This is a genomic window from Rhizobium sp. SG741, assembly GCF_012275435.1.
Taxonomy (GTDB): domain Bacteria; phylum Pseudomonadota; class Alphaproteobacteria; order Rhizobiales; family Rhizobiaceae; genus Rhizobium; species Rhizobium lusitanum.
The window spans coordinates 167943-283285 of record NZ_JAAZQP010000008.1; the positions used below are offsets into that span (position 1 = coordinate 167943).

The window sequence follows — 115343 nt, forward strand, 5'->3', positions numbered from 1 at the left end:
CGCCGCCATGCCGGCCGGTGCCATCACCATGCCGGCACTGTCGGTGCCTGAAAAGTCCGACGTCATTCAGGTTCATGGCCATTGGCACAATCATAATCACTGGAGCGGTGGCCATCGGCGTCATGGTTCCGATAGCTATTATGATGACAATTCGGACAGCGGCGTGCTCTTCAAATCCTTCGTGACAGGCACGCTGTTCAGCGGGCAACGCGCCCGAGGCTATTACGACGGCCATGCCCGCGCCTGCGCAAGCCGCTACAGCTCCTACCGCGCCTCGGACAATAGCTATCAACCGAGCCGGGGGCCGAGACGCGAGTGCCGTTGAGCCGGAACTTTTTCTGAGCGGCCCGCCACTTTTCGCTTGCGTCGCGAAACTCTAAACTCTAAACGAAACAAGCCGTTTCGGCAGGTCGGGGCGTAGCGCAGCCCGGTAGCGCACTTGACTGGGGGTCAAGGGGTCGCAGGTTCAAATCCTGTCGCCCCGACCATTTTCTCCTTGAGCTCCCAATCGAATTTCCAGTGATTTAGCTGCACCACGAGGATGGCTGGCCCGTCCAGCGCCGCGCGAGTCCTTCTGAGACGAGTTGATCGCCGATCGAGCGGCCCGCGCGCATGGCGATGCGCAGTTTGCCGCCATTCTGGTCATCGCTGCGATTGCTGCCGGAAAGTACGAAGGTTCCGTCATTGAGGAGGGTCTGCAGCCGCAGTTTCGCGGCCGCGGCCTTCTGCCTCTCGCTCGGGCAGCGCGCGGCATCGGTGTATGGCACGTCAATGTCGGCCAGCTGGATCCTGACGCCATCCTGCCAGAACGTATTGCCATCAACCACGCAGTTCGTGCCCGAGCCGGCGCCACAAAGCACAAACCGGCCGCCGGTCTGGGCCCGTAAGCCGGGCACTGGCCGTTCGATCGACATCCTGCTGATCGGCATCGCGACGGGAATGGCGGCTGGCGGCACGGGCAGGGCGGATGTCGCACGCGGTTCCGGAGCGACCGCGACGGTCTTGACCTTCGGCCTGGTTGCCGGCACCGGCGCTTCCTGTGCCACATGCGGCATGGCAGCGACCGCGCCTGCATGGGCGAGCATCGACGGCATTTCCTTGCGATGCTGGTAGGCGTAGATGCCGGCCACGGCCGCCAGGCCGACGACACCCCACAGCCACATCGAATTGCCCGCCTTGGATTGCGGCTTGCGCCGTGCGCGTCGTTTCGCTTTCGCCATGGTACCATCCCTCAATTGCGAGGGGATTATCGCCGCGATTTCTTACCGATCCGTTGGCTTTCGCATCATTGACTATCGGGAGCAGGGATTCCTATTTCGTTGGTGCGGTGGCCGGCTTCAGTTTGACCGACATCGTCACCTGTCCGTTTACCGAGAGCCTCGGCCCGCGGCCGTCGAGACTGTTGACCGCGGTATTGCTCGACATCGCGCTGATCTCGCAGGCGTCGGCAATGGTATCGAGCAAGGTCGCGCAGCTGCTCGCGGCGATCTTGTAGAAGGATTTCAAAGCCTTCTCCTGCTGCTCTTCGTTGTCGCCGTCCGGTACCGAATAGGAAAGCGATATTCCCGACTGCACGGAAATATATCCTTCCGGCGGCTGACGAGGATTGCGTAAGGGAAGGTTCTGAAAGTTCTGTGCAAGGGCCGGCAGGGCCGTGCTGGCGAGTAACAGGCCGACAATGGCCGGGATAAAAAATCTGGTCATATCATCTCTCCGTTTGCGCCGTTGTCGCAAATGCGGATGAAGGCTTGGTGATGGCGTAACTTAAAATTGTAGCGTTGGCGGGATTGCCGCCCGGTTTGCGAATCAGAAATGCATTAGTGGCGGCGATCGCGCAAAAGCTTCCTTGCCAAGCCCGCGGCCAAGGAGCATAGTCTAGTGGTATCGTCGGGTATTAGCGGGCACCGGCGAAGTTGTTGCGTGCTTCTGCCCGAAGGACGAGGCAGCGCAAATGTTGGAAACCCCCATACATCCACGGGATTTACCTTTGTTTTCGGACGATCTCGACCGTCTGGAGAAGGTGCTTGACGCTGTCTGTCAGGATCGCGGCATGAACCCGCGCAGTCCGGAAGCCGAGCGCTTGGGTGCATTGATCATCCAGCTTTACCGTCAGGGCGTGAAGGACGACGCCAAGCTTCTTGCGCTTGCAAGGGCTTATTTCTGACACAACCGCGTTTTTTTATGGCCCTGAATCTAATCGATTTAAGCTGATTTCACATAGCAGCAATGATGCTTTGTGCCTGTTCGAAGCTGCACCGCCATCCTATATTTGCTGCATTGCACAAAGAGAGTCTGTCTCTCGATGTCACTGAGCCCCCTGGGGGACAGTGCGCGGCTGCCGCGACGGAGGAAAACCACTAGCGGCGGGCGCGGAGAATCTGAAAGGTCCATGATGAATTTCAAAGTTCCGAGCCGGCTTCGCCGCCTGCTTGTCGATTCCGTCGAGCTGCCGCAGCTCATGTTTCCGGCGACACGGCCGCAATCTCCGCCACCGCGTCGTCGCGTCCCCACGCGCCCGGTGCCGCAGCAACTGACGGAAGTTTTGTGGTTCGGTCGCAATCCAGGCGATCTTCGCATGCTCGAATATGTGCCGCCGGGCATCAAAGGGCCGATGCCGCTCGTCGTCGTCCTGCACGGGTGTCATCAGAATGCCGAGGATTTCGATCGCGCCAGCGGCTGGTCGGCTCTGGCTCGTCAGCACGGGTTTGCCGTGCTTTACGCCGAGCAGAAGACATCGAACAATCCCAATCTGTGTTTCAACTGGTTTCGCCCGAGCATGGTGACGCGCGACCGTGGCGAGCTCGGTTCCATCCGCGAGATGATCGATTCCAGCCGACGGCTGCACGAGATTGACGATAACAGGATTTTCGTCATGGGTCTGTCTGCCGGCGGCGCCATGGCCGCGGCGCTGCTTGTGACCTATCCGGAGCTGTTTGCCGCGGGTGCCGTCATCGGCGGCTTGCCTTTTGGAGCCGCTCGCGATGCCATGTCGGCTATGGATGTCATGAATCGCGGCTCCACGCGTACGGCCGAAAAATGGGCCGATCTCGTTCGCGAGGTCTCTCCGAATGCCCGCAGCTATCCCGTTGTTTCCATCTGGCATGGCGATGCCGACGATGTCGTGTCCTTTGCCAACGCGGAAGCGTCGGTCGCTCAGTGGCTTGCCGTGCGCGATCGTCCGCAGACCAAGGGCCGCCTGCGCCTTTTCGAAGGCGGCGAGCGGCGCGAATGGCGCGACGATTATGGCAACATGATCCTGGAACTCGTCACGCTGAACGATTTCGGCCATGGCTTGCCGGTCGGTTCGGTCATCGAGGGCCGGGAACCGGCAAACGATACCGAGCGCTTCATCCTGGCCGCGGCCGTTTCCGCGCCGGAGCAACTGGTCAAGAGCTGGGGGCTAGCGGCCTAGAGCCACAGCAAGAAAACTGCGGCAGTTTGCCGTCTGGAATGGCGGAAAAACAATGCCGTAGAGCGGTTCGGCGAAACGCATAACCGCTCCGGCCGTCAATCATCATTGGTGGCGTTCAGGTTTTCCGGCCGGATGCTGCCATCCTCGGCCCAATGCTTGAAGCGGACGCCGGCGCCGCCGGCGTCATCGCCGCCGCTGGCAAGGAACAGAACGCCGCGGGTTTCAAGGACGGAGCGAACCGTGGCAAGCGCCTTGGCATCTGCGGAATTGGCATCCGTTTCCAGGGCTTCGATCGTCGACACTGGAAGCTTGCTCTCGCTGGCGAGCGTCTCCGCCGTCAGTCCGAGCATGGCGCGCGCGCCGCGTAATTGTGCTGATGTAATCATGGTTTAACTGTATCGCATAAGCCGGAAAATCGGAACTCATTTCGGATGGAAACCGCGTTCGAGTTTAGAATGCGGCAGCGCTCTTCGTCCGCTCTTTGGCGATCTCAGGCAACGGGACTTTTTCCTGCCGTTCCAGGCGAACGGGGGCAGGATAGCCGAGCAGGTCGTAATAGATCTCCTCGGTCGCATCGGCCATACCGTCGAGCGTATAGCCGTCCTTGCGGCGGCGTGCTTCGGCGGCAATGCGTGCCAGCAGATTGGGGTCGGCAAAGTGCGACATCGCGGCGGCAAGTTCCGCGGGATCGTCGCTGTTCGGTACGATGTAACCGTTCCTATCGGGCTCCAGCACCGTGCGCGCGCCGCCGACATCGGCCAGTACCAGCGGCTTTCCTGCCGACGCCGCTTCCAGCATTACATAGGACATTGCTTCATATCGGCTCGGCATAACAACGACATCGAACGCATCGATGGCGGTAACGCCCGGTATGCTGCCGTCAAGGCGGGCGCGGTGCGCCAGCCCGGCGGCCCTGATCATGTCGTTGACGGCTTCCGCAAGTTCCCCGATCCCGATCATCAACAAATGCGCCTGCGGCAAGCCATGGGCGATGCGGGAAAAAGCTTTGACAAGCCGCTCCGGCGCTTTTTGCGGGGTCAGTCGGCCGACGAAACCGAAGAGGAGGGCGTCCTGAGGGATGCCGTAGCGGGTGCGGATGGCAGCGCGTTGGCTGGTTGGCGGTGCACTGACGCCATTGACGACGATGCGCAGACGCGCTTCGGGAATGCCCAACGACAGCGCGTGGTTATATTCGTCGCGGGAGACGCAGATCAGGCGGTCGGTCAGCCGGCTGCCGAGAAAGCGCTCGATGCCGCCATAGATCAATCGGCCCCTCGAGCCGAGCGTCGGGTCCATGGTGCGAAAGGCGTGCGGCGTGTAAAGGACCGGCACATGTCGTCCCGGCAGCCGCAATCGTGTCAGTGCCCCGGCCTTCGAGCTATGGCCGTGGATCAGATCGAACGGTCCATTAAGGGCTGCGATCTTGCGCAGATGCCACCATGCGGTGACATCCCAGGGACCCGGAGCGCGGCGCATGGCAAGCGGAATGACGTTGTCGAGGCCCATGCCTTCGAGCTCCGCGACGAAGGCGGCCTCGGCGCGCAGCGGCGAATAGACGGCGGTCACCGAATGACCGCGCCGCTGCATCGCCCGGCACAGATCGAGGAAATGCCGTCCGGAGCCGCCGCCGCTCGGCTCGAGAACCTGCAGCAGCGACAGACGCTTGGTGCTACTATGAATGTTCACGGTGCTGCTTCCCTTCGGCTCGAGCTACGCTGATATTTCCGCTCGAGGGCGCCGCAGCCCCAGACGATGCCGATCAACATGTAGAGATGGCGCCAGTGGTCGGTATCGATGACATTGCCGATGCCGACATGGCCGAGAATGACGATCCAGGCGATCATCACGTAGGGCTGCCAGGGCCGTTCCTTCAGGAGATTGCGAAAGCCGATATAGATGGTCCAGCAGATCATGCTGACCCAGCAGAAGAAGCCGAGCCAGCCGTAGGTGGTCAGCGTCTTCAGCCAGGTATTGTGCTCGTCCTCGCGAAAGAGTTTGCCGAAGACCAGTGGCCCTATGCCGAGCGGCCGCTCCATGGACATCATGAAGCCGATGCGATGACGTTCGAAACGGCCGAGGTGGCCGCCGTCATAGTCCTGCACGAGTTGGGTACGCGTGGAGAACAGGTCGCTGACCTGATGGAATTGCAGCGCGACGACGAGCAGGACGACCATGAGAATGATCGCGGTCAGCGACATGACAAGGATGCGCAGCCGGAATGCGTTGCTGCGGTGCTTCAGCAGCATGCAGAAGATCAGCATAGCCGAGGCGAAGGCAAACAGGGCCCAGGCGGCGCGGGAGAAGGAGAGGAAGATGCCGAAGGCCAGAATGAACAGGCAGATGCCCTTGATCGGCGCCTTCTTCAGATCGCCGATCAAGATACCGTGCATGAGGTATATGCTCGGTGTCACCAGATAGGGACCGAAGACGTTCGGATCCTGGAACGCACCCATCGCGCGGTCGTAGCGGGTGAAGATATCGAAGCCGGGAACGGCATGGAAATAGCCGAGAATACCGAGGCTCGCCGTGATCAGCGCTGCTACGACCCAGGTATTGAAGATCAGCTTCAGCCTCTTTTCACCGTCTTCGATGATGGCAGCATAGAAGACGGAGCTGAGTGCCAGGAAGGTGGAGACGGCGATATAGACAGGACCGTCGAGATGGTCGCTGGCGTCGAGATTGCGCATCTGCGTGATCGACAGCATGCCGCCGACATTGAAGGCCAGAAACAGGGCCAGAAGCGGCGCGACGCTGCGGGATATCTTCAGCCCGAGAATGAACCAGGTGCCGATGAGAAAGGCGAGCCACAGTTCATAGGGGGCGGGTTCCGCGATCACGAAGCCCGACAGGAACACTCCGAAGGCGACGCCAGCCGTTCCGATCAGCCGCATTGTGGCGAGCTGCGGCTGCGCGACGCGAGACGATGGGAGGTCGATCGCGGTCAATAGGCGTTTTCCGTATTGAGCAGACGGAACGGCGTCAGGAAGAGGATCTTCAGATCGAACGCCAGCGACCAGTTCTCGATGTAATAGAGGTCGTATGCGGTACGGAACTTGATCTTGTCGTCGCTGTCGATTTCGCCCCGCCAACCGTTGATCTGTGCCCAGCCGGTCACGCCGGGCTTGACGCGATGGCGAGCGAAATAACCTTCGACGACATCGGAATAGGTGCGATTGTGGCTGGCGGCGAGCACGGCATGCGGTCGCGGACCGACGAGCGAGAGATTGCCAAGCAGCACGTTGAAGAGCTGCGGCAGCTCATCGATCGAGGTCTTGCGGATGAAGCGTCCGACAGGCGTGACGCGAGGGTCGTTCTTGGTGACGGCGTTGCGGGCGGTCGGGTCGCTCATGTGCGTATACATGGAGCGGAACTTCAAGACCTTGATGATCTCGTTGTTGAAGCCGTGGCGCTTCTGCATGAAGAATACGGGCCCTTTCGACGTCGTCTTCACGGCAATCGCCGCGCCGAGCATGATCGGCCAAAGAAGCGTAAGCGCCAGCACGCTGAAGAGGACATCGAAGATGCGCTTGGCGACGCCATCCCAATCGCGGATCGGCTTGTTGAAGATATCGAGCATCGGCACGGCGCCCACATGCGAATAGGCGCGCGGGCGGAAGCGCAGCTTGTTGGCATGCGCAGCAAGCCGAATGTCGACGGGCAGCACCCAGAGCATCTTGAGCAATTGCAGAATGCGTTCTTCGGCGCTGATCGGCAGCGCGATGATCAGCATGTCTATGCGCGTGAGCCGAGCGAACTCGACCAACTCGGAAACCGTGCCCAGCTTCGGATAACCGGCGACCATGACGGGCGAGCGCTTTTCGCCGCGATCATCGAAGATGCCGCAGATGCGTATATCATTGTCAATCTGATGCTCGAGCGCGCGGATCAGCTCCTTGGCCGGCTCGCCGCCGCCGACGATGACGGCGCGTCTTTCCATGACGCCGTTGCGGGCCCAATGACGGATGCCGTATGCGAAGACCAGGCGGGCAACCAAAAGAAACACCGCGCCTGTCGCGAACCAGATGCCGAGAAGGCGGAACGAATAGATATTGTTGACGTCGAACGGGAGGAGGGCAAGGGTCATGACGATGAAGGCCGCTGCCCATGGCCCGAGAATTCGTTGCAGGAAACGCTGCGGCGCACGCAAAATCGGGATCTGGTATGCGTCGGCGACCTGCAGAAAGACGATCGCGAGGCCACTGAGCGCGACGGTCACCACGGCTTTCGAGAGGAAGGGATGACCATCCGTCGTCATTCCAAAGAAGAGGATCGCCAGGCCGACGGCAAGCAGCGACAGGAATTCGAAGAGCCGATATTGCCCTATGATGATGGCCGGCGTCTGATTGCCTTCGCGAAATTGTTCGGCGATCTGCAGCGCATAGGCATTGATTTCGCCGGCCGGACGCTCGCTGCGGGCTTCTTCGGCGCCACGTGTGCGGATTTCGGAAACCTGCTTGCGAATATTGTCCAAGTTAAACTGCTCGGACTTGTCGATGTTGTTCATGGCAATTCATCCGGTCGTTACCGGAATTGGCCTAGCAGATATCAGCTAAAAAACGCTTACACCACTTGCTTGTATTCTAATGTTCTCCGTCTAATCCAAGTATATTATGATACAGGTGCAAAGTATCTCTTGCCATGACGGAGGCTGAAAAGGCCGAGCGGATCGCCTGGATATTCGGCATGTTGCGGCTGCCCCAGCCCGGTTCCGTGATCGCTTCGGCCATGACGCGCGCCAGATCGTCGGCGTCGTCGGGTTCGGCGAGCGCCGCGCTATTTTCTCCGAGCGCCTCGGGAATGCCGCCGACGCGCGAAGCGATCACCGTCTTTCCTGCCGCAAGCGCTTCCAGAACGATGTAAGGCATGGCCTCGGCGCGCGAGGGAACGACGACGTTTTGAGACATCGAAAAGGCTTCGTGTACACGCATGGCCGGCAGCATGCCGATACGGTGACCGAGACCCTGCTCGATCATCATGGCGCGGTATCTGTCCCTGTCCGGACCATCGCCGATCATCAGCGCGGATAGTGGCCGGCCGATCCGCCGCTCTGTCTTTGCGAAAGCGTCCATAAACAGATCGGGACCCTTCAGGTCCCGCATCATGCCGATATAGACGAAATGCACGGAGTCCGATCGTGTGGGTATATTGCGAAAATCCCTCTCGCTGATGCCGTTGTAGATCATGACCGAGCGCGTGCGCGGCTTGCCGACTTTCCTTTCGTAGGTGCGGCGCTCGAAATCGCAGATGAAGATCAGACCGTCGGTCAGAAATTCCAGTATCCGCTCCAGGCTGTGCACCAGCATTCCCTGTGGCGAGCTGCGCGAAAAATGCAGGCTGCCGCCATGCGCAGTATAAAGGCGGGCTACGCGATACCTGTTCACCCGCAGGATCGAGCCGAGAACGCGCGCAAGCAGGCCGCCCTTGGCGCCATGCCCGTGCAGCACATCCGGCCGCAAACTCTTGATTTTCTTGTAACCGCGCCAAAGCGTCGTCGCGTCGGAGAGGCTGATTTGACGCCGGATAGGCAGACGGGTCACGCCGAGTGCCAGAAAGGGGGCGATGTCGTCGAACAGCCGGTCCTCATGCTCCCCGCCGGTGAGGCTGTCGCAAAGGATGCCGACTTCATGTCCCGCTTTGCTCTGTTCCTCCGCCAGATCGCGGACGTGGCGGAAGATCCCGCCAACCGGAGACCTGAAGCAATGGAGGATACGGAGCGGTTTTGCCATGATCGGGCGCTGTCAGAACAATCGTTCTCTGACATAGATCGTATCGCCCGCCAGCACCGGATCGGAGATGCCGACGCGCCCGGTCATCACGTGGCCGTTGATCTTGCGCGTGACGTCCGCATTGGCCTGGTTGGCGCGGCTGGAGAAGCCGCCGGCGACTGCTATGGCGTTCTGCACGGTCATACCAGGCACATAGGAATATTGGCCCGGCTGGCCGACCTCGCCCATGATATAGACAGAGCGGTAGCGATCGACATCGATTGTCACGTCGGGATCGCGGATATATCCTTGGCGAAGCTTCTGCGCGATCTGGCCGGAGAGCTGCTGCAACGTCCGGCCGCGGGCAGGGACCTGGCCGATGAGCGGGAAGGCGATATAGCCGGCCTGGTCGACCGTAAAGGTGTTCGTCAGGCCTGGCTGATCGAAGACGGTCACACGCAGGCGGTCGCCGCTATCCAGCGTATATGGCTGAATCGTGGCTTCGCTGAAGGCCTTCGGCGCAGGCTGATAGGTGTTGCAGCCGGTGAGCGCGGCGCTCACGGCAGCCATGCCGAGTGCCAGAACAATCTTTGGCTTTGCGAAGGGCATTTCGCGCTCACAGGAGAGGAAAATCACTGTCGTCGTTATCGATCCGTTAGGGTTAACGGTCGGTAAATAGCCAAGAAAATTCTCTCGCAAATATTAGGCATATCGAAAGCGATGCATGCGAAATACTATTAACGCTTGGGTTACCATAGTCGTTTACGATTAATTTCGGCTTTATATTATGGAGTTCTTGTATATGTCCGGTGTCAACAACACCCAGCAGGATGTGGACATCGATCTCGCGCAGCTCTTTCGCGCCGTATGGCGGCGGCGATTGCGGGTCATTGTCATTACGCTGGCAGGCGCCTGTCTGGCATTTGTCCTCGCCAAGGTGGTTTCGCCGGAATATCGCAGCGAGACCCGTATTCTGATCGAGCAGCGTGCACCGGCCTTTGCAACGACGACGACCGGCAACGACGCTGGTTCGGCGCCTCTGCTCGACGAGCTTAACATCGCCAGCCAGGTCCAGATCCTGCAGTCGGCGGATCTGATCAAGCAGGTCATTACCAATCTCAAGCTCCCCGAGCACCCGGAATTCGCCGCAGCCAACAAGAGCTCCGCACTTTCCGATATTTTCGTCATGCTGCATCTGAAGCGCGGTGCCCTCGACAAGGCGCCGGAAGAGCGGATGCTGGATGCCTTCACCAGCCGGCTGCAGGTCTACCAGATCAACAGTTCGCGCGTGATCGGCATAAGCTTCACCTCCCGCGATCCGGATCTTGCCGCCAGCGTGCCGAACGCGATGGCGCAGGTCTATCTCTCGATGCAGAGCGGCGCCAAGCTCGATTCCAATAGCGAGGCGACGCGCTGGCTGGAACCGGAGATCAACAGTCTGCGCGAGAAGGTCAGCGAGGCCGAAAAGAAGGTCGCCGACTACCGCTCGGCCAACGGGCTTCTTCAAACGAGCCAGAACGGCAATTTCGCAACGCAGCAGCTTGGCGATATCTCAGGCCAGCTGGCGCAGGTGCGCGGCGATAAGGCCAATGCCGAAGCGCGGGCCCAGGCGGTGCGCAACGCGCTCGCCAGCGGCCGCTCCACCGACACGCTTGCCGATGTCGCCGGTTCGCAGGCAATCCAGCGGCTGAAAGCGACGGAGTCCAACCTGGAATCGCAGATCTCGGATCTGTCCACGACGCTGATGGATGGCCATCCCAGGCTGAGGAGCCTGCGGGCGCAGCTCGTCGACATCCGCCAGCAGATCAATCGCGAGACCCAGAGGATTCTGGCCAGCATCGAAAACGAAGCCAAGGTGGCGCAGCTGCGCGAGCAGCAACTGCTGGCGCAATCGAACACGCTGAAGGCCGATAGCGCCAGGGCAGGGGAAGACGAGGTCGGCCTCAATGCACTGGAGCGCGAGGCCGCGGCGGAGCGGCAATTGCTGGAAACCTATCTCGCCCGCTATCGCGAGGCTGCTTCCCGCGTGGACAAGAATTCGAGCCCGGCCGATGCCCGCGTGGTTTCGAAGGCGGTCGAGCCGGTCGATCCATATTTCCCGAAGGTCGGCCCGATCGTCGTGGTATCAGCATTGGCGACCTTCATCCTGACCGCCATCGTCATCATGCTGGCGGAACTGTTCAGCGGTCGCGCATTGCGGCCCGTCGGTCGCGACGAGAAGGCTTCGCCGGAAATGCCCGCTCGTCCTCAGCCTGATATCCAGACGGCGCCGGCGCTGGCCATGGTGAAGCGCGCCGATGTGCCGGCAAGCATGCTTTCGGTCCCGGCAGACGAAACCCTGGCGCAGGAGATGGCGGCGGCAGTCGATCCGGAGCTCAAGCCGAAGCCGGCGGTTCAGGAAGTGGAAGACGAGGAGGATTTCTCCATCCAGTCCGTCGCCGACTATCTGATCGCCAACGGCTCCAGGCTGGCGATTGCCATATCCCCGAACGGTGACAGCGGATCCACAGCGACGGTGATGCTGGCACGGACGATTGCGGATGCCGGAAGCCGTATCGTGCTGGTCGACATGACAGGAACGGGTTGCCCCTCCCGGCTCATGGCCGAGCACGACGAACTTTCAGGCGTGACCGACCTGCTGTGCGGCGAGGCCGCCTTTGCGGATACGATCCACCCTGATCGGCTCTCCGACGCCCATCTCGTGCCGCAGGGCATGAGCGATCTCGGTCGTGCGATGCGCGGCGCCGACCGGCTGTCGCTGATCCTTGATGCGCTCGGTTCGGCCTATGACATCGTTCTTGTCGAATGCGGCGCAGCCGATGTTTCCGGCGTCGCGCGACTGACGCGCAGCAAGGATACGGAGATCATTCTCTCCATGCCGGTGCCCGACGAAGGCCAATTCATTGCAGCGATGGCGGAATTCCAGAAGGCTGGCTATGAGCACATCATCCTGATGTCCGGATGGCGCGAGGAGCTCGATCCGGATACACGGCGCGACGCGGCGTGATCAATCCCTGTCGTTCTCGTCGGCCACAGCCGGACCCGCGCCCCGCCGGGCCCGCAGCCGCTGGATGAAGCCATAGAGCTGCCGGTTGGACTTGATGGCGGCCTTGGCGCGCGTGATGCTTCGTTCTGCCAGAGCCGCTACATGGCCGATGCCGGATATCGGCAGGAACAGATCATGCTGCGTGGTCTCCATCGGACACCAGGAGCGCTTGTAGTTCTGGTCGCCGATGCCGAAATCGAAGAGGGCGACGCCCTCGCGATGCAGACGCTCGATCATCAACCAGAACAGCAACTCGCCGGGGCTCGCCTCGGCAACCAGCGCCTCGTCGATCGAGGCAAACTGGCAGATGACGTGATCGCCCTTGCGAGACAGGGCCGCGACCGCCGCAATGTGCCCCTCATGTTCGCCCTTGAGCCGGAGGGCATGCATCTGCAGCGTGGCATCGACGCCATCATTCCCATGACGCAGCAGCCGGCGCAGAGCGGCTTGCGTCGGCGCATGGGCAAAGACGTCGGGCAAGCCGGCTTCCCGGAAGCGGGTCGCCTTCTGCTCGAAGAACAGGTCGAGCAGCGCATCCTGCTGATCGGGCGCGGCGTTCACATAGTCATAGCCGCCCTTGGCATCGAGGAGACGGCTCTGGTGCTTGAACTTCTTGCGGCGGCGCTTGGCGTTCACCTGTTTCAGGCTCGCCTCGAAACTGCCGAGGAAAGGCAGTTGGAAGGCGTGGTTCTGGTTTTCCACGGCGGGTAGCGAGGCAAGCGGGCTTCTGCGGCCGCGCCAGTCGAGCGGCACGTTGCGCAGGATGACGATATCCGCCTTGCCGCGCAGGGCTTCTGCGACTGCCGTCGCCTGCGCGGACGTCAGGCCCTCGGCGGCGCCCTGCAGAAATTCGGCGGAGAACAGGCCGGTGTTGATGTTGCTATGGCGCGTGCCGATGAATTCGGCTCGGCGCACGCCGCGTTCGCGGATGATCTCCAGCGGCAGGATGAAGGCGGTATGATCTCCAAGCGAGCCGCGAACGATAGCCAGCGGATGCCGAAAGGTCTCCACCCAGGCCGAGCACCAATCATAGCTCTGGTGCAGCGAAGCCAGGTCGTCTCGTTCCAGCGCGCGCCATTCGGCCTCAAGCGCGGCCATGCTGTCGAAGACGTCGATGCGGAAGCCGCCGCCCATAGCCGGCTGCGCTGTAACGGGCATGCTCCGCTCGCCCGTTGCCAAGGCAACGGCCGTGACGGCGATATCCCGTTCTTGCGTCTGCATCCGATCCTCTCCGCTCTGGCGGCGTTCGAACGCAGTCTTGCGGGTCGCGGCTTATTTTTGGCTTAAGATGGGACGATCCGCGCGCATATCCCGTGGATCAGGGTTAGCCTTGCGTAAATTGCCCAGCGCAGCGGCTATTGCGGACGCGGCCCGGCCATCCATTTGATGATCCCCATGGCCGGCAGCACCCAGATGATGCCGCTGAACAGGAAGTAGAGGAAATGGACCCAGCCGGGTTGATCTCCGAGCGTGCGCACTGCAACGATCATGGCAACGATCGCATAGATTGCAACCAACAGCACAAGCAGGATCATGCCTATGAATTTGCGCAGGCGAAGGGGCACGGGGTGGTCTCTCCTCTTACGACGACATGCCGCGACGGCATGCCGCAAACTCCCGGGACTTGTTTTGCACGCCCCTATCGGGCAAATCAACAGCCTGATCGAAGGGAGACGTCATGGCTGCCACTAATTTCACGTCGGAACAGGCTATACTGAAGGAAGTGGTCCGCCAGGACCGCAATCGCCGCGCCATCCGCCTCTGGCTTGCTTGTGTGCTGCTGGTTCTCTTCGGCCTGGTGCTGGTGGGCGGTGCGACGCGCCTGACCAATTCCGGCCTGTCGATCACCCAGTGGCAGCCGATCCACGGCGTCATCCCGCCTCTCAATGCCCAGGAATGGCAGGAGGAATTCGACCTCTACAAGCGCATTCCGCAATTCCAGCTCCTGAACAAGGACATGACGGTCGGCGAGTTCAAGGGCATTTTCTGGTGGGAATGGGCACACCGCCTGCTCGCGCGCGCCATCGGCATCATCTTCGGCCTACCCCTGCTGTTCTTCGTCCTGACCGGCCGTGTCGAACGCAAGCTTTGGCTGCCGCTTGCCGGTATCTTTCTGCTCGGAGGCCTGCAGGGCGCGATCGGCTGGTGGATGGTGTCATCGGGCCTGGAGGCGCGCACGGACGTCAGCCAGTATCGCCTCGCCATCCATCTCGTCACCGCCTGTCTGATCTTTGCCGCCTGCATGTGGTTCATGCGCGCGCTGTCGCCGCATTCGAACGAACCGGCGCCGACCCGCTATTCGGCGAAGCTGGCGGGCCTCATTGCCATTATGGCGCTATTTCAGATCTATCTCGGCGCTCTCGTCGCCGGGTTGGATGCCGGCCTGAGTTACAACACCTGGCCGCTCATGGATGGCGCCATAGTCCCGGATGGATTGCTCGTACAGTCGCCGGGCTGGATCAATTTCTTCGAAAATCCGAAGACGGTGCAGTTCGTCCATCGCCTCGGCGCCTATGCGCTGTTCATCGTCGTCGCCATCAACATGATCATTTCGCTGGGCGCAGCGCCGCAGACGACACATGCACGCCGCTCGGTCGTCCTGTTCCTGCTTGTGCTGATTCAGGCGATACTCGGCATCACCACGCTGCTGCTGCAGGTGCCGCTACACCTGGCATTGGCGCATCAGGCGGGTGCTTTGATCGTCTTTGGTTTCGCGATCGCCAATTGGCGGGGCTTTTATGGCGAATTGCCGCGCCAGACGTCGATCGTCGTGGGAGATTGAGGCGCATCGCGCCTCAATTCAATCCTTCTTAGCGTGCTGAGGCGACGCTTGCCGCCGACGACATCCGCGACACGACTTTCAAGTGCTTGATTTCACCGCGCTTGAAGGCGGCGAGGAAGCGATTGTAATCCTTAAAGACCACGCAGCCATTCGATTCTGCTCGGCCTCCTCTGAGCATGTACGTATGAGCCAGCAAGCCGTCGCGGCCATAGACGCGGGAGCCGCCTGTGGGTGTTAGGCGCAGCGCCTGTACGCCATGGAACGGGCTTTCCCTGTACGTCAGCTTATAAGTCTCAGGCGGCGTCGGGCCGGTATTTTTGCGGTCGACATAACGCGGATTGTCACGCATGTAGCCGAGGCCGGAATGGGCTTCCAGACGCTCGCCGCTCGGCAGATAGACGGTCTTCGCCTCGATGTCGTAGATGGCCGTACCTTCGCCCGGGCTGATGGCGGCAAAGGGATTGAGGAATGGCTTCGTCTTGCGCACGGAGCTGTCGTCCGGATTCGCATAGGCCAAGAGACGCGCCGGTGGCTGCGCGGGGGCATCCTTGATCGTTGCCCTGGCGATGGCGGCTGACGCTGGGATATTGGTGCGCTGTACTTCCGGCTCGCGGTCGGGGCGGGCCATCGGCACCACGCTCAGCACAGCTTCCGCCATTGCGATATCGGCATCCTTGGCCGGCAGCGGTGTCGCTTCGGCAATTGCAGGCAGGTTTGCAACGGGGGCTGCCGACGCAACGGCGACCGGCTCCGGAACGGAGTTTGCCGGACCCACCGCCGGTATGGAGGCGGCGGCGTATTTTACTTGGGCCAGTGATTGGACCGCGGCGGCAAAGTTGACCGCGATCACCTTGCGCAGATGGTCGATTGCCTCCGGCGAGGCTGCCACTTCGACACGGCCGCTCTTAATGCTCGCTGCCTCGCTTCGAGCCAGCTTGATCTCGGATGTCTGTTGCGCCAGAGCGTTCGCCAGCTGCAAGCGCACGGCGTCCCGATTGGCGGTCTTCGCCTGAACTGCGTCATCCTTCGTCAGCTCATGGGTTGCCTCGCCCACCGGTGCGTTCGCCGGCGCGCTGCCGAAGCGGCTCCGCTCGTTCAGCGATGCGACCTGGCTGGAGAGCCGGGCAGGATGCGCCATGTGGCCTTGCGGCACGATGAAGGCGGATGCCCGCGGCGTCAGAAAATCATTGGCTGTGCTGGTCGCGCCGGGGAGGGACAGCACCATCGATTGCGTGGTGATCAGCGTGGCGGCGACCCAGGCGAAGGCCACCACGGCGACGCCGGTGGCCAATGTGCCGGGGCGGATGCTGAAGGATTTTTTCCGTCGCGAGGCGTAGCCGAAACGCGAATTGAAGCTACCGAAGCCATCGGTCACAAACGCCATGATACTCGTTATCCAAACTACACAGACACCATGCCGGCTCACAGATGCACACGCGTCTCGACGCGGAACCCGCATCACGACCACCACACTGCCGACTGTCTGGAAGCATGCCGAATTATGGTAACCAATTCCTTTACGCTGGTTCATTCTTGAATATTGATTGAAAATAGCGGTGTCTTCGACGGCCCAGTCATCCGGGCCAGCGAAGCGGTTAAGGAATAAATCCGGCCGACAATTGGTCGCGCCGCATCACAGCCGATCACTTTTTTGTGTAGAGGCTGCTAATTTAGCGACAAGGCGGAATTGTGGCCGCAGGCGCTTGGAGACTGTCGAATTGACGGGGGATCTCTGCGTGACACGAAGGAGCCCGGCCTGATCTATCCTCGACGGGATGATCGGGCCGGGTGCATGGAGTGTCCGCTTGTAGGCCGGCGTTTGGCGCCTCAGGCGCTCAGCATCAGATCCATATTCTGTACCGCAGCACCCGACGCACCCTTGCCGAGATTGTCGAGCAGCGCCACCAGATTGACTTGGCCGGCGCCCGGCGTACCGAACACGAAGAGCTTCATTGTGTCCTTGCCCGCCAGTTCAACAGCGTTGACGCGCGGCAGGGCACGGCTCTCGTCGAGCGGGACGACCTGAACGATATCCTGGCCGGCATAATGGGCTGAGAGTGCGGCGTGAATGCTTTCCAGTGTAGCACCTTCAGCCAGATCGCCGAGATACAGCGGCACCTGCACGATCATACCCTGCGGGAAGCGGCCGACGGATGGCGAGAAGATCGGTGCACGGTCGAGCAGGCCATGCGTCGTCATCTCAGGCACGTGCTTGTGGGTCAGCGACAGGCCGTAAAGGAAGTGCGGAGCGCTGATCGCATCCGGATGATCGGGGTTTTCCATCTGGGCGATCATCTGCTTGCCGCCACCGGTATAGCCGGAAACGGCATTGACCGTCACAGGATAGCCCGCCGGAATGATGCCGGCGGCGCGCAGCGGACGGATGAGACCGATCGCGCCTGTGGGATAGCAGCCCGGATTGGCGACGAAACGCGCAGCCCTGATCTTGTTGCCCTGATTGCTGTCCATCTCGGCAAAGCCATAGGCCCAATCCGGATGGATACGGAAGGCGGTAGACGTGTCGATGACGCGGACATTGTTGTTGGCCGCGACCATTTTCACCGCTTCCTTCGACGCATCGTCGGGCAGGCAGAGAATGGCGATATCGGCGCTGTTCAGCATGTCCTCGCGCATGGGGGGATTGCGCCGTTCGGCTTCAGGAATGGACAGGAGTTCGACATCACGGCGGTCGGCCATGCGCGTGCGGATCTGCAAGCCCGTGGTTCCGTGTTCGCCATCGATGAAGATCTTCGGTGCCATCTTATTCCTGCTCTTTCAATAGGTTCAGAGTATTTCCGGACTCAGTTTGCCATGGAGTTGATTCAAAATGATAACGGCTGCAATTTTCTGGTCATGATCTTATCCGAAAACCGTTTCACACTTTTCGGGATCATGCCCTAACGTCCAGCCGCACGCCTTTCAGCGTGGAGACCGAGCATATACATCGCTACTGTTGCCCCTGCAATGGCGGTGATATCGGCATGGTCGTAGGCAGGTGACACCTCGACGACATCCGCGCCTCTGATGTCGAGCTGATCCAGGCGTTGAAGCGTCGAGAGGATCTTCGCGCTGGAGGGGCCACCGGCTACCGGCGTTCCAGTACCCGGCGCATAGGCGGGGTCGAGGCAATCGATATCGAAGGTCAGATAGGCGGGTGCGCCCTTGGTGTGGGAGATGATCGTCGAGGCGATATCGGCGGCGCTCATGTCTTCCACCTGATGGCCGTGGAGAATCTGGATGCCGAAATCATCAGGCGCATGCGTGCGTATGCCGATCTGGATGGAGCGATCAGGATCGATCAGGCCATCGCGGACAGCGCGGGCGACAAAGGAACCATGGTCGAGCCGTCGGCCGTCATCGAACCATGTGTCCTGATGCGCATCGAACTGCACAAGGGCTAGGGGACCATGCTTGGCCGCATGCGCTTTCAGCAGTGGCCACGTGATGAAATGGTCGCCGCCCAGCGTCAGCATGAAAGCGCCGCTGTCGAGGATCGCCGTGGTCTGCCGCTCGATTGCGGCGGGTGTTTCCTGATGATTGCCGTAATCGAGCAGGCAGTCGCCGTAGTCGATGACGGACATCTCGGCAAAGAGATCGCGATTGAAGGGATATTGCGGGTCATTGTCGAAGATGGCCGAGGCGCGGCGGATCGCCTGCGGCCCGAAGCGCGTTCCCGGCCGGTTGGAGGTCGCGGCATCGAAGGGTATGCCCCAGACCACGGCATCGACCTCTTCGAGCGATTTTGTAAAGCGGCGGCGCATGAAGGATAGCGCGCCGGCAAAGGTCGGGTCGCTGGCGGCCGAGGTCAGGTTTGTCGCGGTAAAGGCATGGTCAATCGACGTGCTCGGCAAGGGCGTCTCCTTTGCTCGCATGGAAATCATAGGCCCGTTCTACCCGCGCTATGCGAACCTTATATTGCTCGTACCAGCGCTCGCGCCCGAGCTTCTGCGCTGCCAGATGCGACACGACATTCTTCCAGGCAAGAATGCTTTTCTCGTCCCGCCAGAAGGAGATGGTGATGCCGAAGCCGTCGGCGCCCCGCGCGCTCTCGAGCCCGAGACAGCCGTCCTGCGCCAGTGCGAGCGTCTCCATGCGTTCGCCCATGGCTCCATAGCCGTTGTCTCCCGGCGTGCGGATGGAGGAAAAGGAAACGATGTAATAGGGCGGCTGCGGCGTATCCGCGAAATGCGATGGTCTGTCTGTGCTCATGGCGTGCCTCTTGGGGCGAACGGGATTCGCGAGCTTCGATGTGAATCGCGAGGGAGCGGGCCTCGAACGCCTATTTGCCCGATCTGGCCGTGCATTGATATTCCTTTTTCACGCAGGCGATTTGCGGCGTGGAGCAATCGGCGCGACCATCGGTCACAACGCAGTAGGAACAGCTATCGGTGAACTCGCGGCAATCGGAGTTTGCCTGAAGAAAGTCCTTCATGCTCTGCATCTCCGCCGCCTTGTCTGGCGGCGGTGCCTGTCCGGCATCGTCGCAAAGGGCTGGCGATATGCCGGCAAACGCGAACAAGATGGGCAAAGCGAATCTGAGCATGTGTGCACTCCTCATGAAGAAGGCCCGTGTCTGCCATCGGAGGCATGACTTGCCTCGACAGATATGCACTTTTGCCGTGCACGTGTAAAAACAAAAAGGCCGGGTTCGCACCCAGCCTTTCCAAATTCCGATCTCGGCCCCAGGGTTGAGGCGCCTTTGGCGGAGCTTCAGCTTCTTCTCTGCAGACGCCGCAGGGCGAACAGCGTGATAAGAGCCATGACGATGCAATAGCCTGCGAGTGGGTATGCGGTGTCTCCGTGAAGGAAGACGACGAACAAGGTGCCGATAAGGCCGACGATCAGGCTTTCGACGCAGAAATAGAGCGCGACCGCCGTTCCTGCCGTATCGTCGAAGGCTCGAAGCGCGCCATTCGCCGTAACTGCCGTCGCAAAGACGATGCCGATCGCAATGACCCACATCGGCAGAACGAAGCTGACAAAGGATGGAATGAGAAGCAGCTCTCCGGCGGCAAGCAACACCGCGCCGACGAGCAGCATCATCATACCCCGCGCAAGGCTGCCGGCTGAGCCCCATCGCTTGACGAAGCTCCCGGCGAAACGTGCCGTTAGGATCATCACCAAGGCCGCCGTCGCGAAGGCTAGGCTGAAGGCGATGCCGGAGAAACCGGCCCGATCGATCAGCACGCGTGGAGCGGTCGAGAAGAATATGAAGAAGGCACCCATGGCTGCGCTGAAGCCGGTCGTATAGGTCCAGAAGGAAAAGTCCTTCAGGATCGGACGGAAAGCCGTCTTCGGTATCGAAACTGTTGTTGGGCGGGTTTCGTGCCAGCGCGCAACTGCATTGAGGATTGCCACGAGCGTTAGGATACCGAGAGCCAGGAATATGGCGCGCCAGCCGAAGTGGCCCGCAATCAAGGCACCGGCGATCGGACCGAGCGTCGGTACGAAGGAGAGCATCGATCCCAGCAGGCTGTAGATCTGGGCGCCTTCCGGGCGGTCGGCATAGACATCGCGGACCGTTGCAAAGGTCGCAACGAGAGCCGCCGAGGCACCGACCGCCTGCAGCAGGCGCAGTGCGACGAACAGGCCGGCGGAGGAGGTGCCGGCGAGCAGGAAGGATGCGGCCGCAAACAGCGCCGCACCGCCGACAAGCACCGGGCGACGTCCAACGATATCGGAAAGCGGACCGAAGACGATCTGGCCAGCGCCGAGCATGAACATGTAGAGGCTGAGGGTCAGCTGGACGGTGGCTGGCGACGTATCGAGTGCACGAGGCATGATAATAGGGACGACCGGAAGATAGATATCCATCGCAAGGGAGGCGAGAATATCGAAAGGCGCCATCAGCAGCAGCGCTGCCGATAGGCGATAGTTCCACGTTGAGATTTTTGAAGTCATGGGTAGACATCCGCTCAAATGACTGGATTTGGCGGCAGCCTGTCTTTTCGTCACGATCGGATTGGCTGGGACAGACGCCGCAACAACATAAAAAAGCTGCTGCGGCCTATCTGTCTGCTGACGGAGTGCTTCCCATCATAAGGTCCTGTCTGCGGCCTCGATATTCTGGAGGCATTGCCATTGTCTACCAGCATCGCCCGGATGCGACAACGCGCAAAACAAAAAGGCCGGGTTCGCACCCAGCCTTTCCAAATTCCGATCTCAGGTAAGCGATTAACGCTTGGAGAACTGGAACGAACGACGTGCCTTCGCACGGCCGTACTTCTTGCGTTCGACGACGCGGCTGTCGCGGGTCAGGAAGCCGCCCTTCTTCAGGACCGGGCGCAGGCCGGGTTCGAAGTAGGTGAGCGCCTTGGACAGGCCGTGACGAACGGCGCCGGCCTGGCCGGAGAGACCACCGCCGGCAACGGTTGCGATGATGTCGAACTGGCCGTCACGAGCAGCGGCGAAGATCGGCTGGCGCAGGATCATCTGCAGAACCGGACGGGCGAAATAGGCCGTGTAGTCCTTGCCGTTGACGATGATCTTGCCCGAGCCGGCCTTGAGCCATACACGAGCGACAGCGTCCTTGCGCTTGCCGGTCGCGTAGGAGCGACCGAGCGAGTCAACCTTGCGGACGTGAACGGGAGCAGCTGCTTCCGATACCGTGCCGAGATCCTTCAGGGAAGAGAGATCAGCCATTATCAGGCGCTCCTTACGTTCTTCTTGTTGAGCTTGGCCACGTCGAGAACGACTGGCTGCTGGGCTTCATGGGGATGGTTCGAGCCGGCGTAGACGCGCAGGTTCTTCATCTGGCGACGGCCGAGCGGGCCGCGGGGAACCATGCGCTCGACAGCCTTTTCGACGACGCGCTCCGGGAAGCGGCCTTCGATGATCTGACGAGCCGTACGCTCCTTGATGCCGCCGGCATAACCGGTGTGCCAGTAGTAAACCTTGTCTTCGTACTTCTTGCCGGTGAAAACGATCTTGTCGGCATTGATGACGATGACGTTGTCGCCGTCGTCGACGTGCGGCGTGAAGGTAGCCTTATGCTTGCCACGCAGACGCATTGCGATGATAGAAGCGAGACGACCAACGACGAGCCCTTCGGCGTCGATGAGAATCCACTTCTTCTCCACCTCTGCAGGCTTCTGGGAGAAGGTTGCCATGTCGAATACTCTCTTTTAGGACCCCGGACCCGAAGGCATCAGGGCGTTTCTTGTTGCTTGATTTGGCGTGTAAACGCACGCCAAAAAGAAAGCAGCCCGGAAAGGCTGCGATCTGTGGCGGCTTATAAAGCGAACTGATGCCAACGTCAACATATCGAAATTTGGCGACTGCAAAAATAAGTAAGTGAAATCAATTAGTTACATATACGGTATAATTATACCACACATAGAGAGCGTCAACCCAGCCGTAAAACCAGGACGCCGGCGGCGATAATCGCGCCAGCGACGTAACGCCAGATGCTCGAGCGCTCCTTCAAAACGACGACTGAGATGACCAGCGCGAAGAGGATCGACGTCTCGCGCAGGGCGGCAACCATGGCGACCGGAGCCTTGGTCATCGCCCATAAGGCAAGCCCGTACGAGATGATCGAACCGCCGCCGCCGATAAGCCCGCGCCACCAATTGTAGCGGATGTGGGCGGCGACGGCATTGACGCCGCGCTGCGAGATTGCCCATGCAAACAGAAGGACCGGCGGCAGGAGCGACATCCACAGCGTATAGGATATGGAATTGCCGGATATCCGCGCGCCGATGCCGTCGACATAGGTATAGGTCGCGATGACAGCGGCGTTGGCAAGCGCCAGCACGATCGCGCGGCGGCTGCCTTTTCGTGCCTCGAAGGCAAGCGTCAATATCCCGGCGCAGATGGTCATCGTGCCGATCAGGGCGCCACCCGAAAGCGTCTCCTTGAGAATGAAACTGCTTGTGGAAACGATGATCAACGGCGCGACACCTCGCATCAGCGGATAGACGAGGCCGATGTCGCCGGCGCGGTAGGCCGCCGCGACAAGCTGGAAATAAGCGAACTGGAGGATCGCCGAAGCGCCGATGAACGGCCAGGCCGCGGAGGCCGGTAGCGGCAGGAACGGCAGCAAGGGCAGGGCTGCAGCCGCGCCACCAGCCGAAACCAGTGCGGCATCCAGCGACTTATCGGTTCCCGCCTTGATAATCGCATTCCATGTCGCGTGCAGTAAGGCACCGAAAAGGACAAGAGCGATGACGTCGAAAGACACAGGAACCTCTGAAATGAACGCTAGCCAACAAAAGCTTGATGTTTTGTGGGAAAGTGACTGCCATTTGACCCGTAATACGACAAAAAGCAACAGGATGTTCTAGCCGCAAACATGCCGCCGCCCGTTTAGATGCAGGGTTGTCGAGGTCAGTAAATGGGTTCGCCGTATGTTCCGACGCATGCCTATAAAATTATATATTAATAATTTATTGGAGTATGAAGCGCGAACAAGTATCGCATGTCATATGAACGCAAGGGTAGAATTAGGCCAGCCTTACTCGAAGAGACATCACATTGCATCGTTGAAAAAAATGACTACACAATCTGTTGGTGCGGCCATGACCCGATGGAGCGGCTGTTAACGCTGACCGATCCTGCTGCAACGCAAAATATTGTGGATAAAATTGCAGATATCGAAGAATATTACAGAGATTGGCGTTGGCAACGGTATAAATCTTTGAAAAAGCGGGTTATGGTTTCAGGTATAAAACTCCTGATGCAATGTTTCCTGCGGTATAGGTCGGCGAAGAACCAAAAAATATTCTGTGGAAAATTAATGAATTTGCATATATTGCGTGTTCGCAATCGGTTCTCATTTTCGGTCTTCTTTTATAAGACTTTACTAATTGAATATGAATGAATAGTGAACAGAAGTTGTATTTCATGAGAACGTGCTGGAGTTGACCGGGGTAAAGCGGGTGAAAGCGCTTTGGAACGCACTCCCAATTGAGGCGCATCAATGCGCTATCGCAGACTGCCATGGCGGCAGCGCGCTATACTTAAGACAATCAAGGGTCGTGCCCGTCTGTGTGATCGAAAACGGTTGTATTCAATCACCAGCCCTGGCTGATTATGATCAGCGCCGGAAAATCAATTCATCGTCATCGAGATCAGTGGTCGGCCGACACGTATAGACAGGGCAGGAGGCGCGATCCTTCGTCGGCAGATAATCCTGATAGGCATAGTAGCCGAGGTCGCACGCATCGCTGTTGACGACGTAGCGATCGTAAAGCGTCATGTTGGGTGTTCTTTTGGCCGGATAGCGCATGATCACCGCGCGCTCGCGACTGATGGTCGCCCTGGCTTCGGCGCAGGTCATGGACATGGAGTTATATCGCGAAATCGCCATCGCCGGCGAGGCTGCCGATGTGATCAGCAGGCCCAGGAGTACGATCTTTTTCATCGGGTTAATCCTCCCTGAAGTTGTTATAATGTAATATATACGTGGAAACTGCCGCCGCGGTTTCTATATCTGTGGCGAAAACGCAAGTGTGATCGAGTTGGGAGGCTTGGTGATGAACCACAATAATTATGATGATTCCTATATTGCTGACATCCTTCTATCCGTAAGGACCATCGCGCTCGTCGGCGCTTCGCCCAATCCGGCGCGGCCGAGCAATGGCGTCATGGCCTATCTGCTGAACAGGGGGTATCGTGTCATTCCGGTCAACCCCGGGCAAGCCGGCAAGGAAATCCTCGGGCAGTGGGTCTATGCGCATCTGTCCGATATTCCCGAGCCGGTGGACATGGTCGATGTTTTCCGGGCGCCCGAATATCTGCGCGCGGTGGTCGAGGAGACCATCATGATTGAGCCAAGGCCGCCTGTCATCTGGGGCCAGCTCGGCGTGCGCGATGACGCGGCGGCGGCTAGAGCCGAGGCCGCGGGCGTCAGGGTCGTCATGGACCGCTGCCCGGCCATCGAATATCCGCGTCTGGTTGCCTGACCGGACGGGAAGCGCAGTTGCGGGCATGTGGCCGTTTATCGCGCGATCCGGCTGAAAGCGGGCACGTTTTTCCCGCGGGCCGGAAAGTGCAGCAAAGTTCGCGGTTAACTTTCATACACCAGACGCTATGATTTCCCCGTCACAGATAAAACTGGCGGGAGGAAAAATCATGCCGACGAACAATCCGGGTTTCGACACGCTGGCCGTCCACGCAGGCGCGCAGCCGGATCCGACGACGGGCGCTCGCGCCACGCCGATCTATCAGACGACATCTTTCGTCTTCCAGGATGCCGATCATGCCGCGGCACTCTTCGGGCTGCAGCAGTTCGGCAATATCTATACGCGCATCATGAACCCGACACAGGCCGTGCTCGAGGAGCGGGTGGCCGCTCTGGAAGGCGGAACGGCGGGACTTGCGGTCGCTTCGGGTCATGCCGCCCAGATGCTCGTCTTCCACACCATCATGCGGCCGGGCGACAATTTCGTCGCCGCCAAGAGGCTTTACGGCGGCTCCATCAATCAGTTCGGCAATTCCTTCAAGAATTTCGATTGGCGGGTGCGTTGGGCCGATTCAGCCGATCCCTCCACCTTCGAAGCCCAGATCGATGACCACACGCGCGCCATCTTCATCGAGAGCCTCGCCAATCCCGGCGGCACCTTCGTCGATATCGACGCGATCGCCGCCGTTGCCCACAGGCATGGTCTGCCGCTGATCGTCGACAACACCATGGCAAGTCCCTATCTCATCCGGCCATTGGAACATGGCGCCGACATCGTCGTGCACTCGCTGACGAAATTCCTCGGCGGACACGGCAATTCCATGGGTGGTGTCATCATCGATGGCGGCACCTTCGATTGGTCGGCTTCCGGCAACTATCCGATGCTGTCGGCGCCGAGGCCGGAATATAATGGTGTCGTGCTGCACGCGACGTTCGGCAATTTTGCCTTCGCCATTGCGTGCCGCGTCCTCGGCCTGCGCGATCTCGGCCCGGCAATCTCGCCGTTCAACGCCTTCCTTATTCTGACTGGCATCGAGACGCTGCCGCTGCGCATGCAGCGCCATTCCGACAATGCGCTTGCCGTCGCGCGGTGGCTGAAGGAGCAGGAGAAGGTGGCCTGGGTGAACTATGCCGGGCTCGAGGATGACCCGAACCATGCTCTGCAGCAGCGCTACTCGCCGAAGGGGGCGGGATCGGTCTTCACCTTCGGACTGAAAGGCGGCTATGAAGCGGGCAAGGGACTGGTGGAGGGACTGGAACTCTTCTCGCATCTCGCCAACATCGGCGACACCCGCTCTCTGGTCATCCATCCCGCCTCGACGACGCACAAGCAGTTGACCGACGAACAGAAGGTCGCCGCCGGCGCCGGCCCCGATGTGGTGCGTCTGTCGGTCGGCATCGAAGACGTCAAGGACATCATCGCCGACCTGGAGCAGGCACTGGCGAAAGTCTGAGGGCCGCGTCGATAAAGGGCTGAAAAAGCCTGCCGGCTATCTTTGATGGGTCGTCGTTTCGTGCTTGTCTCGGTCCCGCGATCGCAAGGAAGCGACCGCGGACTGCTGAGGCTTTGCCGCCGAAGCGCATCGACAGGAGGCATTTGTGACGACATATCTGCGATTGAATATCGATGGCGTCGAGCCGGAGACCGGCGCGCCCGCTGCAGATCGGCTCGTCTCGGGAGCTCCGAGCTTTCGCACCTGGAACCTCGACGAGGCCGATGGCGGCCTTTACGCGGGTATCTGGGAGGCGTCGCCGGGCAAATGGAAAATCGTCTATGACGAGTGGGAGTACTTTAATATCCTCTCCGGCTATTCGGTGGTAACTGCAGAGAACGGCGAGGCTTTTCATTTGCGCGCCGGCGACCGCATGATCTTGAAGCCCGGCTTCAAGGGGACGTGGGAAGTCATTGAAACGACTCGCAAGGACTATGTGATCCGTCTCTGAAAGCCCCCTGAATCAAAATAAGGAGGCCGATGTTTTCCGCCGAACGGCAAGCTTTTCCATGTGCTTTCGGGATAGCCATTATCATTGCTGCAGGTTGTGTCACCGGCGCTTCATTAAACTGTCATCAAACTGAAACAATGCGTCTTTAGAGCCATCCTTGTCGCCAGGAGATTGAGGTGGGGAGGTCATCTATAATGAGTACCCCGTGCCGGTCTTCTGCTCGCCATCCTTTTGTTCACTTGAGGAAGTGAGTCTACTATGCTTAATCTGAAACTCCGTTCCCTTTGCCTGACCGCTGGCCTGGTTGTCACCATGGCAGCTTCGGCTATGGCTGCCGACATCACGGGCGCCGGCTCGAGCTTCATCGCGCCGGTTCTGTCCAAGTGGGCCGAGGGCTATAAGGCTGCGACGAACAATGTCGTCAACTACCAGTCCGTCGGTTCGGGCGCCGGCATCAAGCAGCTCCTCGACAAGACCATTGTATTCGGCGCTTCGGACAAGCCGATGAGCGACGCTGATCTCGAGAAGAACGGCATTGCCCAGTTCCCGATGATCTCCGGCGGCATCGTCGTTTCCTATAACGTTGCTGGCGTAAAGCCGGGCGAACTCGTTCTCGACGGCAAGACGCTGGCCGATATCTTCCTCGGCAAGATCGCCAAGTGGGACGATGCGGCCATCAAGGCCCTCAACCCCGACATTAAGCTGCCTTCCGGGCCGATCTCCGTTGTTTATCGCGCCGACAGCTCGGGCACGACCTTCAACTTCACCGACTACCTGTCGAAGGTTTCGCCGGAGTGGAAGGAAAAGGTTGGTTCGAACACGGCGGTTGAATGGCCGGTCGGCTTCGGCGCCAAGGGTTCCGAAGGCGTTTCCACCACTGTCAACCAGACGGCTGGCTCGATCTCTTACGTTGAATATTCCTATGTCGTCGCCAACCACATCGGTTTCGCGAAGATGAAGAATGCGGCCGGCAAGGTTATCGAGCCGAGCCTCGACACATTCAAGGCTGCCGCTTCCAACGCCGATTGGGCCCATGCCAAGAACTTCAACCTGATCATCACCAATCAGCCGGGCGACAAGAGCTGGCCGATTGCAGCTTCGACCTGGGTTCTGCTCTACAAGAAGCCGGCCGATCCTGCTCAGAACGAAGCAGCGCTGAAGTTCTTCAAGTGGTCCTATGAAAAGGGCCAGAAGGACGCGACCGACCTGTCCTATCTTCCGGTTCCGGAAACTGTTGCCAAGGTTGTCGAAGAGTCCTGGAAGAAGGACTTTGGCACGAAGTAATTTGTGCTGGATGAGAGTGCGGCGGACAGGGTTTGGCCCTGTCCGCCTTTCGTGACAGGACAAGGGGAAATCGATGGCTGACGCGACTCAGACGGCTGGCTTCCAGGCATTGGATACCACCGCCATCACGAGAAAATTCCGGAGACAGGACCGGATTTTCTATTTTATGACGCTTTGCTCGGCTGCTCTTGTCGTGCTTCTGCTGCTGGCAATTATTGTGGTTCTTGTCATCGATGCCTTGCCAACCTTCCAGGCCTTCGGGTTTTCGTTCCTCTGGGGCACGAAGTGGAGCGCTCCCGCCGATATCTATGGTGCTGTGCCTGCGGTGGTCGGTACGCTGGTGAGTTCGTTCATCGCCATGCTGATTGCCATTCCCCTGGGCATCGGCATCGCCATCTTCCTCACGGAACTTTGCCCCGGCAGCCTGCGGCGTCCGATCAGTACGGCCATCGAGCTTCTGGCCGGTGTTCCATCCATTATCTACGGCATCGTCGGTCTGTTCATTCTCGTGCCGCTGATGCAGACCTATATCCTGCCCTTCCTTATGATGACGGTCGGCCAGGTGCCGTTGATCGGCCTGCTGTTCCAGCCGCCGGCGCCGGGCGTCGGCCTGTTGACGGCAAGCCTCGTGCTGGCCGTCATGATCCTGCCGTTCATCACCGCGATCTCCCGCGATGTGTTCACCACCGTGCCGCCGATGCTGCGTGAATCCGCTTACGGCATGGGCATGACTACATGGGAAGTGGCTCGCCACATCCTGATCCCCTATACACGTCGCGGCCTCGTCGGCGGCATCATGCTCGGCCTCGGTCGTGCGCTTGGCGAAACCATGGCCGTCACTTTCGTGATAGGCTCGGTGAGCCGTCTGCAATCGTCGATCATTTCGCCGTCCACCACCATTTCCGCCCAGATCGCGAACAACTTCGGCGATGCCGACGGTCTGCAATTGTCGAGCCTGATTGCGCTCGGCCTGCTCCTGTTCGTCCTTTCCTTCTGCGTGCTTGCGGCGGCGCGGTGGATGATCGGCCGCGGCGACTCGCTCTGAGGAAAAAACCCATGGACAATGCAATTCGTCAGAACCTCGTGTCGAGGCGTTATGGGAAGAACCGGGTGATGATGGTCTTGTGCTTCATCGCGGCCGTCCTCGGCATATTCTTTCTGAGCGTAATCCTTGCGACCCTCCTTTATCGCGGTGTATCGGCGCTCAGCCTCGACGTGTTCACCATGTCGATCCCGGCCCAGGGCTCGCGTGGTGGTCTGATCAACGCAATCTACGGCACCGTGCTGGTCACGGGCCTCGCCATCGTGATTGCTGCGCCGATCGGCATTCTCGCCGCCACCTATCTGGTGGAATATGCCAATGGCAGCAAACTTGCCGAGGCTGCCAAGTTCCTCAACGACATTTTGCTGTCAGCACCCTCGATCATCATCGGCGTGTTCGTCTACGGCGCGGTGGTCGTGCCCATGCACGGCAACTCTGCCATCGCCGGCATCCTTGCGCTGGCGCTGATCGCCCTTCCGGTCGTCAACCGCACGACACAGGACATGCTGTTGCTGGTGCCAAACGCGCTTCGCGAGGCGACCGCCGCGCTCGGCGCGCCGCGCTGGAAGTCCATGATGATGGTGGTCTATCGTTCCGCCTGGACGGGCATCCTCACCGGCATCCTGCTGGCCGTCGCCCGCATCAGCGGCGAAACCGCACCGCTTCTCTTTACGGCCGGTTACAGCAAATTCATGAATGCAGACCTGACCGGTCCAATCGCCACGCTGCCGGTTGCCATCAACACGCTCGCCGCCGATGCAGGCGAGGATCTCAAACAACTGGCCTGGGCCGGCGCATTGATCATCACCGTTGCCATCCTTGCCCTCAACATCCTTGCCCGTGTCTTGAGTGGTCGTCGCCAATGACGCAGCCGCCGAACGATAGGAATGAAACCATGAACATGAGCGACAACAGTTTCCAGAGCGTCAACGCACAGCCGGGGAAGGACGCCGTTTCTCAGTCGGATCTCGGCATGCTCGCGAAACTTCAGGTGAAGAACCTCGATTTCACCTATCAGAACGGCCATCGCGTTCTGAAGGGTGTGAATATGGACATCCGCAAAAATGCGGTCACTGCCTTCATCGGCCCTTCGGGTTGCGGCAAATCCACACTGCTGCGCACCTTCAACCGGATGTATGACCTCTATCCGGGCCAGACGGTTTCGGGCGAGATCCTGCTGGACGGCCGCAATATTCTCACCAAGGACGTCGATCTGAACGATTTGCGCGCCAAGGTCGGCATGGTGTTCCAGAAGCCAACGCCGTTCCCGATGTCGATCTATGAAAACGTCGCTTTCGGCATCCGGCTCTATGAGAAGATTTCCAAGGCGGAGATGGACGTGCGCGTCGAAGCGGCGCTGACGGAAACGGCGTTGTGGAGCGAAGTGAAGGAAAAGCTGCACCAGAGCGGACTTGGCCTTTCCGGCGGCCAGCAGCAGCGTCTCTGCATCGCCCGCGCCATCGCGCTGCGCCCGGAAGTCTTGCTTCTGGACGAGCCGACTTCGGCTCTCGATCCGATCTCCACGGCCAAGGTCGAAGAACTGGTGTCGCAGCTGAAGGGCGATTTCACGATCGTCATCGTCACGCACAATATGCAGCAGGCGAGCCGCATCTCCGACAGTACCGCCTTCATGTATCTCGGCGACCTGATCGAATACGGCCCGACCGAGCAGATCTTCCAGGCGCCGAAGGTGAAGCGCACGGAAGACTACATCACCGGTCGTTACGGCTGATACGGTCCGGGCATCGTCCGAACCCAAGATTTAAGATGGCGCGCCGGTCGGACGCGCCATTTTGCATTTTAGCCATGACGTGAATTTTGCCGGTTGCCGCGCCGCGGGCTGGCGAAAACAGCGAACACCCGCCTCTGGCGGGCGGCTCGAACTCACCAGGTCAGTTCGAGCTTGTCCAGGCCGTGGAATTGGTAGACGTCCTTGACCTCGGGCGTCCTCTTGAGCTTCAACCCGGGCAAGCGCTCGAAGAGGATCGGCAGCACGACGTTCAATTCCAACCGGGCCAGCGGTGCGCCGATGCAGAAATGGATACCCGCGCCGAACGACAGGATGGGTGCTTCGTTGCGGTCGGGCTTGAAGGTGAGGGGATCGGAAAATTTCGTCGGGTCCAGATTGGCGGCTGCAAGGATCATCGCCACCTTGTCGCCGCGCTGAAAGGAGATCCCGTCGATTTCCGTCGGCTCCAGGCACCAGCGGTCGAAGATGTGCACGGGCGCGCAGATGCGCAGCGTCTCTTCCACCGTTCGTTCCGTCGCCGCCTCGTCCTTGAAGAGCTCGGCCGGCGAATAATCGCTTTCCAGGATGACGCGCACGGAATTGCCGATCTGATGCACCGTCGCTTCATGGCCGGCATTGAGCAGCACGATCGTCGTCGACACCAGTTCGTCTTCGGTCAGATACTGACCCTTGTGCTCGGTGGTGATCATGTGCGTCAAAAGATCGTCGCGCGGATTGGCGCGACGCTCGCGGATGACGGTTTTCACATAGTCGGCGAATTCCTTCGCGGCCTGATCCGCCGCGTCTTCGTCGGCAGCCGTACGGCCGAACATGTACATGCGGACATAGGCGTGGGACCACTTCAGCAGCTGTGGCCCCATTTCTTCCGGTATGCCGATCATCCGCGCGATCATGGTGACGGGAATGACGTCGGCAAAGGCCGACAGAAGCTCGACCTCACCGTCCTTCTCGAAGCCGTCGATCAGGCGGGTGGCCAGTTCGGCCAGTTCCGGTTTCATCTTCTCGACATGACGGGACACGAAGGCGCGGTTGACGAGGGTGCGCAGGCGCGTGTGCTCGGGCGGTTCGATTTCGAGGAGCGAGTACTGTTCGGCAAGATCGAAATTCTTCAGATGCGGCAGAGGTGCCGGCATGCCGAGCTCTTCACGCGTGGCGATGTGCAGGATCTGGCGGCCGAAGCGGCGGTCGCGCAGCAGCCCGTTCACATGGTCATAGCCTATGAAATACCATTGTTTCTGCTCCTCCCAGTAAAAGGTGGGACATTGAGCATGCAAGGCGGCGTAGACCGCATTGGGATTCGTATAGAAGGCGGGATCGCGGGCGTCGAGAGAGACGCGGCGGGCCGCCGAATCGATGGAGAGGAGAGAAGATGTGATCATGATGACAAGGATTATCGAAATAAATTGCGCGGGAAAAGCCCGTCACATGCCGGCGAGCTTGCCCATGCGTCGCAGGGCGTGAATCTGGTCATCGAGTGTCGGAACCAGTTCGCCGCCATCTGTGTCTGGCGGCGCGTCGACCGTCTTTGCGATTTCCATTTCGTCGAAGACGATGATGCAATTGCGGCCTGCGCGCTTGGCGGCGTAGAGCGCGCGATCGGCGGAGGAGACGAGCCGATCCCAGCTGACAGTGTCACGCGGCATGATTGCCACGCCGATGCTGACCGTCGCCGGCACCAGGGAACGACCCGCGAGCAGCGGGACGCGGCAGAAATCGGCGCGGATCGTTTCCGCCAGCGCCTCGGCCTGTGCCTGATCGTCTATGGGGACGAAGGCGACGAATTCCTCGCCGCCCATGCGGCCGAACGCGCCGCCGCGCGGCACGAACTGGTGGGCGATGCGTGCAAATTCGATGAGAACGAGATCGCCCGTCTGGTGTCCGTAACGATCGTTGATCGTCTTGAAGTGGTCGAGATCGAACAACAGCGCGGCGAGCTTTTGCGGCTGCCGTTGTCCCTCTCCGGCAAGAATCGCGTAGCTGTCTTGAAGGCCGCGGCGGTTCAAAACGCCGGTCAGCGTATCGGTGATGGAAATTGCCCGCCAACGACGCTCCGCGCGCTCCATCAGCAACTTGCCCATCAATGCGACGGCGACCGTGATGAACAGCGCATCGCCGAGCGCCACATAGCCACGATAGATCAAGGCCTCTTCCTGCGTGGGAGCGAACAGTGCCATCCCGAGGGAGGACACGAAGCAAAGGCAGGCTAGAGCCATGAACACAAAGCCTAACTGGCCGCGCGCCTGTTCCCGCCGACCTTCGGCGGGGCGGACCGCACAGGCGAGCAATGTCGCGCCGACCGCGCCGGCCAGGTCATGGATGATGATGCGATTGACGAAGCTGTCATTGACCCATGGCAGGCTGACACCGACCAGCCAGATGACGGGTGGCAGCAGGGCCGACCATTCGAGCTTGCGCTTGTCGAGCCATCGAAAGCCGGCAATCCAGGCGCTTTCGCCAAGCAGCGCGATCGCATTGCCGATCTCGACCGACAATATGTCGGGAATGAAACCGCGGGCCGCCACCAGCGCAAATCCAATCGCATTCACGATAAAGCCCAGCGCCCACATCAGATAGGCGGGCGATCGGCGATCGTGCCACCAGGCAAGAAGAAATACGGCCGCCAGGGTGATGGCTTCCGAGCACCAGATGATCAACCCTGTGGTCATGTTAAGCACGATCAGCATTTCTCCTTGCCAGGGCCAACCCGTCGGCGCGAAAGAGCGGACGGTTCCTGCGACTGGCCTATCCTTGCCGAATAAGATGGTAAGTTCCTTAAGTGTCTTGGTAAATTTTGGCCGTTTCCGCCGCCTGCGCCGTACCGGCACCGTCCTTTATGCTTCCTTCACCCTGCGGTCGGGAAAAGCGGTGAATTGCGCATGGCACGACACCCGGCCGGTTGGCATTGCGAAAGCGGCGATTAGAAATGCTTTGTCAACGCTTCCTAGGGCATTAGTGCTTTTTGAGGTTATGCTTTCGTGCGTCTTGAAGTGCAGGGCAGTGACACTCTATGTAGGGGTAACGGATTTTATTCGATTCCCGGCGCTTTTGCCGCCGGGGCAAGCTTGGTAAAGGACGCACATGAGAAATCCAGTCGATACAGCTATGGCTCTGGTGCCGATGGTTGTTGAACAGACCAACCGTGGGGAACGGTCTTACGACATCTATTCCCGCCTGCTGAAGGAACGTATCATCTTCCTGACCGGGCCTGTCGAAGACCATATGGCCACGTTGGTTTGCGCCCAGCTTCTGTTCCTCGAGGCGGAAAACCCGAAGAAGGAAATTGCGCTCTACATCAATTCGCCGGGCGGCGTCGTGACTGCCGGCATGGCGATCTATGACACGATGCAGTTCATCAAGCCGGCCGTTTCGACGCTGTGCATCGGCCAGGCAGCCTCGATGGGTTCGCTGCTGCTGGCCGCCGGCGACAAGGACATGCGCTTCGCTACACCGAATTCCCGCATCATGGTTCACCAGCCGTCCGGCGGTTTCCAGGGGCAGGCTTCGGACATCGAACGTCATGCGCGCGACATCATCAAGATGAAGCGTCGCCTGAACGAAGTTTACGTGAAGCATTGCGGCCGGACATATGAAGAAGTCGAGCAGACGCTCGATCGTGACCATTTCATGTCCTCCGATGAGGCAAAGGAATGGGGTCTGATCGACAAGGTGCTGACGTCGCGTACCGAAATGGAAGGTGAAGCCGCCTCTTGATTATCCTTGAGGTGGTGGCTTCCTCGCCACAGTTCTATCCCATTTGTGATCGAATAGGGGTTTAATGTGGAACGGAACGCGGTAATAGTAGGCATTCGTGCTATGTAGCGTTTTTATGACATAGCATTCGGGCATTCGAGGGGGATCGTTGCCACGCAGTTCCGTTTGTCGGGCCTGCGTTCAGTACCCTGAAGGGCGCCGCGATCTGCTAATAACGAGGTGCAGGTCCGGCGGATGCATAGAGTGGACCGCGATTTCAACTTGGAAATTGACGGCGTGCTGGAAGGAAAGTGATATGAGCAAAGTCAGCGGCAGCAACGGCGGCGACTCGAAGAACACGCTTTATTGTTCGTTCTGCGGTAAGAGCCAGCATGAAGTCCGGAAGCTGATTGCCGGACCGACCGTCTTCATCTGCGATGAATGCGTTGAACTATGCATGGACATTATCCGCGAGGAAAACAAATCCTCGATGGTCAAGTCGCGTGACGGCGTTCCGACACCGCAGGACATCATCAAGGTTCTTGATGAGTACGTTATCGGCCAGAGGCAGGCGAAGAAGATCCTGTCCGTGGCCGTTCACAACCACTACAAGCGCCTCGCACATGCGTCCAAGAACGGCGATGTCGAGCTGGCGAAGTCGAACATCATGCTCGTTGGTCCGACCGGTTGCGGCAAGACCTATCTGGCTCAGACGCTCGCCCGCATCATCGACGTGCCCTTCACCATGGCCGACGCGACCACGCTGACGGAAGCAGGCTATGTCGGCGAGGACGTGGAGAACATCATTCTCAAGCTGCTGCAGGCTGCCGACTACAACGTCGAGCGCGCCCAGCGCGGCATCGTCTACATCGACGAAGTCGACAAGATTTCCCGCAAGTCGGACAATCCGTCGATCACCCGCGATGTATCGGGCGAGGGTGTGCAGCAGGCATTGCTGAAGATCATGGAAGGCACGGTCGCTTCGGTTCCTCCCCAGGGTGGACGCAAGCATCCGCAGCAGGAATTCCTGCAGGTCGACACGACCAACATCCTGTTCATCTGCGGCGGTGCCTTTGCCGGTCTCGACAAGATCATCTCCGCCCGTGGCGAGAAGACCTCGATCGGCTTTGGCGCTGCTGTCAAGGCGCCGGACGATCGCCGCGTCGGCGAAGTGCTGCGCGAGCTGGAACCGGAAGATCTGGTCAAGTTCGGCCTGATCCCGGAATTCATCGGCCGTCTGCCCGTGCTGGCGACGCTGGAAGACCTGGATGAGGACGCGCTCATCCAGATCCTGTCCGAGCCCAAGAACGCGCTCGTCAAGCAGTACCAGCGCCTGTTCGAGATGGAAGACGTTGAACTGACCTTCCACGAGGACGCATTGCGCGAGATTGCCAAGAGGGCGATCGTGCGCAAGACCGGCGCGCGTGGTCTGCGCTCGATCATGGAGAAGATCTTGCTCGATACCATGTTCGATCTGCCGGCTCTGGAAGGCGTCCGCGAGGTGGTCATTTCCGAGGAAGTGGTCCGCGGATCGGCCCGCCCGCTCTACATCTATGCAGATCGGCAGGAGGAAAAGGCCAACGCGACGGCCTAACGATCCGATTTGTGTTCGTGAATCAGGGGCTCGTTGTCGACGGGCCCCTTTCTATTTGAAAAATCGTGCAGTTTGCTGATAAAGTCTGGGATAAGCGTGTGGGACCGCCGCCAAACCCGGTTGTGAAGAGCGCCTGCTGCAGCCATGATGGCATGATTCTGGAGCATCCGACGGATAGGGCTTGGGCCCGGCGTTTTTCCTCGGATCCTGATTTGTCGGCGGTGTTTGAGTGGCCGGGCGTCGGTGCTTTGTTGTTGCGTTCCTCCTCGTAAATATGCGGATCGCTGTCTGGCGACAGTGCGTCGCGCGCGACTTGAAATAGGCAATGTGAAGCTCCACTTGTTAACCAAGTGAGAGAGCCGGCTAATCCCCTAAGGCCGGCAGAGAGCCCGGGAACGGGACGACGGAAAGGAAATAACATGACTAAGAAAACGTCTGCGGCAAATGAGAGCATTGCCTATCCGGTATTGCCGTTGCGCGACATCGTGGTTTTCCCCCACATGATCGTGCCGCTGTTCGTCGGACGGGAAAAATCCATTCGTGCGCTGGAAGAGGTCATGGGCTCTGACAAGCAGATCATGCTGGTCACGCAGATCAATGCCAGCGACGACGATCCTGCGCCGGACGCGATCCATAGGGTTGGTACCGTTGCCAATGTGCTGCAGCTGCTGAAACTGCCCGACGGCACCGTGAAGGTGCTGGTCGAAGGCCGTGCGCGTGCGGAGATCGACGAGTATACCGGCCGCGAGGACTTCTATGAGGCCCTTGGCCATGTCTTGCATGAGCCGGAGGAAGATCAGGTCGAGCTCGAAGCGCTGAGCCGCTCGGTCGTTTCTGAATTCGAGAGCTATGTAAAGCTCAACAAGAAGATTTCGCCGGAAGTGGTTGGCGCCGCCAGCCAGATCGATGACTATTCTAAGCTCGCCGACACGGTTGCCTCGCATCTGTCGATCAAGATCACCGAGAAGCAGGAGATGCTGGAAACCACCAGCGTCAAGGGCCGCCTCGAAAAGGCGCTCGGCTTCATGGAAGGCGAGATTTCGGTTCTGCAGGTCGAAAAGCGCATCCGCTCGCGCGTCAAGCGCCAGATGGAGAAGACCCAGCGCGAATACTATCTGAATGAACAGATGAAGGCGATCCAGAAGGAGCTCGGCGACGGCGAAGAAGGCCGCGACGAGATGGCCGAGTTGGAAGAGCGCATCTCCAAGACCAAGCTGTCGAAGGAAGCCAAGGAAAAGGCCGATGCCGAGCTGAAGAAGCTGCGGCAGATGAGCCCGATGTCGGCGGAAGCCACCGTGGTGCGCAACTATCTCGACTGGCTGCTGGGTATCCCGTGGCACAAGAAGTCGAAGGTCAAGGCCGACCTCAACAATGCCGAGAAGATCCTCGAACAGGATCATTTCGGCCTCGACAAGGTCAAGGAGCGCATCGTCGAATATCTGGCCGTCCAGGCCCGCGCGACGAAGATCAAGGGCCCGATCCTGTGCCTCGTAGGTCCTCCGGGCGTCGGCAAGACCTCGCTCGCCCAGTCGATCGCCAAGGCGACCGGCCGTGAGTATGTCCGCATGGCACTCGGCGGCGTTCGTGACGAAGCCGAGATCCGCGGCCACCGCCGCACCTATATCGGCTCGATGCCCGGCAAGGTCATCCAGTCGATGAAGAAGGCCAAGAAGTCCAACCCGCTCTTCTTGCTCGACGAAATCGACAAGCTCGGCATGGACTATCGTGGCGATCCGTCATCGGCCCTGCTGGAAGTGCTGGACCCGGCGCAGAACTCGACCTTCATGGATCACTACCTGGAAGTCGAATATGACCTCTCAGACGTGATGTTCATCACGACGGCGAATACGCTGAACATCCCTGCGCCGCTTATGGACCGCATGGAAGTCATCCGGATCGCCGGCTACACCGAAGATGAAAAGCGCGAGATCGCCAAGCGGCACCTGCTGCCGAAGGCCATTAAGGAACACGCGTTGCAGCCGCAGGAATTCTCGGTCAGCGACGACGCCCTGATGGCAATCAGCCAGCAATACACCCGCGAAGCCGGTGTTCGTAACTTCGAACGCGAATTGATGAAGCTCGCCCGCAAGGCGGTCACCGAGATCATCAAGGGCAAGACCAAGTCCGTTGCGGTCACCGCTGCGAACATTGACCAGTATCTCGGCGTTCCGCGCTTCCGCCACGGCGAAGCCGAGGGCGAGGATCAGGTCGGTGTCGTCACCGGTCTCGCATGGACGGAAGTCGGTGGCGAGCTGCTGACGATCGAAGGCGTGATGATGCCGGGCAAGGGCCGCATGACGGTCACCGGCAACCTGAAGGAAGTCATGAAGGAATCGATCTCGGCGGCGGCATCCTACGTCCGCTCGCGCGCTGTCGATTTCGGCGTCAAGCCGCCGCTCTTCGACAAGAGCGACATCCACGTGCACGTGCCGGAAGGCGCGACGCCCAAGGATGGCCCGTCGGCCGGTGTCGCGATGGCAACCGCGATCGTCTCGATCATGACCGGCATCCCGGTTTCCAAGGATGTCGCCATGACCGGTGAAATCACGCTGCGCGGCCGTGTGCTGCCGATCGGCGGCCTGAAGGAAAAGTTGCTGGCGGCACTGCGCGGCGGCATCAAGAAGGTTCTGATCCCGGAAGAAAACGCCAAGGATCTGGCGGAGATTCCGGACAACGTGAAGAACAACATGGAGATCGTTCCGGTCTCCCGCATGGGCGAGGTGATCAAGCACGCGCTGGTTCGCCGGCCCGAGCCGATCGAATGGGACGGCACTGTCGAAACGCCAGTGATCGCAACCGTTGACGGCGTGGATGAAGTGGGCGCGACGATCGCTCATTGAGCGTTGTTGCCTCAATTATGTCGAATTGACATAAAAGGCGAAAAGACCGGCAAATTTGCCGGTCTTTTTTTGTGAAAAGCGTATGGCAACGCTTGCTTTTCCTTGATTTGCAGGGCTTTTGGGGTTGCGGCGGGTAAGAGCATTCGTATTCTTCGCCCCGCTATAGATAAGTCGTTTCATACCAGAGAAAGGGGTGGAAACATGAACAAGAATGAGCTCGTGTCCGCAGTGGCCGAGAAGGCCGGTATCACGAAGGCTGACGCTGCTTCCGCTGTTGACGCTGTTTTCGATGCCGTGCAGGCTGAACTGAAGAAGGGCGGCGACATTCGCCTTGCTGGCTTCGGCAGCTTCACCGTTTCTCACCGTGCAGCCACGAAGGGCCGCAACCCGTCCACCGGCGCCGAAGTCGATATCGCGGCTCGCAACGTGCCGAAGTTCACGCCTGGCAAGGGCCTGAAGGACGCTGTTAACAGCTAATCTCGTTTCCACCCGCTGCGAGGTGTTTGCCTTGCGGGTGTTGAACATGAGGGGTCCGCTTGGCGGGCCCCTTTTTTCGTTTTGAGGTAGGGAAGGGCCGGATTTCGTTCGCTAGCCCTGACCAATAAGATGGACGGTCCGTGCGTTCTCTTGCGAAGAAAATGTCACGGGGTATTTTCGAATGTCTGACGTTGACGTTTCAGCCGAATGACCATTGGGATCATCAAGAAATGACCGCATCGCCGTCCTTTCTCGGCCTTTCCGATCAACTAACCGACGGCGGCATGCCCCGCGCGGTCATTTTCGCAGCTGGCCACGGCAGCACCTATCCCGGTAAGGACAGCAGTGGCTATGTCTTGGCTGCTGGTGCCATTCGTTCTGCGAGCGAGGTCGACGCGCCTCTGATCGAGCACTGGGATTTCGATGTCGGCGGACCGCTTTTCAACGGCAAGCCTCCGTGCTGTGTCGACGCCGGCGACGTCCCGACCACTATGTACGACAATGCCGGAAACCGTGCCCGGATCGAGGCGAAGACGCGTAAGATACTGGCGGCAGCGGCCGTACCGATCATGATCGGTGGCGATTGTTCCGTGACGATCCCCTTCCTCGCGGGATTTGCGGATCGCGGACCGGTCTGGATCCTGCAGATCGATGCTCACATCGATTGGCGAGACGAGCTGCATGGCGAGCGCTACGGCTATTCGAGCCCGATGCGTCGGGCGAGCGAGATGCAGCATGTTGGCGGCATGGTTCAGGTCGCTCTTCGTAGCGTCGGCAGCGCACGTCTTACCGAAGTCGAAGACGCGCAGCGCTATGGCAGTCGTTTCGTGACGGCTCGCAAAGTGCATGCTGAGGGCGTTGAAGCCGCTCTGCAACATATTCCAGAAGGTGCGCAGGTTGTCGTTACCCTCGATTGCGACAGCATCGATCCCTCGATTATGCCCGGGGTAGCGGCGCGGACGCCCGGTGGCCTCACCTATACGCAGGTAATCGATCTGATTGCGGGTCTGGGCAAGCGCGCCAGGATTGCCGGCTTCGACCTGGTCGAATTCTATCCGCCTGCCGATATTGACGGTTTATCAGCCATCACCGCCGCGCGCATTCTTACCAACGTGATCGGAAACATTGTCCGGCAGGTTTGAGCCCTGTTGGTATTCAGTGCTCCTGTCGCTCTGTTTCTCCGGTGACGAAAAATACACTATATCAGGAGTGGCCGGGGATGAGGCGAGCCACTCCCTTATGCGAAGCCGCTGTGCTTACCAGCGATGATGAACGTGCGGAGCGATGAGGCGCTCATAGATCTCGCGCGTTGCCGCCATGACGTCGGCCGACAGCGGCGCAAGGTCGGCCGCGGCTGCGTTGGCTTTGGCCTGCTCGGCATTGCGTGCGCCGGGGATGACGACGGTCACGGCATCGCTCATCAGGATCCAGCGCAGCGCAAAAGCCGCCATGCTGGCGCCTGCTGGAACCAGCTTGCGCACCTCTTCCACCGCCTGCAGACCCACCTCGAAGGGAACGCCGGCAAAGGTCTCGCCGACATCGAAGGCCTCGCCATGGCGATTGAAGTTGCGGTGATCATCGCTGGCAAATTGCGTGTCGCGGGTGATCTTGCCGGAGAGCAGGCCCGACGCCAGCGGCACGCGGGCGATGACCGCGACGTTCTTCCGCTTGGCTTCCTTGAAGAACAGGTGATCGGGGCGCTGGCGGAAGATATTGTAGATGATCTGGATGCTGAGCACGCCCGGATATTCGATCGCCTTCAGCGCCTCCTCGACCTTTTCGACGCTGACGCCGTATCCCCCGATCTTTCCGGCCTTCTGCAGCTCGTCGAGACCGGCGAAAACCTCGGGCCGATAGAGCACTTCGGTCGGCGGGCAATGAAGCTGGACGAGATCCAGGCTCTCGACGCCGAGGTTTCTCAGGCTGCGATCGATGAAACCTTCGAGATTGGCCTTGGTATAGCCGTCGGCGACATGCGGGTTCAGCCGGCGGCCGGCCTTGGTTGCCACCATCGGGCGCTGGCCGCCGCGGGCCTTCAGCACATCGGCAATGATCTTTTCCGAGCGGCCGTCGCCATAGACGTCGGCGGTGTCGATGAAGGTCATGCCGGCGTCGAGAGCGGCATTCAGCGCCGCACGGCCGTCGGCCTCGCTGACATCACCCCATGCGCCGCCGATCTGCCAGGCGCCGAAGCCGACGTTTGTCACGCTGAAGGATGTCCGCCCGAAAGCATGATGTCTCATGAGATGTCTCCTCTTCATTGGTCATGAAATGCCAGCGGAGTAGCAGCCGCTCGAACCCGCGACAAGGGTGCACCGGCAATGCAGGATCGCAATCGCGTGAGCGAGGAATATGACAGTTTCCACCCGCTTACGAAACCGTTGGATGAAGCGCGCGGTGCGGTGTTCATTACGCCTTCGTTTCCTTAAAAGGGGAGACCGGATATCTGACGACGATCGGAACCCATGCCCTCTTTCAGCTTCATCCACGCCGCCGATCTGCATCTTGGCAGTCCCTTTCAGGGGTTGGCGTTGAAGGATGCCGCTGTCGCCGCGATCTTCGTGGAAGCCAGCCGCAAGGCATTCTCGACGTTGGTGGGGCTGGCAATCGAAAAGCGCGTCGATTTCTTCGTCATCGCAGGCGACGTCTATGACGGCGACTGGAAGGACAACAAGATCGGCCTGTTCTTCAACCGCGAGATGGCGCGGCTGGAGCGGGCCGGAATTCCGGTCTATCTGCTGCGCGGCAATCACGATGCGGCAAGCGTCATCACCAAGACCATCACCTTGCCGGCCAATGTCCATGAATTCCCCACCGGCAAGCCCGGCAGCGTCAAACTGGATGCGCTGCAGGTGGCCCTGCATGGCCAGGGCTTTGCCGAGCGCTCGGCCAACGACAATCTGGCGCTCGCCTATCCCGCACCCGTGCCAGGCTGGTTCAACATCGGCATTCTCCACACCTCGCTCACCGGCCGCGAGCCGCATGCGCCCTATGCGCCTTGCTCGGTCGATGATCTGCGCTCGCGCGGCTATGACTACTGGGCGCTCGGCCATGTGCACGATTACGAAGTGGTGGCGCTTGATCCGCTGGTGATCTTTCCCGGCAATTTGCAGGGCCGCAATATCCGCGAACGCGGCGCCAAAGGCGCGGTATTGGTGAGGGTCGAAGACGGCCGGATCGAACATGAGCGCCTGATCGTCGACGAGGCGCGTTTCGCACAGGTCGATATCGTCATCGGCCCGGAGGACGACCAGACGGCGATCCTGCGCGGCGTCGAGCAGGGGGTGCTGCCGGTCGCCGATGACATGGCCGGGCGGATGACGGCGCTACGCATTCGGCTTTCCGGTGTCACGCCGCTGCACGGCGCGATAGTGGCCAACCGCCAGCAATGGCGCGACGAGGTCGAGGCTGCATGCCATCGCGTGCATGAGGATATCTGGCTTGAAAAGCTGGAGCTGCGGCTGGAGCCGCCGGTGGCGCAAATCGTAGACGTAGACGGCGCCCTCGATCTCCGCCAATTGCTGGCCGAGCATGCCGGTGACGCGGATATCGCTGTAGAAGCGGGTCGGCTTATCGATGAGATTGCGGTGCGCCTGCCGGGCGGGCTTGGCGCGGCAGCACAGCCATTGGATGACGACGTGGAGGCTCTTATCGAAGAGGCGCGACAATTGCTCCTGGCTCGCGGGCAGGGGGCAGGCTGATATGCGTTTCGACCGACTCGATATTCTCCGCTACGGCGCACTGACCGACCGCACGCTCGATTTCCGTGCCGGCGCCAGGCTGCATGTCATCTATGGCCCGAACGAAGCAGGCAAGTCGTCCGCACTAAGCGCGATTTCCGATCTGCTGTTTGGTTTTCCCGCCGCAGCCGAACAAAGCTTTTTGCATGAGCCCGGCACCTTGCGGATCGGCGCGGCGATCAGCGCGCGCGACGGAACTCGGCTCACCTTCCGCCGCCGGCGTGGGCGCAAGAGCACACTTCTTGCGCCCGACGAAAAGGAGACGCCGCTTGCCGAGGATGTTCTTGCGCCGTTCCTTGGCAATTTGAGCCGCGATGTCTTCGAACGCGCCTTCGGCCTTGATTCGCAACGTCTGCGGCAGGGGGCGACCGCCATGCTACGCAGCGGCGGCGAGATCGGCAGCCTGCTGTTTTCGGCGGCTTCCGGCCTGACAGGCCTTTCGCGGCTGCGCCAGTCGCTGGAAGCGGAAGCCGATGGCGTCTATGCGGCCAGGCGCTCGAAGGATCGTAGCTTCTACCAGGCCCTCGACCGCTATGAAGATGCCCGCAAGGCCGAGCGCGACCATGAACTCAAATCCGGCGACTGGAAGAAGCTACTGGCGGAGGCAGCCGACCTCGAGGCTGAGCTGGAGCGTTTGCAGGCCGAGCGTCATGACACGCGACAGACCCTGGACCGGCTCACGAAGCTGAAAACCTTGCAGCCTCTGCTCGCCGAGATCGACGCGGAAGGCATGGCGCTTGATGGCCTTGCCGATCTCTCCGCCATCCCGGATGGCTTTGCCGACAGACTCGAACACAAGCTGCGCGACAAGCAGGTTGCCGAAGAGGAGTTGCGACGGGCCCGGCAGACGGTCGTTCGTGCCGAGGAAGACCTGGCCCGCATCCATGTCGATGACGCGCTGCTGCAGATATCGGGCGATATCACACAGCTCTTTGCCGATACCGGCAACTATCGCAGCCAGCGTCAGGATCTGCCGCGCGTCGATCAGGAACTCGCCGGTTATGAAGCAGCACTTGCCCAGCTTGCACGCCGTCTGGGCGTTCCCGATGTCGAGCGATTGGAAAAGCTCCAGCCGAGCGATGTGGACCGTGCGCGCCTGTCCGAACTGGTGGAGGAGGGCAGGCAGCTCTCGCGTCAGCTGCAGGTGCTGGCCGAACAATCCGACAGCGAGCGCAAGCAGCTGGCGGCACTGGAAAAGGATAGCCTTGCCGGGCGCCTGATCGATCCGAGGCCTTACATCGATCAATTGGAGGCACTGGCCGGCGACCTCTCCGTCTTGGCCCGTCTCGACGCCCTGGAGACGCAGATACGCCGCTCGGAAGCCGATCTCAATGAGGCGGCCGCGCGGTTGCGACCACCGGTCGGTGACATCGCCGCGCTTTTCGCGGCACCCTTGCCGGAAAGTGCCGAGATTGCCACCCATCGTGAAACGATCGATGCGGCCCGCACGAAGACGCGCGAGGCTGGCGATAAGCTGCGCGGTTATGATGAGCAACTGAACGAGATCGAACGGGTGCTGGCGGATGCCGAAGGCACAGGGCCGATCATCACGCGCGAACAGATCGCTGCGGCGCGAGAAGGCCGCGATGGGCACTGGGCATGCATCCAGGAAATGCTGGCGGCCGGTCACTCTCCCGACGCAAAGACGATTGCAGCGCTGACGGTCGGCGTCGCCGAGGCTGATCGTCTCGCCGATGCCGCGTTGAAGGATGCCGATCGCGTCGCGCGCCATGCCGATTATCGTCTGCGTCAAGTGCGGCTGAGACGGGAGCGCGAGGACGTATCCGATCGGCTGCAAGGATACGAGAAGGCACTGGCGGATGCCCAGGCATCCTTTGCCGCCCTTTTCGAAGCCTGCGGCGTCACCGCGCTCGATCCGTCGATTATGTTGGAATGGCGGCGAGGGGTCGAAGGGTTGCTGCGCGAGCGCAAGGCGCTGCGCGACTTGCTCGATGGGCGGAACGAGAATGTCTTGGCCGAAGCGCGCGTGTCTCCAGCCCTGCAGGATATTGCGGAGGCGACCGGCTACAAGAGCGGCCGCCTGCCGCCCGTGGCGATGGCCGAAGGATTGCGGAAGCACCTGCGTCTGGCTGCCGAGCGCTGGAGCGAAAGTCGCACGCGGGAAGGGGAGATAAGTTCGGCGCGCGACCGGCTGGCACGGTTTGACGAGCAGCGGCAGGCGCTGGAACGACGGCATGTCGATTGGCGCGAGGCGTTCGGCAAAGCCGTTCTGCCCCTTGGCCTGCCGACGGATGCGACACTGGAAATGGCGTCTGTGGCCCTGAAGGCATGGGAAGAGCTGCCCGATGCTTTGGCGGAGCGCGACAACCGGCTGCGCCGCGTCAATGGCATGCGTCGTGACATGGCGGATTTCGAGCGCCGGCTCGCAACCCTCGCTGCCAGCGCAGGCTATGAGCTTGATCATCTGCCGCCGGATGCCGCAGCCGAAGCGCTGCATACGCGCGCCAACGCCATGCGCGGCGAGTTGAAGAGGCGCGACGGCATTGAAGAGGATCGGCAGCACGCGGAAGGATTGGTCGCGCGCCACGAGGAAGCTCTCACGATCATATTGGCCGATCTGGATCATCTGACCGCGGATCTGCCAGGGGCTACGGATCTTCCCGCTCTGCTGTCGCGGCTGCGCGAGCGCACTCGCTTGAATGCACGGTTGGTCGAGAGCCGCGATCGTTTCCGCCAACAGGCGGATGGCAAGGCCGAGGCCGAGCTTCGTGTCCAGCTCGCCGATTTCGAACGGGTTGCAGCCGATCTGGAAATCGAGCGGTTGACCGAGGAAGACCAGCGGCAGTTCACCATACATGGCGAGCTTTCGGCGCGGCTGGCGGAAAACCGGCGCCAGCGGCAGGCGCTCGAGACCGGCGTCAGTGCCGAATACGCGGTTTTCGAAAAGCTTTCGGCCGAGCAGGAAGCGAAGGACCTGGCGCGGCAATGGGTGGTCCTGAAGCTTGCCGCGCGAATGCTGGCGGGCTCGATGGAATCCTATCGCGAAAAGCAGGCGGATCCCGTCATCAAGCGGGCGGGCGCCTTGTTTTCGCAACTGACCGGCGACCGCTTCGTTCGCCTTGTCGAGGCACATGATGAAACCGACGCGCGGCAGTTGCTGGCGGAACGTGTGGCTGGCGAGCATGTGCCGCTGGAAGGCCTGAGCGAAGGGACCCGCGACCAGCTCTATCTCGCCCTGCGCTTGGCTTTCCTGGAGGATTATTCCGCCCGCAACGAGCCGGCGCCGCTGATCGTCGACGACATCTTCCAGACGTTCGACGACGAACGCGCAAGCGCCGGATTGAAGGTACTCGCCGGCACCGCAGAACGCTTCCAGACTGTCCTATTCACCCATGAGATGAGTTTGGTCGAGATCGCTAGACGCGAGATCGGTCGGGATTTGGACCTGATCCAGCTCTGAGCGCAGCGATCGGCGCGTCTATGACATCGAGGGGATATGCAATCGTGTGGGGATCAGGATTCTGGGGTCCGATTTGTCCCGACTATAGGCCGGATTGAGTGCGCGATCGGCGAACGTCTGCGTCGCATGCAGCCGCCGAAGGTTCTCTTTCTCCTGGTCGAACCGCTTCTTTCGCTCGCCCGACTTGTCCGATCCCCGCGATAGCGATTCGTGGTGGTAAAGGCAGGCAAAGGGTGTCCAGACGATGCGAAAGCCGGCCTTGTAGGCACGCAGGCAATAGTCCACGTCATTATAGGCGACCGCGAAATTTTCCTCGTCGAACAGGCCGATCTTCCGGAGACAATCGCCCGAAATCAGCATCACCGCGCCGGTCACGCAGGTCATGGAATTGCGGACATGGAGCCGGTTCATCGGGCCGCCGAATTCCCTAGGCTTGCTCATGTACCAATGGCCCGCCAGTCCGCCGAAACCAACAACGACACCTGCGTGTTGCAGCTTGTCATTCGCAAAGAGAAGCTTGGCGCCGACGATGCCGGTTCTGTCATAAGCGAGGCAGGATACCATCTCCTTCAACCAGCCCGGCTCGATGACTTCGACGTCATTGTTGAGGATCAGGTAGTGTTCGCCTGTTGCCGTCTTCAGGCCGCGGTTGACGGAGCGCGAGAAGTTGAAGGCTTCCGGCGAGATGACGGCTGAAAAGTGCGGCTGCGTCCGGCGATAGTGATCGTAAAGGTTAAGGACCGACTGATCCGTGGAACCGTTGTCGATGACCATGACTTCGAAGTTGGAATAGTCAGTCTTTTCGAAGAGATCACGGAGGATACGGGAGATCAGGTCGAGATTGTCCTTGCTGGGAATGATGATCGAAACCTTCGGCCAGTCGCGCGGCGGCTCGAACGTGACGCGATGCAGCGTCTCCGTGAGGGCTCCCTCGACCTCAATCGCCTGCTGTTGCCGTTCAAATCGCTCCGTCAGCGCCTTTCTGGCATTCGCGGTGGCGGCATCCAAGAACTTGCGCGAATAGGTCCTGCCATTGCGGCGCCACCAATAGGCCGGGTAGGGCAGGTGGAGGATGCTTTCCTCCGGAACCCTCTCCAGATAGCGCAGCAGCAGGTCGTAATCCTGAGAGCCATCGTAACCGGTGCGAAGATAGCCGATCTCGCGAAGCCGGCTGTGGCGATAGATGGAGAAGTGGTTGATGTAGTTGACGCCCGTCAGCAGGACGGGGTCGTAGGCCGGCTTCAGCATAACGCCCGTCGGCTTGAGTGTGTCGTCGACAACCAGCTCGTCCGTATAGAGGAAATTCGCGCCCGGATTTTGCTCCAGCGTGTGCCTGATCATCTTGAAGGCGTGGGGAGCGATGACATCGTCATGGTCGAGAAAGGCGATCCACTGGCCGCTGGCATGGGATAGTCCGGCATTGGTGGCCGCCGCGATCCCGCCGTTGCGATCGTTCAGCACGAGGTGGATATTCGCTTTCGATTGCTGCGACTCATACCATTGCCGTGTTTCCGGGGACGTCGAACCGTCATCGCTCAGGATGAGTTCCGTGCCATTCTCCACTTGGGCTTCGAAGGACTTGACGAGATCGTCGAGATAGCGGCGCGGCGCATTGTATACGGGAACGACGACGCTCAGCCAAGTTCCGGCTGTTGCCGAGACCGGCGAGGCAACGAGATCAGAGGCTAGTCGATAGCTCGCGTCAGCATATTGCGTCGTCAGGTTCGCAGACCGCTTTCCGAAATTCAGCTTCGGTATCTTTGTCCAATGTTGCGGAAGCTTGCCGAGATCGATGCGCTCTGCCTTCCCCTCCATGCCGAGGAGATTTGAAATATGCCGTTCAGCGGATTTCGCGGAAGCGAAAGCCGTAACGTCAAAGCTGAATGTCGTCGGGAAGCTGACCGGATCGGCGCGCAGGGCGCAGATGGTGCCCACGGACCCTATGTCTGCCGTAATGACGAACCGCCGCCCTTCCGGCAGGGATGTCGCATCCTTCTCCCGGAAGCCGCGGCCGCGATTGACATAGAATTTCGGATCGATGGCTTCATCGGTCGCGGCAATATGAATGACGACCAGTCTCTTTCGGACGGGCGGAAACCTGATTTCGAATGCGGGATCATCGCCCACGGACTTCCAAAGATTGGAATTCGCATCGGCGGGGAGTTTACGCTCGAGGTCGGCGTTCGGTAAGATCTTGAGTGTCATCGATGCCTTTATATCCAGACGCCGGCAGCGCGCATTGTCTTCATGATTCGGGCGCTAAGCCACGTCGCCGAACGGTTCAAAACGTATACCGGGAAATGCAGGCGTCGCGTGCTGTCGCATTTTTTCGATCGAGCTTCTTGTCGCGTCGCGAGCAACCAAGCGACGCGCCCGATCGCTGACGAGCTGGTCGATTGCCGTCAGCCATTCTTCCTGGGTGTTGCCGATGTGAAGCTCTGCGGCCATTGCGCAGCGTGCAAATGTCGGGCAATTCGAGAATATGGCTGCTGCCTGCAGACGGCTGATATCGATCCGCTTCGTATCGGCGCGGCTCGCATTGGTCTTCCCCGAGAGGAGGGGAGCGAGCGCAATATCGGCGCTGTGGCGCTCTGTCCTGGCAAGATAAGCCGACCAGGGTAGTGGCGGAATGATCGTTATTCTCGACGGGTCGATTCCCTGGCGGCTCCAGCGGCGTGCAAGATTGCCATTGGCGAAAACCTCGAAATGCAGATTGCCATGCTTTTCCATCGCGGCCTTGACGATCGGCATGAGGAATTCATGCTCACGGCGGTGAATGCCGGTCGCATGGTAGACCATTTTCAGCGGCGCAATGGTCTCATCCCCGATATCGAGCGCGGCATCGGCCGGATTTGCCGGCATCGGTGCAAGGATATCGATCTGGTGGCCTGCCGTGGCCAGCGTCCCCGCCAGGGCTTCCGTGGACGTCCAGATATGTGTCAGCAATCGATTGACCCTTGGCAACGGACGGACGGCCAGTTTGATCAGTCTGAGCTTGTAAGGCCAGCTCGCCTCCTTGCCGGTGACAACGGCCCGGATGTCGTCATCGACGAAATAGGCCACGCCTGCAAGGGTGCCACGCCTCTTTTCCAGCCAGCGTAATTGTGGTTGCTTGATGTAACGGCAGATGATGACGAAGAGCCCCTCGCTATCGACCGTATCCAGGGGATCATCAAGGCCCTTCATGATGACCGGGATTTCGTCGAGCGTCTTGGCTCGTTCGTCAAGATAGTAGCTGACGCTGGGATTGGGATATCGTGAGAGGATGAGGAGCCGTTTTGCGGTGCGATAAGTGTCTTTCGCATATGCCCCCGATGGTCGCGGTCTTGGAAGCAGTCCGTAGATGATATCGCGCAGAATTTGCATGGGGCTGTCCGCGCGACCTTATACCAAACGGCTTCGGACGTTCGTCAGCGCCCCGACAACCGCACCCCAAATCAACAGCGTCGCGGCGAAAACGCCGCCGATCCAGAGCGCTCGTTTGGGATACTCGGCATCATCGGGCAAATCCGGTGCGAGAAATGTATCGAGATAGAGCAGCTGCTGCTTGCTGACGAACTGAACCTGCTCAAGGGTTTTCATGCTCGTTGCGAACTGCTGCTCGGCGAGGCTCTGCTCGAGTTCACGTTGAGACATATCGACCGACACGTCGGCAAGGTTTTGCTCCGATTTGTTCTGCCCGGCAATTTGGCTGTTCAATTGATCCAATTGTTTCTGCTTGCTGTCGATTTCGCGTTTAAGCACTTTCATCTGCGGCGCATCGGCCGAAACGGCTCCGAGCAGAGCGTCGTATTTTTGCTGAAGGCCTATCCTCTCCTTCTGCACGGACGAGATCAGATTCGTTATAATGGTCGATGCCCCCTCGACACTGAGGATGCCCGTTTGGTTGCGGGCGCTCAGAAGCTCTTCTCTGGTGTTCTGCAACTGGTTCTTTGCGTTATCCAGGTTCGTTTGGGCCGTCACGATGACATCGCGCCAGATGCGGTTGTTGACGTCGTTGACCACGGCTTCGGAGGCGGTGACGACCTCCTTCAGTATCTTCTGGGCGTCGGCCGCCGAAAAAGCGCGGGCCTTGACCGTCACGATGCCGCTATTGGCATCGATGCTCACGGAAATCATATCCTCCCAGTAACGAAGCAGCTTCTCAGAACTGGCATCCTTCTTCAGTCTCGCAATGGGATCGATCGTTTCGCGCCCGTAGATATTCTGCAAGTCGACCTTGCTGGTCAGGGCCGCCACCATGTCCTTGCTTTTGATGAAATTGGTGACGATCAGCGTATCCTGGACGATTTGCGTCGATGGCAGGCCGGTAGCCTTGGCCAGCTGGTTTTTCCCAAGCGCCGGCGTCGAAGACCGTACCGTAAAGCGCGTTTCCGATTGATATTGATCGGATGCCAGGAAGACGAAATAATATATCGAAGCGAGATTGGGGACGACGAGCAGCAGAAAAGTCGAGGCCAGGATCGCCTTGCTGATGATTTGCTGCATTGGGCGCGGCCGCAGGCCGACCGCTTTGAACAATTGGCTCCGCCTTGACGTCGAAAAACGCAATTTCCGCGCGGTCACGGAGAGATTCGCGGCCACGTTGCGACTGTGCTCAGTCGCGCTGAGCTGGACTGTTTCGGTCACTTTTCCGGTGTCGTGCGCCATATTGGGCCTTGCTGCCAATCCCTCATGTCTTATCGGTTCAGTCTATAATAGGCTTCGATTGCCTGCTCTACCTCATCGAAGACGATAAGCCGGCCGTCGACAAGTACCATACCTTTGTCGCAATGCGTTTTGATCATGCCCATACTATGAGAAACCATGATGATATCGGAATTCTTGCGTCTGCTCTCGAATGCGACCCGGCAACGCTCCTGAAAGCGTGCATCGCCGACGGCGAGAACCTCGTCCACCAAGTAACATTCAAATTCTATGGCCATGGAGAGCCCGAAAGCCAGTCGTGCGCCCATGCCCGAAGAATATGTCCGCACGGGCGCATCCAGATAATCGCCCAGCTCTGCGAACTCTTCAACAAAACGGGATACGCGTCTCACATCCTCGCCATAGGCGCGGGCAACGAAATGGACGTTGGCCCGCCCCGTCATGAACGGATTGAAGCCGCTGCTCAAGCCCAGCGGCCAGGACACGCGCACGTCCTTGGTGATCGTGCCCGAATTGGCCAGCATCGTGCCGGCGATCATTCGTATCGTCGTTGACTTTCCCGCACCGTTGACGCCGAGCAAGCCATAGGAATAACCCGACTGGAACTCGCAATTCACATGGTCGAGAATGATCTTTTTGCCGCTCTGCGTCTTGAAGAACTTCGAAACGTTCTTGAAGCGGATCATCGGGCATCCCCACTCATATGCGATGATCCTGTACGGACGCCCAGATGAGTGAAAGCGTTGCCCAGGCAACGGTCAGAGCAAGCAGTATGATCAGCGGCGTGCTGACGCGACGCGGGAAAATTGCCTCGTCCGGCAGAGTTGGATTGACGAATACCGCAAGATAAAGCGTCTTGCGCAACGCTTCCGCAAGGACGGCATCGTAATTTTTCTGCGAACTCTCGTAGAGCTTTTCCGCGATCAAGCGATCGGTATCGAGTCTGGAATATTCCAGCAGCGATTTTGCAAGACTTTCATTTTCCGGGCCTGTCAGCTCGGTTTTCATCTTGTCTATCTGCGCATCCAAACTTTCCTTGGCCAGGTTCAGCTGTTGAAAGGTCGGGGAGCTCTCGGCGTTGGACTGTCGCATCACGAAGAGGCGCGTTTCAAATTCGAGCTTTTGTGCCAGCAGTCCGGTCAAAAGCGTGCCACTGTCCTTGGCCTGCGTCTGCGGGCTGAGAAGGCCGGATGCATGCTGGAATTGATTCAGTGCAATCAAAGTGCCGCCATAGGCTTTGCCGCTTTTTTCGACGTCTGCCTTCATGCTTTGGACGATGTCGTTGCGTGCACGTGTGGAAAGCTCGTTGATCAGCTTTTCGCTCTCCTGAATGATCGCATCGGCAAGCTTTACGGAATCATCGGGTGTGAACGTCCTAACCTTCAGCGTGATGATGCCCGAAGAGACGTCGATATAGGCGCTGACGTGATCGTTCCAGTATTTCAGAAATTCTTCGTCGGATTCCGAAGCGCGAAATCGCGACAGAAAATCCGCATCTCCCCTTGCAAACATCGACTTGTAGTCGAGGTTTGCGCCGATCCGTTTCAGTATTTCCGTAGAATGGATGAAGCTGGTGACGACATAGGCATCCTGCGAAGCGGAGCGCATGTTGAGAACACCGGATGCACCCGCGCCGCCGGAGGGGTCGCTCCCATCACTGTTGCCATCCGCACCGGAGACTGCGCGAACGGCAAAGCGGGCCTCCGCGACATATTGGTCCGAAGCAATGAAAGCATAATAGACCGAGCAGGCCAGAAAAGGCAGGATGACGAGCAGTAGGAAGCCAAGTAGCCGTAGTGGCGGCTTCCCACCGGATTGGGTTTCCGGCTCTTGTCCGTCATGGACCGGTATGTACTCGATTTCCTCGCGCTCGCGGCGTTGTGGGGAGCGCCGCCGGAACAAGGCCGGCAGTATCTGTCGGGCCGGCCTTACGCGCGGGTATTCTTCAACTATCGCGTCTTCAATGACTGGTTTTGGCATGTCGGCTTACAATCGTTTCGCGCAGCTCCGGCGCGGGTGGTTTCATCGCCTCACGCACATAGTGATCGAAAATCAAATCTTCCTCGAGCATAAGTTCGGCAATATGCAATGAACGCAGTTGTGCTGCAATGTTTTCAAGGGTGCTATGCCTCGAGGGCAACGGGAAATCGTCAATCGGAATCCCGAGCAACTCGCCAACCGCATGTTGAAAGTAAAGACTGTCGCTATCATGGCCCACGATGGCAAAACGCGACAGAAGATCGATCGCGGCGGCCACATCGCTACGCGTGACGAGCTGTTCCGGTATCGTCGTGGCCAGCTGGCGGGTGACCGGTGACACGAGAACGCTTCTGACATTTTGAGGCGCTTTCTTGAGCGCCATTTTGAGAGAGGCGTCGCTCTCAAGATCGACGTCGGCAAAATGCTCCGCAGCGGGCGCCAATATGATCTTGTCGCGGTCGCCGAAAAAGGAAATTTGAGTTCTTGCCATTCGTTTCAGAAGAAATATCCGCAGGGCCAATTCGTAATAGGGGTCAGTCAGCAGAACGATTGCCTTGAATCCCTTGTCGAGAAACTCTTCGTAGTTCCGCAGCAGCAGACGTCCACTGATATAGATCGACTGGATGGCGTTCAGATGAAAGGCCTGAAGCGCCGTCTCGTGACCGAAACGCTCTACGGACGGCAGCTCATATTGAAAGTGGCGGCCGCAGTGATAGTCGAATTTGACCATCGGCAGGAGCTGCGTTTCAAGCCGTAAAATCTTCAAAGGAATTGTTTGCGGGACTTGCGGCCGCCGGTAGATCAACAATCCTGACTTCGCGTCATGGATCATCAGCGATGTTCGCTCAGCCAGATCCGGGATGATCGTCGTATCCAACTTGAAGCCGACGCGGCCGTTTTCATGCCGTCCCGAATCAATGACAGCCTGTTTGAGCTGATCGCATGGCAGGATCATCAAATCGCCGTTCGCATCGGATACCCTGATGTGCGGCAGGTCGGAAAAGCCGTCGGGAATAAGATAACCCTCGAGAATGGTGCCGTGATCATATTCGAGATTAAAAAGCACGGATATTCTCCGGCATTTGTACTCGGTCGGCGCTGCTTGTCGCACTGTGCTCGAAAAACACCAGGTTACCGGTCGCGCCCCGAAGCACGTCAAGACGACCCGCGATATGGCTGATCTTGAATCCCGGCATTCAAACCTCGTCAGGAAGCATCAGGCGCTTTGCGCGCCAGCAGCGAAAAGCTCGGGCCGCCAGGGTGGTTCAGGTTTTCGTCCCTGATGACGATGTCGCTGTAACCGAGCTTACGCAACAGCATCAATATGTCATCCCGGTGCATCCAGAAATGCCGGTCCTTCATACCGCCGCAGAAAGACGCGTTGGCATTGGCGTGATGATAGCTTCGTTCGTAGTAACGTACGGGAACCCCGTCGACCATTCTGGTTTCGACTTTGCCGCTGAAAGGCAGGCGCCGCACGTCACCCTCGGGCATTGCGTCCTCCAGAACGAAATGCGTCCAGATGAAAACCGCTTTGGTCCGGCTTGCCAGCAGCCGCAGGAATTCCCCGGGATCGGCCATGTGATAGAGAACGCCGGATGCCAGCGCGAAGTCATAGGTCTCGTCGCGTTCCGTCAGCCACGACTGGATGTCGCCCAGCATGAAGGAAGCGGTATCGATATTCAGAATCTGCTTGGTGACGAGGCACCTCAGGAAACAGAGACGATTTGCTTCGATCGCGTCGATTCGCGCCGGGAGATGGCTGTGCAGCATATAGGTGTGCATTCCCTCCAATGGTCCCACTTCCAGGACCTTCTTGCCTTCGATAGATCCGAACGATTGCAGGGCCCACGCTATCCGGTCGTCTGCGTAGAGGGGCAGCGCTCCGGCATTCAAGTTGAGGGCAGGGGGAAAAGCACAATTCCAGCCGGAAAGGGCATCGATCGCATTCTGATGGCTTGGGATGCCTTGCTCGTACTGGTCGAATATTTCCAAAGGGTCCTTTGACGACTTTTTCGGCGATCGCTTTGAAAAACCAAGCATTGACATAACCTTTATTTCCATCGGTATTTGCCGATTTGGAGAAATTACCACGCCAGTTGCGAATGACGTACTATTCGTCCCGTCAATTCACAACCCTAGCGGTACGATCCGCAGAAAGCGGCGTAGTTTATGAGCGCCGCTGCCCATTTCCGAACGGCCAAGAGCACGCCTCTCTGGGCAGAAAACCACATCGCCGGACGCCAAGTAGATTCTATTTCTATCTTTACCGCTCAATGCTTATCTGGCGGGACTGCCGGGCTCCGATAGTTTCTGGATTCTTGTAATCCGCTATTCCTTTGGAAACAGCGGTTTGGAATTGATGCCTTCTACAGGCACCAGCAAGCCTATGAAAAGCGGAGAAAATGCCGATTCGCAAAACATGGTTTCGTGACCCAGCCCGATTTCTCCTGATCCTATTGTTTAATAGATCATCTCATCATTCAGAAAATATTAATTTAAAATCTCCAAATAATATTGACATAAATTGCCTTATTCGCACTTGGCGCTTATACGCAGCGGGGTCGATTGCTCATCACATATCAGGTGTGTTCGGATGATCGCACCGAATTTTTTTGATGGCGCTTTAGGTTGAATGGGCTTGTTGATGGCCGCTCGTTATGCTTTCAAGGCGTCTACATATTTGATGCATACTATGTCGGTCTGAACCATCAGGTAACGGCGGCAGCTAATAATTTGGGGTTGTTCAATTGATTCGGGTTGGCGCCGTATTTTGCTGCGTAATTCTAGCTGGATGCAATTCCGTCTCGAGCGAAGGGCCGCTGGCCGGTGCGATCACGAGCGATGCGGGACAATCCAGTGCCGAGCTGGGACGCAAGAATGCCGCCGTTTTTGATATTGTCGACATCGACAGCCGTACCGCGCGTCTGGTTTCAGATTATGTTTCTTCCACACTCAACCGCCGGTTTGGTATCGGCGGTGGTGTCGGACGGGTAGCTATCGGCGTCGGCGACGCATTGAAGGTGACGATTTTCGAAGCGGGCGCTGATGGCCTGTTTTCGACGGCACAATCGAAACAGGTGTCGCTCGATATCGTCGTGCAGCCGGACGGGACGGCGGCCATCCCCTATGCCGGCTCTGTTCGGTTCGCGGGCAAGACACTCGAGCAGGCTCGCAAGGCGATCCTGGCGGCTCTGGCCACCAAGGCTGTAGAGCCGGATGTCATCGTGACGAGCACGGGTACGGCATCGCGAACTGTTACGGTTTCGGGCGCGGTCGGGCGTCCCTCGATGGTTCCCTTGGATCTGACCGAGGAAAAGATCACGCAAGTCATCGCCAAGGCCGGCGGATCAGTGACGCAGCCTTATGAAACCTATGTTACGCTGGTTCGCGGCAGCAGGACCGGGACGGTTCTGTTGAAATCGATCATCGAGCATCCGTCCGAAGATATCTATGTTCAACCTGGCGACCAGATCTTCCTGGTGCGTGATCCCAGAACCTTCACATTGATGGGCTCCGTTCGCGGAGACGGCCGTCTCGAGTTCGGCGCCAACGACCTCAATCTCCTCGAGGCTGTTGCCTTAGGTCATGGCGCCGACGATGACTCGAGCAACGCCAAGGGCTTCTTCCTGTTCCGTTATGAAGAGCCGGATATCGTCAGGAGCCTGCTTGGCCCGGCGCGATTCCAGGAATTGTTGCGCAAGGGAATGGTCGCGGACCCCAAGGGGCGTTATCCGATCGTCTATCGTTTCGACATGTCGCATCCGGACAGCTTGATCGTAGGGCAGACCTTCCCGGTCAAGAGCCGCGACGTCATCTATGTGTCGCGCCATCCCTCCGTCGACATTCGAAAGTTCCTGACCCTTGTCGGCACGCCATTGGGCATCGCTTCTCAGGGTGCTGCGACAGCGGTCAATCTGGGCCAGTAACGTCAAGAAATGGAGATTTCGCGGCTTCGCCAAGGTCTGCTTTTACCTCTATCGGCGCATAGACGCCGACATATGTATGATCGTGACGGATCACGCCTTGTCGCCGGGGTGGAATTGATCCCCGAAGTGATGTGAAGAAATGTCCGCAGCCGACTCGAGCGCGGAGCACATTTCAGACACAAGCATTGATGGTATCGGGGATAGCATGTTGCTTCGATTGTTGCACTGCCGCATATTGCGCTGTACACCCGGATTTTTGTCGGTGACAACCACAGATAATTGTGGTGTGAACAGTTGATAATGAAATTGAATAGTTCGGTACGACGCGCTTTGTAAAATATTGCTGAGAGATCATGACGGTTGAAATTATCGGACGCGCAAGCGTTGCCCCTGGGGCGGGTTCGATCGAAGAGCTTCAGCTCGTCCTCAAGGAAGGGCGTTGCACTGTAGGCCGCATACCTGAAGAGCGCTGGGACCTTGCGCGCTTTTGGCATCCGGCCATAGGCGTTCCGGGAAAGACCTATAGCTACGCCGCCGGCGTCATCGAGAATATATTCGCCTTCGATCCTGCGGTTTTCGGCCTTTCGCAACGCGAAGCGATGCAGATGGATCCGCAGCAGCGCATCCTGCTCAATGTCGTCTGGCGCGCCTTGGAAGATGCGAACTTGCCGATCGACGGCTTTGAAGGCCAGCGGGTTGGCGTCTACGTCGGCGCATCCTCTCTCGAGCATGGCAATCTGACCCTCGAGGACCCTGCATCGGGTGGCCCGTATTTTATGACGGGCAACACGCTTTCCATCGTTTCCAATCGCATCTCGCATATATTCGGTCTGCGCGGGCCGAGCATGACGATCGATACGGCCTGTTCGTCATCGCTGGTTGCGCTGGATCAGGCGGTACGAGCGTTGGAATGCGGTGAAATCGACACCGCGATCGTCGGCGGCATCAATGTTCTGCTCCACCCCATGTCTTTCGTGGGCTTTGCGCAGGCGCGCATGCTGTCGCCGGAAGGCCTTTGCCGCGCCTATGACGACAACGGCCGCGGCTACGTTCGTGCCGAAGGTGGCGCGGCGATCGTGCTGCGCCGGACCGACGTCGCCTTGCGCGAGAAGGATTGCAGCCACGCCAGAATCCACGCGGTCGGGGTCAATTCCTCGGGCCGCACCAACGGCATCTCGATGCCGTCGCGCGAGGCGCAGGCCGCTTTGCTGCGTTCGATCTACGAAGGGCACAATATCGACGTCAATCGCATTGCCTTCGTCGAGGGTCACGGAACGGGAACGAAGGTCGGCGATCCCGCCGAGATCTGGGCGATCGGCGAAGTTATCGGTCGCAATCGCCGGGCTCCGGTGCCGGTCGGGTCGATCAAGTCCAATATCGGGCATACCGAGCCCGCATCGGGTCTTTTCGGCCTTCTGAAAGCGATGATCGCGCTGGAGAACAACTTCCTGCCGGCGTCGCTGCATTTCGACCAACCCAACGAAAACATCGATTTCGACGGACTGAACGTTCGGGTCAACACCTCAGCTATCGAGCTTCTTCCGGCGAAGCAGGCGCGCTTTGCCGGCGTCAACTCTTTCGGGTTCGGCGGCACCAACGCACATGTCGTCATCAGCGACCCCGATCCGGTTGCGCCGCCCGAACCGCAAATCCGCGGTGACGGAATGGTTTTCGCGGCAAGCGCCCACACGGCCTCGGCGCTTTCGAAATTGCTCGAGGACTACAGGACGCGCCTCGAACATGCCGAGCCCAAGGAGGCTCGCCAGATCGTCGCTTCGGCTGCAGCCAATCGCGAACCGATGCGCCATCGCTTCGCGGCGCGTGCCAAGGACAGCGCTGCGGTGCTGGCGGCGATCGAGGCACACCTCACCGGCAAGAGCTCCGTCGGCGAGGCCGGTGAAGCCCCGGGACAACCCGCCAAGATCGCCTTTGTCTTTTCCGGCAACGGCTCCCAATGGGCAGGCATGGGCGTCGGCGCCTATGAGGAAAATCGTCATTTCCGGCAGTGTTTTCAGTCATTCAGCGCACTTTTTGAATATTATCTGGGCGAGAAGCTGACGGATCTTCTGGTCGCCCCGGATCTTGCCTCGCGTCTGGCCGATACCAAGATTGCGCAACCTCTATTGTTTGCGGTCCAGGCTTCCCTTTCGGATTGCCTGTGGGCCATGGGCGTCAAGCCTGATGCCGTCTTCGGTCACTCCGTCGGCGAAATCGCCGCCGCCTACGCCGCCAAGGCACTGACAGCCGCCGAAGCGGTCGCCATTGTCGCCAAGCGTTCGCTGCATCAGGATCTTCTCGCCGGCGAAGGCAAGATGGCGGCCGTGGTCCTCAACGAGGAGGCAGCGCTTGCTTTCGCAAGATCGCATGGCCTCGACAATATCTGTGTCGCAGCGATCAATGCACCGAATTCGGTAACGATTTCCGGCCCGGTCAGCGAGATCGAGGCATTCAGGGATGCTGCGCGCAAATCTCAGATCGTGGCGCACATCCTCGACATCAACTATCCTTTTCATCATCCGATCATCGATCGCGCCAAGGATGCCTTCCTCGCGGATCTGCCCGATGTGGCGCCGGATAGCGGCACAGGGACCTTCATTTCGACCGTGACGGGCGAACTCAGCGATGGACGGTTGCTGGATACGCAATATTGGTGGCGCAATGTTCGCGATCCGGTGCTCTTCAAGGCTGGCTGTCAGGCCGCCATGGCGATGGGATGTAATCTCTTCGTTGAAATTTCGCCGCGCCCGATCCTTTCCAATTATGTAGCGGAGATCGCAAAGCAGGCATCGGTTCAAGTTGTCGCGATACCGACGCTGCTGCGCGAGGGGCATCTTGCCGGTCACGATCCGGTTTCGCAATCATTCGCCCGCGCGGTCGCCAACGGCGCGCCGGCGTTGCGTGCGCGAGGCAGCGCCACGCGCAATGCTTTCGTCAAGTTGCCGCCGTTGCCGTTCGAACCGATGGAGCTGCGCACCCAGCCGACAAGCGACGAGATCGATATTTTCGGCCGCGATCGCAAAAGCCCATACACTCTGCTCGGCTGGCGGACTGATATCAACGGCTCGAACTGGAAGAACCATCTCGACGCACATCTTTTCGCCGACCTTGCGGAGCACGTCGTCGACGGCAAGGCGATCATGCCTGGGAGCGGTTTCATCGAGATTGCCGTTACGGCCGCACAGCGATATTTCGGGACAGACGAGGTCGAGATCGGCAATCTCGAGATCGTCCGGCCGCTTGAACTGCGCCCGGATCGCATGGTGGAGCTGTCGACGATCCTGTCGCCCGAGACCGGGGACATCGAGATCCGGTCGCGTGAGCGTCTGAGCAATGACGACTGGACCGTTCACGCCGTCGCGCGCTGCCGCAAGCCGCTTGGGGGTGAGGACCTCGGCGGCCATGTCGAAAGACGGGCCAAGGAGCGTAAACTCGTTCTGACCGCCGACATGACCTACCAAACGGCCGAGCGTTTCGGCCTGCACTACGGCCCGCACTTCCAGCTTCTGTCGAAGGCTGTTGCGTTCGGCCGCGATGTTATCGAGGTGGAACTCAAGCCGGCGGCAGCACCCTCGCATCCGTTCGGGGCATATAATCTCAATCCCATGTCGGTCGACGCCGCGTTCCACGGGCTTGTGGCGCTGTTCGATCAGCTCTCCGGAGACGAAGCCGGTGCGCCCTATATTCCGGTTCGCTTCGGCGCGATCAGGGTTTTCGGCAAGGGACGGCCGATCGTCAAAGCGACGATCGAGATCGATCGGTTCAGCGCGAATTCGATAAAGGCCCGTTTCCGCCTGTTCGATGCGGGCGGCGAGCAGATTGTCATTCTTGACGATTGCCGTTTCCGCCGCACACATCTGCGCCGCCGCGCGACGCTTGATTCCGTCGCATTTCATTATGAGAGCATTCCTTCGACCGTCTTTGCCCGCCGCGAAAGTTCGGGAACGGTACTGCCTGATAGTTTGCCTGTGCCTGGCGCCGATCGGGACCATTCGCTCAACAATGCGACCCTTCTTCTCGACGCCGCGATCTATCGTGCCTGCCACGAGATCGCCCTGGCGGTTGCCGACAGGAGTGGCGTCGTCTCGTATTCCAGTCTGCCCGGCGAGCCCGAGTTCAGATCCTTCCTCGTAAACTGCCTCTATATTCTCGAGGATGCCGGCATAGCCTCGGCAAAGGGTGGCGATTGGGATATTCCGCGGGAACCGACATTGCCGCCGGTGGCCGAGCTTCTGCAGGAGATTTATCGCGAGGACGCTGGCCGCGTGGCCGAAACCGTTCTCGTCAACAATGCCTATCGCGAGACGCTTGACCGTCTGGCGGCCATGCGCCCGCATGTCTTGGGGCACGAATCCTCGGCATCGGGGATAAATGCGCCGAGTGCAGCGACGCTGGAGCATGTGCTCGTTCAATCTCCCTTGAGCGAAAGACGGCTCTCGATACTAGCGGCAGCGTTGACGTCGTCCATCGAGGCCAATCCGGAAACCATCGGGCATATTCTCGAAATAGGCTCGGTATCACCGGCTTTCAGCCGCAGATTGGCTGCGATCGCGGCGGCGGCAAGTGCCTGCCTGATCATTGCCGAACCGCGCGAGCAGATGCGTCGCGCGCTGGAAATCGCGTTCGAGCGCGATCCGCATGTGATCGTGACCGAACCGGCCAAATTGGCGGATCGAACGGTCGCCGACATCGTCGTTGCGTCTGGTGATCAGGCCCAGCATCTTCTGCGGCACGACGACGGCGTCAGGGCGATCGCCCGGAGGACCGCGGCCTATGGCGGGCAGTTGCTGCTGGCCGATCGCGCACCGAGCGCCTTCAACGATTTCGTCCTTGGTCTGTCGGAAGGCTGGTTCGCGGACAGCCAGTCGCCGGAATTCCCTGTCGGGCGGCTCGGCACGCCGCAGCAGGTCGAGAATCTTCTGGCCACCCTGGGCTTTACCAAGACGCATGTTCACGAACTGGCCTTTCCGGACGGCGCGTTGATTGCTGTGACCGCTGCCGCGGAGCGTCAGTTGGAAGCAAATGGACAAGCAGATGCCGCGAGCCCGATGCTGATTTTGTCCGAACAGGGCAAGAAGGGCATGGGTAGGCTCGACAAGCGAACGATCGTCATCGATGTCGGCACGTCACCCGTAGATATTGTCGGAGCGCTGGAAACACTCGACCGCGAACCGCGTCGGGTCGTCTATCTGGCGGATGGAAAGCGCGATCGTGATCCAGCCGAGCTGTCGCTGGCTCGTCTTTCGATATTCACCGAATTGGCAAACGCTTTGTCGCGACATGGCGATGGCGGAAGGCCGCGGCTGGTCATTGTCGCACCAGGCGGCTCGCCGCTCGCCAGCGCGTCCATCGATGTTGCCAATGCCGGCCTATGGGCCTTCGCACGCGTTCTCCAGAACGAGTATGACGGCTTCGACGTGCATCTGTTGGACGCCGATGCGAATGACAGGCGGACGATTTCTTCCGTCGAGATGCTTCTGGCCGCGGAGACGGATAACAGAGAGTGGATTCTGGATGGCTCCACGGGAGAAATCCGGGAAATCAGGGCCGCTGCTGGTCCCTTCGCCGCCGTCGAAACGAACCGCCACAACATTGCCGCCGCGACGATCCGGCAGCATGTAAGCGGTCGTCTGGATAGCCTGGCCTGGGAGGAAACAAACCTTCCTGTGCCGGAGGCGGGGGAAGTCGTTGTTGCCGTTGAGGCCACCGGCCTCAATTTCCGCGATGTCATGTGGGCGATGGGCCTTCTGCCGGAAGAGGCATTGGAGGACGGCTTTGCCGGTGCCACGATCGGCATGGAGTTCGCGGGGCGAATTCTGGCGGTGGGAGATGCGATCGACGATCTGCAGCCGGGCGACAAGGTCATGGGCATCGGCCCTGCGGCGTTTTCGACCCATGTGCATGTCCGCCGCGATGGCGTGACCAGGCTGCCGGAGAAGATGGAAACCATTGCTGCCGCGACGGTACCGGTCGCCTTCCTGACGGCCTACTACGCGATGGTCGAACTGGGACGCATTCAATCGGGCGAAACCATCCTGATCCATGGAGCCGCCGGCGGCGTCGGTCTTGCCGCGCTCCAGATAGCCAAGCTCAAGGGCGCCAAGGTGATCGCAACCGCCGGCACGGTCGAGAAGCGTCGCTTCCTCGAAATGCTCGGTGCCGATCATGTGCTCGATTCGCGCTCTCTGGATTTCGTCGCGGGCGTCCGTCAGTTCACGCGCGGCGAAGGCGTCGATCTCGTTCTCAATTCGCTTTTCGCTGAGGCGATGGAGCGCAGCATCGAACTGGTCAAACCCTTCGGGCGTTTCCTGGAGCTGGGCAAGCGCGACTACTATTCCGACCGCAAGATCGGCCTGCGCCCGTTCCGGCGCAATGTCAGCTATTTCGGCATTGATGCCGATCAGTTGCTGGTCAATGTGCCTGACCTGACGCGGCGGATCTTCGCTGAAATCGGTCAGCTCTTTGCAGAAGAAAAACTGACGCCGCTGCCTTACCGCGCCTTCGGTTATGATGAAATCGGCAACGCGTTCCGGCTGATGCAGAATGCCGGCCACATCGGCAAGATCGTCGTGCGGCCGCCCGTCATCGGTATCGATAGCGTCCTGCCAGCGCCGGCAAAGGTCTTGCGTTTCGATTCCGAAGGCATCTTCCTGGTTGTCGGCGGCATCGGCGGTTTTGGACTTGCCGCCGCCGATTGGCTTGTCTCCAAGGGTGCGCGCCGCATCGCTTTGTGCTCACGCCGGGGCGAAGCCGATCCCGAGACGAAGAAGGCAATAGGCGAGTGGGCAAAGCATGGCGCAACGACGACGCTGCACGCCTGCGATATCACCGATGAAGCCGCTGTCGAAGCGTTGCTGGTCTCGCTTCGTACCGAAGGTGTGTTGAAGGGCATCATTCATGCCGCCATGGTCCTCGACGATGCGCTTCTTGCCAACCTGACGCCGGAGCGCAATCGCCCGGTCGTAGAGGTCAAGATACGCGGCTCCGAAATCCTCGACCGGTTGACGCAGAAGGACAAGCTGGAACTCTTCCTGCTGTTCTCGTCGGCGACGACCATGCTCGGCAATCCCGGGCAGGCGAACTATGTGATGGCGAACGGCTATCTGGAGGGGCTGGCGCGAGCGCGCCGCGCGGCAGGCAGGTCTGCGCTCGCCGTTGGTTTCGGTGCTATCGCCGACAAGGGGTTCCTTGCCCGCAACGGCGAGGTCAACGAACTGCTAGCGAAGCGCATCGGCAAGGCCGCTCTGAAGGCCCGCGACGCCTTGGAGCAGGTCGAGCGCTACATACTGGCCGATACCGGCACGGTCAATGCCGCAGCCGTCATGATCGCCGAAATCGACTGGAACGCCGCCCGCCTGCTGCCGATTGCCGGCCGGTCGCTGTTTGAGCCGCTGATGCGCCATACCGGCAGCCATCAATCATTGAACGAAGGCGACGCCATTGATCTCAGGGAGTTGATCAAGGGCAAGTCGGAAGAGGAGGCGCAGGCCGCTCTTCATGCGCTCGTTGCCTTTGAGATTGCCGCGATCCTGCGTGTGACCGAGGATACCGTGACTCCCGACAAGGTCCTGAAGGATATCGGCCTCGATAGCCTGATGGCCATGGAGCTCGGCATGAGCTTTCAGCAGAAGACCGGCTTCGACATTCCCCTGAGTGGCGTAGGCGAAGGCACGACCGTCAGCGATGTGGTCAGCCGTTTGCGTGACCGTGTCATGAATCGCGGCAGCGACGAGACGGAGGGCTCCGCGGTGAACGAAGACCAGGTGGTCGAACGTTTGGCGCGCAGCCATGCCGGGGAGCAGGAAAAGAGAGTCGCCCAGTGACGACGCAAGATGCCGATGGCGACAGAGCGGTGGAACAGACGAAAAGCAACCTGCTGGAACAGATGCGTCGCGTCGGTGAGTCTTCGGGGCGCAATCGGGCCGAACGCTTGAATAGGCAATCGCAGCCACAGCATCGTCAGGCGGCGCGCTTCGAGGATCTGCCGGAATACAAGCGCGTCGAGACGCAGCGCATGGCGGTCGCGATGTTGGGTGTCGGCAATCCTTTTTATCGCTCCCACGACGGCGCAGCCGGTGCGACGACCCGCATCGGCGGGCGTGAGTTCATCAACTTCGCCTCCTACGATTATCTGGCGACCAATACCGACCCGCAGGTCGCGACGAGCGCCAAGCAGGCCATCGATCGTTTTGGAATCTCCGCGTCCGCCAGCCGCCTCGTTGCCGGTGAGCGGCCGGGGCATGTGGAGCTGGAACAGCGGCTTTCCCGTCTCTACGGCGTCGATGCCGCGGTTTGTTTCGTCAGCGGCTACCTGACCAATGTCGCGACGATCGGTTGTCTGATGGGACCGCAGGATCTGGTCATCCACGATGAATTCATTCACAACAGCGCGTTGGCTGGCATCAAGCTCTCTGGTGCCGTGCGCCGGCTTTTCAAGCATAACGACGTCGAGAATCTCGAGGGCATTCTGAAGACGCTCTCGTCCGACTTCCGTCGTATCCTCGTCATCGTCGAGGGCGTGTATTCGATGGATGGCGATGTCGCCGACCTGCCGGCTCTGCTGGAGTTGAAGGCGCGCTACGGTTTCTGGCTGATGGTGGACGAGGCGCATGCGCTCGGCATCCTCGGCAAGACGGGTCGCGGCACCTTCGAGCATTTCGGGCTCGATCCGCGTGATGTCGACATCTGGATGGGCACGCTGTCGAAGACGACGTCGAGCTGCGGCGGCTATATTGCAGGCAGCAGCGCGCTTGCCGATATCCTGAAGGCGGAGGCGGGGGGCTTCGTCTACAGCGTCGGTCTCTCGCCGGTTCTCGCCGCCGCCGCCATCGCCAGCCTCGATATCCTGCAGGCGGAGCCTGAGCGAACCGAGCGGCTCAGGCGCAATGGCCACCTTTTTCTCGAATGCGCGAAAGCGGCGGGCCTCGATACCGGCCTGAGCCTCGGTTACTCGGTCGTGCCGGTCATTGTCGGCGATTCGCTTCGTGCTGCCCAGCTCTCGAACGATCTGCTGGCGGAGGGCATCAACGTGCTGCCCATCATCCATCCGGCCGTGCCGGAGGGAATGGCGCGGCTGCGCTTCTTCATCACCTGTAACCACACCGAGGAGCAAATCCGCCGTGCAGTTGCGCTTACCGCGAGGAAACTCAAGGATTTGCAGGACAGGAATTTCGGTCTGGCCTCGCTCGACATGGACAAGATGATGCAGTTGCTGCCGACGAGCCAAGCCGCAGGCAGGCCATAACTTAGGACGATCATTGCATGCATGTTATCGTCACCGGAGGCTCAAGCGGAATCGGTCTGGCGATAGCGAAACTCTATGCGACCAGAGGCGATCGAGTATCGCTTCTCGCACGCCATCCTGGGCGGCTTGAGCAGGCGCGGGCGGAGATCATATCGCTTTCCGGCATCGACAGTGCCCGTGTTCAAATAGCCTCCGTCGATGTGGCTTCCGCTGATCAGACCACGGCTGCAATAGAGATCTGCGAAGCGTCGTTCGGCCCCTGCGATATTCTGATCGCCTCCGCCGGCATTGTCGAACCGCGCGCTTTCGACGCGATGTCGGCCTCCATCTTCGAAGAGCAGATTTCCATCAATTTCCTCGGAACCGCAAATGCGGTGCGCTCGGTCTATAGGGGCATGAAGGCCCGCCGCAGCGGCAGGATCATGATGATTTCCTCCGGCGCTGCGTTGGTCGGCATTTTCGGCTACACGGCCTACTGCGCTTCCAAGTCGGCGCTGGTCGGCTTTGCCGAAGCCTTGAGCGCCGAAGCCGAGGCTTTTGGCGTCCGCATATCCATCTGCTTCCCGCCCGATACGCTGACACCGCAATATCGGCGGGAAATCTCCATGCGACCCGCCGAAGCGAAAATCCTCATGGGCTCTGTCAAGCCGTGGAGCGCGGAGGCGGTGGCCGCGAGAATCGTTCGCGGACTGGAACAGGGCAAGGCGAAAATCCATTTCGGTTTTTCGCTGGCGGCGCTTGCTTATTTCGGGCCGCTGATTAAGCCGCCGCTGATGTGGTTTATTTCGCGGAAAACGAGAAAAATAATTGGGCAAGAAGCAACGGAAAGCCTTGCCGACGTGACCGACAGAGGTTTTGATCATGGTAAGTAATACGAAATAATCGTCAGCGTTGTGCTATCGGCACACATGGCCGGAAAAAAGTGAGCGAGGGAATCGGCGCCCGCGCTTCACGGGTTGAAAAACGCTGCTGCAGACAGCGGGCATTTGGATGACATAGTCTTGAAACTTCATGATTTTCCAATTCTTTTGACTCTTGCCGGCTTCGCGTTTTCCTGCGTCGTGGTGTTTCTTACCGATAGCCTCGCAATGCCGGCGGCCATCAATGCGCAGAATCGCACCGAGAGAAGCTGGCAACGCCTGATTTACGATTGGGCGGCCAGAATTCCCGTTATCGTGCTGATTTATGCCGCCTTCTTTGCGATTTCCTGGCGTCCGATCTACAGCACCCAGGCGGTCATCAGCTTCTTTGTCATCTTCACCGGGATTTCGCGGGCAAAGTTCGAGTTCATCCGGGAACCCTTGGTCTTTTCAGACATCGCGCTTGTGGTCGACGTCTTCAAATACAAGGAGATTTTCTACGCGACGTCGCTGAATATCTTCTTCTGGGTAATCGCCTTCGGCTACGTCTTCGGCCTCAGCGGTCTCTATATGTATTGGGAACCGTCTGTCCTGCCGGCCGAGAACGGTGTTCTTTGGATTCTCCTGATGTTGGCCGTCGCCTTTTCGCCATGGCTTGCCCTGTTCAGCAGGATCATCAGCGAGCCGGTTTGCCATTTCACGCAGAGGTTTCTCGGCAAGGTCGACGTCAAGATGGATACGGTGCGATTCGGCACCTTCGCTTCGGTCGTCTTTCATTTCGTCATCTGGGTCGGCGTCAGACGCGAGGCGATCGTCACGCAGCTGTCGGAGCGCTTCATTTCAGCGCTGCAGGAGCTGTGGGAGCATGGCGACGACGAACCGCTCGTCGTCATATGGCAATCCGAATCCTTCATCGACCTAAGGCATTTCGGCGTCGAAAGCGTCAAGCTTCCCAATCTTGACCGGCTGCGCGCTCAGGCGGCTCAATGGGGCCGGATGACCAGCGTCTTCGAGGGGGGGTACACGCTGCGCACCGAATTTGCGATGCTGAGCGGGCTGCTGCCCGAAAACGTCCATATCGATGCGAGCTATCCCTATCTGCGCGCCAGCCACTACAAGGACGTCGTCTGGCCCGCACGGCTGAAGAAGGCCGGTTGGAAGACGCAGTTCATTCACCCTTACGACAGGACCTTTTTCCTGCGCCACAAGGCACTGCCGCAGCTCGGCTTCGACCGGATGATGATGCTGGATGAATTCGATCACAATCCGGAGCGCGATGGCCCCTATGTCAGCGACCTCACGCTGACGAAAAGCGTGATCAGGGCGATCGACGAGGATGGCACCGCCAAGAATTTTGTCTTCGTGGCATCCATGGCGAATCACGGCCCCTGGGAGCCCGGCCGATGCGGCGATCTCGTCAATCCGGTGGATATCTATAGCGAGCTTTTGATGCGCGCCGATCATGCGCTCGGCAATCTCGCCCATCATCTCGACAGGCTGGATCGTCCGGTCTGGCTATTGTTCTATGGCGATCACGCGCCCTTGCTGAAGGCTTTTGCCGATCCTTTCCCGGATCCGCGCACCGATTACATCATCGTTCCTCTAGGGCGTGCGCGGGCGCACACGCAGAGGCCGAAACCGCCGCAGGAAGAAGCGCCCTGGAACCTCATCGGCACCTTGCTGCGCTATGCGGGCCTTAGCACCGAGGTTCCGGAGAATGGCTGAAGGGCAGGGGCCCGGAGGCGTTTCCCCGCGAGTGTTTCTCTTCCTTCAGGGGCCGTCCTCGCCTCTATTCGTTGAGATCGCCAGGATATTGCAGGCCGCAGGCAGCCGATGCATCCGCATCAATCTCAATGCCGGGGATTGGATATCCTGGCGTTGGGGGCATGCCGTGAGCTACCGCGGCGATTTCACCGGCTGGCGCGACTATATTCACAGCCAAATCGAAGCCCACGGCATTACGGATGTGATTCTGCACGGTGAAGAACGCCCTTATCATCGCGTCGTCATCGAAGAAGCACAAAGGCTGGGTGCCAGCATCAACGTCGTGGAGATGGGATATTTACGGCCGGATTGGGTGACACTCGAGCGTGACGGGCTGTCTTCCAATTCCCACTTTCCGGCGGACCCCGCCTATATCATCGAGGCGGCGGCGAACCTGCCCGAGCCGGACTGGGCGCGGCGCTTCAGTCAGTCGTTCCTTGCCGAAGCGCTTTACGACCTCGCCTACTATCTGCCGACTGTTTTTCTGTGGTTTCTCTATCCCGGTTACCGGCGGCACGGGCTCTACCATCCGCTGATGGAGTACGCCGGCTGGCTGCGCAGGCTTCCCTCAAGCGACAGAAGGGCAGGCGAGGCGGAAAGCATTATTGAACGGATGATCGGCGGTGGGAGGCGATTCTTCGTCTACCCTTTGCAGCTTCAGACGGACTATCAACTGCGTTCGCACTCGCCCTTCCATCGGCAAGAGGATGCCATCAGGCTGATTCTCCGGTCCTTCGCCGCGAATGCGGCGCCCGAAACGCATCTTGTCGTCAAGCTGCATCCGCTCGACAACGGGCTCGTCGATTGGAAAGCCTATATCGCTCAAATCAGCGCATCGTCCGGTTTGTCCGACCGGGTTCATTTCATCGATGGCGGAAATCTCGAAAAATTAACCGCCGCAAGCCAAGGCATGGTGACGGTCAATTCCACGGCGGCATTTTCAGCTCTGCAGGCGGATAAGCCGGTCAAGGTCCTCGGCACGGCCGTCTACGACATGGCGGGGCTGACTGATCAGAAGCCCTTGGATCGGTTTTGGCTGGATCCGGAACTGCCTTTGGCAGAGCTCCGCGACGCATTCTTCAGGCTGCTTGCTGCAAGCGTGCAAGTGCGGGGCAATTTCTGCTCGAAGGCGGGCGCGCGGGCGGCGGCCGCACGGATTGCCGAAAGATTGCTGTCAGGAACGGTCAACCTGCCAGGCGCCTACATGGATAAGGCACCGCGGCAGAAGCCAGAGAAGGTCCATATACCGTGATCGCCCGAAGCATCGGCGATGCGACCCTGAAATTGACATGGCAGCCGCTTATATGCGGAATTGCAATAAACTTAACGCAGCGATTCGACGTTGGGATAGAGAACACAGAACTGTTTGCCGGGAGCAAACGTCATGGATGGCAGTAAGATGGAAAGATTTATGCTGAAAGAGCTGCTTATGATCATAGCGGCTCTCGTGCTCGTTTCCGTAGTGCTTCTGACGATCGTCATCACCGGCAATTATTGAGCGGCGCGCCATAGCGCCTTCGAAAAGCATTTCGCCAGAGAGCAATTGATCTGCTTCCGACACAATAATCTGATGAAAAATAGATCTGAAAAATGGTGGGCGATGAGAGACTCGAACTCCCGACATCCTCGGTGTAAACGAGGCGCTCTACCAACTGAGCTAATCGCCCTTCAGCGGAGCGAGCCATTCGCCCGCCGCATTCGGTGGCCGTGATCTATGCGGAACGGCAAAAAACCGCAAGAGTGTTTGTGAAGATTTTTTGATTTTTTTGCTCCTTGCGCATGTTCGGCCGTCGTCATCCACATGCGCCGATAGGAAGGAAGATCGATTGCAGCGGTGCATGTGAGGCGCTGATGAAATGCGTGAGGCGGGAAGCTGCTATGCCAAATCGACGGGACGGAAAATTGCCGGCGAGCTTCTCCAAAACAATTAGCGCTCTGTCATCGATTTGTATTCAAACCTGCTTGACACCCAAACACGAACCCCGTAGTTAGCCGCTCATCGAACGGCGAGGCCGCTTTGATGGGTGCGAAAGCGCTCGGAATACTTGAAATGAATGCGGGTGTAGCTCAGTTGGTTAGAGTGCCGGCCTGTCACGCCGGAGGTCGCGGGTTCGAGCCCCGTCACTCGCGCCATTTCAAGGTAAGTTCCGGGTCTGGCGCTCGGCTGAAAGGCCAAACGATGCGCGGGTGTAGCTCAGTCGGTTAGAGTGCCGGCCTGTCACGCCGGAGGTCGCGGGTTCGAGCCCCGTCACTCGCGCCATTCTTTCCAAGCCATTACAATCAATCATCAATTTTTTGCGATTGCGAAAGACCCTTTTCGCGTTTGCGCGGATTTGTCGCGATGCAGTCGCAACATATTGATATCTACCGCTCGGTAGTACTCCAAACGACAGATTCAAAAGGCTTGCGCGCGCGCTCTGCCTGCGCTAACCACGGCTTTGTTGCAACGCTCTTTCGCCTGGCTTGGGCATTTGCTCAAAGGCGCCCCCCAGGCGCTCATGGCAGGCAGGGATGGACATGATGACTGGACTGCTCAGTTCCTATATTCCGATAGCGATTTTCATTGGTATTGCCCTGGTGATAGGCTTGGCGTTGTTGATCACGCCGTTTGCCGTCGCCTTCAAGGCGCCTGACTCGGAAAAGCTGTCGGCTTATGAATGCGGCTTCAACGCATTCGATGACGCCCGCATGAAGTTCGATATCCGCTTCTATCTGGTATCGATTCTCTTCATCATATTCGACCTGGAAGTCGCCTTCCTCTTCCCCTGGGCCGTATCCTTCGGTGCGATCGGCTGGTTCGGGTTCTGGTCGATGATGGTGTTCCTCGCGGTGCTGACCATCGGCTTTATCTATGAATGGAAAAAGGGAGCCCTGGAATGGGAGTAGCCCAAAGCAACACGACGCTCGTTGCGCCGCAGCCGAAGGGGATTATCGATCCCGCAACCGGCAGGCCTGTCGGCAGCAATGATCCGTTCTTCGGCGAGATCAACAATGAACTCGCCGACAAGGGTTTTCTGGTCACGTCTACCGATGAGTTGATCAATTGGGCTCGTACCGGCTCGCTGATGTGGATGACCTTCGGTCTGGCCTGCTGTGCAGTCGAGATGATGCAGGTCTCCATGCCGCGTTACGACGTCGAGCGCTTCGGCTTCGCCCCGCGCGCTTCGCCGCGCCAGTCCGACGTCATGATCGTCGCCGGCACGCTGACCAACAAGATGGCGCCGGCGCTCCGCAAGGTCTACGACCAGATGCCTGAGCCGCGTTACGTGATCTCGATGGGCTCCTGCGCCAACGGCGGCGGTTACTATCATTATTCCTATTCGGTTGTTCGCGGATGCGACCGCATCGTGCCGATCGACATTTACATACCGGGCTGTCCTCCCACTGCGGAGGCGCTGCTTTACGGCGTGCTTCTGCTGCAGAAGAAAATCCGGCGCACCGGCACGATCGAACGGTAAGGCAGGGGACAAGGCATTATGAGTGAAGCCCTGAACGAACTCGCCGCTTACCTCACGGAAGTTCGCAGCGCTCTGATCTCGTCGAGCGAGATCAAGTATGGCGAGCTGAATGTGACGACGACGGCCGAAAACGTTATCGCACTGCTGACATTCCTGCGCGACGACGCCAAGTGCGGCTTCGTCAACATGACGGATATTTGCGGCGTCGACTGGCCGCAGCGCGCCGAGCGCTTCGATGTCGTCTATCATCTGCTGTCGCCGAAGAAGAATCTGCGCATCCGCGTCAAGGTTCCGGTCGGCGAGGACCAGCCTGTTCCCTCCGCCTGCGGCATCTATCCCGGTGCCGACTGGTTCGAGCGCGAAACCTGGGACATGTACGGCGTTCTCTTCACCGGCCATCCGGATCTGCGCCGCCTCCTGACCGATTACGGTTTCGAAGGCCATCCGCTGCGCAAGGATTTCCCGACCACCGGTTTCGTTGAAGTTCGCTATGACGACGCCGCCAAGCGCGTCGTCTACGAGCCTGTGGAGCTGAAGCAGGAATTCCGCAACTTCGATTTCTTGTCCCCTTGGGAAGGCACGGATTATGTGCTGCCCGGCGACGAGAAGGCGAAGGCATAATTTGAGGCGTGTGGCGGGCTCGAACCTGCCATTCTCTGAATATCGGACAACGCGAGCATCGCCGCCATGACAGAACATAACGTTCGCAACTTCAACATCAATTTCGGCCCACAGCATCCGGCTGCACACGGCGTTTTGCGTCTTGTCCTCGAACTGGACGGCGAAATTGTGGAACGCGTCGATCCGCATATCGGCTTGCTGCATCGCGGCACGGAAAAGCTGATCGAATCGAAGACCTATCTGCAGGCCGTTCCTTACTTCGATCGCCTCGACTACGTGGCGCCGATGAACCAGGAACATGCCTATGCGCTGGCCGTCGAGAAGCTGCTCGGCATCGATATCCCGATCCGCGGCCAGCTGATCCGCGTGCTCTATTCGGAAATCGGCCGCATCCTGTCGCATCTCTTGAACGTCACTACGCAGGCCATGGACGTCGGCGCTCTGACGCCGCCGCTCTGGGGCTTCGAAGAGCGCGAAAAGCTGATGGTCTTCTATGAGCGCGCCTCGGGCTCGCGCATGCATGCGGCTTATGTTCGTCCGGGCGGCGTTCACCAGGATCTCCCGGAAAAGCTCGTTCAGGATATCGGTGATTGGTGCGATCCGTTCCTGAAGGCGCTCGACGATATCGATGACCTTCTGACCGGCAACCGCATCTTCAAGCAGCGTAACGTCGATATCGGCGTAGTCTCGCTGGAAGACTGTTGGGCCTGGGGTTTCTCGGGCGTCATGGTTCGTGGTTCCGGCGCCGCATGGGACCTGCGCAAGGCGCAGCCGTATGAGTGCTATTCCGATCTCGAATTCGACATTCCGATCGGCAAGAACGGCGATTGCTACGACCGGTATCTGATCCGCATGATCGAAATGCGTGAGTCCGTCCGCATCATGAAGCAGTGCGTCAACCGCCTGCTCGGCGACGCCAAGACCGGACCGGTCTCGTCGCTGGACGGTAAGGTCGTGCCGCCGAAGCGTGGCGAGATGAAGCGCTCGATGGAAGCGCTGATCCACCATTTCAAGCTTTATACCGAAGGCTACCATGTGCCTGCCGGCGAAGTTTACGCAGCCGTCGAAGCGCCGAAGGGCGAGTTCGGTGTCTACCTCGTCTCCGACGGTTCCAACAAGCCTTACCGCTGCAAGATCCGCGCGCCGGGCTATGCGCATCTGCAGGCCATGGATTTCATGTGCCGCGGTCATCAGCTTGCCGATGTCGCCGCAGTGCTTGGTTCGCTCGACATCGTCTTCGGCGAGGTGGATCGTTGATGCGAGCCTGGCAGGTCGTCATCCCCGCGCTTCTTGTCGCCTGCAGTGCTTCGGCCCAACAGGCCAGCTCGGCGCAGAGCTTGCCCAGCATCAATCTGCAGGGCTCGAAAGCAACGGGTGGCAACACTGCAAAAAGCGGAAATACGGCCCCGTCGGGCGCGGATTCGACCATGGCCGATCTCGTCTCGCGTGGTTATGAAATCAAGGCCGCTGTGCCGAACGGCGGCAAGTTCGTTGTGTTTATGCAGAAAGACCAGTCGGCCTACGCCTGCGAATTTTCGTCTCTGACGGATACGCGGTGTGGGTCCTTAAACTGAGATAAGGCGTGAAAGATGTCCGTTCGTCGACTAGCCGAAGATCAATTCCAGCCTGCCGCTTTCGCCTTCAGCGATGACAACGCGGTGTGGGCGGAAAAGACGATCAAGAAATACCCCGAGGGACGCCAGCAGTCCGCGATCATCCCGCTGATGATGCGCGCGCAGGAGCAGGAAGGCTGGGTCACCAAGGCGGCGATCGAGAAGATCGCCGACATGCTGGATATGGCCTATATCCGTGCGCTTGAAGTCGCCACCTTCTATACGCAGTTCCAGCTGCATCCGGTCGGCACGCGGGCGCATATTCAGGTTTGCGGCACGACGCCCTGCATGCTGCGCGGATCCGAGGGGCTGATCAAGATCTGCAAGAGCAAGATCAATGCGCATGCCTTCGACCGCAATGCCGACGGCACGCTCTCCTGGGAAGAGGTCGAATGTCAGGGCGCCTGCGTCAACGCACCGATGGTGGTGATCGGCAAGGATACCTATGAGGATCTGACGCCGGCACGTCTCGAGGAGATCATCGATGCGTTCGCCGCAGGCAAGGGCAGCGAAGTCAAGACCGGCCCTCAGATCGACCGCATTTTCTCCGCACCGGAAGGCGGGCTGACGTCTTTGACATCAGAAGAGCCGAAGGCGAAGACAACGGGAGCCAAGGCCAAGGCTGACGCTGTTTCGATCCCGCCGTCTGAAGCGGCGCGCCCGAAGAGCACGGATGCCGAAACCAACCAGAGCCTGAAGACGCCTGCAACCGCGCCGGCCGAGGCGGCAAAGAACGCCAAGGCATCGGAAGCGCAGCCGCTTTCCGCAACGGCAGCGTCTGCTACCGTGACGGAGAAGGCCGAGGGTGCGCAGAAGCCGTCTCTCACGGATAAGGATCGTCCCGCCGGCATCGAGAAGCCCGCGCAGCCGGACGATCTCAAGCTGATTTCTGGCGTCGGTCCGAAGATCGAGTCCGTTTTGCATGAGCTCGGCATCTTCACCTTCGCGCAGGTTGCGAGCTGGAAGAAGGCCGAGCGCGAGTGGGTCGACGGCTACCTGAATTTCAAGGGCCGCATCGAACGCGACGACTGGATCAAGCAGGCTAAGGCACTCGCTAAGGGTGGCGAAGCGGAATATATCAAGGTCTTCGGCAAGAAGCCGCGGTAAGAGGTGAAGCATGTTACAAGATCAAGATCGCATCTTTACCAATATCTACGGCCACAAGGACAAGTCCCTGAAGGGCGCGATGTCGCGCGGCCATTGGGACGGCACCAAGCAGATCCTCGAAAAGGGTCGTGACTGGATCATCAACGAGATGAAGGCTTCCGGCCTTCGCGGTCGCGGCGGCGCAGGCTTCCCGACCGGCCTCAAGTGGTCCTTCATGCCGAAGGAAAGCGACGGCCGTCCGCACTATCTCGTCGTCAATGCCGACGAGTCGGAGCCGGGCACCTGCAAGGACCGTGACATCATGCGTCACGATCCGCATACGCTGATCGAAGGCTGCGTCATCGCCGGTTTCGCCATGGGCGCAAACACTGCCTACATCTACGTCCGCGGCGAATATATGCGCGAACGCGAAGCCCTGCAGGCGGCAATCGACGAGTGCTACGATGCCGGACTTCTGGGTAAAAACAACAAGCTCGGCTGGGATTTTGATGTTTTCGTTCATCATGGTGCCGGCGCCTACATCTGTGGCGAGGAAACCGCGCTGCTCGAAAGCCTGGAAGGCAAGAAGGGCCAGCCGCGCCTGAAGCCACCTTTCCCGGCCAATATGGGTCTCTACGGTTGCCCGACCACCGTCAATAACGTCGAGTCGATTGCCGTTGCCCCGACGATCCTGCGCCGCGGCGCAGGCTGGTTTTCGTCCTTCGGTCGTCCGAATAATGTCGGCACGAAGCTGTTCATGCTGTCCGGTCACGTCAATCGCCCGTGCACGGTCGAAGAAACGATGGGCATCACTTTCCGCGAGCTGGTCGACAAGCATGCCGGCGGCATTCGCGGCGGCTGGGACAATCTGCTGGCCGTCATTCCCGGCGGCGCATCGTGCCCTGTGGTTCCGGCGGCTGACATCATCGACTGCCCGATGGATTTCGACGGCCTGCGCGATGTCAAATCGTCCTTCGGCACCGCGGCGGCGATCGTTATGGATAAGTCGACCGACATCATCAAGGCGATTGCTCGCATCTCGGCCTTCTTCAAGCATGAAAGCTGCGGCCAGTGTACGCCGTGCCGCGAAGGAACGGGCTGGATGTGGCGTGTTCTGGAACGCATGGAGCGCGGCAATGCGCAGAAGCGCGAAATCGACATGCTGTTTCAGGTGACGAAGCAGATCGAAGGTCATACTATCTGCGCGCTCGGTGACGCAGCCGCATGGCCGGTGCAAGGCCTGATCCGCAACTTCCGTCCCGAGATCGAAAAGCGCATCGACCAGTATACGGCCAATGCGACGAGCCACGGCGCGGTGCTGGAAGCAGCCGAGTAAGGATTGTCATGGCGAAGACCAAGGATATCAAGCAGGACAGCGGGGCGGCCGATGCATCGGCCGATTTCGCTCGCGTTGCTGCCGATATGCTGCGGAACGCGCCGGTCATGCCGATCCATCCGCTGATGGCCCATCCGGCAGCCGCGTTCGCCGCTGCGTCCGCCATAGGGTTCGGGTTCACGTCGCAGATCGCCGGCGCGTTCTTCGGTGCGCTGCAGGGCGCTGTCGAAGCGGCGAGCAAACGTTCTGTCGCGCCGGACGAAAAGGATGATGCCGTCGCCGCGGAAAGGCCGGTGGCAAAGAAGGATGGGGCAGGGGAAGCGAAGCCGGCAAAGGCATCGCCCGCCGCCAAACCCGCCGCTGCAAAGCCTGCCACTGCAAAGCCGGCAGCCGTGAAGAAGGTCGAGCCGAAGCCGGCTGCGGTGAAAACTGCGCCAGCCAAGGCGGTGGCCAAGACGAAAGCCAAGATCGCCGTTGTAGAGCCGGTCGCGGCGAAGCCCGTTGCGAGCCCTGTGCGCAGCCGCAAGGCCGCGGCGAAGGCTGACGACCTGAAGCGGATTTCCGGCATCGGTCCGAAACTGGAGCAGGTGTTGAACGGACGCGGCATCCAGCGTTTCGCCGATATCGTCGCCTGGAGCGACGCGGATATCGAGCGGATCGACGCGGAGCTTGGGTTCGACGGCCGCATCCGGCGCGACGACTGGGTCAGCCAGGCGAAGGCGCTCCTGCCGAAAGGGCGGAGTTAAGATTTTTCCCCGGCTGTTTCTCGCAGCCAGGGAGGTGAATGAAGGCGGTGGAAATGTTGCGGGCGCTATCCCCAATGTTTCGGTCGGCGCGCTGATCTTGCGGGGACAAGATTGGGCAAGGCTTATTGTGAGCAAACCAGTGCCACGCGGTTTCGTGCCGTGCCGGTGGCAAGCTGGTGTTGCGATTATGAAATTGTCTGCGGCCAGGTTCGGCTGGAGACGTGACATAGGACTGAGTGGACGATGGCTAAACTGAAGATTGACGGTAAAGAGATCGAAGTTCCGGATCACTACACGCTTATCCAGGCGTGCGAGGAAGCCGGCGCCGAAGTCCCGCGCTTCTGCTTCCATGAACGACTGTCGGTGGCAGGCAATTGCCGCATGTGCCTCGTCGAGGTCAAGGGCGGCCCGCCGAAGCCGCAGGCTTCCTGCGCCATGGGCGTGCGCGATATTCGCGGCGGCCCGAACGGCGAGCTTCCCGAAGTCTTCACCAACACGCCGATGGTCAAGAAGGCCCGCGAAGGCGTGATGGAATTCCTGCTGATCAACCATCCGCTGGATTGCCCGATCTGCGACCAGGGTGGCGAATGCGACCTGCAGGACCAGGCTATGGCCTTCGGCATCGACAGCTCGCGCTATCAGGAAGACAAGCGCGCCGTCGAGGACAAGTATATCGGCCCGCTCGTCAAGACCGTCATGAACCGTTGCATTCACTGCACGCGCTGCGTCCGCTTCACGACGGAAGTTGCCGGCATTTCCGAGCTTGGCCTGATAGGCCGTGGCGAAGATGCCGAGATCACCACCTATCTCGAGCAGGCGATGACCTCCGAGCTGCAGGGCAACGTCGTTGACCTTTGCCCGGTCGGCGCGCTGACATCGAAGCCTTTCGCCTTTACCGCCCGCCCGTGGGAGCTGAACAAGACCGAATCGATCGACGTCATGGACGCGCTTGGTTCCGCCATCCGCGTCGATACCCGCGGCCGCGAAGTCATGCGCGTGTTGCCGCGCGTCAACGAGCAGATCAATGAAGAGTGGATCTCCGATAAGACCCGCTTCATCTGGGACGGCCTGAAGACGCAGCGCCTCGACAAGCCTTACGTCCGCCAGGATGGCCGCCTGCAGCCAGCAAGCTGGAGCGATGCCTTCGCTGCTATCAAGTCGGCGGTTTCAGCGACCAGCGGCGAAAAGATCGGCGCCATTGCCGGCGATCTCGCTTCCGTCGAGGAAATGTATGCTCTGTCCGAGCTGCTGAAATCGCTCGGATCGGAAAATCTCGACTGTCGCCAGGACGGGACGGCGCTCGATCCGTCGCTCGGCCGCGCAACCTATATCTTCAGCCCGAGCATCGAAGGCATCGAAGCCGCCGATGCGCTGCTGATGATCGGCGCCAATCCGCGCTTCGAGGCGGCAGTGATGAACTCGCGCATCCGCAAGCGCTGGCGTCGGGGCAAGTTCCCGATCGGCGTGATCGGCGAACATGCCGATCTGCGCTACTCCTACGACTATCTCGGCGCCGGCCCGGAGACGCTGGCCGATATCGTCAGCGGTTCGCACAGCTTCGCCGACGTTCTGAAGAACGCTCAGAAGCCGATGATCATCATCGGCCAGGGCGCGCTGATCCGCGAAGACGGTGCAGCCGTGCTGGCAAACGCGGCCAAGCTTGCCGCGGCCTTTGGTGTCGTCAAGGACGGCTGGAACGGTTTTGCCGTGCTGCACACGGCAGCGTCGCGCGTCGGCGGCCTCGATCTCGGCTTCGTGCCGGGCGCAAAGGGGGTCAATGCTGCTGCGATGCTGTCGTCGATGGACGTGCTCTTCCTGCTTGGTGCCGATGAACTCGATTTCACCCGCAAGGGCGCGAAGTTCACCGTCTACATCGGCTCGCATGGCGACGAGGGCGCTCAGAATGCCGACGTCATCCTTCCGGCTGCGACCTACACCGAAAAGTCGGGTACCTGGGTCAACACCGAAGGCCGCGTCCAGATGGGCAACCGGGCCGGTTTCGCCCCGGGCGACGCTCGTGAGGACTGGGCCGTCATCCGCGCTCTTTCCGATGTGCTCGGCAAGAAGCTTCCCTTTGATTCGCTGAGGGAATTGCGCGCCAAGCTCTATGCAGCCTTCCCGCATTTCGCTGGCGTCGACGAGATTGCCGAAACCGATAGCGCCCAAATTGTCGCACTCGGGAAAAAAGCCGCTGCGATGGGCAAATCGGCGTTTGCTTCGCCGATCAAAGACTTCTATTTGACGAACCCGATAGCACGCGCCTCGGCTGTCATGGCTGAGTGCTCGGCATTGGCCCGCAACAACTTCCAGGCTGCGGCAGAGTAAGGGCAGAGGACTATGGATTCATTCGTTTCGACCTATCTCTGGCCGGCGCTGATCATGATCGGCCAGTCTCTGCTGCTCCTGGTCTGCCTGCTGATCTTCATTGCCTATATCCTTCTTGCCGACCGCAAGATCTGGGCGGCGGTTCAGTTGCGTCGCGGCCCGAACGTCGTCGGTCCCTTCGGCCTGTTTCAATCTTTCGCCGATCTTTTGAAGTTCATGGTCAAGGAGCCGATCATTCCGGCGGGCGCCAACAAGACCGTGTTCCTGCTGGCACCTCTGGTTTCGGTGGTATTGGCGCTGTCCACCTGGGCTGTCGTACCGGTGGCTCAGAATTGGGTGGTCGCCGACATCAACGTCGGCATCCTCTACATTCTGGCGATCTCGTCGCTTGAAGTGTACGGCATCATCATGGGCGGCTGGGCTTCGAACTCGAAGTATCCGTTCCTCGGCGCGCTGCGCTCGGCGGCGCAGATGGTGTCCTACGAAGTCTCGATCGGCCTCGTCATCGTCACCGTGCTGCTTTGCGTCGGTTCGCTGAACCTCACGGATATCGTGCTGTCGCAGCAGACCGGCCTCGGCACCAAGCTCGGCCTGCCGGCGTCGTTCCTCGATTGGCACTGGCTGTCGCTGTTCCCGATGTTCATCGTGTTCTTCATCTCGGCGCTGGCGGAAACCAACCGTCCGCCCTTCGACCTTCCGGAAGCGGAATCGGAACTGGTTGCCGGCTTCATGGTCGAATACGGCTCCTCTCCGTACATGATGTTCATGCTCGGCGAATATGCCGCCGTCGTTCTCATGTGTTCGCTGACGACTATTCTCTTCCTCGGCGGCTGGCTGCCTCCGGTGGATATCTGGATCCTCAACTGGGTTCCGGGCATCATTTGGTTCCTGCTGAAGTCGTGCCTCGTCTTCTTCATGTTCGCTATGGTGAAGGCTTTCGTGCCGCGCTACCGCTACGACCAGCTCATGCGCCTCGGCTGGAAGGTGTTCCTGCCGCTGTCGCTCGCCATGGTCGTTATCGTTGCATTCGTGCTGAAGGTGACGGGATGGGCATGATCATGTCGATCCTCGCTTCAAGCAGATTTGGAGGTTGAAGATGGCCGGAATTTCCAACGCCGTCAGCTCGCTGTTCCTCAAGGAATTTGTCGGCGCATTCTTTTTGTCGATGCGTTACTTCTTCAAGCAGAAGGCGACGATCAATTATCCGTTCGAAAAGGGGCCGGTCAGCCCGCGCTTCCGTGGCGAGCATGCGCTGCGCCGCTATCCGAACGGTGAAGAGCGCTGCATCGCCTGCAAGCTCTGCGAAGCCATCTGTCCTGCCCAGGCCATCACGATCGAGGCCGGGCCGCGCCGCAACGACGGCACCCGCCGCACGGTGCGTTATGACATCGACATGGTGAAGTGCATCTATTGCGGCTTTTGCCAGGAAGCATGCCCGGTCGACGCCATCGTCGAAGGGCCGAACTTCGAATTCGCTACCGAGACCCGCGAAGAGCTCTACTTCGACAAGGCGCGGCTTTTGGAAAACGGCGACCGCTGGGAACGCGAAATCGCGCACAATATCGCGATGGATTCGCCCTACCGCTAAGCGGTGTTTTGAATATGCCGCGACGGCCGGCCAGGTTGTCGCCGTCGCGGTTGAATATAGACCGGGGCTTTGCCGGACGAATGTCAGGCTAAGCTCCATCGGGCAGGGATACTCCCGGCTGCCCGGGGGAAGACGAAAAAGGCACCAACATGGGTCTGCAGGCTCTTTTTTTCTACATCTTCGCCTTTGTCGCGGTGGCGTCGGCGTTCATGGTTATCTCGGCGCGGAATCCGGTCCATTCGGTCCTGTTCCTCATCCTGGTTTTCTTCAACGCGGCCGGCCTCTTTCTGTTGTTGGGGGCTGAATTCCTGGCGATGATCCTGCTGGTCGTCTATGTCGGCGCCGTGGCGGTTCTCTTCCTCTTCGTCGTGATGATGCTCGATATCGATTTCTCCGAGCTCAGGGCCGGCATTCTGGAATATGCACCGATCGGCGCATTGATCGGCGTCATCCTTGCCGCCGAGCTCATCGTCGTTGTCGGCGGCAGCGTGATCTCGCCTCAGATCGCCAAGACGGTCGCCATGCCGATCCCGGCCGTGACCGAGCGGACGAACACGGCCGCCCTCGGCGACGTGCTCTACACCAACTACGTTTACTTCTTCGAGATCGCCGGCCTTGTGCTTCTGGTCGCGATGATCGGTGCGATCGTGTTGACGCTGAAGCATCGCACGCACATCAAGCGCCAGAATATTTCCCAACAGGTCGCCCGCACGCCCGCGACCGCCGTCGAGGTGGTCAAGGTCAAGCCGGGGCAGGGCGTCTGAGGCGGGGCACGAGGATCAAAGGAACAAGAACATGGTCATTGGACTTTCCCACTACCTGACGGTCAGCGCCATCCTCTTCGTGCTCGGCGTCTTCGGTATTTTTCTCAACCGTAAGAATGTCATCATCATCTTGATGTCCGTCGAACTCATATTGCTCGCGGTCAACATCAACATGGTCGCCTTCTCGTCGTTCCTCAACGACATCGTCGGCCAGGTCTTCGCTCTGTTCATTTTGACTGTCGCGGCCGCCGAGGCTGCCATCGGTCTTGCAATTCTCGTCGTCTTCTACCGTAACCGCGGCTCCATCGCCGTTGAAGACGTCAACATGATGAAGGGCTGATACAGCTATGTTTTTATATAAGGCTATCGTCTTTCTTCCTTTGATCGGCGCGATCATCGCCGGCCTTTTCGGCCGCGCCATCGGCGCCAAGGCTTCGGAATATATCACCACCGGCCTGATGATTATCGCCGCGATCCTGTCGTGGGTCGTCTTCTTCACGGTGGCGCTCGGCCATACAGACGGCCCGATCAAGGTTGAAGTGTTGCGCTGGATCCAGTCCGGCGGCATCGACGCGTCCTGGTCGCTGCGCATCGATACGCTGACATCGGTGATGCTGATCGTCGTGAACACGGTTTCGACCCTCGTTCACGTTTATTCGATCGGATACATGCATCACGATCCGCATCGTCCGCGCTTCTTCGCCTATCTCTCGCTCTTCACCTTCGCCATGCTGATGCTGGTGACGTCGGACAACCTTGCCCAGATGTTCTTCGGCTGGGAAGGCGTCGGTCTGGCTTCCTATCTGCTGATCGGCTTCTGGTTCAAGAAGCCGTCCGCATCGGCAGCTGCGATTAAGGCCTTCGTCGTCAACCGTGTCGGCGACTTCGGTTTCGTGCTCGGTATTGCCGGCGTCTTCGCCCTCTTCGGCTCGATCAATTTCGACGTCATCTTCGGCAATGCGCAGAGCTTCGCCGCGGGGCAGGGTGGCCAGCCAGGCGACATCGTGCTCAACCTCTTCGGCATGCAGCTTGATCGTGCGCATGCGCTGACCGGTGTCTGCCTGCTGCTCTTCATGGGCGCGATGGGCAAGTCGGCGCAGTTCCTGCTGCACACCTGGCTGCCGGACGCCATGGAAGGCCCGACCCCGGTCTCCGCGCTCATCCATGCCGCAACCATGGTTACCGCCGGTGTCTTCCTCGTCGCCCGCATGTCGCCGATCTTCGAACTCTCGCCCGATGCGCTGACCTTCGTCACCATCATCGGCGCGATCACGGCCTTCTTCGCGGCAACGGTCGGCCTCGTGCAGAACGACATCAAGCGCGTCATCGCCTATTCGACCTGTTCGCAGCTCGGCTACATGTTCGTCGCGCTCGGCGTCGGCGCTTACGGCGCTGCCATCTTCCATCTGTTCACGCATGCCTTCTTCAAGGCTCTGCTCTTCCTCTGCGCCGGTTCGGTCATCCATGCCGTCGACGGCGAGCAGGACATGCGTCACATGGGCGGCCTTCGCTCGCACATCAAGAAGACCTACTGGATGATGATCATCGGCACGCTGGCGATCACCGGCGTCGGTATTCCGTTCTCGCCGATCGGCTTTGCCGGCTTCTTCTCCAAGGATGCGATTATCGCGGCGTCGTACACGTCGCACAATCCGGCTTCCGGCTTTGCCTTCACGCTGCTGGTCATTGCCGCGCTGTTTACCAGCTTCTATTCCTGGCGCCTGATCTTCATGACCTTCTATGGCAAGCCCCGCGCCTCGCACGAGGTCATGCATCATGTGCATGAATCGCCGAATGTGATGCTGATCCCGCTCTATCTGCTGGCGATCGGCGCCGTCTTCGCCGGCTGGTATTTCCATGACTACTTCGTCGGTCTTGACTACGAGGAATTCTGGAAGCATGCGCTGTTCACGCTGCCTGACAACAAGATCCTCGAAGAGGCGGAGCATGCTCCGCATTGGGTCGAACTCAGCCCGTTCATCGCAATGGTGCTCGGTTTCGTGACCGCCTGGTACATGTACATCAGGTCGCCGGAGACGCCGCGCAAGCTCGCGCAGCAACAGCGCGTGCTCTACGAGTTCCTGTTGAACAAGTGGTACTTCGACGAGCTCTATGACTTCCTCTTCGTTCGCACCGCCAAGGCGCTCGGCCGCTTCCTCTGGAAGAAGGGCGACATCGGGGTCATCGACACCATCGGCCCGAACGGCGTCGCCGCCCGCGTCGTCGATGTCACCAACCGCGTCGTGCGCCTGCAGACCGGCTATCTCTATCACTATGCCTTCGCGATGCTGCTCGGTATTGCAGCCCTCGTTACCTGGATGATGCTCGGGAGTTCCCTCTGATGACCGATTGGCCTATTCTTTCAACGGTCACGTTCCTGCCGCTGGTGGGTGTCCTTCTCCTGCTGTTCACGCGGGAAGATGGACCCAACGGCCGCCGCAACATCCTGAACATCTCTCTGGCGACGACGGTCTTCACCTTTATCGTGTCGCTGTTCGTCTGGATCTGGTTCGACAATGCCAATCCGGGCTTCCAGATGATCGAGAAGCATGATTGGCTGACCAGCGGCATCAGCTATCACATGGGTGTCGACGGCATCTCGATGCTGTTCGTCATCCTGTCGACCTTCCTGATGCCCTTCTGCGTGCTGGCAAGCTGGCTCTCTGTGGAGAAGCGACTGAAAGACTACATGATCGCCTTCCTCGTCCTCGAGACGATGATGGTCGGCGTTTTCGTGTCGCTGGATATCGTGCTGTTCTACGTCTTCTTCGAAGCCGGCCTTATCCCGATGTTCCTGATCATCGGCGTCTGGGGCGGCAAGGATCGCGTCTACGCCAGCTACAAGTTCTTCCTCTACACGCTGCTCGGCTCGGTGCTGATGCTGCTCGCCATCATGGCGATGTACTGGCAGGCCGGTACGACTGACATCCCGTCGCTGCTCGCCTACAAGTTCCCGCCGCAGCTGCAGACGTGGCTATGGCTTGCCTTCTTCGCCTCCTTCGCGGTGAAGATGCCGATGTGGCCGGTCCATACGTGGTTGCCCGACGCACACGTTCAGGCGCCGACGGCGGGCTCGGTTATCCTGGCCGGTATCCTTCTGAAGCTCGGCGGCTATGGTCTCATCCGCTTCTCGCTCGGCATGTTCCCGAACGCGTCGGAATTTTTTGCGCCGCTCGTCTTCGCCCTGTCGGTCATCGCCATCATCTACACCTCGCTGGTGGCGCTGATGCAGGAAGACATCAAGAAGCTGATCGCCTATTCCTCGGTTGCCCACATGGGCTATGTGACCATGGGCATCTTCGCGGCCAACCAGCAGGGCGTCCAGGGCGCGATCTTCCAGATGCTGTCGCACGGCATCGTCTCCGGCGCTCTCTTCCTCTGCGTCGGCGTGATCTACGACCGCACCCATACCCGCGAAATCGCGGCTTATGGCGGCCTGGTCAACAACATGCCGAAATATGCCGTGGCGATGATGGTCTTCACCATGGCCAATGTCGGTCTGCCCGGCACCTCCGGCTTCATCGGTGAATTCCTCACCCTGATCGGTGTCTTCCGCGTCAACACCTGGGTTGCCTTGTTCGCCGCCACCGGTGTGATCCTGTCGGCCGCCTATGCGCTCTGGCTTTACCGTCGCGTCATTTTCGGCGTGCTGGATAAGGAGAACCTGAAGAAGCTGCTGGATCTGTCGCCGCGTGAACAGCTGATCCTTTATCCGCTGATCGCGCTGACGATCCTCTTCGGCGTCTATCCGGCTCCGATCTTCGACGCCACGGCCGCTTCGGTGGATCTGCTGGTAAACAACTATACCGCTGCCCTGCACGCTGCGCAGAACGTTGCGCTGTCGATGAATTGATGACGGGACCTATTCGACATGACTGCTGACACAATTCTTGCAAGCCTGCATCTTTCCATTCCGGAGCTCATCCTCGCGGTCGGTGCGCTTGCGTTGCTCATGATCGGCGTCTTCTCAGGCGAGCGGTCCGGACCCATGGTCACCGGTCTTGCCATCGCGGTGCTCGCGGTGGCCGGTCTCTGGATCATCTTCGTTCCGGGCGAGGGCCTGGCTTATGGCGGCGCCTATCTCGCCGATGGCTTCTCCCGCTTCATGAAGATCGTCGCGCTGGTCGGCTCGATCGTCACCATGTTCATGAGCATGGGGCAGGCGCGCGAGCAGCAGCTCGATCGCTTCGAGTTCCCAGTGCTCCTGCTGCTGGCGACCCTCGGCATCCTGCTGATGATCTCGGCGCATGACCTGATCTCGCTTTATCTGTCGCTGGAACTGCAGTCGCTGGCGCTCTACGTCGTTGCCGCCATCAACCGCGACAATCTCAAGTCGACGGAAGCCGGCCTGAAGTACTTCGTCCTTGGCGCTCTCTCTTCCGGCATGCTGCTCTACGGCATGTCGCTGGTCTACGGCTTCACCGGCCACACAACCTTCGATGCCATTGCTACCGCGCTCAGCGCCGAGACCCGCTCGCTCGGCCTCGTCTTCGGTCTGGTTTTCGTCCTTGCCGGCCTGGCCTTCAAGATCTCCGCCGTGCCGTTCCATATGTGGACGCCGGATGTTTACGAAGGCGCGCCGACGCCGGTCACCGCCTTCTTCGCTGCTGCGCCGAAGGTCGCGGCCATGGCGATCCTGACCCGCATCGTCATTACCGCCTTCCATCCGGTGCTTGCCGACTGGCAGCAGATCATCGTCTTCATCTCGATCGCCTCGATGGTGCTCGGCTCCTTCGCCGCGATCGGTCAGCGCAACTTCAAGCGACTGATGGCCTATTCCTCGATCGGTCACATGGGCTATGCGCTGGTCGGCCTTGCCGCCGGCACCAAGACCGGCGTATCCGGCGTCATGCTTTACATGGTCATCTACATGGTCATGACCCTGGGTACCTTTGCCATCATCATGGCGATGCGCCGCAAGGACGGCCGTCAGGTTGAGAATGTCGATGATCTCGCCGGCCTTTCGACCACCAACCCCTTCATGGCCGTCGTGCTGACAGCACTGATGTTCTCGCTGGCCGGCATTCCGCCGCTGGCAGGCTTCTTCGGAAAGTACTTCGTTTTCGTCGCAGCGATCCAGGCGCATCTCTATGCGCTTGCCGTCATCGGCGTTCTTTCTTCGGTCGTCGGCGCTTACTACTATCTGCGCGTCATCAAGGTCATGTGGTTTGACGAAGCCAAGGACGAATTCACCCGCACGGCTGGTTCGCTGCGCCTGGTCTTCGGCCTCTCGGGCTTGTTCGTGGTCGGCTACGTCCTCTTCGGCGGCGCTATCGGCGGCGCTGCCGATCTGGCTGCCGCGACGCTGTTTTGATGGCGTCTGACATGAATAGCCGGAAGTCGCTTGCCGACTTCCGGCATGATGCCCTTTCAGAGACAAGTTCCACCAACAGCGAGTGCCTGGAACGGGCACGTGCGGGCGATCGCGGAAACCTTTGGGTCACCGCCGAACGTCAGACCGGTGGACGTGGTCGCCGCGGCCGTCCCTGGGTATCCGAGCGCGGTAATCTCTATGCATCTCTCCTGTTGATCGATCCTGCTCCGATGGACCGTCTCGGCTCCCTGCCGCTCGCGGTCGCGATTGCTGTGCATCAGGCGGTGCGCAGCGTGCTGCCGCTGGCCGCCGAACCGGTCGAGATCAAGTGGCCGAACGATATCCTGATCGGCCGCAAGAAGACCTGCGGCATCCTGCTCGAGGGCGAAGCCTTGCCCGATGGGCGCTATGCGCTTGTCATCGGTATCGGCATCAACGTCGCCGTCATGCCCGACAATCCGATGTATCCGGTCACCTGCCTGCGGCAGCAGGGCTCGATGGTCTCGCCTGATGAATTGTTTGCCCATCTCTATGCGGCGATGGCCGAAGCCCTTGATGTTTGGAACAGCGGCAAGGGCATTCGGGAGGTCACCGCGCGCTGGCGCGAAGCGGCCTGTGGCGTCGGTGAAAAGATCACGGTGAACTTGCCGGACAAGTCGATTTTAGGCCATTTCGTCGGAATCGATGATAATGGCTTGTTGATGCTCGAGACCGAAGACGGCAGGACTATGCCGATCGCGGCGGGCGATGTTTTCTTTAGGTAATGGTTGGGAACGAAATGGCGAAACAAGACGAACTGGTGTTTCTGCCACTCGGCGGCGTCGGCGAGATCGGTATGAATCTCGCTCTGTATGGCTATGGAACGCCGGAGCATCGCCAGTGGATCATGGTCGATTGCGGCGTTACGTTTCCGGGACCGGATCTGCCGGGCGTGGATCTGGTGTTGCCGGACATCCGCTTTCTCGCCAAGGAGCGCAAGAACCTCAAGGGCATCATCATTACCCACGCGCATGAGGATCACTACGGCGCGCTGAGCGATCTCTGGCCGGGTCTCAACGTCCCCGTCTACGCTTCGGGCTTTACCGCCGGCCTTCTGGAAGCCAAGCGCGACTATGAAAAGACGATGGGTCAGATCCCGATCACCCCGTTCAAGGCTGGTGACCGTATTAATGTCGGCCCCTTCAGCATCGAGGGCGTCGCCGTCAATCACTCCATTCCCGAGCCGATGTCGCTGATGATCCGCACGCCGCTCGGCAACGTCATTCATACCGGCGATTGGAAGATCGACCACGAGCCTTCGCTCGGGCCGCTCACCGACGAGACCCGCTTCCGGCAGTTGGGTGACGAAGGCGTCCTGGCGCTGATGTGCGATTCCACCAATGCCCTGCGCGATGGCGTCTCGCCCTCGGAAAAGGACGTTTCCGAAAGCCTGCGCAAGATCATCGAGAATGCCGAAGGCCGGGTAGCGATCACCACCTTCTCCTCGAATGTCGGCCGCATCCGCACTGTTGCCGAGGCTGCCGAGGCCGCGGGTCGCGAAGTGCTGTTGTTGGGAAGTTCGCTGAAGCGTGTCGTCGACGTCGCCCGCGATGTCGGTCTCATGGACGGCATCAAGCCGTTCATTGCCGAGGATGAGTATGGCTATATCCCGCGCGACAAGGTCGTAGTCATCCTGACCGGCAGTCAGGGTGAGCCGCGCGCCGCTCTTGCCAAGCTGGCAAGGGACGAAATGCGCCACGTCGCGCTGGCATCAGGTGATATCGTCGTCTTTTCCTCGCGTGCCATCCCCGGCAACGAGAAGGCCATCCAGGACATCAAGAACGGCCTGATCGAACAGGGTGTGCATGTCGTGACGGATGCCGAAGCGCTCGTGCACGTGTCCGGCCATCCCCGGCGCAATGAGCTGCAGAAGATGTATGAGTGGACGCGGCCGAAGGTCGTTGTGCCTGTGCATGGCGAGCCGACGCATCTGAGCGCGCATAAAGAACTGGCCGAACAGTCCGGTATCGCCACCGTGCCGAAGGTTCGCAATGGCGACATATTGCGCCTCGCGCCGGGACCGGTCGAGGTGATCGGCGAGGCGCCGCATGGACGTATCTTCAAGGACGGCATACTGATTGGCGATTTCGACGAGATGGGCATCGGCGAACGCAAGAAGCTGTCCTATGTCGGCCATGTCGCCGTCAATCTCGTGCTCGATGCCCGTTACGACATCGCCGGCGATCCGGATATCGTGTCCATCGGCCTGCCGGCCTATGACGACGAAGGCGAGGAGATGGAGGACACGCTCTTCGATGCCCTCGTCAGCGCCATCGAGAGCATTCCGCGCGCCCGCCGCAAGGATCTGGCCATGCTGCAGGAGGCTGCTCGTCGCGCCGTGCGCTCCGCCGCCAATCACGGATGGGGAAAGAAGCCTTTTGTGACGGTGTTCGTCACGCGCACTGCCGGCTGAGGCCCGTGATCCGATCGGGGAGGAGAGATCCGTGCTGGGACGCATCAATCACATCGCGCTCGCCGTTCCGGACATAGCCGCCGCTTCGGCGACCTATCGCGAAACACTCGGCGCTAAGGTGTCTGCGCCGCAGACATTGCCGGAACATGGCGTCACGGTCGTCTTCGTCGAGCTGCCAAACAGCAAGGTCGAACTGCTCGAGCCGCTGGGCGAGGCCTCGCCGGTCGCCGCTTTCCTCGCGAAGAACCCCGACGGCGGCATGCATCATATCTGTTACGAAGTTGCAGATATCCTTGCGGCACGCGACCAGCTGGTCGCCGCAGGCGCTCGCGTGCTTGGAGATGGCGAGCCGAAGATCGGCGCGCATGGCAAGCAGGTGCTCTTCCTGCATCCGAAGGATTTCTTCGGCACGCTGATCGAGCTCGAGCAAGTGTGACATTAAAGCGCTGGACGACGCTTTGAAACGCGACAGCTTTGCCCCTATAAGCAACTTGGAAGAGGAAGAGGCGAGCAGGCTCGTCTTAAGGGAGCGGAATGGTCCAGCAGATTATAGCGAGTCTCGCGGTGTATTTCGTCATCTGGTGGATCACGCTTTTTGCGGTCCTTCCATTCGGTTTGCGCACCCAGGCCGAGGACAAGCATGTGGTCTTCGGCACTGTCGAAAGCGCACCGACGAAATTCCGTGCCTGGAGAGTGGTGTTCTTCACGACGCTGGTATCGGCTCTCATCTATGGTTCCTGGTATGTCGCCTCGCACTATTTCGGACTGAGCGTCGACTCCATTCCGCGGTTCGTTCCGAACTACGACAAATAACCTATCGGAAATTGTGGTTGGAATCGCCTGGACACCAATCGCCTCGCGATCGCTTTCAATTTGTCACGCGCCTGTCATCTTTGTGAAGCAAAGAATCTATGGACGATGGCCGCAATGGGTTTGTTAAGGAGCCTTTTGATGCGTCTGTCGAGCCAGTTGGCAGACAGCTAGCCAAGGCGAAAAGCAAAAAAAAACAAGGCCATAAGCCTTGTTTTAAAGTATCGCGTGATCCTTATCCGTTACCGGGGCAGCGAGCGAGCGCGCCTAAGATCTGATCCTCCCAAGACTTGACCGCGAAACGGCAAGAATTTAACCTTCCTGCCTCTTTTGTGAGCTAAAATTAGCTCAAAGATTGAGCTTTGTCATCTATTTTTTTGCTTTTTTGCTACAGTCGCGCAGAATTTTTCTGTTGATGAAATTTCGTCTTAAATCCTTACAAACGTGCGATTTTTCGAAATCGCGGAAATATATCACATCGCCCGCATTCGTGGGCATTTCTCGCATTCCCTACGCGTCGAATGCGGGTTTCCTTCCTGCGCCGAAGCAGTTATGAACTGCCTCCAGTACACAATTTGCTAACGATTCCGCCAGAGGCGAATCGTCAAACCTCTGGAACAAGCGTCATGCGTCTGTCTCGTTACTTCATGCCCATTCTGAAGGAAAATCCTAAAGAGGCTGAAATTGTTTCCCATCGGCTCATGCTGCGCACCGGCATGATCCGCCAGCAGTCACAGGGTATCTATTCCTGGCTGCCGCTGGGCAAGCGCGTGCTCGACAAGGTCAACAAGATCATCCGCGAGGAGCAGAATCGTTCCGGCGCCATCGAGCTTTTGATGCCCACGCTGCAGACGGCCGAGCTCTGGCAGGAGAGCGGCCGCTACGACGCCTACGGCAAGGAAATGCTGCGCATCAAGGACCGGCAGGACCGGCCCATGCTTTACGGCCCGACCAACGAGGAGATGATCACCGACATCTTCCGGTCCTACGTCAAGTCCTACAAGGACCTGCCGCTCAATCTCTATCATATACAGCTGAAATTCCGTGACGAGATCCGTCCGCGTTTCGGCACCATGCGCTCGCGTGAGTTCATGATGAAAGATGCCTATTCCTTCGATCTGACGCAGGAAGGCGCCGTGATTGCCTACAACAAGATGTTCACGGCATATCTGCGCACCTTCGACCGCCTTGGTCTTCGGGCAATCCCCATGCGCGCCGACACCGGCCCCATCGGCGGCGAGCTCAGCCACGAATTCATCATCCTCGCAGATACCGGCGAATCCGAAGTTTTCTGCCACAAGGATTTCGTCAATTTCGATATCCCCGGCGAAGACACGAATTTTGATGACGCTGCTGGCCTGAAAGGCATCTTCGACAAGTGGACTTCGGTCTATGCTGCCACCTCGGAAATGCATGATGAAGCCGCCTTCAACGCCATCCCCGAAGGCGAGCGCCTCTCGGCGCGCGGCATCGAGGTCGGCCACATCTTCTACTTCGGCACGAAATATTCCGAACCGATGGGTGCGAAAGTTCAGGGTCCCGACGGCAAGGAACACCCTGTACACATGGGATCTTACGGTATCGGCCCGACACGCCTTGTTCCCGCCATCATCGAAGCATCGCATGACGAGAACGGAATCATCTGGCCTGCTTCGGTTGCGCCTTTTGACGACGTGGTGATCAACATGAAGTCCGGCGACCAAGCCTGTGACGATGCTTGCGAAACGGTCTACGCCGCCCTGTCGAAGGCCGGCAAGGATGTCCTGCTTGACGATCGCGACGATCGTGCCGGAACGAAGTTCGCGACGGCGGATCTGATCGGCGTGCCCGTGCAGATCATCGTCGGGCCGCGTTCGATCGCGGGCGGCGAGGTGGAAGTGAAGGACCGTAAGACCGGTGCTCGCGAGACGATGACAGTCGAAGCGGCAATCAAGCGGCTGGCCGGCTGATAGACAAAAGACAGGATGGAAGGCGAATGGCGGTGAACGTGGCAGTGGAACAGCAGGGAAATTCGCCCAAGGCCAGCCCGTCATCCCGTCCGTTTTCCGGATTCGAGAGACTTGTCGCGTGGCGCTATCTTCGCTCCAGGCGCAAGGAAGCATCGATTTCGGTCATTGCCGGCTTCTCGCTGGTCGGCATCATGCTGGGCGTCGCCGCGCTGATCATCGTCATGGCGGTCATGAACGGCTTCCGCGCCGAACTCTTCAAGCAGATTCTTGGCTTCAACGGCCATGTCGTCGTGCAGCCGATCGATTCGCCGTTGAACGACTATGCTGAGCTGGCTAAGAAGTTTGCCGCTGTTCCCGGTGTCACCATGGCCTTGCCGCTGGTGGAAGGTGAAACGCTTGCGTCCGGGCGGGGCGGCTCCGGCACCGGCGCGCTGGTGCGCGGCATCCGCGCCGAGGATATGACCAAGCTCAAAACCGTTTCCGATCATATCGTCTCCGGCGACATAGTCGGCTTTGCCTCGGGGCAGGGCGTGCTGGTGGGTACACGCCTTGCGCGGCAGCTGGGCCTGACGGTCGGCGACCAGATCACGCTGACGGCGCCCGATGGCGATGTGACGCCCTTCGGCGTCAATCCGCGCGTCAAGGCTTATACGATCTCCGGCCTCTTCGAGGTCGGCATGTCCGAATATGATTCCTCCGTCGTCTTCATGCCGCTGGAGGAATCACAGCTCTTTTTCAACGCCGAAGGCATCGTCGAGAAGATAGAACTCTTCGTCAGCAATCCGGATGATGTCGATGAGCTGAGGCCGAAGATCGAGGCTGCCGCGGGTCGGCAAGTGTTCCTGACCGACTGGCGGCAGGTCAACGAGACTTTCTTCTCGGCACTGCAGGTCGAGCGCAACACCATGTTCATGATCCTGACGCTGATCGTCCTCGTGGCTGCGCTAAATATCATTTCCGGTCTGATCATGCTGGTGAAGGACAAGGGCAGCGATATCGCCATCCTGCGCACCATGGGCGCGACGTCCGGGGCGATCATGCGCATCTTCTTCATGACAGGTGCGGCCATCGGCGTGGTGGGCACATTCGCCGGCGTTCTGCTCGGTGTCCTGGTCTGCCTGAATATCGAATCCATCCGGCAGTTCTTCTCCTGGATTTCGGGCACGGTGATCTTCAATCCGGAGGTCTACTTCCTCAGCAAGCTGCCGGCCCAGATGAATATGAGCGAGACCGTCTCCGTCGTCGTGATGGCACTGACGCTGTCTTTCCTTGCCACGATCTTTCCGGCCTGGCGTGCCTCGCGGCTCGATCCGGTGCAGGCGCTGCGCTACGAATAAGGAATTCGCATTTGATGAAAGGCAACGTCGTTCTCCAGCTTTCGGGCGTGGAGCGTCATTACGGGCAAGGCGATACCCAGCTATCGATCCTGAAGGGAGCCGATTTCGCCCTGCGCAGCGGCGAGATCGTCGCGCTGGTTGCGCCCTCCGGTACCGGCAAATCGACGCTCCTGCATGTGGCCGGCCTGCTCGAGCATCCCGATAGCGGCGAAGTGCTGATCAACGGTCAGGCATGCGAAGGCCTGTCCGACGACAAGCGCACGGCTGTCCGTCGCAGCGAAATCGGCTTCGTCTATCAGTTCCACCATCTGCTGCCGGAATTTTCGGCGCTTGAAAATATCATGATGCCGCAACTGATCTCAGGTCTCTCCCGCAAGGAGGCGAGTGAGCGCGCCGCCCAGCTTCTCGATTACATGCGCATCGGCCACCGCGGCGATCATCGCCCGGCCGAATTGTCCGGCGGCGAACAGCAACGCGTCGCCATTGCGCGCGCCGTCGCCAATGCGCCTCTGGTGCTGCTGGCCGATGAACCGACAGGCAATCTCGATCCCGCAACGGCGCATTATGTCTTCGATGCCCTTGAAGCGCTGGTGCGGCAGTCGGGTCTGGCGGCATTGATCGCCACGCATAATCACGAACTCGCAGTCCGCATGGACCGCCGCGTCACATTGAGCGAAGGCAAGGTGGTCGAGGTCTGATCGCCCGTTACGGAACGATCAGCCCGCCGCGATAATCCAGCTCGTAGGCCTTGCGCTCCTTCACCATGATGACCTCGTGACCGATAAAATGGTCGCAGCCGCCGGTGCTGCGATCGACGTAATGGCCGAAGGCGTGTTCGAATTCGAAGCCGCCGAGAAAGCGTTTTTCATCGAGATAAAGCCGTAGCAGCGCTGATTTGATGACCATGCCGGCGCTTCGCCCGTCGATCAGGTCCGGCTCGACGATGCGGCCGAAGTAGTTCATCGCCCAGACCGGCTCGTCGTCATGCCAGACCAGCTCCTGCCCGGCGAAATCCGTGCCACCGAAATAGCTGTCGAGATAGCGCCAGCGGCCATTGGCATAGCCGATGTCATGCGAGCCGCTTCGGCAGGACGGCAGTCTCTCGCCATCTCCGACATAGGTCTCGGCCTTGGCGATGACAATGAAATCGTTCAGCTCGGCAAGATCCAGCATGGCCCTCTCCAATGATGGTGAGTGACCACAATGCCATGGAATGTGCAGCGCGTAAAGAACATATAGTGAACAAACGCTGTGTTGCTATTGTCCGTCTCCGCAGATTTTCTGGCCGAAGTCGTCCTGCCAGTCCTCGATTTTGACTGTTCTGGCGTCTGCCTTGATATCCTTGCCGTTCTTTGTCGCCTTGCCGGTCAGGACATTGTAGTCGCAGTTGTAGCCGGAATCGGGTTCAAGCGTATCGCGGGACACATAGGTATAGCCGGCAACGACGAAGCTGTTGTTGCGGTAGGCGAGTGTCAGCGTCTGCTCCCAGCGGTCGCGTCCGACGCTGTCATTTTGCGACGTGACAGTGATGGATCCGTTCGGCAGTGCCGCGATCGACGGTTCCTGGCCGACCATGCCGTCAGGCCCCACGCTGCCCCATATCTTGTTCGGCGCGCTGACTGCCAGATTCAGCAGCGCATGTTCGCCACCGCGCAGATAGATGTAGATGCCGATCGGATTATCGGCCTGATCGTCGGGAGCCGATGCGACCAGCAGGGCGAGATCCGGCTTGCCGTCCTTGTTCCAGTCGCCGATCGCCGCGTCGATGATACGGTCGGGCGCAATGGCGTCCCCGGCATGCGCCGTGGTCGCGACCGAAAGCAGGGTGAAGGCGGCATAAGTCAGTGATTTCATGATGATCTCCCCTTTGTTCCTGCATAGCCTCGGGTTGATCGAGCGTCCATCGGCAAGACGAAATATCGGACGATGAAATTTATTGATGCATCTATTGACTCCCGAACAAAAATAGAACAAAAAAGAAACATAACGAGTAAGGAGCGCGTAAATGACCGATATCATTCGAGACGTTGCAGCATTCACCTCCATCGTGATGTTCGTCGCCAGCTTTTCCCTCATCATGATGGCGATGTGAATTTTATTCCCATACGAGCACGTTGCCCCCGAGTTTGATGGGAGCAACTCATGGACTTTGTCGTCCGCAATGCCGAGAATGGTGGTGATTCATTCAGGCATGCGGAAGGGTATGAGATGGCGGATAAGGGTGGCAGCGGTGCAGCGATTGCGCCAGTTGGCGAGGCGCCGGAATTCGTGCATCTCCGGGTTCATTCCGCCTATTCCCTGCTTGAGGGCGCGCTGCCGCTCAAGAAGATACTGGCCAAGGCCACCGGCGACAATCAGCCGGCTATTGCCATCACCGATACCAACAATCTCTTCGTCGCCCTGGAGTTCTCCCAGAAGGCGATGGAGGAGGGGCTACAGCCGATCATCGGCTGCCAGGTATCGATCGACATGGAGGATGGCGGCGAAGGCGAAAAGCGCGGGCCGCAACAGGCCCTTGCCAAGCTGCCCTCCATCGTCCTGCTCGCCGCCACGGAGCGGGGCTATGAGCGTCTTGTCGATCTGATCAGCCGTGCCTACCTCGGCGGCGAGGGCAATCATGCCGTTCACATCACCGCCTCGTGGCTGGAGGAGATCGGCACCGAGGGCATGATCGCGCTTACCGGCTCGCTCGGCGGGCCGGTCGATATAGCGCTGAAAGAGGGGCATGCGCCACAGGCGCTATCCCGGCTGCTGACGCTGAAGCGGCTGTTCGGCGACAGGCTGTATGTCGAACTGCAGCGCCACGGCACCTATGATCGCCGTCACGAACAAAAGATGCTCGCACTCGCCTATGAGCATGCGCTTCCGCTGGTTGCCACCAACGAGGCTTTTTTCCCCACCCGCGACGATTACGATGCCCACGACGCCCTTATGGCGGTCGCTCACAATGCCATCGTCTCGGACGATACGCGTTTCCGCCTGACGCCTGATCACTATCTGAAGAGCCGTGCCGATATGGCGAAGCTGTTCTCCAATCTGCCAGAGGCGCTGGAGAATACCGTCGAGATTGCTCGGCGCTGCTCCTTCGTTCTGCAAACGCGCAAGCCGATCCTGCCACGCTTCACCGGCGCCGCCGATGATGAGGAAGAGGCTGATCGCGCCGAATCGGCGGAGTTGCGCGCTCAGGCGGTCGAGGGTCTTGATCAGCGTCTCGCTTCGCTCGGCATGGCGCCGGGCTATGTGGAAAAGGACTATCGGGAGCGGCTGGAATTCGAGCTCGGCGTTATCGAGGGTATGAAATTCCCCGGCTACTTCCTGATCGTTGCCGACTTCATCAAATGGGCCAAGCGGCATGATATTCCCGTCGGGCCGGGCCGTGGTTCGGGCGCAGGCTCGCTGGTCGCCTATGCGCTGACGATCACCGACGTCGATCCACTGCGCTTCTCGCTGCTGTTCGAGCGCTTCCTCAATCCATCACGCGTCTCGATGCCGGACTTCGATATCGACTTCTGCCAGGATCGGCGCGAAGAGGTGATCCGCTACGTGCAGGCCAAGTATGGCCGCGAGCAGGTGGCGCAGATCATCACCTTCGGTTCGCTGCAGGCGCGCGCCGCCCTTCGCGACGTCGGCCGCGTGCTGGAGATGCCCTACGGCCAGGTCGACAAGATCTGCAAACTGGTGCCGAACAATCCTGCCAATCCGACACCGCTCAGCAAGGCGATCGAGGAAGAGCCGCGCCTGCAGGAGGAGGCTGACAAGGAACCGGTCGTCGCCCGCCTGCTCGATATCGCCCAGAAGATCGAAGGACTTTACCGTCACGCCTCGACACATGCCGCCGGCATCGTCATCGGCGACCGGCCGCTCTCCAAGCTAGTGCCGATGTATCGCGATCCGCGCTCCGACATGCCGGTCACCCAGTTCAATATGAAATGGGTCGAGCAGGCCGGCCTGGTGAAGTTCGACTTCCTCGGCTTGAAGACGCTGACGGTCCTGAAGACAGCCGTCGATTTCGTCGCCAAGCGCGGCATCGCGATCGATCTTGCCAGCATCCCACTCGAGGATAAGCCGACCTACGATATGCTCTCGCGTGGCGAAACGGTCGGCGTGTTCCAGGTGGAAAGTGCGGGCATGCGCAAGGCTCTCATCGGCATGCGCCCGGACTGCATCGAGGACATTATCGCGCTGGTGGCGCTCTATCGCCCCGGCCCGATGGAGAATATCCCGGTCTACAATGCCCGCAAGCACGGTGAGGAAGAGATCGAATCGATCCATCCGAAGATCGACTACCTTCTGAAGGAGACGCAGGGCGTCATCGTCTACCAGGAACAGGTGATGCAGGTCGCCCAGGTGCTGTCGGGCTATTCGCTCGGCGAGGCCGATCTTCTGCGCCGCGCCATGGGTAAGAAGATCAAGGCGGAGATGGACCAGCAGCGTGAGCGTTTCGTCGATGGCGCCGTCAAGAACGAGGTGTCGAAGGGGCAGGCGGACGTCATCTTCGATCTCTTGGCCAAGTTCGCCAATTACGGCTTCAACAAGTCCCACGCCGCCGCCTACGCCATCGTCTCCTATCAGACCGCCTATATGAAGGCGCATTATCCGGTGGAGTTCCTGGCGGCGTCGATGACGCTGGATATGGCCAACACTGACAAGGTCAACGACTTTCGTCAGGATGCCAAGCGCCTGGGCATCGAGGTCATCGCGCCCTCGGTCCAGACCTCCTTCCGCCATTTCGAGACCGGCGAAAACCGCATCTATTATGCACTGGCCGCCATCAAGGGCGTCGGCGAATCCGCCGTGCAGCACATTGTCGAGGTGCGCGGCGATCAGCCATTTGCCAGCATCGAGGATTTCTGCCTGCGCATCGATCCGAAGCAGATCAACCGTCGCGTTTTGGAAAGCCTGATTTCCGCCGGCGCCTTCGATTGTTTCGAGCTCGACCGCGCGCAGCTGATCGGCGGGATCGATCGGATCATGGGTTATGCGCAAGTGGCGCAGGAAAACAAGCGCAGCGGTCAGCACGACATGTTCGGAAGCGCTGCGTCCGGGCCTGAGAAGATCGCATTGCCGCCTTATACGCCGTGGCTTGCCTCGGAGCGCCTGCTGCGCGAATTTCAGGTGCTCGGCTTCTATCTGACCGCCCATCCGCTCGATACCTACAAGAGCGTGCTCGACAAGATGCGCGTGCAGAACTTCGCCGATTTTTCCGCTGCGGTGAAGCAGGGGGCGAGTAACGGTCGCCTCGCCGGCACGGTGATCTCGAAGCAGGAACGCAAGACGCGCACCGGCAATAAAATGGGCATCTTCGTCTTCTCGGATGCGTCAGGCCAGTTCGAAGCCGTGCTCTTCTCGGAAACGCTCAATCAATATCGCGACGTGCTTGAAGTCGGCAAATCCTTCGTCATCACCGCCCAGGCGGACGAGCGCCCGGAAGGCATCAGCCTGCGTCTGCAGACGGCGCAGTCGCTGGAAGAAAAGTCGCTGCAGATGCAGAAGGCGCTACGCGTCTATGTCCGCGATTCCGGGCCGCTGAAAGCGGTTGCGGCCCATCTCAACACCAAGGGCGATGGCCTCGTCTCCTTCATCGTCATCAAGGAGGAAGGCATGCGCGAGGTCGAGGTGGCGCTGCCGGAAAAATACCGCATCACGCCGGAAATCGCCGCCGCATTGAGAACGGCGCCCGGCGTCATCGATGTCGAACTGGTCTAGCCTCTTTTACCGAGCGCGCCGCCATTGGTGATGGTGATGAAATCGGTCTCGTTGCCGGTTTCCGGGCCGACGCCGGTATCGGAAATCGTCAGCGACGAACCCGGTGTCAGCAGGTCCTCGATGCGGTGGCGCACCTCGTCGGGAATGCTGATACGGCCAAGCGCCTGTCCGGCGGCATCGAGCGATTGTGCCTGCGCCTCGCTGGTGATGCCGAGCCGCTTCTTCGCCTCCCTGGTAAGATCGTCGTCAAGGGTCATGCCAAACCAGTCGGCCTTGCCGCTGATGCGGTCGATCGTATTGGCGGTGAAGAAATGCACGCCAAGCGCCTCTTGCGGCTCGGCGATGATGGCGGGCGCCTCAAAGAGCGGCTTGAAGCTCTGGCGAATCATGATCGCGCCGTTCGGCGGCTCGCCCTTGCCGGCTGCGGCATAGACAGCCTTCATGAGTGCCGGACTGACAAGTCCGCCCGTCGTCTTGATGTCATGTGCCTTTCTGAAGTCTTCGATCGCCTGCACGGTCGCCGGCCCGAGCATGCCGTCCGGCGTACCGGCCGCAAAGCCCATGCCGTTCAACAGGCCCTGAAGATCGCGAACATTCTCGCGCAATCCGCGCCGGGTGATCAGGATACTGAGTGGCGACTGATCGACGGGCGGAGCGAGACTTGCTTGCGCCGCCGGGATCTGGATCGAGGCGACGTCGTTCGTGGCGACCTGCAGCGGCTGTGCCTGCGGCAGGAAGCTTGCCGTCATGGGACGCAATTCGATGCCTGAGAACAGAGCCGGAGGCGGAGCAGCTTGCGGCTGGAACAGCATGCTACTTTCGAAAGGCTGCGGCACCAGCGGCCGGTCGGCGATGACGACATGCACCCCGCGCTCGGTCATCTGGTAGAGCATCTTGGCAAAGGCCTTGGGCATGCGCACGCAGCCGTGAGAGGCCGGATAGTTCGGAACCGAGTTGGATTCGTGCAGCGCAATGCCTGACCAGGTCAGCCTTTGCATGTAGGGCATGGGCGCGGCCGAATAGAGATTGGACTCGTGATAGACCTTCTTCTCCAGGATGGAGAAGATACCGCTCGGTGTCGTATGGCCAGGCTTGCCGGTCGAAACCTTCGATGTCGCCACGACCTGGTCACCGTCATAGACGGCAAGCGATTGCCTGTCCTTCGACACGACGATCTGCAGGGTGCGCGCATCCGACGCGGCAAAGGAAGGATGGGAAAGGGCAGAGGCTGAGAGCAGCCCAAGCCCAAGCAACAAAAACGGCTTCATAGACACACAAACCAAAAACGCAATACTCGTATCGGCTAAGGTTAGACGTCTAAGTTTAAGGAAGACTTGCTGAAAAGAAGCGCTTTATCGGGTCGCCGAAAACCAGATGCTTCCTTGTTGTGTTGATCATCTGCCGTAGCGCCGAAGCGGGGCAATCGGCCCTGCTTCGGCGGCAATCGGTTGGCAGAGAGTGGAAGCGTCAGCGCACGCTGGACGCCACCCAGTTATGCCATTCCTCCGCGCTGCCGTGGAAAGCGTTGAGGTCGATCCTGCCGTCGACGCCATGCGAGACGCCGGAGCCGGAATATTGCCAGAACAGCCAGTTGCGACCGGGATAGACCTTGGAGGGATGGGCAGCGACGGAGCGCAGCCAGAAGGGATAGTTGAGCAATTCGCCGCGCAGGTTGTCGCGATAGAAATCCGGAGCCGTATAGACGATCGGGCGCTGGCCGTAGTGTTTTTCCAGCTTGTCCATGAAGACCTGCATCTTCGCCAGGACTTGTTCGCGCGACGGCCGCCGCTTGCAGCTCGATTCGCCGTTCCATTCCACGTCGATCACCGGCGGCAGGGCTCCTGCTTCTCTCGGAACGTTGCGGATGAACCAGTCGGCCTGCTCGCCGGCGGTACGGCACCAATAGAAGAAGTGGTAGGCACCGTGCTTCAGGCCAGCTTGTTGAGCGGCACGCCAGTTCTTCTTGAACATCGGATCGAGGTGGTCGCCACCATCGGTCGCTTTGATGTAGACGAAATTGGCACCCTGGGTGCGCAACGTTTCCCAGTCGATGTCGCCCTGCCAGCGCGAGACGTCGACGCCATGCACGGCCAGTTTCCTTGGCGACGTTGTGCCGAAGTTGATCGGCTTGGCATCGCGGAACTGATGGGAATAGATCTGCATCGGCTGCTGCCGCATGGCGCGGGGCATCGGGTTTGCCGGCGAAAGCATGGCGAGCGGCCGTTGCAGCGGCAGCGGAACCTCATCTCCACCCTGGTTTGACGGCAGGAACGCCTCCGGCCGAGGATCCGCCGGCAGCGAGGTCACCAGCGCTTGCTGCCGCTCAACCCGCGAGACCGTCTCGCCGATTTCGACCGACGGCGTAGGAGTTTGGCTCTTTGCGATCGAGCTGGTCATTTCTTTCGAAGGCGCGCTGGTCTGCGCGGCTTCGCGCTCGCCTCTGGCGGCGCAGCCCGAGATCGTAAGGGAGGCAAGAAGGATGGTCGATACAGCCGATAGACGCATAGGAACCCGTACGCAAAACACAATCGACGGCGGATCCGCGCCGTTCGGAAATCACAGAGACTAAGTGCTAATAGAAATTTACCAAAAAAGATTGAATCAGATCTTTCTAACGCGAAGATTCGCGCGGGGAGCGCGGTCATCCGCCGGCGCGCAAGAGTATCACTGCATGGTGACTATATCGTAAGGCTTTGTTATCTCTCGCGTTTACCGCCAAAAGTGTAACCTGTCTCGACCGTCTTGTTGCCGAACTTTTCTCTGAGCTTGTCCATCGCCGCCTCGGCAGCGGCGCGGCGTGTTGCCTGTTCGTCGATCAGATCGGGTGGATCGGCGCGGGCCGCATCGCAAAGATCGGTGACGCCTATGCCGATGAGGCGGAACTTCGTGCCGTCGGTCTCGGCTTCAAGCAGGCGCAGGCCGGTGCGGAAAATTCGATCGGCAAGCTGCGTCGGATCCTCCAGGCGGCGATTGCGGGTCCGGCCCTTGAAGTCGGCAGTTTTCAGCTTCAGCACCACGGTCTGGCCGGCAATGTCGCTGCGCTTCAGCCGGCGCGAGACCTTCTCTGAAAGGTCGCGCAGGATCGGCACCAGATCGTCATGACGGGAGATGTCCTCGAAGAAGGTCGTTTCCGACGATACGCTCTTTGCCGCTTCGTTCGGATGCACCGTGCGGTCGTCGATGCCGCGCGACAGGCGGGAAAGCCGCTGGCCGATGACCCCGTAGCGGCGCATGAGATCGCCTTCCTCCATGGTCTGCAGCTGGCCTATGGTGCGGATGCCGTCGCTTTCCAGCGTTGCGGCAAAGGCTTTGCCCACACCCCATATCGTCGTTACCGGGCGCGGCTCCAGAAATGAGAGTGCCTCTTCCTGGCCGATGACGGAAAAGCCGCGCGGCTTCTGCAGGTCGGAGGCGACCTTGGCGAGGAACTTGCAATAGGAGAGGCCGACCGAGATGGTGATACCGATTTCCTGCTCCACGCGCCGGGCGAATTTCGCCAGGATGCGGGCCGGCGGATCGTGGTGAAGCCGCTGCGTGCCGTCGAGTTCCAGAAATGCCTCGTCGATCGAAAGCGGCTGCACCAACGGCGTCAGTTCCTGCATCAGCGTGCGAACCTCGCGGCCGACGCGAACATATTTCTCCATGTTCGGGCGGATGACAACGGCCTGAGGACACGCCTCCAAGGCTTTGAACATCGGCATGGCAGACCGCACGCCATGAATGCGGGCGATGTAGCAGGCAGTGGAGACGACGCCACGCTTGCCGCCGCCGATAATGACTGGCTTGTCGGCGAGTTCCGGATTGTCGCGCTTCTCGATCGATGCGTAGAAGGCGTCGCAATCGATATGCGCCAGGGTCAGCGCATAGAGTTCGCGGTGATAGACGAGGCGAGGACTGCCGCAGGCCCGGCAGCGCGTCCGCACGGCCGATTGCTCGCTCAAGCAATCGCGACAGAAACCGGAAATCTTATCGGGCGCAGGGGTCATCAAGCGAGAACAAAAATTGAACATCGCTACCTTATGTTCTAAGCTTGCGAGTCTCAAGGTGGAAAACAGCGGAGGGGGAAGGGGTGCAGGATTTAAGTGTGCGACCATTGACGCCGGATCGCTGGGGCGATTTCGAGACACTCTTCGGGCCGAGCGGCGCCTGCTATGGCTGCTGGTGCACCCATTTTCGCATTCCGACGTCACAACGCAAGACGATGGACGGGGCGGCGAAGAAGCGGTTCATTGAGGAGCGCGTTGCGGCCGGACCGCCGCCGGGTCTTCTCGGCTATGTCGGCGAGCGCCCGGTGGCCTGGGTGCAGGTGGGTCCGCGCTCGGAGTTGCCGCAATGGAACTCTCCAAAAACGGTGTCACGGCCGCTCGATCCGGCCGATGCCGAGGATCGCTCGGTCTGGGCTGTGAGCTGCTTCTTCATGAATTCACATGATCGCGGCAAAGGATACAGCCATCGCATGCTGTCCGAGGCGGTGAATTTCGCCAAGGCTTCAGGCGCGCGCCTGCTCGAGGGCTGTCCCATCGAACGCACGAAGCAATCGAAGTCGGTCGGCCTCTATGTCGGCTCGCAGCGCATATTCGAGACGGCCGGATTTTCCGAGATCGCGAAGCGCAAGGATGGGCGGCCTCTGATGCGCCTTGTTCTCTGATGGTGGGGCCGGCGGTCTCAGCGGACGATATGGGCCTGGATCAACGGTGCTGCCTGGCTCCATTCGTTTGCCGCGAGGATGCCCGCCGCAGCGGCGGGCGCCATGCGATGGACGATGGAATCCGGCTTCAGGTTGATCAGGAGGCAATCCGGAACATGCTCGCCGACCGAATGCAGATTGTGCGCCATGTCGTCGACGAAGGCGACCGGCAGTGTGCGCCTTCCATGCAGCGACCGCACGATCGGCCCTTTCGGCTGCAGCGATGCGAGCAGCGGATAGGCGAGGCCGAGCCTGTCGAGAAGCCGGCGTCGCTGAGCCCAGAATTGCGGCGGCATGGCCGTGAGAAAAACGATGTCGGCGTCCTTCGAAAAATCGCCGAGGGTATCGGTGACGCGATCAAGCGGCGTCTGCCATTGCTCCTGCGCCTCGAAGAATGCTTCGATCAACCGATGAACGTCCTTTTCTTCAAGCACCACTCCATCGGCCTTGGAAATGATGTTGCCCGTAAGCCTGAAGGAACGCGGCAGGAATTCATGGCCTTCAGCATCGATGAAGAGCAGGAAAGGCGCAAAGAAATGCAAAACGACATCATCGACATCGCAGACGATCAACGGCCGGTCCTTGAGGCGGATATGCGATGTGTCGAATTGGAGCGGGGCATCCATGGTCAATATTCTCCGGAGGCAAGGCCGGGCGGCGAGAAATGCGCCGACGCGGCCGCGACGGTTTCCGGCGGAATGCCGCTGGCCTCGCAGAAAGCCAGCAATGTCGGCTCGTGGTTCATCAGAAAGTCGAGCATGCCCGCAAGAAAGGCCGGCTCGTTGATGGCGTTGCGCACCTGCGCCGGCTCGACGCCGGTGAGCGCCAGGAAGCGGCTGAACATATCCGGTTCGTTGGCCAGCCAGCCGAGCACTGCAATCGCTGTCTCTTGCGGCTCTGCCGCGCTGTTCTTCGGGTTCTTGAAGTTACTTTGCATTTCGACGGGTGAGTTACCTATTTTTCAACCAAATGCCGGTAGTATCCGATTCAAGTATTTCTGGAATCGATTTCTCACGACCCTATATTTTGAGAGAATAGATGCAATACCGGATGCAGGGACAGCTTTCCATGCCTAAGCAAGTGATGATTGTAGAAGACAATGAGCTGAATATGAAGCTCTTTCGCGATCTGATCGAGGCGTCCGGCTACACCACGATCCAGACCCGAAATGGCATGGAAGCGCTTGATCTCGCTCGCAAACATCGCCCGGATCTGATCCTCATGGATATCCAGCTTCCGGAAGTTTCCGGGCTGGAAGTGACCAAGTGGCTGAAGGAGGACGATGATCTGCACGTCATTCCGGTGATCGCGGTCACGGCCTTTGCCATGAAGGGCGACGAAGAGCGCATTCGCCAGGGCGGATGCGAAGCCTACGTCTCGAAGCCGATTTCCGTCCCGAAATTTATTGAAACCATCAAGACTTATTTGGGCGACGCCTGAGCGTGGGGAAAAGCTGATGACCGCGCGCATCCTGGTGGTTGACGATATTCCAGCGAATGTGAAGCTTCTCGAGGCGCGGCTGCTGGCCGAGTACTTCGAGGTGCTGACGGCGGAGGATGGAGCGAGAGCTCTTGCCATCTGCGCGGGCGCCCAGGTCGATCTCATCCTTCTCGACATCATGATGCCGGGCATGGACGGGTTCGAAGTGTGCGAGCGCCTGAAGTCCGATCCGCGCACTGCGCATATCCCCGTGATCATGGTCACGGCGCTGGATCAGCCCGCCGATCGCGTGCGTGGCCTGAAAGCCGGAGCCGACGATTTCCTGACCAAGCCGGTCAACGACCTGCAGCTCATTTCGCGCGTCAAGAGCCTGCTTCGTTTGAAGACGCTCAGCGACGAGCTGCGTATGCGCAACGAGACCGCCCGCAATTTCGGTATCGAAGACCTGCTACGGGTCGGCGATGGCCGCGCTGACGAAACCGGCCATGTGCTTCTGGTCGACGGCCGCGCCAACTCGCAGGAGCGCATCATCCGCGCGCTCAAGCCGATTGCCCAGGTCATGGCGATGTCCGATCCGCAGGCCGCCCTATTCGAGGCAGCGGAACGGCCGTTCGAGCTCGTCATCGTGAATTCGAATTTCGACGACTATGATCCGCTGCGGCTTTGCTCGCAGCTTCGCTCGCTGGAGCGTACGCGCTTCCTGCCTGTCTTGCTGGTGACCGAGCAGGGCGCGGACGAGATGATCGTCCGTGCGCTCGATCTGGGTGTCAACGATTACATCGTCCGACCCATCGATCCGAACGAATTGGTGGCCCGTTGCCTGACGCAGATACGCCGCAAGCGCTACAACGACCGTCTGCGGGCCAGTGTGCAGCACACCATCGAGCTTGCCGTCACCGATGCGCTCACCGGCCTGAACAACAGGCGCTATCTCGACAATCATCTGAAGATCCTTTTCGACCGCTCCTTGGCGCGCGGACGGCCGCTCTCTGTTCTGATCACCGATATCGACCGGTTCAAGCACGTCAATGACACCCATGGTCATGATGCCGGCGACGAAGTGCTCAAGGAGTTCGCCGCCCGCATCCGGTCCACCGTGCGCGGTGCCGATCTGGCTTGCCGCTATGGCGGCGAGGAATTCGTCGTCGTCATGCCCGATACGCCTGCCGAAGTGGCCGCTGCTGTCGCGGAGCGATTGCGCGCGTCGGTAGAAAATATGCCCGTCAAACTGCGCGAAGGCGGCGTTGCTCTTAACATTACGGCCTCCTTCGGCATCTCGTGCCGTTTGGAAACAGTCGAAACGCCGGAGCAATTGATGAAGCAGGCCGATCTTGCGCTTTATGAAGCGAAAAGGGCAGGGCGCAATCGGGTTGTTGCTTCAGCGGCCTGATCTAGAACAGATCAGTCGGAATAAGGCCCTCCCATGAATATTGAGGGGCATTCGCAAGTTTTGAACAATGATTAAGATTTTGTAATCTTTGCATCGCTGCGGTATGTCGCCGGGATTTTCTCAAAGGATAATTTCGGCGTTTTCATTTTTTATTTGGCTAGATACTTGAGTTTATAGATTATTTTAGAGATTTTATAATTACTATTCGATATGTTCACGTTTAGTCTGTGGTTTTAGTTAGAAAAAAATGCAGAAAAACTGTGGATTAATCGAAGATAATTAACGTGTTCAAATGTTCTTAAATATCTGTATTCGGAATTTGTTGCATCTGCGAATGCTATCTCTTCCCTCTTCAGATGTGTTCGCTTTTGAATTGTGAATTTCGCAGAAGATTCATTCAGAAGAAATCGGGAATTTTAACCATCCAACCAGAGAACAATTTTTTATCATTAAGAATTTGTTGATTTTCTTTCGATTTCGCGCAAATTTAGTCTCGTACACAGACAGCCCGTATGGGTTCGAGATACCCCATGATGCTCAGGTCCGCCGCATCTCCTGGGTCGTGGGGTCGGTCGGCTGGCATGCAATACAAACGGTTCCTCGTGCCGTTTTGCAGGCTAGCCGACCCCCAACTCAAAACGCCGTTCTTCGTTTTTCGAAGGCGGCGTTTTTTCTTTGTCGACGAATACAAGGGATCTATATTTTAGCTCTTCTTGCCTTATGAAGCACAGTCGAGCTTGGCGCCAGGAGAACGTCATTGAAAACAAAAAGGCGCTAACCTCTCGGTTGCGCCTTTTGTAACCAGAAGTTTAGGGAAATTACTTGATCTTCGTTTCCTTGAACTCGACGTGCTTCTTAGCGACCGGGTCGTACTTCGTCTTCGTCATCTTGTCCGTCATCGTACGGCTGTTCTTCGTCGTGACGTAGAAGAAACCGGTGTCGGCCGTCGACAGCAGCTTGATCTTGATAGTGGTAGCCTTGGCCATAGTCGTCCTGCCTTTAATAAAAATGAACGCCGTGGACGGCCAGTGCGGAGGTCCACGGCGAATTCTGGCGCGAAACTACAAATCGCGCCCGAAAAGTCAACCCCTGTTGCCCATGAAAAGCAATCGTATCCCCGAAAGCAGGACATAAAGGCCGAAGAAAAAGGCAACGGCCCAGGCAAAGCCGCTGGGGTTGACCAAATCCATCGCCGTGCCGATCGTCGGCGGCCCGAGAACCATGCCGATGGCATAACAGAAAACGAAGGCCGCATTGGCGGCCGCGAGATCCGCTCCGGTCAGGCGCGTGCCCAGATGGCTGAGGCCAACCGTGTACATGCCGGAGACGCAGCCGCCCCAGAAGAGCAGAATGACCGCGAGAATGATCCAGTTCGAGGACAGAGACGGCAGCAGCAGCGCGCCCACCAAGCCGATGGTGGCCATGATCGAGAGCAGTGGCCGCTTGTCGCGCATGCGGTCGGCAAGCAGCCCCAGGGGGATCTGGAAAACGAAATTACCGACGCCCATCACGGTCAAGAGCAGCGCGGCCTGTGATTCGTTGAAGCCGAGGCGCGTGGCATAGCTGGTGAACAAGGAGCCGCCGCCGACGGTGACGGCGCCGAACACGAACACTGCGGCGGTCGCCGTCGGTACCAGGAAGATGTAGCGGACGAAATGCAACTCGGGCTTTTCGTCGACATCCGGGCTTTCGTTGCGCGCGATGAAGATCGGAATGGCGGCTGCCAGGATGATGCAGGCGCCGATGGCGAAGGGCATGAGCCCTTCGCTGCCGACAAGCGAGAACAGCAGGGGGCCGGCTGCAAAGCCGAGGGAGAAGACCGTGGAATAGAGGCCGAGCACGAAACCGCGCTTGGAAGGCGGCGAAGCCGCATTGATCCAGAATTCCGACAGGATGAACAGAGTCGTCGTCGACCCGTGGAACAGGATACGCAGCGGAAACCACAGAAGCAGGTTTTCCGCGTAGTAGAAGCCCAGCGAGCTTAGCGCGGAGAGCATGACCGCCCAGATCATCGTCTGCACGACGCCGAAGCGATGGGCGAGTTTTGTCGTGATGACCGCGGCGAGCATCGACGCCACCCCCATCATCGCGGTGTTGACCCCGATGAGGCTTGAGGGGACGCCGCGCTTTTCCAGAATGATACTGAGAAGCGGCAGGCCCAACCCGATGGCTATGCCCACGGCGGATACGGACGCGATAGCTGCGACGAGCGAGGGCCAGTGAATTTCTTCGACATGGCCAGTCTTGCCGTTCGTCGGTTCAAGCATAAACGGATCCTTGCAGCGCGTGGCGGGCGAATCGATCGGCACGTGGGATATAGAAAGGCACGGCACGGCCAAATTCAGGTAACGGGTCGGCTTTCATGAGATCGGTCATATCCCCCGGGATGGTCCTTTCGACGCCCGGCATGTTCAGACAAGAAACGCTGTCCATGTCAAGCCGTTGCCGGCAAACCAGCTCCGCTGAATCCCGAATATACGACGAATCGATATTGGCCGTGACCAAAGGGCGTAACGGCGCAAGGTGAGTTCCGCCTGCCGCGCGGGCGAGCGACTTGGGCTGGCATATGGCTTTCACGACCGGCTGTTTCCCTGATCCCAGTCGTCCGGGCTGTCGTCGTGGCCACCGAAGCCATGCATGCGGAGCGCCCATTGCAGGCCGATGACCCCGCCTTTGATGGGCTGTATGATCGCAAGCGCCGCGATCACCGTGATCGGTGCCCAGATCGCGAGGTGGACCCACATCGGCAGATTGAAGGCCATGTCCGTCAGCATGTAGCCGCCGACGACGATATGGCCGAGAACCAGGATCACCAGATAGGGCGGCAGATCGTCGGCGCGTTGATGGAAAATCTCCTCGTCGCACACAGCGCAACGATCGACCGGCTTCAGGAAGGCACCGAAGAGTTTGCCGGTGCCGCAGCGGGGACAGCGGTTCAGCATGCCACGGGTAATCGATCGCCCGAGCGGGCGCTCGCTTTCGTCTGCGCCACCATAGCGCATGGTCGGATCGGATGGGCTGCCCGTCATGAATGCTCTTCCTTCCTGGCGGCAACCGTCCCTTACCGGCGGCCGCGCGGTGGTCTCGTGCCCGGCGCTTTGCGCGCCTGATTTTGATTGCGGCGGGTCGCCTTATGGAAAGAGCGTACCGCCGTCGGCATCGACCGTCCGTCGCTCAGCATTTCGAAGCGCAGCGCGCCCGCAAGCGGCACGGCCTCCACCAGCCGTACGCTCACCTCGTCGCCAAGGCGATAACCGAGCCCCGTCTTCTCGCCTGTCAGCGCCTGATGCGCCTCGTCATAGATGAAGTAATCGGTGCCGAGCGTAGATATAGGGATGAAACCGTCGGCGCCATAGTCCGGCAGGGTGACAAAAAGTCCCGACTTGGTGACGCCGCCGACGCGCGCCTCGAATTCCGCGCCCACACGCCCGGCGAGATGATGGGCGATCAGCCGGTCGACGGTCTCGCGTTCCGCCGCCATGGCGCGGCGCTCGAATGTCGAGATTTCCGCGGCGATGTCGTCGAGGGCAGCTTCCTCATCCGACGTGATTCCACCTTCGCCGAGGCCAAGCGAGCCGACGAGCGCACGATGTACGATCAGATCCGCGTAACGGCGGATGGGAGACGTGAAATGGGCGTATTTCATCAGGTTCAGGCCGAAATGCCCGATATTATCAGGGCTGTAGATCGCCTGGCTCTGCGAGCGCAGCACCATCTCGTTGACCATGGTCTGATGCGGCGTCCCGTCGGCTTTCGCCAGAATGCCGTTGAAGCTGTTGGCCCGGACATTGCCGCCCTTGGGCAGCGATATGCCGAGTGTCGCCAGGAATTCGCGCAGCACTTCCTGCTTGGCGAGCGTTGGGCCGTCATGGATGCGAAAGATAAGTCCCTGCTTCTTCTTCTCCAGCGTCTCGGCCGCAGCCACGTTCGCCTGGATCATCATTTCTTCGATGAGCTTGTGCGCATCGAGGCGCGGCGGCACGACGACGCGATCGACCGTGCCGTCAGGCTTCAGCAGGATCTTGCGCTCCGGCATATCCAGTTCGAGCGGCTGGCGCCGCTCGCGGCCCTTCTTCAGGATTTCATACGCGTGCCAGAGAGGTCTAAGGATCGGCTCCAGCATCGGCCCGGTCTTGTCGTCGGCTTGGCCGTCGATCGCCGCCTGCGCCTGCTGGTAGGAAAGCTTGGCGGCACTCTTCATCATGATGCGATGGAAGGTGTGTCCAGCCTTGCGGCCTTCTCTGGAGAAGATCATCCGGACGGCGAGGGCAGGGCGATCGACGCCTTCCTTGAGCGAGCAGAGATCGTTGGAGATGCGCTCGGGAAGCATCGGCACGACACGGTCGGGGAAATAGACCGAATTGCCGCGCTTCAGCGCCTCGCGATCAAGCGGGGAATTGGGGCGCACATACCAGGAGACGTCGGCAATCGCGACCGTGACGATAATGCCGTCGGGATTGTCAGGCGAGGGGTCCATTTCGGCGTAGACGGCATCGTCGTGGTCCTTCGCGTCGGCCGGATCGATGGTGATCAGCGGCAGGCTGCGCCAGTCCTCGCGGTGCGACATGGTCGCCGGCTTGGCAGCATCGGCCTCCGCGATCACGGCGGCAGGAAAGACATGCGGAATGCCGTGCGCGTGGATGGCGATCATCGAGATCGCCTTTTCCGAGGCGACGGAGCCGACGACCGACAGTACCTTGGCGCGCGGCAGGCCGAAACGGCCGAGGCGGGCCACTTCGACTTCGACCAGATCGCCGTCCTTGGCTTCGCCGGTATAGTCCGGATCGATTACCATTTCCTCGCCGCGCCGTTCGATCGGCATCAGCCGGCCGCCGCCACCTGGCGTCTCGCGGAAGACGCCCATGGACGCACCCCTCCGCTTGTCGATGACCTTGATGATGCGCGCGGTATAGGCCGGACCGCCACGATCCACCGCCGAGAAGATCTTGGCAAGGATGCGGTCGCCCATGCCGGCGACGGGCGCCTTGCCCTTGCCGTTGCGGCCGGCGGGCGAGGAGGATTGCTTGATCATCACGGCCGGCGCCACGCCGTTTTCCTCGGCCCACTCAGCGGGGCGGCCGATCAATCCGCCATCCTTGTCGCGCGTGGTGATATCAAGAACGGCGATCGGCGGCAGAGCGCCGGGGCGGATGAGCGACTTGCGGCTCTTCTGCACCATGCCGTCTTCTTCGAGTTCGCGCAGGAGATTCTTCAGCTCGACACGGCTCTCACCCTTCAATCCGAAGGCCTTGGCGAGTTCGCGCTTCGAAGCCTGCTGCGGATGCTCGGCGATGAAGCGCAGGATGATTTCGCGCGGCGGCAACGTGCCGTGAACGATCGCCATCATCGGCTCGGCGTCGCCGCTTGCCTTACCGGCGCGGCCGGGCTTGCCGGAACGTCGTTCCGACGATGAAATCCTGCCGCGTGGTTCTCTGCTCACTCTGCGCTCTTCTTTTTCGCTGCCGTCTTGGCCGCAGGCTTCTTTGCAGCTGCTTTCGGCTTGGCGGTCGTTTTCGTCACTTTTGCGCCGGCGGCCGCAGTCTTTGCCTTGGCGGGCGCCCTCTTCGTCGTGCCGCCGCCCTTGCCGGCCTTTGCAACGATCAGAGCCAGGGCTTCCTCGACTGTGATCGCCTGCGGGTCCGTGCCTTTCGGCAGGGTAGCGTTGACTTTGCCCCAGTTGACATAGGGGCCGTATTTCCCGTCACGAACGGTAATCGAGCCGCCGCCGTCCGGATGCGCGCCGAGATCCTTCAATGCAGCCGGCGTACCACCGCGTGCTCCGCCACCTGCCTTGCTCTGCTTTTCGGCAAGGACTGTCACGGCGCGGTTCAGGCCGACGGTGAAGACATCCTCGACGGTTTCGAGGTTGGCATAGCTGCCGTCATGCAGCAGGAACGGCCCGTAACGGCCGATGCCGGACGAGATCATCTTGCCGCTTTCAGGATGTTTGCCGATATCGCGCGGCAACGAGATCAACGCCATCGCTTTCTCGTAATCGATATCCTCGGGCTTCCAGCCCTTCGGTAGCGAGGCGCGCTTGGCATCCTTGCCATCGCCGCGCTGGATATAGGGTCCGAAGCGACCGGAACGCAGCGTCAGCTCTTCGCCGGTGACCGGATCCGCGCCGAGTGCCTTCGGCTCGTTCAGACCGGTGGATTCGGCTTCGGCGCCGCCTTCCGAGGAGAGCTGGCGCGTATAGTTGCATTCCGGATAGTTCGAGCAGCCGACGAAGGCGCCGTATTTGCCGAGCTTCAGCGACAGGTTGCCCGTGCCGCACACCTGGCAGATGCGCGGATCGCTGCCATCCTCGCGCTTCGGGAAGACGAGCGGCGCCAGCGCCTCGTTCAGCGCGTCGAGCACATTGGTGACGCGCAGCTCCTTCGTGTCCTCGATCTGGGCGAAGAAATCGCGCCAGAAATCGCGCAATACGTCCTTCCAGTTCAATTCGCCAGCGGAGATGCGATCGAGCTTTTCTTCCAGATCGGCAGTGAAGTCGTATTCGACGTATTTGGTGAAGAAGCTTTCGAGGAAGGCGGTCACCAGCCGGCCCTTGGCCTGCGGCACCAGCTTTCGCTTGTCGATCGTCACATAGTCACGGTCGCGCAGCGTCGCCAGCGTCGCCGCATAGGTCGACGGGCGGCCGATGCCGAGCTCTTCCATCTTCTTGATGAGCGAAGCTTCCGAATAGCGCGGCGGCGGTTCCGTGAAGTGCTGCGTCGAATTGATCTTCTGCTTGGCGAGGTTTTCGCGCGCATTGATCTCGGGCAGACGGCCATCTTCGTCGTCGGCATCGTCGCTCTGCTCGCCGTCTTCCTTCTGGTCGGTGTAGGCGGCAATGAAACCGTCAAAGCGGATCACGGAGCCGACGGCGCGCAGGCCGGCCTTCTCGCCGGCATTGTCGGCGAGAATCTCGACGGTGGTGCGCTCGATCTCGGCGGAGGCCATCTGGCTGGCGATGCCGCGCTTCCACACGAGGTCATAGAGTCTCAGCTGGTCGGCATCGAGGAATTTGCGGACGCGGTCCGGTGTGCGATCGAAATCCGTCGGGCGGATCGCTTCGTGTGCTTCCTGGGCGTTCTTCGCCTTGGTCGAGTAGAAGCGCGCCTTTTCCGGCAGGTAGCGGTTGCCGAATTGATCGGCGATCGCCGCGCGTGCCGCATCGATCGCTTCCGGCGCCATCTGCACGCCGTCCGTACGCATATAGGTAATGAGACCGACGGTCTCGCCGCCGATGTCGACACCTTCATAGAGCTTCTGTGCGACCTGCATGGTGCGCGAAGCGGAGAAGCCAAGTTTGGAGGAAGCGGCCTGCTGCAGGGTGGAAGTGGTAAACGGCGGGCTCGGATTGCGCTTGACGGGCTTTGCCTCGACGCTGTCGACGACATAGGCGGCGCCTTCCAGCAGCGCCTTCAGCTTGCCGGCCTCTTCGCCGTTGCCGATCGAACGCGGCTGCAGGCGCTTGCCGTCGGCGGTCACCAGGCGGGCTTCGAATTCGTCGCCGCGCGGCGTCTTCAGGATGGCCGAAAGGTTCCAGTATTCTTCCGAAATGAAGCGCTCGATTTCGGATTCACGGTCGCAGACGAGGCGAAGCGCGACAGACTGCACACGGCCGGCCGAGCGGGCGCCGGGCAGCTTGCGCCACAGAACCGGCGACAGATTGAAGCCGACG

General features: G+C 59.7%; 95 protein-coding genes and 4 tRNA genes (2 of these 99 cut by a window edge). 56 read left to right on the forward strand and 43 right to left on the reverse strand.

The features are described 5' to 3' along the window. A protein-coding gene (locus FHT29_RS21065; RefSeq protein WP_047552984.1) for a BA14K family protein crosses the window boundary here: on the forward strand, window positions 1–325 show its 3' portion. 59 nt of this gene lie to the left of the window's left edge; the window shows 325 of its 384 coding nt (coding positions 60–384); the start codon falls outside the window, past its left edge; it ends in the stop codon at window positions 323–325. An 86-nt stretch (window positions 326–411) separates the two neighbouring features. Beyond that, window positions 412–488: transfer RNA gene (locus tag FHT29_RS21070), tRNA-Pro, on the forward strand. A 36-nt stretch (window positions 489–524) separates the two neighbouring features. Here FHT29_RS21070 and FHT29_RS21075 read toward each other — a convergent pair. Both FHT29_RS21075 and FHT29_RS21080 read right to left on the reverse strand, forming a co-directional pair. Next, on the reverse strand, window positions 525–1220 hold the full coding sequence (locus FHT29_RS21075) for a hypothetical protein (protein WP_047552987.1): 696 nt from the start codon (window positions 1218–1220) through the stop codon (window positions 525–527). 91 nt (window positions 1221–1311) lie between these two features. After that, window positions 1312–1704: a hypothetical protein gene (locus tag FHT29_RS21080; RefSeq protein WP_037194133.1), complete on the reverse strand. Its 393-nt coding sequence runs from the start codon at window positions 1702–1704 to the stop codon at window positions 1312–1314. Between the two features lie 247 nt (window positions 1705–1951). Between FHT29_RS21080 and FHT29_RS21085 the strand changes: the two genes are divergently transcribed. Both FHT29_RS21085 and FHT29_RS21090 read left to right on the forward strand, forming a co-directional pair. Beyond that, entirely contained in the window at window positions 1952–2164 is a 213-nt protein-coding gene (locus FHT29_RS21085; RefSeq protein WP_034507606.1) for a hypothetical protein, read from the forward strand. Window positions 2165–2389: 225 nt separating this feature from the next. After that, entirely contained in the window at window positions 2390–3412 is a 1023-nt protein-coding gene (locus FHT29_RS21090; RefSeq protein WP_234903714.1) for a PHB depolymerase family esterase, read from the forward strand. Between the two features lie 95 nt (window positions 3413–3507). Here the strand turns inward: FHT29_RS21090 and FHT29_RS21095 are convergent, their stop codons facing one another. From FHT29_RS21095 to FHT29_RS21120, 6 genes are all read right to left on the reverse strand, one after another. After that, window positions 3508–3798, reverse strand: a complete 291-nt coding sequence (locus FHT29_RS21095; RefSeq protein ID WP_037194136.1) for a helix-turn-helix domain-containing protein — start codon at window positions 3796–3798, stop codon at window positions 3508–3510. Between the two features lie 64 nt (window positions 3799–3862). Then, the gene (locus FHT29_RS21100; RefSeq protein ID WP_168600098.1) at window positions 3863–5098 is read right to left on the reverse strand and encodes a glycosyltransferase family 4 protein; all 1236 of its coding nucleotides are present in this window, start codon (window positions 5096–5098) and stop codon (window positions 3863–3865) included. Then, window positions 5095–6357: an O-antigen ligase family protein gene (locus FHT29_RS21105; protein WP_168600099.1), complete on the reverse strand. Its 1263-nt coding sequence runs from the start codon at window positions 6355–6357 to the stop codon at window positions 5095–5097. Before FHT29_RS21105 ends, FHT29_RS21100 begins: the two co-directional genes overlap by 4 nt. Next, on the reverse strand, window positions 6354–7916 hold the full coding sequence (locus FHT29_RS21110; RefSeq protein ID WP_047552996.1) for an undecaprenyl-phosphate glucose phosphotransferase: 1563 nt from the start codon (window positions 7914–7916) through the stop codon (window positions 6354–6356). Before FHT29_RS21110 ends, FHT29_RS21105 begins: the two co-directional genes overlap by 4 nt. Before the next feature lie 76 nt (window positions 7917–7992). After that, window positions 7993–9138 (reverse strand): glycosyltransferase family 4 protein, encoded by a 1146-nt coding sequence (locus tag FHT29_RS21115; RefSeq protein WP_037194145.1) that lies wholly within the window; start codon window positions 9136–9138, stop codon window positions 7993–7995. 12 nt (window positions 9139–9150) lie between these two features. Further along, window positions 9151–9726: a polysaccharide biosynthesis/export family protein gene (locus tag FHT29_RS21120; protein ID WP_037194147.1), complete on the reverse strand. Its 576-nt coding sequence runs from the start codon at window positions 9724–9726 to the stop codon at window positions 9151–9153. A 193-nt stretch (window positions 9727–9919) separates the two neighbouring features. On the opposite strand from FHT29_RS21120, the gene FHT29_RS21125 reads away from it, so the two are divergent. After that, a complete protein-coding gene (locus FHT29_RS21125; RefSeq protein WP_168600100.1) occupies window positions 9920–12124 on the forward strand; it encodes an exopolysaccharide transport family protein in 2205 nt (734 codons plus the stop codon). On the opposite strand, the gene FHT29_RS21130 is transcribed toward FHT29_RS21125, so the two are convergent. Then, the gene (locus FHT29_RS21130) at window positions 12125–13384 is read right to left on the reverse strand and encodes a GNAT family N-acetyltransferase (protein ID WP_168600101.1); all 1260 of its coding nucleotides are present in this window, start codon (window positions 13382–13384) and stop codon (window positions 12125–12127) included. A gap of 134 nt (window positions 13385–13518) precedes the next feature. Next, the gene (locus FHT29_RS21135; protein WP_037194153.1) at window positions 13519–13728 is read right to left on the reverse strand and encodes a DUF2842 domain-containing protein; all 210 of its coding nucleotides are present in this window, start codon (window positions 13726–13728) and stop codon (window positions 13519–13521) included. A 113-nt stretch (window positions 13729–13841) separates the two neighbouring features. On the opposite strand from FHT29_RS21135, the gene FHT29_RS21140 reads away from it, so the two are divergent. Further along, window positions 13842–14945, forward strand: a complete 1104-nt coding sequence (locus FHT29_RS21140; protein ID WP_168600102.1) for a COX15/CtaA family protein — start codon at window positions 13842–13844, stop codon at window positions 14943–14945. 28 nt (window positions 14946–14973) lie between these two features. On the opposite strand, the gene FHT29_RS21145 is transcribed toward FHT29_RS21140, so the two are convergent. The 9 genes from FHT29_RS21145 to FHT29_RS21185 all read right to left on the reverse strand — a co-directional run bounded on the left by FHT29_RS21145 (window position 14974) and on the right by FHT29_RS21185 (window position 23127). Continuing rightward, the gene (locus tag FHT29_RS21145) at window positions 14974–16329 is read right to left on the reverse strand and encodes a DUF2778 domain-containing protein (RefSeq protein ID WP_168600103.1); all 1356 of its coding nucleotides are present in this window, start codon (window positions 16327–16329) and stop codon (window positions 14974–14976) included. 443 nt (window positions 16330–16772) lie between these two features. Further along, the gene (gene argC / locus FHT29_RS21150) at window positions 16773–17705 is read right to left on the reverse strand and encodes an N-acetyl-gamma-glutamyl-phosphate reductase (protein ID WP_168600104.1); all 933 of its coding nucleotides are present in this window, start codon (window positions 17703–17705) and stop codon (window positions 16773–16775) included. A 137-nt stretch (window positions 17706–17842) separates the two neighbouring features. Further along, window positions 17843–18796 carry an agmatinase gene (gene speB / locus FHT29_RS21155; protein ID WP_047553012.1) on the reverse strand — a complete coding sequence of 318 codons (954 nt, stop codon included), beginning with the start codon at window positions 18794–18796 and terminating at the stop codon, window positions 17843–17845. Continuing rightward, a complete protein-coding gene (locus FHT29_RS21160; RefSeq protein ID WP_047553015.1) occupies window positions 18777–19154 on the reverse strand; it encodes an antibiotic biosynthesis monooxygenase in 378 nt (125 codons plus the stop codon). The genes speB and FHT29_RS21160 overlap by 20 nt, the downstream gene beginning before the upstream one ends. A 70-nt stretch (window positions 19155–19224) precedes the next feature. Continuing rightward, on the reverse strand, window positions 19225–19488 hold the full coding sequence (locus FHT29_RS21165) for a hypothetical protein (RefSeq protein WP_047553018.1): 264 nt from the start codon (window positions 19486–19488) through the stop codon (window positions 19225–19227). A 167-nt stretch (window positions 19489–19655) separates the two neighbouring features. Then, entirely contained in the window at window positions 19656–20846 is a 1191-nt protein-coding gene (gene cml / locus FHT29_RS21170; RefSeq protein WP_047553021.1) for a CmlA/FloR family chloramphenicol efflux MFS transporter, read from the reverse strand. Between the two features lie 273 nt (window positions 20847–21119). After that, window positions 21120–21587, reverse strand: a complete 468-nt coding sequence (gene rpsI / locus FHT29_RS21175; RefSeq protein WP_037194169.1) for a 30S ribosomal protein S9 — start codon at window positions 21585–21587, stop codon at window positions 21120–21122. Between the two features lie 2 nt (window positions 21588–21589). After that, window positions 21590–22054, reverse strand: coding sequence for a 50S ribosomal protein L13 (rplM, locus tag FHT29_RS21180; protein ID WP_034507580.1), 465 nt, complete (start codon window positions 22052–22054; stop codon window positions 21590–21592). 236 nt (window positions 22055–22290) lie between these two features. Further along, window positions 22291–23127: a DMT family transporter gene (locus tag FHT29_RS21185; protein ID WP_047553024.1), complete on the reverse strand. Its 837-nt coding sequence runs from the start codon at window positions 23125–23127 to the stop codon at window positions 22291–22293. A gap of 237 nt (window positions 23128–23364) precedes the next feature. On the opposite strand from FHT29_RS21185, the gene FHT29_RS21190 reads away from it, so the two are divergent. After that, window positions 23365–23766, forward strand: a complete 402-nt coding sequence (locus tag FHT29_RS21190) for a hypothetical protein (RefSeq protein ID WP_131511854.1) — start codon at window positions 23365–23367, stop codon at window positions 23764–23766. Between the two features lie 216 nt (window positions 23767–23982). Here the strand turns inward: FHT29_RS21190 and FHT29_RS21195 are convergent, their stop codons facing one another. After that, window positions 23983–24309: a hypothetical protein gene (locus FHT29_RS21195; protein ID WP_037194174.1), complete on the reverse strand. Its 327-nt coding sequence runs from the start codon at window positions 24307–24309 to the stop codon at window positions 23983–23985. Window positions 24310–24421: 112 nt separating this feature from the next. Here FHT29_RS21195 and FHT29_RS21200 point away from each other — a divergent pair, with 112 nt between their 5' ends. From FHT29_RS21200 to pstB, 7 genes are all read left to right on the forward strand, one after another. After that, window positions 24422–24850, forward strand: coding sequence for a CoA-binding protein (locus FHT29_RS21200; protein ID WP_037194426.1), 429 nt, complete (start codon window positions 24422–24424; stop codon window positions 24848–24850). 169 nt (window positions 24851–25019) lie between these two features. Beyond that, window positions 25020–26303, forward strand: a complete 1284-nt coding sequence (locus FHT29_RS21205; protein WP_037194176.1) for an O-acetylhomoserine aminocarboxypropyltransferase — start codon at window positions 25020–25022, stop codon at window positions 26301–26303. Between the two features lie 145 nt (window positions 26304–26448). Continuing rightward, the gene (locus FHT29_RS21210; protein ID WP_168600105.1) at window positions 26449–26793 is read left to right on the forward strand and encodes a cupin domain-containing protein; all 345 of its coding nucleotides are present in this window, start codon (window positions 26449–26451) and stop codon (window positions 26791–26793) included. Window positions 26794–27051: 258 nt separating this feature from the next. Further along, the gene (gene pstS / locus FHT29_RS21215) at window positions 27052–28077 is read left to right on the forward strand and encodes a phosphate ABC transporter substrate-binding protein PstS (protein WP_047553033.1); all 1026 of its coding nucleotides are present in this window, start codon (window positions 27052–27054) and stop codon (window positions 28075–28077) included. Between the two features lie 73 nt (window positions 28078–28150). After that, complete coding sequence (gene pstC / locus FHT29_RS21220; RefSeq protein WP_037194180.1) at window positions 28151–29122, forward strand: phosphate ABC transporter permease subunit PstC; 972 nt, start codon at window positions 28151–28153, stop codon at window positions 29120–29122. An 11-nt stretch (window positions 29123–29133) separates the two neighbouring features. Continuing rightward, window positions 29134–29985, forward strand: coding sequence for a phosphate ABC transporter permease PstA (gene pstA, locus FHT29_RS21225; RefSeq protein ID WP_051963349.1), 852 nt, complete (start codon window positions 29134–29136; stop codon window positions 29983–29985). 107 nt (window positions 29986–30092) lie between these two features. Then, window positions 30093–30851, forward strand: coding sequence for a phosphate ABC transporter ATP-binding protein PstB (pstB, locus tag FHT29_RS21230; protein WP_202032638.1), 759 nt, complete (start codon window positions 30093–30095; stop codon window positions 30849–30851). 152 nt (window positions 30852–31003) lie between these two features. Here pstB and FHT29_RS21235 read toward each other — a convergent pair whose 3' ends face one another. Then, the gene (locus FHT29_RS21235) at window positions 31004–32248 is read right to left on the reverse strand and encodes a cytochrome P450 (RefSeq protein WP_047553038.1); all 1245 of its coding nucleotides are present in this window, start codon (window positions 32246–32248) and stop codon (window positions 31004–31006) included. 42 nt (window positions 32249–32290) lie between these two features. Further along, window positions 32291–33544, reverse strand: a complete 1254-nt coding sequence (locus tag FHT29_RS21240; protein ID WP_047553360.1) for a GGDEF domain-containing protein — start codon at window positions 33542–33544, stop codon at window positions 32291–32293. Between the two features lie 403 nt (window positions 33545–33947). On the opposite strand from FHT29_RS21240, the gene clpP reads away from it, so the two are divergent. The 5 genes from clpP (at window position 33948) to FHT29_RS21265 (ending at window position 40612) form a co-directional block, all read left to right on the forward strand. Continuing rightward, the gene (gene clpP, locus FHT29_RS21245) at window positions 33948–34580 is read left to right on the forward strand and encodes an ATP-dependent Clp endopeptidase proteolytic subunit ClpP (protein WP_037194184.1); all 633 of its coding nucleotides are present in this window, start codon (window positions 33948–33950) and stop codon (window positions 34578–34580) included. Window positions 34581–34875: 295 nt separating this feature from the next. Next, the gene (gene clpX / locus FHT29_RS21250; RefSeq protein ID WP_034507566.1) at window positions 34876–36153 is read left to right on the forward strand and encodes an ATP-dependent Clp protease ATP-binding subunit ClpX; all 1278 of its coding nucleotides are present in this window, start codon (window positions 34876–34878) and stop codon (window positions 36151–36153) included. 419 nt (window positions 36154–36572) lie between these two features. After that, complete coding sequence (gene lon, locus FHT29_RS21255; protein ID WP_034507564.1) at window positions 36573–38993, forward strand: endopeptidase La; 2421 nt, start codon at window positions 36573–36575, stop codon at window positions 38991–38993. 201 nt (window positions 38994–39194) lie between these two features. Beyond that, window positions 39195–39470, forward strand: a complete 276-nt coding sequence (hupB, locus tag FHT29_RS21260; protein ID WP_034507562.1) for a DNA-binding protein HupB — start codon at window positions 39195–39197, stop codon at window positions 39468–39470. A 230-nt stretch (window positions 39471–39700) separates the two neighbouring features. Next, on the forward strand, window positions 39701–40612 hold the full coding sequence (locus tag FHT29_RS21265) for an agmatinase (RefSeq protein WP_047553364.1): 912 nt from the start codon (window positions 39701–39703) through the stop codon (window positions 40610–40612). A 114-nt stretch (window positions 40613–40726) separates the two neighbouring features. On the opposite strand, the gene FHT29_RS21270 is transcribed toward FHT29_RS21265, so the two are convergent. After that, on the reverse strand, window positions 40727–41713 hold the full coding sequence (locus FHT29_RS21270; RefSeq protein WP_047553041.1) for an aldo/keto reductase: 987 nt from the start codon (window positions 41711–41713) through the stop codon (window positions 40727–40729). 222 nt (window positions 41714–41935) lie between these two features. Between FHT29_RS21270 and FHT29_RS21275 the strand changes: the two genes are divergently transcribed. Together FHT29_RS21275 and FHT29_RS21280 are read left to right on the forward strand one after the other, a co-directional pair. Further along, a complete protein-coding gene (locus FHT29_RS21275) occupies window positions 41936–43171 on the forward strand; it encodes a DNA repair exonuclease (RefSeq protein ID WP_047553044.1) in 1236 nt (411 codons plus the stop codon). Between the two features lies 1 nt (window position 43172). Beyond that, window positions 43173–46631 (forward strand): YhaN family protein, encoded by a 3459-nt coding sequence (locus tag FHT29_RS21280; protein ID WP_047553046.1) that lies wholly within the window; start codon window positions 43173–43175, stop codon window positions 46629–46631. 18 nt (window positions 46632–46649) lie between these two features. Here FHT29_RS21280 and FHT29_RS21285 read toward each other — a convergent pair whose 3' ends face one another. The 7 genes from FHT29_RS21285 to FHT29_RS21315 all read right to left on the reverse strand — a co-directional run bounded on the left by FHT29_RS21285 (window position 46650) and on the right by FHT29_RS21315 (window position 55253). Continuing rightward, entirely contained in the window at window positions 46650–48836 is a 2187-nt protein-coding gene (locus tag FHT29_RS21285; RefSeq protein ID WP_047553050.1) for a glycosyltransferase family 2 protein, read from the reverse strand. Window positions 48837–48890: 54 nt separating this feature from the next. Continuing rightward, a complete protein-coding gene (locus tag FHT29_RS21290) occupies window positions 48891–49997 on the reverse strand; it encodes a hypothetical protein (protein WP_047553053.1) in 1107 nt (368 codons plus the stop codon). An 18-nt stretch (window positions 49998–50015) separates the two neighbouring features. Next, complete coding sequence (locus tag FHT29_RS21295) at window positions 50016–51119, reverse strand: capsule biosynthesis protein (RefSeq protein ID WP_244655124.1); 1104 nt, start codon at window positions 51117–51119, stop codon at window positions 50016–50018. 191 nt (window positions 51120–51310) lie between these two features. After that, on the reverse strand, window positions 51311–51964 hold the full coding sequence (locus FHT29_RS21300) for an ABC transporter ATP-binding protein (protein ID WP_037194208.1): 654 nt from the start codon (window positions 51962–51964) through the stop codon (window positions 51311–51313). Window positions 51965–51977: 13 nt separating this feature from the next. After that, window positions 51978–53258 (reverse strand): capsule biosynthesis protein, encoded by a 1281-nt coding sequence (locus tag FHT29_RS21305; RefSeq protein WP_047553055.1) that lies wholly within the window; start codon window positions 53256–53258, stop codon window positions 51978–51980. Next, window positions 53239–54369 carry a hypothetical protein gene (locus FHT29_RS21310; protein ID WP_246703066.1) on the reverse strand — a complete coding sequence of 377 codons (1131 nt, stop codon included), beginning with the start codon at window positions 54367–54369 and terminating at the stop codon, window positions 53239–53241. The genes FHT29_RS21305 and FHT29_RS21310 overlap by 20 nt, the downstream gene beginning before the upstream one ends. Before the next feature lie 95 nt (window positions 54370–54464). Further along, a complete protein-coding gene (locus tag FHT29_RS21315) occupies window positions 54465–55253 on the reverse strand; it encodes a class I SAM-dependent methyltransferase (RefSeq protein WP_234903716.1) in 789 nt (262 codons plus the stop codon). A gap of 755 nt (window positions 55254–56008) precedes the next feature. On the opposite strand from FHT29_RS21315, the gene FHT29_RS21320 reads away from it, so the two are divergent. The 6 genes from FHT29_RS21320 to FHT29_RS21345 all read left to right on the forward strand — a co-directional run bounded on the left by FHT29_RS21320 (window position 56009) and on the right by FHT29_RS21345 (window position 70304). Next, on the forward strand, window positions 56009–57187 hold the full coding sequence (locus tag FHT29_RS21320) for a polysaccharide biosynthesis/export family protein (protein WP_047553057.1): 1179 nt from the start codon (window positions 56009–56011) through the stop codon (window positions 57185–57187). 353 nt (window positions 57188–57540) lie between these two features. Further along, entirely contained in the window at window positions 57541–65007 is a 7467-nt protein-coding gene (locus FHT29_RS21325; RefSeq protein WP_168600106.1) for a type I polyketide synthase, read from the forward strand. A gap of 62 nt (window positions 65008–65069) precedes the next feature. Then, window positions 65070–66428: an aminotransferase class I/II-fold pyridoxal phosphate-dependent enzyme gene (locus FHT29_RS21330; protein ID WP_080760445.1), complete on the forward strand. Its 1359-nt coding sequence runs from the start codon at window positions 65070–65072 to the stop codon at window positions 66426–66428. Window positions 66429–66445: 17 nt separating this feature from the next. Further along, entirely contained in the window at window positions 66446–67300 is an 855-nt protein-coding gene (locus FHT29_RS21335; RefSeq protein WP_037194223.1) for an SDR family oxidoreductase, read from the forward strand. A 129-nt stretch (window positions 67301–67429) separates the two neighbouring features. Further along, entirely contained in the window at window positions 67430–69013 is a 1584-nt protein-coding gene (locus FHT29_RS21340) for a sulfatase-like hydrolase/transferase (RefSeq protein ID WP_244655126.1), read from the forward strand. Continuing rightward, window positions 69006–70304, forward strand: coding sequence for a capsular biosynthesis protein (locus FHT29_RS21345; protein WP_037194233.1), 1299 nt, complete (start codon window positions 69006–69008; stop codon window positions 70302–70304). The genes FHT29_RS21340 and FHT29_RS21345 overlap by 8 nt, the downstream gene beginning before the upstream one ends. 339 nt (window positions 70305–70643) lie before the next feature. Here FHT29_RS21345 and FHT29_RS21350 read toward each other — a convergent pair. Further along, window positions 70644–70719, reverse strand: a tRNA-Val gene (locus tag FHT29_RS21350). 389 nt (window positions 70720–71108) lie between these two features. Here FHT29_RS21350 and FHT29_RS21355 point away from each other — a divergent pair. The 25 genes from FHT29_RS21355 to FHT29_RS21475 all read left to right on the forward strand — a co-directional run bounded on the left by FHT29_RS21355 (window position 71109) and on the right by FHT29_RS21475 (window position 95149). Continuing rightward, window positions 71109–71185: transfer RNA gene (locus FHT29_RS21355), tRNA-Asp, on the forward strand. Window positions 71186–71235: 50 nt separating this feature from the next. Then, a tRNA-Asp gene (locus FHT29_RS21360) sits at window positions 71236–71312 on the forward strand. Between the two features lie 260 nt (window positions 71313–71572). Further along, window positions 71573–71938, forward strand: a complete 366-nt coding sequence (locus FHT29_RS21365) for an NADH-quinone oxidoreductase subunit A (RefSeq protein ID WP_034489570.1) — start codon at window positions 71573–71575, stop codon at window positions 71936–71938. Beyond that, window positions 71929–72510, forward strand: a complete 582-nt coding sequence (locus FHT29_RS21370; protein WP_037194235.1) for an NADH-quinone oxidoreductase subunit B — start codon at window positions 71929–71931, stop codon at window positions 72508–72510. Before FHT29_RS21365 ends, FHT29_RS21370 begins: the two co-directional genes overlap by 10 nt. 18 nt (window positions 72511–72528) lie before the next feature. Further along, window positions 72529–73131 (forward strand): NADH-quinone oxidoreductase subunit C, encoded by a 603-nt coding sequence (locus tag FHT29_RS21375; protein ID WP_037194237.1) that lies wholly within the window; start codon window positions 72529–72531, stop codon window positions 73129–73131. Between the two features lie 66 nt (window positions 73132–73197). Further along, complete coding sequence (locus tag FHT29_RS21380) at window positions 73198–74388, forward strand: NADH-quinone oxidoreductase subunit D (protein WP_037194239.1); 1191 nt, start codon at window positions 73198–73200, stop codon at window positions 74386–74388. Beyond that, window positions 74388–74705 (forward strand): hypothetical protein, encoded by a 318-nt coding sequence (locus FHT29_RS21385; RefSeq protein WP_037194241.1) that lies wholly within the window; start codon window positions 74388–74390, stop codon window positions 74703–74705. Before FHT29_RS21380 ends, FHT29_RS21385 begins: the two co-directional genes overlap by 1 nt. 15 nt (window positions 74706–74720) lie before the next feature. Then, complete coding sequence (locus FHT29_RS21390) at window positions 74721–75851, forward strand: NADH-quinone oxidoreductase subunit E (RefSeq protein WP_037194243.1); 1131 nt, start codon at window positions 74721–74723, stop codon at window positions 75849–75851. Window positions 75852–75861: 10 nt separating this feature from the next. Continuing rightward, complete coding sequence (gene nuoF, locus FHT29_RS21395) at window positions 75862–77166, forward strand: NADH-quinone oxidoreductase subunit NuoF (RefSeq protein WP_037194245.1); 1305 nt, start codon at window positions 75862–75864, stop codon at window positions 77164–77166. A gap of 8 nt (window positions 77167–77174) precedes the next feature. Further along, a complete protein-coding gene (locus FHT29_RS21400; RefSeq protein WP_051963353.1) occupies window positions 77175–77912 on the forward strand; it encodes an NADH-ubiquinone oxidoreductase in 738 nt (245 codons plus the stop codon). 243 nt (window positions 77913–78155) lie between these two features. Further along, window positions 78156–80237, forward strand: coding sequence for an NADH-quinone oxidoreductase subunit NuoG (gene nuoG / locus FHT29_RS21405; protein ID WP_047553128.1), 2082 nt, complete (start codon window positions 78156–78158; stop codon window positions 80235–80237). Window positions 80238–80249: 12 nt separating this feature from the next. After that, window positions 80250–81293, forward strand: a complete 1044-nt coding sequence (nuoH, locus tag FHT29_RS21410) for an NADH-quinone oxidoreductase subunit NuoH (RefSeq protein ID WP_047553131.1) — start codon at window positions 80250–80252, stop codon at window positions 81291–81293. 40 nt (window positions 81294–81333) lie between these two features. After that, entirely contained in the window at window positions 81334–81825 is a 492-nt protein-coding gene (gene nuoI, locus FHT29_RS21415; protein ID WP_034486982.1) for an NADH-quinone oxidoreductase subunit NuoI, read from the forward strand. Between the two features lie 149 nt (window positions 81826–81974). Beyond that, the gene (locus tag FHT29_RS21420) at window positions 81975–82589 is read left to right on the forward strand and encodes an NADH-quinone oxidoreductase subunit J (protein WP_037194252.1); all 615 of its coding nucleotides are present in this window, start codon (window positions 81975–81977) and stop codon (window positions 82587–82589) included. 31 nt (window positions 82590–82620) lie between these two features. Beyond that, window positions 82621–82929, forward strand: a complete 309-nt coding sequence (gene nuoK / locus FHT29_RS21425; protein ID WP_034507513.1) for an NADH-quinone oxidoreductase subunit NuoK — start codon at window positions 82621–82623, stop codon at window positions 82927–82929. Between the two features lie 7 nt (window positions 82930–82936). Next, window positions 82937–84931, forward strand: a complete 1995-nt coding sequence (gene nuoL / locus FHT29_RS21430) for an NADH-quinone oxidoreductase subunit L (RefSeq protein WP_037194254.1) — start codon at window positions 82937–82939, stop codon at window positions 84929–84931. Continuing rightward, window positions 84931–86442, forward strand: coding sequence for an NADH-quinone oxidoreductase subunit M (locus FHT29_RS21435; protein WP_037194256.1), 1512 nt, complete (start codon window positions 84931–84933; stop codon window positions 86440–86442). The genes nuoL and FHT29_RS21435 overlap by 1 nt, the downstream gene beginning before the upstream one ends. Window positions 86443–86460: 18 nt before the next feature. Beyond that, window positions 86461–87903 carry an NADH-quinone oxidoreductase subunit NuoN gene (nuoN, locus tag FHT29_RS21440; RefSeq protein WP_037194258.1) on the forward strand — a complete coding sequence of 481 codons (1443 nt, stop codon included), beginning with the start codon at window positions 86461–86463 and terminating at the stop codon, window positions 87901–87903. Further along, complete coding sequence (locus FHT29_RS21445; protein WP_047553135.1) at window positions 87903–88667, forward strand: biotin--[acetyl-CoA-carboxylase] ligase; 765 nt, start codon at window positions 87903–87905, stop codon at window positions 88665–88667. The genes nuoN and FHT29_RS21445 overlap by 1 nt, the downstream gene beginning before the upstream one ends. Before the next feature lie 14 nt (window positions 88668–88681). After that, the gene (locus tag FHT29_RS21450) at window positions 88682–90355 is read left to right on the forward strand and encodes a ribonuclease J (protein WP_037194262.1); all 1674 of its coding nucleotides are present in this window, start codon (window positions 88682–88684) and stop codon (window positions 90353–90355) included. A 31-nt stretch (window positions 90356–90386) separates the two neighbouring features. Further along, entirely contained in the window at window positions 90387–90791 is a 405-nt protein-coding gene (gene mce, locus FHT29_RS21455) for a methylmalonyl-CoA epimerase (RefSeq protein WP_037194264.1), read from the forward strand. Between the two features lie 98 nt (window positions 90792–90889). Further along, entirely contained in the window at window positions 90890–91168 is a 279-nt protein-coding gene (locus tag FHT29_RS21460; protein ID WP_037194266.1) for a DUF1467 family protein, read from the forward strand. Window positions 91169–91791: 623 nt separating this feature from the next. Continuing rightward, complete coding sequence (gene proS, locus FHT29_RS21465; protein ID WP_047553138.1) at window positions 91792–93114, forward strand: proline--tRNA ligase; 1323 nt, start codon at window positions 91792–91794, stop codon at window positions 93112–93114. Window positions 93115–93140: 26 nt separating this feature from the next. Then, entirely contained in the window at window positions 93141–94451 is a 1311-nt protein-coding gene (locus tag FHT29_RS21470) for a lipoprotein-releasing ABC transporter permease subunit (protein ID WP_037194270.1), read from the forward strand. Between the two features lie 14 nt (window positions 94452–94465). Beyond that, window positions 94466–95149, forward strand: coding sequence for an ABC transporter ATP-binding protein (locus tag FHT29_RS21475; RefSeq protein ID WP_037194272.1), 684 nt, complete (start codon window positions 94466–94468; stop codon window positions 95147–95149). Between the two features lie 7 nt (window positions 95150–95156). On the opposite strand, the gene FHT29_RS21480 is transcribed toward FHT29_RS21475, so the two are convergent. Together FHT29_RS21480 and FHT29_RS21485 are read right to left on the reverse strand one after the other, a co-directional pair. Further along, entirely contained in the window at window positions 95157–95624 is a 468-nt protein-coding gene (locus FHT29_RS21480) for a DUF5680 domain-containing protein (protein ID WP_047553140.1), read from the reverse strand. A gap of 84 nt (window positions 95625–95708) precedes the next feature. After that, complete coding sequence (locus FHT29_RS21485) at window positions 95709–96305, reverse strand: hypothetical protein (RefSeq protein ID WP_047553389.1); 597 nt, start codon at window positions 96303–96305, stop codon at window positions 95709–95711. Between the two features lie 354 nt (window positions 96306–96659). On the opposite strand from FHT29_RS21485, the gene dnaE reads away from it, so the two are divergent. Further along, entirely contained in the window at window positions 96660–100157 is a 3498-nt protein-coding gene (dnaE, locus tag FHT29_RS21490) for a DNA polymerase III subunit alpha (protein ID WP_047553392.1), read from the forward strand. Here the strand turns inward: dnaE and FHT29_RS21495 are convergent. The 3 genes from FHT29_RS21495 to FHT29_RS21505 form a co-directional block, all read right to left on the reverse strand. Further along, window positions 100154–101425 (reverse strand): L,D-transpeptidase family protein, encoded by a 1272-nt coding sequence (locus FHT29_RS21495; protein ID WP_037194277.1) that lies wholly within the window; start codon window positions 101423–101425, stop codon window positions 100154–100156. The genes dnaE and FHT29_RS21495 overlap by 4 nt on opposite strands. 199 nt (window positions 101426–101624) lie before the next feature. After that, entirely contained in the window at window positions 101625–102662 is a 1038-nt protein-coding gene (locus FHT29_RS21500; protein ID WP_037194278.1) for a GH25 family lysozyme, read from the reverse strand. Between the two features lie 191 nt (window positions 102663–102853). Beyond that, window positions 102854–104143: a DNA polymerase IV gene (locus FHT29_RS21505; protein WP_037194444.1), complete on the reverse strand. Its 1290-nt coding sequence runs from the start codon at window positions 104141–104143 to the stop codon at window positions 102854–102856. 98 nt (window positions 104144–104241) lie between these two features. On the opposite strand from FHT29_RS21505, the gene FHT29_RS21510 reads away from it, so the two are divergent. Then, a complete protein-coding gene (locus tag FHT29_RS21510) occupies window positions 104242–104805 on the forward strand; it encodes a GNAT family N-acetyltransferase (protein WP_348644872.1) in 564 nt (187 codons plus the stop codon). A 17-nt stretch (window positions 104806–104822) separates the two neighbouring features. Here the strand turns inward: FHT29_RS21510 and FHT29_RS21515 are convergent, their stop codons facing one another. Both FHT29_RS21515 and FHT29_RS21520 read right to left on the reverse strand, forming a co-directional pair. Beyond that, window positions 104823–105470, reverse strand: a complete 648-nt coding sequence (locus FHT29_RS21515; RefSeq protein WP_047553148.1) for a hypothetical protein — start codon at window positions 105468–105470, stop codon at window positions 104823–104825. A gap of 2 nt (window positions 105471–105472) precedes the next feature. Continuing rightward, entirely contained in the window at window positions 105473–105781 is a 309-nt protein-coding gene (locus FHT29_RS21520) for a DUF3572 domain-containing protein (RefSeq protein WP_037194282.1), read from the reverse strand. Window positions 105782–105912: 131 nt separating this feature from the next. On the opposite strand from FHT29_RS21520, the gene FHT29_RS21525 reads away from it, so the two are divergent. Both FHT29_RS21525 and FHT29_RS21530 read left to right on the forward strand, forming a co-directional pair. Continuing rightward, complete coding sequence (locus FHT29_RS21525; protein ID WP_028754034.1) at window positions 105913–106284, forward strand: response regulator; 372 nt, start codon at window positions 105913–105915, stop codon at window positions 106282–106284. A 16-nt stretch (window positions 106285–106300) separates the two neighbouring features. Next, on the forward strand, window positions 106301–107674 hold the full coding sequence (locus FHT29_RS21530) for a PleD family two-component system response regulator (protein ID WP_037194283.1): 1374 nt from the start codon (window positions 106301–106303) through the stop codon (window positions 107672–107674). Between the two features lie 818 nt (window positions 107675–108492). On the opposite strand, the gene rpmG is transcribed toward FHT29_RS21530, so the two are convergent. The 5 genes from rpmG to topA all read right to left on the reverse strand — a co-directional run. Beyond that, window positions 108493–108660 carry a 50S ribosomal protein L33 gene (gene rpmG / locus FHT29_RS21535; protein ID WP_003547442.1) on the reverse strand — a complete coding sequence of 56 codons (168 nt, stop codon included), beginning with the start codon at window positions 108658–108660 and terminating at the stop codon, window positions 108493–108495. Window positions 108661–108756: 96 nt separating this feature from the next. Next, complete coding sequence (locus tag FHT29_RS21540; RefSeq protein WP_037194284.1) at window positions 108757–109941, reverse strand: MFS transporter; 1185 nt, start codon at window positions 109939–109941, stop codon at window positions 108757–108759. 306 nt (window positions 109942–110247) lie between these two features. Beyond that, entirely contained in the window at window positions 110248–110703 is a 456-nt protein-coding gene (locus FHT29_RS21545) for a DUF983 domain-containing protein (protein ID WP_037194286.1), read from the reverse strand. 32 nt (window positions 110704–110735) lie between these two features. Beyond that, window positions 110736–113114 carry a ribonuclease R gene (rnr, locus tag FHT29_RS21550; RefSeq protein ID WP_047553151.1) on the reverse strand — a complete coding sequence of 793 codons (2379 nt, stop codon included), beginning with the start codon at window positions 113112–113114 and terminating at the stop codon, window positions 110736–110738. Then, a protein-coding gene (topA, locus tag FHT29_RS21555) for a type I DNA topoisomerase (RefSeq protein WP_168600107.1) crosses the window boundary here: on the reverse strand, window positions 113111–115343 show its 3' portion. 440 nt of this gene lie beyond the right edge of the window; the window shows 2233 of its 2673 coding nt (coding positions 441–2673); the start codon falls outside the window, past its right edge; it ends in the stop codon at window positions 113111–113113. The genes rnr and topA overlap by 4 nt, the downstream gene beginning before the upstream one ends.

Coding starts and splice junctions, on each gene's coding strand:
- FHT29_RS21090 (WP_234903714.1), top strand. CDS start 2,390: ATGATGAATTTCAAAGTTCCGAGCCGGCTTCGCCGCCTGCTTGTCGAT.
- FHT29_RS21495 (WP_037194277.1), bottom strand. CDS start 101,425: ATGAAGCCGTTTTTGTTGCTTGGGCTTGGGCTGCTCTCAGCCTCTGCC.
- FHT29_RS21505 (WP_037194444.1), bottom strand. CDS start 104,143: ATGACCCCTGCGCCCGATAAGATTTCCGGTTTCTGTCGCGATTGCTTG.
- FHT29_RS21335 (WP_037194223.1), top strand. CDS start 66,446: ATGCATGTTATCGTCACCGGAGGCTCAAGCGGAATCGGTCTGGCGATA.
- FHT29_RS21120 (WP_037194147.1), bottom strand. CDS start 9,726: ATGCCCTTCGCAAAGCCAAAGATTGTTCTGGCACTCGGCATGGCTGCC.
- nuoN (WP_037194258.1), top strand. CDS start 86,461: ATGACTGCTGACACAATTCTTGCAAGCCTGCATCTTTCCATTCCGGAG.
- FHT29_RS21480 (WP_047553140.1), bottom strand. CDS start 95,624: ATGCTGGATCTTGCCGAGCTGAACGATTTCATTGTCATCGCCAAGGCC.
- FHT29_RS21270 (WP_047553041.1), bottom strand. CDS start 41,713: ATGAGACATCATGCTTTCGGGCGGACATCCTTCAGCGTGACAAACGTC.
- FHT29_RS21530 (WP_037194283.1), top strand. CDS start 106,301: ATGACCGCGCGCATCCTGGTGGTTGACGATATTCCAGCGAATGTGAAG.
- FHT29_RS21515 (WP_047553148.1), bottom strand. CDS start 105,470: ATGGATGCCCCGCTCCAATTCGACACATCGCATATCCGCCTCAAGGAC.
- FHT29_RS21325 (WP_168600106.1), top strand. CDS start 57,541: ATGACGGTTGAAATTATCGGACGCGCAAGCGTTGCCCCTGGGGCGGGT.
- FHT29_RS21145 (WP_168600103.1), bottom strand. CDS start 16,329: ATGGCGTTTGTGACCGATGGCTTCGGTAGCTTCAATTCGCGTTTCGGC.
- FHT29_RS21115 (WP_037194145.1), bottom strand. CDS start 9,138: ATGGCAAAACCGCTCCGTATCCTCCATTGCTTCAGGTCTCCGGTTGGC.
- lon (WP_034507564.1), top strand. CDS start 36,573: ATGACTAAGAAAACGTCTGCGGCAAATGAGAGCATTGCCTATCCGGTA.
- FHT29_RS21235 (WP_047553038.1), bottom strand. CDS start 32,248: ATGATCACATCTTCTCTCCTCTCCATCGATTCGGCGGCCCGCCGCGTC.
- nuoK (WP_034507513.1), top strand. CDS start 82,621: ATGGTCATTGGACTTTCCCACTACCTGACGGTCAGCGCCATCCTCTTC.
- FHT29_RS21330 (WP_080760445.1), top strand. CDS start 65,070: ATGCGTCGCGTCGGTGAGTCTTCGGGGCGCAATCGGGCCGAACGCTTG.
- FHT29_RS21110 (WP_047552996.1), bottom strand. CDS start 7,916: ATGAACAACATCGACAAGTCCGAGCAGTTTAACTTGGACAATATTCGC.
- FHT29_RS21125 (WP_168600100.1), top strand. CDS start 9,920: ATGTCCGGTGTCAACAACACCCAGCAGGATGTGGACATCGATCTCGCG.
- FHT29_RS21275 (WP_047553044.1), top strand. CDS start 41,936: ATGCCCTCTTTCAGCTTCATCCACGCCGCCGATCTGCATCTTGGCAGT.
- FHT29_RS21540 (WP_037194284.1), bottom strand. CDS start 109,941: ATGCTTGAACCGACGAACGGCAAGACTGGCCATGTCGAAGAAATTCAC.
- FHT29_RS21380 (WP_037194239.1), top strand. CDS start 73,198: ATGACAGAACATAACGTTCGCAACTTCAACATCAATTTCGGCCCACAG.
- FHT29_RS21435 (WP_037194256.1), top strand. CDS start 84,931: ATGACCGATTGGCCTATTCTTTCAACGGTCACGTTCCTGCCGCTGGTG.
- FHT29_RS21190 (WP_131511854.1), top strand. CDS start 23,365: ATGTCATATGAACGCAAGGGTAGAATTAGGCCAGCCTTACTCGAAGAG.
- pstA (WP_051963349.1), top strand. CDS start 29,134: ATGGACAATGCAATTCGTCAGAACCTCGTGTCGAGGCGTTATGGGAAG.
- FHT29_RS21080 (WP_037194133.1), bottom strand. CDS start 1,704: ATGACCAGATTTTTTATCCCGGCCATTGTCGGCCTGTTACTCGCCAGC.
- FHT29_RS21450 (WP_037194262.1), top strand. CDS start 88,682: ATGGCGAAACAAGACGAACTGGTGTTTCTGCCACTCGGCGGCGTCGGC.
- FHT29_RS21525 (WP_028754034.1), top strand. CDS start 105,913: ATGCCTAAGCAAGTGATGATTGTAGAAGACAATGAGCTGAATATGAAG.
- nuoF (WP_037194245.1), top strand. CDS start 75,862: ATGTTACAAGATCAAGATCGCATCTTTACCAATATCTACGGCCACAAG.
- nuoL (WP_037194254.1), top strand. CDS start 82,937: ATGTTTTTATATAAGGCTATCGTCTTTCTTCCTTTGATCGGCGCGATC.
- proS (WP_047553138.1), top strand. CDS start 91,792: ATGCGTCTGTCTCGTTACTTCATGCCCATTCTGAAGGAAAATCCTAAA.
- FHT29_RS21140 (WP_168600102.1), top strand. CDS start 13,842: ATGGCTGCCACTAATTTCACGTCGGAACAGGCTATACTGAAGGAAGTG.
- FHT29_RS21470 (WP_037194270.1), top strand. CDS start 93,141: ATGGCGGTGAACGTGGCAGTGGAACAGCAGGGAAATTCGCCCAAGGCC.
- FHT29_RS21420 (WP_037194252.1), top strand. CDS start 81,975: ATGGGTCTGCAGGCTCTTTTTTTCTACATCTTCGCCTTTGTCGCGGTG.
- nuoG (WP_047553128.1), top strand. CDS start 78,156: ATGGCTAAACTGAAGATTGACGGTAAAGAGATCGAAGTTCCGGATCAC.
- nuoH (WP_047553131.1), top strand. CDS start 80,250: ATGGATTCATTCGTTTCGACCTATCTCTGGCCGGCGCTGATCATGATC.
- FHT29_RS21375 (WP_037194237.1), top strand. CDS start 72,529: ATGAGTGAAGCCCTGAACGAACTCGCCGCTTACCTCACGGAAGTTCGC.
- FHT29_RS21460 (WP_037194266.1), top strand. CDS start 90,890: ATGGTCCAGCAGATTATAGCGAGTCTCGCGGTGTATTTCGTCATCTGG.
- FHT29_RS21305 (WP_047553055.1), bottom strand. CDS start 53,258: ATGCCAAAACCAGTCATTGAAGACGCGATAGTTGAAGAATACCCGCGC.
- FHT29_RS21205 (WP_037194176.1), top strand. CDS start 25,020: ATGCCGACGAACAATCCGGGTTTCGACACGCTGGCCGTCCACGCAGGC.
- pstS (WP_047553033.1), top strand. CDS start 27,052: ATGCTTAATCTGAAACTCCGTTCCCTTTGCCTGACCGCTGGCCTGGTT.
- FHT29_RS21165 (WP_047553018.1), bottom strand. CDS start 19,488: ATGCTCAGATTCGCTTTGCCCATCTTGTTCGCGTTTGCCGGCATATCG.
- FHT29_RS21370 (WP_037194235.1), top strand. CDS start 71,929: ATGGGAGTAGCCCAAAGCAACACGACGCTCGTTGCGCCGCAGCCGAAG.
- FHT29_RS21485 (WP_047553389.1), bottom strand. CDS start 96,305: ATGAAATCACTGACTTATGCCGCCTTCACCCTGCTTTCGGTCGCGACC.
- clpX (WP_034507566.1), top strand. CDS start 34,876: ATGAGCAAAGTCAGCGGCAGCAACGGCGGCGACTCGAAGAACACGCTT.
- FHT29_RS21365 (WP_034489570.1), top strand. CDS start 71,573: ATGACTGGACTGCTCAGTTCCTATATTCCGATAGCGATTTTCATTGGT.
- FHT29_RS21160 (WP_047553015.1), bottom strand. CDS start 19,154: ATGAGCACAGACAGACCATCGCATTTCGCGGATACGCCGCAGCCGCCC.
- FHT29_RS21200 (WP_037194426.1), top strand. CDS start 24,422: ATGAACCACAATAATTATGATGATTCCTATATTGCTGACATCCTTCTA.
- FHT29_RS21385 (WP_037194241.1), top strand. CDS start 74,388: ATGCGAGCCTGGCAGGTCGTCATCCCCGCGCTTCTTGTCGCCTGCAGT.
- FHT29_RS21130 (WP_168600101.1), bottom strand. CDS start 13,384: ATGCAGACGCAAGAACGGGATATCGCCGTCACGGCCGTTGCCTTGGCA.
- nuoI (WP_034486982.1), top strand. CDS start 81,334: ATGGCCGGAATTTCCAACGCCGTCAGCTCGCTGTTCCTCAAGGAATTT.
- hupB (WP_034507562.1), top strand. CDS start 39,195: ATGAACAAGAATGAGCTCGTGTCCGCAGTGGCCGAGAAGGCCGGTATC.
- pstC (WP_037194180.1), top strand. CDS start 28,151: ATGGCTGACGCGACTCAGACGGCTGGCTTCCAGGCATTGGATACCACC.
- FHT29_RS21095 (WP_037194136.1), bottom strand. CDS start 3,798: ATGATTACATCAGCACAATTACGCGGCGCGCGCGCCATGCTCGGACTG.
- dnaE (WP_047553392.1), top strand. CDS start 96,660: ATGGCGGATAAGGGTGGCAGCGGTGCAGCGATTGCGCCAGTTGGCGAG.
- FHT29_RS21075 (WP_047552987.1), bottom strand. CDS start 1,220: ATGGCGAAAGCGAAACGACGCGCACGGCGCAAGCCGCAATCCAAGGCG.
- argC (WP_168600104.1), bottom strand. CDS start 17,705: ATGGCACCGAAGATCTTCATCGATGGCGAACACGGAACCACGGGCTTG.
- FHT29_RS21085 (WP_034507606.1), top strand. CDS start 1,952: ATGTTGGAAACCCCCATACATCCACGGGATTTACCTTTGTTTTCGGAC.
- FHT29_RS21545 (WP_037194286.1), bottom strand. CDS start 110,703: ATGACGGGCAGCCCATCCGATCCGACCATGCGCTATGGTGGCGCAGAC.
- FHT29_RS21345 (WP_037194233.1), top strand. CDS start 69,006: ATGGCTGAAGGGCAGGGGCCCGGAGGCGTTTCCCCGCGAGTGTTTCTC.
- FHT29_RS21500 (WP_037194278.1), bottom strand. CDS start 102,662: ATGCGTCTATCGGCTGTATCGACCATCCTTCTTGCCTCCCTTACGATC.
- FHT29_RS21285 (WP_047553050.1), bottom strand. CDS start 48,836: ATGACACTCAAGATCTTACCGAACGCCGACCTCGAGCGTAAACTCCCC.
- rpsI (WP_037194169.1), bottom strand. CDS start 21,587: ATGGCTGATCTCTCTTCCCTGAAGGATCTCGGCACGGTATCGGAAGCA.
- rplM (WP_034507580.1), bottom strand. CDS start 22,054: ATGGCAACCTTCTCCCAGAAGCCTGCAGAGGTGGAGAAGAAGTGGATT.
- cml (WP_047553021.1), bottom strand. CDS start 20,846: ATGACTTCAAAAATCTCAACGTGGAACTATCGCCTATCGGCAGCGCTG.
- FHT29_RS21280 (WP_047553046.1), top strand. CDS start 43,173: ATGCGTTTCGACCGACTCGATATTCTCCGCTACGGCGCACTGACCGAC.
- FHT29_RS21400 (WP_051963353.1), top strand. CDS start 77,175: ATGGCGAAGACCAAGGATATCAAGCAGGACAGCGGGGCGGCCGATGCA.
- FHT29_RS21445 (WP_047553135.1), top strand. CDS start 87,903: ATGGCGTCTGACATGAATAGCCGGAAGTCGCTTGCCGACTTCCGGCAT.
- FHT29_RS21300 (WP_037194208.1), bottom strand. CDS start 51,964: ATGATCCGCTTCAAGAACGTTTCGAAGTTCTTCAAGACGCAGAGCGGC.
- clpP (WP_037194184.1), top strand. CDS start 33,948: ATGAGAAATCCAGTCGATACAGCTATGGCTCTGGTGCCGATGGTTGTT.
- rpmG (WP_003547442.1), bottom strand. CDS start 108,660: ATGGCCAAGGCTACCACTATCAAGATCAAGCTGCTGTCGACGGCCGAC.
- FHT29_RS21475 (WP_037194272.1), top strand. CDS start 94,466: ATGAAAGGCAACGTCGTTCTCCAGCTTTCGGGCGTGGAGCGTCATTAC.
- FHT29_RS21295 (WP_244655124.1), bottom strand. CDS start 51,119: ATGCAGCAAATCATCAGCAAGGCGATCCTGGCCTCGACTTTTCTGCTG.
- FHT29_RS21390 (WP_037194243.1), top strand. CDS start 74,721: ATGTCCGTTCGTCGACTAGCCGAAGATCAATTCCAGCCTGCCGCTTTC.
- pstB (WP_202032638.1), top strand. CDS start 30,093: ATGCTCGCGAAACTTCAGGTGAAGAACCTCGATTTCACCTATCAGAAC.
- FHT29_RS21290 (WP_047553053.1), bottom strand. CDS start 49,997: ATGCAAATTCTGCGCGATATCATCTACGGACTGCTTCCAAGACCGCGA.
- FHT29_RS21195 (WP_037194174.1), bottom strand. CDS start 24,309: ATGAAAAAGATCGTACTCCTGGGCCTGCTGATCACATCGGCAGCCTCG.
- FHT29_RS21265 (WP_047553364.1), top strand. CDS start 39,701: ATGACCGCATCGCCGTCCTTTCTCGGCCTTTCCGATCAACTAACCGAC.
- FHT29_RS21520 (WP_037194282.1), bottom strand. CDS start 105,781: ATGCAAAGTAACTTCAAGAACCCGAAGAACAGCGCGGCAGAGCCGCAA.